Below are 106495 nucleotides of genomic sequence, written 5' to 3' on the forward strand. Positions count from 1 at the left end.
GATATATTTAGGTTTCTAAAATTGCTTATTATGAGACCTTTTGTTTTTCTTTTATGTATATGTATATTCTATTTTAGTTGTCAAAATACAAACCATAAGCTAACAAATGGTCAAACCGATTCAATATTTATAGTTTCGGACAGTTCTTTAACCTATGGAAGTTTCCATATTTCGCTCATTTTAAATAGCGACACCATGACATACCCTATGGATTTTAACAGCGAAAACGTAAATATCAGAAAAAACTATAAAGACACAATCAGCATAAACGAGTCAATCAATAATCTTAGAGAAATTCTGCCTACCAGGCGCATTACGCCTTCGGCTAATGCGCCCTACTGGCTATTTCGTCCGAGCCGCCATGGGCGGTGTCCTCTTCGTCACTCGTCGAACGGCACCCTCGCGACCTGGGTGCCATCCGCCCAGTCGACCGCGTACACACCGTGGGCCACCAGGCGGTGGAAAGTCGAATAAGGCCAATCCATGACCCGCTCGACCAGGCCGTGCTTGACGGGGTTGAAGTGCACGTAGTCCATGTGAGCGCGGTAATCGGCCTCGTCCCGGATGAGGTGCTCCCAGAATCTGCGCTGCCAGATGCCTCGCTCGCCACGGCGCCTGCGCACGGTCGAGCGGCGTTCGGTCTTCGGCAGACCCTTCGAGAACCCGCTCTTGATCAAGCGCCAGCGCGTCGCGAAGTCGGCATCGCCGGCGGGAAGTTCGATGACGCAATGAAGGTGGTCGGGCAGGACGGCCCACGCGTGGATCCGGAACGGATGTCGGGCGATCACATCCGCCACGACACGCCGGAGAACATCGATCTCGCGGACCAGCAGGTCGTTGCCGCGCCGTTGCAGCAGGGCCACGGTGAAGAAGTAGGTGCCGCCGGGGTGCCATGCGCGTCGATAGTTCGACATCTTTGTCATCCATGACGAGGGTAGGGCGGTGCAATGGGCTTCGCTCATTGCACCCTACAGATTGCTGGGTGGGACGGTGCAATGCACTTCGCTTATTGCACCCTACAAGGTGAATCAGTTGGAGCCGCGGAACTGGCCATCGTCCCGTTGCTTGAGAGCGGGCCGCGTTGACCCGGACAACCCTTTCGACGAACGGCGCCCCACCGCGACGCGGCATTAACGCCGCTGCGGTCCCGCCGCGCTACCGTCCTGCGTTCACACCAACGCAGGAAGCCTCGCCATGATTCCCAAGCTGCAGCCGTGCCTGTGGTTCGACAAGAACGCCGAAGAAGCGGCGCGCTTCTACGCCGACACCTTTCCGGATACGCGCATCGACAAGGTGATGCGGGCGCCGGGCGATTACCCGGCAGGCAAGCAGGGCGACGTGCTGACGGTGGAAATGACGATCCTCGGCTCGCCGTTCCTGCTGCTCAATGGCGGACCGGAGTTCAAATTCGACGAGGCGGTGAGCTTCCAGGTCGCGACGGACGACCAGGCGGAAACCGATCGCTACTGGCAGGCCATCACGACCAACGGCGGCACGGAGAGCGTGTGCGGCTGGTGCAAGGACCGCTTCGGACTGTCGTGGCAGATCACGCCCAAGCGCCTGATCGAACTGATGGCGGCCGGGGGCGAAACCTCGCGGCGCGCGTTCGAGTCGATGATGACGATGCGCAAGATCGACATCGCCACGCTGGACAAGGCGGTCGAGGGCGTCGCCAGCTGAAACCCGCGTCATGATCCGGTCGGCATCGGGCAGCGCATCGGCATGGCCGCGTGGCGGTTGCGCTGCACTGCGCTGAAGTGACGTGCAGGGCCATCGCCTGCGTCGGATCGAAGCGCGAGCCGCCGCCTTCGCGAGCCTCAAAGACTGGAACGCCAGGCTCACGAACCTGGCGCTCCAGCCCAAATGCCTGGCGCGCGAGTCTTTTCGCGTCGCGCGCCAGCCAAAACGACTCGCGCGCCACCCTTTGAGCCTGACGCGCCAGTATCAAAGACCTCGCGCTCCAGGCTCCGGACCTCGCGATCGAGGCAAATAGACTCGCGCGCCAGGCGCCGGAACTCGGCGTCGAGGCGAAATGCCTCGCGCTCCACAGTCCGGACCTGGTGAGCCAGCCGGCGAGCCTGACGCACCAGACTCCAAGCCTCATCGCCGAGGTAAAAAGTCTGATGCACCAGGCTCCGAGCCTCACCGTCCAGGCAAAAAGCCTCACGCGCCAGGCTCCGAGCCTCATCGCCGAGGCAAAAAGCCTCACGCGCCAGGCTCCGAGCCTCACCGTCGAGGCAAAAAGCCTGGCGTGCCAGGCTCGGGGCCTCACCGTCGAGGCAAAAAGCCTGGCGCGCCAGGCTCCGAGCCTCACCGCTCAGGCAAAAAGCCTCACGTACGAGGCTCCAAACCTCATCGCTCAGGCAAAAAGCCTCACGCACCAGGCTCCGGGCCTCGACAGTCGGCAAGAGCCAGCACCAAGGGCCTCATGCCCGGCACGACGCGCACAAGCCGGGGCGCAAGGCTGCTTGCTGCCGTTGCTTAGGCGTCCGCCGCCGGTTCCGTCTGCGGGCACGTGGCGGTCGCAGTCGGGACGCGCGAACGCTGGTATCCGGCGGCGCCCTTGACGATCTCGTACACGGCGGCGACGCAGCGGTCACCCATCCAGGTGGCGGTGACCTCGTAGTTGCGGCCCGTCTGGGGCACGAAGGTGTTGGCGACGTAGCAGCTCTGCTGCCATTGGCCCTTGTACCGGCCGATCTGGAAAGCCGTCGTGATCGGCTCATCGCCGCGTGCGGCGATTTCGACGAAGTGCTTGGGCTCGTGCCCGGTCTTGGGCATGCCCAGATCGCGCTTGCGCTGGCCACCCATCTGCGGTCCGGCCGGATAGCCGCTGCCCGGCACGTAGACGCTGGGGCAGGTGGACGCGGGGTATACCTTCACGTTGCGCGAGCCGACCAGGCGGACGTGGGCCAGCTCACCCGTGGTCGGTTCGGCGTATGCGGACAGCTCGCTCTTCACGAAGTTGCCCATCATGGTGCAGCCGGTTCCGGCGGCCGCGGCAACGAGCAGCAGCGGCAGTGACTTCAGTTGCGACTTCTTCAAGATCATTGCTCCTGGTTTTCTGGTCCCGTCGTGTGACACCGCGTCCGCGCACGCCACTGCCTCCCGACGCCGCGACTTGGCGATGGGCGCAATGGACGGATGGAGGGGCTCGATGGGCGCAAGGCGTCTTCCCTGACGGATTGGCTCGGCTTCTCCTGCCGAGATTCGCACCTCGCCCGACGACATGGACGCCAGAGGTCATGACTGCCGGGCGATCGACTGCGTTGTCGGCCGGTGAGCGGGAAACTTTACCTGGAGCTGCGCTATGGGCCGCGTGTGCTTCTGGTCGTCCGCACGCATCGCGACGCTGCATCAGCCAGCGGTGCTAATGTCCGCATCCGACCCGCAGCGACCAGCGCAGCCAAGCCTCCCGGCGATCGACCGGTCAGCGGCAAGGCAGCTCAACCGGAGAGGGCAGATGCTCGAACTTCCCGTAAGAGATCCGTGCGACCTTTGTCTGGCCGCTCGCGAAGAACAGTGGAAGATCATCGACGAAAGTGAGCACACGTTAACGGTGATCAATCCGTGGCAATTCGAAGTGGGCCAATGCTGCGTCATCACGCGCCGGCACGTCGCGACGCTCCTCGATCTTTCGGCGGAGGAATGCGGGGAAATCATGACCTCGGCCAGGAGAGTCGCCGAGGCGCTCGTCAAAACCTACCGGCCGCTGGGAATACTCACCTTCCAGAACAACGGCGTCTTCAGCGGACAGGAAACGCCGCACTTCCATTTCCACGTCGTGCCCCGGCAGAAGGGCAGCGACTGGGGTATCGGTCCACCGCAACTGGCGACGTTCGATGGCGCCGGACGCCAGAGAGGCACCCCACACGATCCAGCCGGAGATGCACAGCGTCGCGAGCGGGTTCAAGTGTCCGGCACGCAACTGGCTGAAACCGCGGCCCTCATTCGTTCGAATCTGCCGGCGTAGCCGGGCTGTCGAAGGGCTCCGATCCGGGTGCGGACGGCAATGGCCGTCGTCCGCTGACATCGTTCAAGCCGACGCCGCCTGGTGGCGCGGCGCAATTCCGCGTCAGTTGCTATGAGGTGCTCGCCATGGGACTTCTGACCTTCACCTTCAACCTCACCCTGGACGGCTGCGTCGACCACAGCGAGGGAATCGCCGACGACGAGACGCACGCCTTCTTCACCCGCCTCATGGACGAGAGCGGAGCGATGCTGTGGGGCCGCGTCACTTACGAAATGATGGAGAGCTACTGGCCAGCGGTTGCCCGCGGCGACGTGGAGGCACCGCCGGCAGTCCGCGAGTGGGCGGTCACGCTGGAGACGAAGCCGAAGTACGTGGTGTCGTCGACGCGGAAGGATTTCCCGTGGACCAACAGCCACCACATTGCCGGCGACCTGCGCACGGGCGTGCAGATGCTGAAGGACGCGACTCCTGCCGGAGTACTCCTCGGCAGTGGAAAGCTCGCGGCCGAGCTGGACCGGCTGGACCTGATCGACGAATACCGATTCCTCATCCACTCGAGGATCGCCGGTCACGGCCCGACGCTGTACCACAGTGGCCTGCCTGGCACACGAAAACTCGAGCTGGTCTCCGCGACGCCGCTTCGCAGTGGCGTTGTCGCTACTCACTACCGGCGCGTCAGCGGCTGACGGCCGGTTGCAACGGATGAACCGCGGCATGCTTGCCGTTGAACATGCGTATGTGGTGTGTCCGCTTCTGGCGAATAGCCGCACCTCTGGCGGGTCAAACCGTGATGTCGGTGCTGGTATCCGCCAGCCTGAGCGGACAGCGTGCGAGGGGTGTGATAGTGATTGCGGAAGGGACCATATCGCCCTGCTGGACGCATCGGACAGGCCGATGAGCTGTCATTGCTGACGAGGTGGAAAGGGTCGAAACATGCCTTCGCACAATCAGTCGAATGCAAAAGCGGCCGCTTGTCCGGGAATTCAGCCACAACTCACATGAGTTGCGGCATCTTCACAATCCATCTACGTATTCCGACGCAAGCTGAAGTCGGTCATGCTCGAGCAAGAAGGGCGCGGTATCCCGGATATCCCAGACGAAGAAGGAGTAAAAAATGTTTCTGACCAAGCAAAATCTGGTGATGGCTCGTACGCTCGGCGTGGCGATCGTCGCCGCCCTGGGCCTTGGCGGTTGCGCCACCTACAAGGAAGAGTTTGCAACGATCAATTCGCGCCTCGATTCGCTCGACCAGAAGGTACAGAGCGCAGCCCAGAGCGCCGAATCCGCCAATCAGTCCGCGCAGCAGGCCAACCAGCGCCTGGATCAGCTGGAAGGCCGCGTCCAGCAGCTTGAAACGGCGCCGCGTCGCGTGCCTCGCGGTTAATCGGTTGCGCTATTTGTAACGAGCGTGAACTCTGGACCGGTGGCCTTTGCCGGCCACCGGTCTGTTTTCTGTAAAACAGTCTTCGTTTCAAGGAATCATCCCATCATTACGCGCCTACACCCTGCGATCCGGATCGCTTCTTCTGGCGCGCTGGCGGTGGCGCTGGCGTTCGCAAGCTTCGGCGTGGCCGCCGAGGATGCCGCCGCGCAACCGGTGACCCCAGTCGACCTGCTTCCTCAAGGCCAGGAAGTGTCCGACACGGTGATCGAGCTGGCGGGCTGGGTTGCCGCAACCAAAGACAGCCAAGGCTATCCGTTCGCGATCATCGACAAGGCTGCCGCGCAGATCCTGGTGTTCGGCGGCGATGGCCGGCTTCGCGGTGCAGCGCCTGGGCTCTTCGGCTCGGCGGTCGGCGATCATTCGGCCCCAGGCATCGCCGGTCTGGCGCTTCGCGAAATCCCGGGCCGGGATCGCACGACGCCTGCCGGTCGCTTCGTGGGCGGTTTCGGCCCATCGACCGACGCCGGCCGCGTCCTGTGGGTGGACTACGATTCCGCGGTCTCCATGCATCCTACCGCCACTGGTGTTCCGGCCGAGAGACGCGCCGAACGCCTTGCATCGCCTTCGCCGGACGACAACCGCGTCACTCATGGCTGCATTAACGTGCAGCCCGAGTTTTACGAGGGGATCATCCGTCCGACGTTCGAGCGTGGTGGGGTGTTCTACATCCTGCCGGACACGGCGTCGCTGGCGGAGACCTTTCCCGAGTTCGTGCAAAGTCGCGCGACTGCGCAGCACGACGATGGAAGGCGCGCACGGTCCGACCACCAGTAAAGGGCGTGTAGGCGTTGGCTTTGGCGTGCGAGACGGCGAAGCGGCTGACGCTGCCAGTGGGCAAGCGTCTTCTTCCAACGTGCAGCACCACGCCACGACGTCCATGCGGTGAACAAGGTCAGGCGCTACGCCTGATCCTGGCAGCTCGTCGACCCGCCAAGCCCAGGAGCATGCGTCCCTGACCGTCTCTCCGGCATTGCGGTGGACGAAGGCGAGCGGGCCGTGACGCGGTAACTTCGCGCGCCCGTTGCGGATTCGAAATGCGCCCGCGGTTGCCCGTGCTGCCGGACCTGCCGGCAGCCGTGTTCGCCTGCAACGTGGCACCTGCGTGGTTCTCGATCCCCAAGTCCCGCATCCCAGGCCGCCTGGAGTTGAGTCCGGCTACTTTCGCTTGACGATTGGTGCGGGAAACCATTGACCTGACAGCACCGCTTCGTCAGGCCCGTACATGCGAAAGGTGAGGTGGTAGTTCTCTCCCTTCGGCGTCGGCAGCCAGTTGGCATCGGGTGCGTCGCCGGGCTTGTCTGGCGCCAGATACAGGGTGAGCGAACCATCCGGCCCAGGAGTCAGTTTCGACTGATTGTTGAGCAGGAAGCGGTTCCTGGCATTGGGAATGACCTGGAACTTCTCGCTGTCGACGGCGATGACGGACCAGAAGTACCTGGCGTGGTCGGAGGGCAGGTTCCCCTTGGGGAAATGGATCGTGTACGTGTTGGCGCCGTCGAGCGGCGTACCGCTGCCGTCGGTGTTCGTCTTGAAGTACACCACTTCCTCGCGGTTGTTCGCCCAGATGCCGCCGAAATCGACGAGGGTTCGCGCGACGTAGTCGCTTCCGTAGTTGCCAGCGACATCCGGTCGTGCCCAGCCGTCGCGGAAGGTGCCGAACTTTGCAAACGCCTCCTTCATCCGCGGCTGTGCCTGCTCGCGAATGACCTTGTCTACGCGGGCGCGCTGTGCTGGATCGTTGACGGCCTGCGCTACAGCGCGAACCTTGGCCTGCTGTTCCTCCATGCCCGGATTGATGTCAGGTTCCGCCAGCGCCGCCTCGACGGTCTTTGCGTCGAACGCCTCAGCGCCCGGAAGCTTGTCGTTCTGGAAATCCGGCGTCGCGGGGACTGCCGCGGTGGTCGGCGTGCCGCTCGGACGAACCTTGATCTGGTGCTGCAACGCGGCCGCTTCCCTGGGGTTTGCGCCGAGCTCGACGCGAGCCAGGACGCGAGCCGACCTTCCGGGCAGATCGATGCGTCGCGCACCGGGAGGTACCTGCACATTGGCGCCCTTCATGCACACCCAGAAGTCGCCCGCGGGATTGTCGGGATAGGTTCGTTCGTTGATGTTCGCGATGGTCTCGCCCCAGCCGTTGAGGAACTGCACGGTGTAGTAGCGATGCTCGATTTTCGGCACGCTGAAGATGGTGCAGCTACGCTCGTCGACCGCGACCCATGCCTCGCTGTACGCCACATCGAGATTCGGGTTGGCCCACGCAACGCCTCCGACGTCGCGATGGATCATCTCGTTCCACTTGAAGCCTTCCTTGTTGAAGTCCAGCTGCTGCTGGCGCAAGACCAGCAGGCGTCCCAGCAGATAGAGGTAGGCATCCGAGATGTCCTGATCCGAAACCGTCGAGGTCGCCGCTGCTGTTGCATCTGGGGCGCTGGCGGAAGTCGTAGTGGCTTCGTTGGATCTCTTGCACCCTGAAAGGGCGACAGCAGCGATACCAAAGCCCAACACGGCGGCACTGACGGCAATCTTCATGACAGCCTCCGATGATGCGTCCTGACGGGCAACGAAGGTCAGCTTGGGAGCGTCAAGGAGATGTGAACCTGCCCGCATCGGGCTGAGGGCACCCAGACGAAGCACCCTGCTCAAATCAGCCGGTCTTGCCTCGGGAATGAGCCGTAACGTGAGTGTGTTCGGCCAGTTGTCGCGAGCCACGAACTGGACGGTACAGCCTACGAATGATGCGCCGCGACCATTGGCCTCAACGCGCGCCGGTGCTGGCTATCCGCCCCAGACATCGCGTCCAAGCCGAATCCGCATACCAAGCGGCGGTAGACCGGATAGGGACGGTATCAAACAGCACCCGCACAGCGCCTGCCATGGCGATCATGTTTGCGCTCGGCCGATCACGGCCGTCTTCGCCGACGGCCTCTTACTTGACGTGCAGTGGCGCGATCGAGCGAGCGCCCGGCAGGGAGGGGCAGTAAGATCGGCCGCACGTGGATTCCGCAGGGGGCGGACGATGAAGGGACTCAAGCCTGTCGCGCGCCGGCGCGAGGATGCATTGGCCCGCGTTGGCTGGGACCAACTGGAAGTGCTGCTGGCGGCCTGGTACCGCAGCGAGGGCTACGAGGTCGAGCATGTCGGCACAGGCGCCACCGGTGCCCGGTTCGATGGTGGTATCGACCTGAAGCTGCGTCGCGGCGAGCAGTTCATCGTGGTCCAGTGCAAGCACTGGAACGCCATGAAGGTGCCGCACAACGCGGTGCACGAACTACTCGGCCTGATGGTCAATCACGGCGCGACGGGCGCCATCCTCGCGACCAGCGGCGAGTTCACCAAGGCCGCCATCGAGGCCGCGCAGAAGCTGGGGCACGTGCAGCTCATCGATGGCGACGAACTGCGCGTGATGCTTGGCCCCATCCGCGAGCCCGCAGCGGCGTTCGCCGCGGTGCGCATGGGGACCGCGGAAGGTGCTCCGGTGGCGATCGCGCGTCGCGTTGGCGAGCGTCTGCTGTCCGCGGCCGAGGACCGCATTCGCTATGGCAGTGGCGGGAGGGGGCGGCGCGCGGCGACTCGCAGTCTCGCTTGGCTGCTCGCTCTGAAGCTGATGGCGTTGCTGTTGTTCCTGGCTATCGCGTTGCTGGCATGGCAGTTCATCGTGCGTACCATCCAGACGACCCTGACACCGGCTTCGTCCGGCACGGCAGTCGCACCGGCACCGATGCCGGCGCCCGCCACGAGCACTGCGTCGTCGACGGGCTTCGAACAGCCTGGCGATCCCTGCCGCGAGATCATCGACGCGAAGTCCGGCAGCTACATCGATCGCTGCACGCAGCCTGCTGCACAGCGGCCCGCGGCATCAACCCGCGAGCAGCAACGGCGCGCCGAAGAGGCGATGAAGGTGATCGCGGATTCGACGCCAGAGCTCTGAGGGCGTATCGCCTTCTCCATGCCGTGCGCGGCGCCGATAATGCGACATCCCTCGGCCTTCATGACGCGCATGTCCATCATCCTCACCGACTTCGCCCGCACCCGCCTGTTTCCGCGCGAGCCGCGGCGCAACACCATCCAGGACTGCACGCCGGAGGAATTCGAGCGCCATCTCAACGAGGTGCCGCCGTTGATGGTGCTGGACGGCTATGCGCCGTTCTGCAAGCTGCACGTGCATCGCAACTGGACGTCGACGAAGTGCCTGGCGGTGCCGATCACCGAGGAAAACCGCCACCTGATGCGGTCGGATTACGATGCCCGCACGCGCGACGAACTGCCGGTGCTGGTGCGCTGGTTCGAGGGACTGGAGCCTCCGGTAGCCAATTACCTCATCGTCATCCTCTACAGCCGCGAGCAGTTGGCGAAGGAAGGCACGCACACGGCCGCCGACTGGGGCGTGGTGGGTTGCATGTACACGGCCGAGCCCGTGGAAACGCCGATGGCGCCGATCACCATGATGCGCAACGCGCTGGGCGTGGAGGAGGGCGGCTCCGGAGTGCCGCTGGACCGCGAGGCCTATCTGCGCAGCGTCGAGTTCTGGCGCACGCATGCGAACTGGCGCGGCTGATCCCGCGTCGTAGCGATGCGGCGGAACGCGATGTCGATCACAGGGCGGGTAACCCGGCGCCGGGCTTTACGACGCACTTACCGGTTCTTCACCCCTTGCTCGCCTCCGGCTGATTCGAATGCGTGCGTTCCATCGAACAAGGAGAGCACGCATGAAGAAGACGACCTCCGCCATCGCCCTCGCGCTGGCACTTTCGATCGGCGGTTCGGCGCTGGCCGCGATCGTTCACGTTACCGGCCAGGGCATCAGCTACGACCCGGGCATCGCGCTGGAAGACGCGCGCTCTGACGCCGTCGCGAAATGCACGTCGCAGGGCGGCACACCGGTCACCGAGGTGTACAACCACGTGACGCGTGCCAACCAGTGGATCGCCAGTTCGGTGTGGTCATGCGAGGTGGCGGACGCGCCTTGATGGGAGCCCGGCACGAGAAGGGATTGCGCTACCAGTGCCCTTCTCGCGACGCGCCTGGCGCATCGATCTCTCCCGCCAGGGGAGAGATCGCCGTGCACTGACCAGTCGAGGACATTGCCGCGGCGGCCACATTCACGGCGACATGACAGCCATGACATGCCCGTTCGTGCACGCACGCTAGACTGGGGCTTCATCGCAGTCGGCGCTGAACATGGTTTTTCGCTTGTCGATCGGAGTGCTGGTGGCGCTTGTCGCCGCCGGCGTGATCGCGCCCGAAGCTTTCGGTCACTGGAGCCGGAACGTGCAGGCCGCAACGCTGGGCGGCATGGGATGGCTGTATCTGGTCATCGTTTTCTGCGTGCTGGTCTTCCTGCTGTACCTGGCTTTCAGCCGCATGGGCGAGTTGCGGATCGGCGGTGCAGATGCAGAGCCGCAATTCTCGCGTCGCTCGTGGTTCGCGATGCTGTTTTCGGCGGGCATGGGCATCGGGCTGGTGTTCTGGGGCGCGGCAGAGCCGATCTCGCACTATGCAGCGCCGCCCGAAGGGCTCGAAGGTGCGAGCGTTGCCGCGGCGCGCGCCGGCATGCGTTACTCGTTCTTCCACTGGGGACTGCACCCGTGGGCGATCTACGCTCTGATGGGACTGGCGATGGCCTGGTTCCAGTACAACCGCGGCTCGCGCGGCAATATCAGCGACCTCCTGCAACCGCTGATCGGACGCCAGACGCACGGCGCGATCGGACGACTGGTGGACGTGCTGGCCGTGGTGGCGACCGCCGTCGGCGTGGCCACGACGCTGGGTTTCGGCGCGGCCCAGATCAGTGCGGGGTTGCACGACGTCACGGGCGTGTCCAGCGGGTTCGCCACGCAGCTGATCGTCATCGCCGTGGCGTTCGTCCTGTACATGGCCTCCAGCGCATCGGGCCTGGAGCGCGGCATCAAGTGGCTGTCCAATTTCAACGTCGGTACGGCCGCGATCCTCATGCTGCTGGTGCTGACGCTGGGGCCCACGGCCTTCATCTTCGAAACGCTGACCACGACGCTGGGCAGCTACCTCAACCAGCTGCCGTCGATGAGTCTGCGCATGAGTCCGTTCGCCCAGAATGCGTGGGTGGGCGAATGGACCATCTTCTACTGGGCGTGGTGGATCGCGTGGGCGCCGTTCGTCGGGGCGTTCTTCGCGCGTATTTCCTACGGGCGCACGGTGCGCGAATTCATCCTCGGCGTGGTGATCTGGCCGTCGCTGGTGAGCTTCATCTGGTTCTCGGTGTTCGGCGGCACGAGCCTGTTCCAGCAGATGTTCGGCGGCGTGGACCTGCTGTCCGTTCTGGCAGAGGGGTATCAGCACGTGCTGTTCGCGATGCTCCAACACCTGCCTCTGGCGACTGCGCTGGCCTGGCTGGCCATCGTGCTGCTGCTGAGCTTCTTCGTGACGTCCGCGGACTCGGCGACCCTGGTGCTGGCCAGCATGTCCAGCGAGACGGCCGAAGATCCATCGCTGTTCCGTCGCGTGGTCTGGGGCGTGATGCAGGCAGCCATTGCGGTGGCGCTGCTCGCGGCGGGCGGACTGGACGCACTGCAGGCGGTGGTGATCGTTGCCGCGTTCCCGTTCGCCCTGCTGATGATCGCGGTCATCGCATCGCTGCAGCGCGTGCTTGCCGAAGGCATCGCCGAAAAGGAAAGGGAGGAGCGCGAACTGCATCGCGCGGAACTGCGCTGGCTGGCGAGGGAGCGTGGGGAAGGTCCGCCAGATACGGGAACCGGATCGCACTGACGCTGGTTTCCCGACCGCCTTGCGCATGAACCCCTCCCGCGAGGGGAGAGGGGAGACGCAGCGGGCCGCGGCTCATCCGATCCGTGGCCCGGACGCGCAACACACGCTACCGTGTCGCCAGTCCAGCCGCCCGAGCACCCACCATGACCAAGCTGTCACGTCGTGAGTTCCTGGCTTCCACCGCGGCCGCGATGGCGGCCGGTCCCTTCATCAGCACCAGTTCCATGCGCGCGCGGGCGCAGGAGTCGCGCAAGCTGGGGTTCGCGATCTGCGGGCTGGGAAAGCTGAGCACGGACCAGATCGCGCCGGCCCTGATGAAGACGAAGCATTGCCGGCTGGCCGGCATCGTCACCGGCACGCCGGCCAAGGCGCAGGCGTGGCAGGCGAAGTACGGCCTCGACACGCGCAGCGTGTACTCGTACGACACGATGCATCGCATGGCCGAAAACCGCGACATCGATGTGGTGTACGTGGTCACGCCGAACGCCCTGCACGCGCGCGACACCATCGCCGCGGCGAAGGCGGGCAAGCACGTGTTCTGCGAGAAGCCGCTGGAGATCTCGGTGGAGCGCTGCCAGCAGATGATCGATGCGTGCCGTCAAGCCGGACGCATGCTCGGTACGGCGTACCGCTGCCAGTTCGATCCGCACCATCTGGAATGCATCCGCCTTGCGCGCGAGCGCGTGTTCGGCGCGCCCAACATCATCCAGGCCGGTTTCGCCATCGACGTGGGCGAGCCGGGGCAGTGGCGGCTCAAGCGCGAACTTGCCGGAGGCGGCGCGCTGATGGACGTGGGCATCTACGCACTGCAGGCCACGCGCTACCTCAGCGGAGAGGAGCCGGTGCTGGTGTCGGCCGTGGAAACCAAGACCGACCCACGCCGCTTCGCCGAGGTCGACGAGAGCATGGTGTGGACCACGCGGTTCCCCAGTGGGGTGGTCGCGTACTGCAGTACCAGCTACAAGGCGGGCGGCATCCAGAACCTGCGCGTCAACGCGGACGATGGCTGGTTCGAACTCGATCCCGCCTTCTTCTATGGCGGCAACCGCGGCCGCCGCAGCGACGGCAAGGAGATCCGCTACCCGCAGATCGATCTGTTCGCCGCGGAAATGGACGATTTCGCGCAGTGCATCCTGGAAGGCCGGCCGACGAAGGTGCCGGGCGAGGAAGGCCTGCGCGACGTGCGCATCATGCAGGCGATCTACGAATCGGCTCGCATGAGCAGGGCTGTATCGTTGGCGTGAGCATCTGAACCAAACCGCGATCTGCATGCGCATATCGCGCGTGTGCAGCGCTGCAGCATCTGCTTCATGAACGCATGGGCGAAGCGTTTGACCTGACCGGGAAACGACCTGCGTTGTACTGGGGGCGTCGACCGGATGTGGCGCGCGGTTCTTCACGACAGGATCGAATGCCCGCATCGACGCGGGCGGCTGTTCACCCTGCGGCTTGCACGCGACCGGGCGGTCGGTGGAGCCGACCTGCTCATGAGGTTTCCCATGAAAAACATCCCCCAACCGCGGCGGGCGCGCCTCGCCGCATGCTGCGTATTGATCGTTGGCGGCCTCGCCACCGGTGCGGCCGTTGCGCAGACCACCACCACGACCAATCCCTATGCCGGCTCGGTCGTGGTGAAGAAGTTCTATGACGCCAACGCCAACGGCATCCGCGACACCGGCGAACCGTTCCTGACGGGCTGGCCGATGACGCTGACGCGCCCCAACGGCACCGCAAGCACCCGCAACAGCACCGCCATCTGGACGGGCCTAACGGGCGGGCCCGGCTACTCTGTGCTCGAAGGCACTCCGGTGCAGACCAACTGGGTGCAGACCGCGCCGCGCGTCAACGGCGCGCCGGTCAATCCGAAGAACTTCTCGATCGTGCCGTGCAAGACGGTCACCATCTACTTCGGCAACTACTGCAAGAAGGGCAGCGGCGGGCGCACGCCGGGCTACTGGAGCAACCAGAACGGCGAGGCGCGCATGAACGATGGCGGCGAGATGGCGACCGAGCTCGGCCTGCTGTCCAGCCTGAACCTGGTCGGGCCCGACGGCGCGGCGTTCGATCCACTCGACTACGGCGGCTTTCGCACCTGGCTGCTGGGCGGCAACGCCGTGAACATGGCGTACATGCTGTCGGTGCATCTGGCGGCGATGACGCTGAACGTCGAAAGCGGGCTGGTGGATGGTGATGCGTACTTCCTGCCATGCAAGTGCACCATCCAGGAACTGATGGACGATGCCGACGCGTCGCTGGGCCTGTATCCGAACACGCCCAGCGGGCACGCGCAACGCGCGAATCAGGCGACGCTGAAGAACTGGCTGGACCAGCTCAACAACGGTGCGCTGGTGATTCCGACGACGCCGTGCAGCCGCACGTTCGCTCCTGCGTCATGAGGTTCCAACTCTGATGCACGCGACGGGACGCCGCGGTGATCCGCTGGCGTCCCGTGCGCATCAGGCGGTCGCATCCGCCTGGAGGGTCTCGATCAAGTCCGTAACGGCCACCGGCTTGATGAAGTGCCGGTCGAAGCCGGCCTCGCGCGCACGCTGCACGTCGCCGGGCTGGCCGTAGCCGCTGATGGCGATCAGCCGCACGGCGGCGTGGCCGGGATCCTGCCGCAGGCGGCGCGCCACCTCGAAGCCGTCGATGTCCGGCAGGCCCAAGTCCAGCAACACGACATGCGGTCGCAGCAGTCCCGCCTGCTCCAGTGCGCTGGCGCCATCGTGCGCGGTCTGCACCTGGTGGCCGTGCATGCGCAGCACGTCGGCCATGCTGTCGGCGCAGTCGATGCGGTCGTCGACGACGAGGATGCGCATGGCGTGAACGGGATGTTCGCCATGTGGCGAGGGCGGCGCCACGACGGTCCTCGCCGCAGGGGCCAGCGGCAGCCGCACGAGGAATTCGGAGCCCAGCCCCGGTCCTTCGCTGCGTGCATCGACCGTGCCGCCGTGCAGCTCGACGAGACGCCGCACGATGGTCAGGCCGACGCCGAGCCCGCCCTGCGACCGCGCCAGTCCGCGCTCGGCCTGGGAGAACAGGTCGAACACGCGTTCGAGCATCTCGCCCGACATGCCGATGCCGTTGTCGCGCACACGCAGTGTCGCCGTGTCGCCATCGATGGCCACCTGCACGCCGATGCGGCCGCCGGGGTCGGTGTACTTGATGGCATTGCCCACCAGGTTGAGCACCACCTGCTCGATGCGCGCGGGGTCGCCGGTGATGGTCACCGCGCGTGCCGGCATGGTGAGTTCCAGTTCGTGCTGCTTCTCGTCGATGTTGGGTCGCAGGCTGGTTACGGCGCTGTGCACGATGTCCGGGAAGTCGCAGGGTTCCCGGTGCAGCGCGATGAGGCCACGTGTGATGCGCGAGACGTCCAGCAGGTCGTCCACCAGCCCGGCGAGCAGCGCCGACTGTCGTTCGATCAGGGCATTGCAGCGTTCCGCGCCCGCCGCATCCGCGCCGCGTAGTAGCTGGTAGCTGGCGTTGCGGATCGCCGCGATCGGATTGCGCAACTCGTGCGCCAGCATCGCCAGGAACTCGTCCTTGCGGCGGTCCGCATCGCGCAGCGCCTGCTCGATGCGCCGGCGCTCCCGGGCCTCGATGTCGCGCGAGATGATGATCGCGGCCGTCTGCGTCAACCGTCCCACCAGGTTGAGATGGCGGGGCGTCGCGTCCCGCGGTTGCGGCCAGAAGAGCGCGAACGTGCCGACGAACGAGCCTGCGGCCGTGTTGATGGGAAAGCTCCAGCATCCCCTGTAGCCCAGGCGCTCCGCGAGCCACCGCCAGGGCAGCCAGCGCGGGTCGTCGTCGACGTCCCGCGTGACGACGGTTTCGTCGGTCGCCTTGGCAAGCCCGCGGGCGAGCGACCCGGGGTCGATCCTGAAACCGTCCACCACGTGCGCGTGTTCGTCGCCCATGCCGACGATGTGATGCAGCTCCTTCCCGGTGCTGTCGGCGAGGTAGAACGCGGCGCGGACGCCATCGTCCAGTTGCGCGGTGACCGTGCGCACCAGCACGCCCAGCGAAACGTGCAGCGGCGCGCCATCGAGCGCGGCCTGCATCGCCTCCTTCTGCCCGGCCAGCCACGCCTCGCGTTCGCGCAGTTCCGCATCGGTCTGGTTGCGTTCGAGCAGGTCCGCGGCCTGCCGCGCCAGGATGTCGAACAGACGCAGCTGCTGCTCGGTGGGCATGTGCGGACAGCTCCAGTGCGTGGAGAGCGCACCCACCAGGCGCCCGCGCCGCGTCACCAGTGGCGTGCTCTGTCCGGCACGGATGCCCACCTTCAGGTACATCGCAAGATCGGCATCGGACGCGATGCGATCGTTGACCAGGTCGCCTGAGATCACACGGCCACCCTGGCGCAACGCGGTGCCGCAGATGCACGACGAATCGGAATCCACCGTGCCCCAGTACTCCCGGGCTTCCTCGGAAAAGCCGCGCGCGGCCAGCAGTTTCAGCTCCACGCGTCCGACGCCGTGCTGCAGCACCTGCAGCGCACTGAAGTCCGAGCGCATGATCGCGCCCGCGGCGTCCACCAGCTTCTGGTAGAGCACGCCGCAGTCTTCCTCCGCGATGAGTTCCGCGCTGACTTCATGCAGCAGCGTGGTCTCCGCGAGTTCGAACGTCGAGCGGAGCAGACCGGCTTCGGATTCCGCGGAAAAGGCGACCGCGCCTTCTGCCTTGGTCGCGAGCGAAGTCGTCATGGCGCAGCCCTCCGGGTCGCCCCGAATATACGCCGCGGCGCGCCGTGGTCGTGTCTGCTTGAGCGCCACTTGTCGCCCTGTTGAGTGCAACCGACGCGTGATTCTTCACCCGGTACTCACGAGCAACTGCCTGAACCATTTGAAGGCGAGCAGGCCGATGAGGGCCTCACACCTGGTCTGGATTCCAGTTGGCTGGCGGCACGATCTTCGGCGCTTCCGGATCGGCCTCGTAATTCGGCGACATGATCTGAACGCCGGCTGCGTTGAAGCGGTCCTGGATGTTGGCGTGCAGTTCGCTCAGCACCAGCGCACGTCCGAACGCGTCGGCAACGCGCGCGCGCAGCTTGTACTCGACGTAGAAGTCGGACAGCGCGGTCTGCAGCACGAACGGCGCAGGCTCGCGCTGGATGCGCGGCGTGTCCTGCGCAGCCTGCAGCAGCAGACGGTGTACCTGGCGCCACGGCGTGTCGTAGCCGATGGTCACGCCGGTCTCCAGCCACATGCCGGGGCCGTCGGGATGACGCGAGAGATTCTGCAGCTGCCCACCCAGCACCACGTTGTTGGGAATGCTGACTTCCACGCCCGTGACGGTGCGCAGGCGCGTGGTGAACAGGCCGATCTGCTGCACCATGCCTTCCATCTCCCCTACGCGCACCACATCGCCGACCGACATGGTGCGCGAGTAGATGATGGTGAATCCGCCCGCGGCCTGGCCGACGATGCTGGAAGCACCCAGCGAGATCATCAGACCAACCAGCACGCTCAGGCCCTTGAACGCATCGGTCTGCGCGCCGGGCAGGTAGGGGTAGGCCATGGCGATGGCGAACAGCCACACGATCGCGACCACCAGCTTGCGCGTGGGTTCGGCCAGTTCGGCGTCGATGCCGAACAACTTGAATCGTCCCGACTGCAGGCCGCGGAACGTGACGCTGATGGTCTGCGCGATGAGCCTTGCCAGCAGCAGGATCGCGGCCGCGGCGACCAGGCCGGGAATCGCGGCAGCGATGCCATGGCCCCAGCGCGACAGCTCGGTCGCGATCCAGCCCGTCATCGCCTCCGCCCAGGGGCGCGTGAACGCGAACTGCCCCAGCACGAAGCGCGCCCATTCCTCCAGCAGCAACAGCCCCATCACCCAGAAGACGATGCGCAACGCCCACCCGGCCAGGGTGTGCAGAGCGGAAACCATGTGCCGCACGCCTTCGTGCTGCATGCCGGCGACGCGCCGGTCCATGGCGTCGTGCGCGCGTGTCTCGATCGCGCGCACCACGCGCAACAGCAGCAGGAACACGACGATGGCGATGACGGTGGCCAGCGCCGACAGCAATACGCCGTTGAGCAACTGGCGCGGCGTGTATTCGCGTTCGGCCGCGTTCACGGCCGCGCCCAGCCTGCGGGCGATGTCCGCCTGTGCCTGCGCCATGGTCTGGTTGGACAGATGGTCCAGATCGCCCGGCAGGACCGCGAACACCATCTGCCCGCCCAGCAGCACGATCAATCCCTGTGGCGCCTGCTGGAAGGCGACGGTCGCGATGCCGCGCTGCTCCACCACGCGACGCATGTTCTCTTCCGCCGCACGGGCACGCGTGTCGGGCGAGCGTCCCAGAAATTCGGCGCGGAAGGTGACGATGTCGCGGTTGAAGAAGCGCGCGGTCGCTTCGCGGACGCCGTCGTCCGGCTCGGCCTGTGCGGCGTTGGCCGGCGTATCCGGGGCCTTCGCGGGTGCTACCTGCGCTGCGACGGTCGCCACTGCCAGCTGGAGAAGCGCTGCCAGAAGCAGGCCGGCAAGCGTGGTTCCAAGGTTGCGGCGGCGCGGCTGACCGCCACGCTGTCCGTTCGCGCCCCAGTCGTTCCCCGACACGATGCCCCCTTCGGCAAGTGACTCCAGGCACTGCGAAGACTGATCGAGAGCCGAGCCGACCGATGGCGCGTGGTTTCGATTGGCCATGCATCGGTTCGCGCGCGTGAGCTTGCTGAGCCGCTTGTGACGAAGCGGTGAACCGGCGGCCTGGAAGGGGAGGTGGCTTGCACCGCCCGATTTACCTGACTAAAGTCAGCTAATGGACGAGCGACAGATCCGGCAGGTTCGCAGCTTCAACCGCGCGGTTACGCGGCGGATCGGCGTGCTGACCGACGACTACCTTGGACGCGGCCGGCCGCTGGCCGAGTCGCGGCTGATCTTCGAGATCGGTCGTGACGGCGCCGAGGTGCGAGACCTGCGCGCGCGACTGTCGCTGGACTCGGGTTACCTCAGTCGGCTGCTGCGCTCGCTGGAGGCGCAGGGGCTGGCGAAATCGCAGCCAGCGCCGGGGGATGCGCGGGTGCGTCGCGTCACGCTGACCGCCAAGGGTCGGCGCGAGGTCGACCTGCTGGACCGCCGCTCGCAGGACTTCGCGACGTCGCTGCTGGCCTCACTCGGCCCCAGCCAGCGCGAACGGCTGACCGGCGCCATGGCCGAGGTGGAGCGCCTGATGCGTGCCGCCGCGGTGCGCATCGAAGTGGCCGACCCGACAAGTGCGGATGCGCGCGCGTGCATCGATGCCTACCTGCGCGAACTGGACGAGCGGTTCGAAAGCGGCTTCGACGCTTCCGTGGGGCCGTCGGCCGATCCGCAGGAACTGGTGCCACCCTCGGGCGTGCTGCTGTTGGCGCGTCTGGACGATGCCGCGCTGGCCTGCGGCGCGCTGAAGGTCATCGGCCCGGGCATCGGCGAGATCAAGCGCATGTGGGTATCGCCCGACGCGCGCGGACTGGGCATCGCGCAGCGGTTGCTGGACGCGCTGGAGGCGCACGCCCACCAGATGCACCTGACCACGCTGCGGTTGGACACCAATCGCACGCTGGTCGAAGCGCGGGCGCTGTATGCGCGCAACGGCTATCGCGAGATCGCCCGGTACAACGACAACCCGTACGCGGATCACTGGTTCGAAAAGCGGCTGGGGTAGGGACGGTCGAGGCTTCGGCCTTTCGGCGTGTGGTGATGCGTCGGATGACTGGATTCCCGCCTTCGCGGGAATGACGGACCACCTGGCGGGGCGCCTCCATGTCGGCCGACAAGTATCGAGACCCCGATGAAGACCCGCAGCCATGGTCCGCGGTACATCTGTGCCGATCCCGGCTGGGCCCCGTTTTGCCAACCAAAGTCACTCGACCCCGCCCCGGCCGCCCGTTAGCCTCGGCGATCCTGTCCAACTGGAACCACTCCGGATGAAGTCTTCGCCCCTCAGCCTCGGCCTGGCCATCGCGCTTGGCCTGGTGTCCGCCGTTTCCATCGCCGCCGGCCGGGCGGGCAAGCCCGAACTGGGCGAGTTCGGCGTGGACCTGGGCGCGCGCGACCTGTCGGTGAAGCCGGGCGACGACTTCAACGAATACGTCAGCGGCCAGTGGCTCAAGACCTACCAGCTGAAGGACTATGAGACCTCGTACGGCTCGTTCAACCGCCTGCGCGACCGCTCCGAGGAGCAGGTGCACGGGTTGATCGAGGACTTGCAGCGCCGCACCGACCTCAAGCCGGGCAGCAACGGCCAGAAGGTGCGCGACTACTACGCCAGCTACATGGACCGCGCCACGCGCGACGCGGCCGGTATCAAGCCGCTGCAGCCGGTGCTGGATCGCATCGCCGCCATCGATTCGAAGGCGGACCTGATCGCGGCCTTCGCCAACGCCGACCTCGACGCCAGTGCCTCGCCGGTGCGCCTGGGCGTGGACCTGGACCGCAAGAACCCCGACCAGTACCTGGTCAGCCTCAACGTCGGCGGCCTGGGCCTGCCCGACAAGGATTACTACCTCAATCCCGATGCGCGCTTCGCAACCATCCGCGCGGCCTACGTGCAGCACATCCAGCGCATGCTGGGCTTTGCCGGCGTCACCGACGGCAAGGCGCGCGCCGAGGCGGTGCTGGCGCTGGAAACCGCGCTGGCCCGGCCGCAGTGGGATCGCGCGAAGCGACGCGATCGCGACAAGACCTACAACGTGGTCACGTTCGCAGACCTGCAGAAGCAGTTCCCGTCCTACGACTGGACCGCGCACCTGCACGATCAGGAGATGCCGCAGCCCGATCGCGTCAACGTGGTCACGCCGGACGCGGTGCAGCCGGTGCTGGACGTGATCACGGCCACCGCGCTGCCGGTGTGGCGCGACTATCTGACCTTCCATGCCATCGACGGCAACGCGCCGCTGCTCAGCCGCGCCATCGACGATGCCGCGTTCGAGTTCAACGGCAAGGTGCTCAGCGGGCAGAAGGCGCAGCGCGAGGACTGGAAGCGCGCCGTGGCCCTGGTCGGCGCGAAGGAAGGCCTGGGCGACGCCGTCGGCGAGATGTACGTGGCGCGCTACTTCAAGCCCGAGTCCAAGGCCGCCATGGACCAGCTGGTGGAGAACCTGCGCGCCGCGCTGCGCCAGAACATCCAGAAGCTGGACTGGATGGGCGAGCAGACCAAGGCCGAGGCGTACCGCAAGCTCGAGACCTTCCGCCCGAAGATCGGTTACCCGGAAAAGTGGACCGACTATTCCAGCGTCACCATCGTGCCGGGCGACCTGGTCGCCAATGCCATCACCATGCGTCGCTTCGACCGCGCCGACGAGAATCGCCGCATCGGCCAGAAGACCGATCGCGACGAATGGCGCATGACGCCACAGACGGTCAACGCGTACTACAACTCCACCTTCAACGAGATCGTGTTCCCCGCGGGCATCCTGCAGCCGCCGTTCTTCGACGTGAACGCCGACCCGGCGGTGAACTATGGCGGCATCGGCGCGGTGATCGGTCATGAGATGGGTCACGGGTTCGACGACCAGGGCAGCAAGTCCGACTACGCCGGCATCCAGCGCAACTGGTGGACCGACGCGGACCGCGCGCGCTTCGACGAGCGCACGAAGAAGCTGGGCGCGCAGTACGGCGCCTACTGCCCACTGGAAGGCCAGTGCGTCAACGGCGCGCTGACCATGGGAGAGAACATCGGCGACCTGGGCGGCCTGTCGATGGCCTACACGGCGTATCGCCTGAGCCTGCACGGCAAGCCCGCGCCGGTGATCGATGGCCTGACCGGCGACCAGCGCTTCTTCCTCTCGTTCGGCCAGATCTGGAAGAACAAGTACCGCGACGAAGCGCTGCTCACGCAGATCAAGACCAACCCGCATTCGCCGGCGATGTACCGCGCCAACGGCCCGGTGCGCAATTTCGACCCCTGGTACCAGGCGTTCGACGTGAAGCCCGGCGACGCGCTGTACCTGCCGCCGGAACAGCGCGTGCGCATCTGGTAAGCACCATGCGTTGGCGGCGTGGCAGCTTGCGCCCGTCGCCATTGCACCGCTGACCGTTCGCTCGTCGCGGGGACGGAGGGCGTGCAGGCACTGCACCCACATCGATTCCATCCAGTACCTACAGGGCACAACGCAATGAACGACCAGGCCTTCTATCCCATCGGCACGCCCGGCCAGCCCTGGGGCGCGGCGGAGAAGGCCGACTGGCTTTCGCGCCAGGTGCGTCGTCGCAGTTACGCTGACGAGGTGGTGAGCGTGATCGAGCGGTTGCGCCCGCGCTTCGACGTGGAGGAATACGGCCGACTGCAGTACGGCGGCGAGTCGTTCCCGCTGTTCGCCATCCGCAGCCGCGACTGGAACGGGGATCGCCCGCTCGCACTGGTCACCGGCGGTGTCCACGGCTACGAGACCAGCGGCGTGCACGGTGCGCTCCGTTTCGTCGACAAGCATGCCGACGATTTCGCCGGCCGCATCGACCTGCTGATCGCACCCTGCGTCAGTCCCTGGGCGTACGAACGCATCCACCGCTGGAACCCGGATGCGATCGATCCGAACCGCTCGTTCCGCGAGAACAGCCCGGCCGGCGAATCGGCGGCGCTGATGCAACTCATCGCGCCAGCGCGCGAACGCATCGTCATGCACATCGACCTGCACGAAACCACCGACACCGACGAGTCCGAGTTCCGCCCCGCGCTGGCCGCGCGCGACGGCAAACCGTTCGAACCCGATGGCGTGCCGGACGGCTTCTACCTGGTCGACGACAGCGAACGTCCGCAGCCGGCCTTCCAGCAGGCGGTGATCGAAGCGGTGTCGAAGATCACCCACATCGCACCCGCCGATGCGGACGGCCAGATCATCGGCTCGCCGGTGGTCGCGCCGGGCGTCATCCGCTACCCGCTGGCCAAGCTGGGCCTGTGCGCCGGCATGACCGATGCGCCGTACAAGACCACCACCGAGGTCTATCCGGACAGCCCGCGCGCCACGCCGGAACAGTGCAATGCGGCGCAAGCTGCGGCGGTGTGCGCGGCGCTGGAGTACGTGCTGGCGCATCGCTGACGCGATGCGTCGGCCTCGTGGCCTCAATGGTCCACGGGGCGGGTGTGTGTCGCCGAGCCCAGGGTGTTCGAGGCGTTTCGACGTTCACTGGAGACCGGGGCCTCGGATGCCGGCGCGGTGCGATCCGGCTTCGCCCGCGCGGGGGCAACGATGGGTGTGAGCGCCCGCGGTGGTACGTCGCGTGTCGACGACGCGTGGTGGTGATGTTGCCGGACCCGCTGGCGGATCTCGTCGGGCGCAAAGGCGAGATTGCAGTCCGCGGAGGCATTCGCGCTGAGCGCCAGCGTGAGCGCGAGGCAGAACCGGGGCAGGGGAGTCGGCGTCATCCGAGTCGCATCACGTAGGCAATGCGATGAAAGTGGCACCGGCTCGCGAATCGCGATATCCGATTCATGCGCCGAAGTGGCCGCCAGCTTCGGACCGTGCCTGGCGATTGCCGCATGTACGGGAGGTCGTGAGCAAGCTCGCTCCTGCAGTTCCGCGCTGCGCTCGCTCTCAAGCCGAAGCCAACCGATCACGCCAAGCGTGTGCGCGGGGGCGCTTTGTAGGAGCCAGCTCGCTGGCGACTGGCCGCTACGCCTCCGGCTATGCGCAACGGTTGTCGCGTCGGTCCGGGATGTCGCGAGCAAGCTCGCTCCTACGGTTCCGCGCTGCGCTCGCTCTCACGCCGAAGCCAACCGATCGCGGCCAGGCCGCCGTGCGCGGGGCGCGCTTCGTAGGAGCCAGCTTGCTGGCGACTGGCCGTTACGCCTCCGGCTATGCGCAGCAGTTGCCGCATCGGTCCGGATGTCGCGAGCAAGCTCGCTCCTACGGTTTCCCGCTTTGCGCTCGCTCTCACGCAAACGCGGCATCACGCACTCCGCAGACACCATTCACCCGCGCTAGCATGCCCGCGACGCCAATGCCCGGAGGTCCGATGTTCCGCCAGATCCTGAGCACCGCCGTACTTCTGGTGGCAGGCGCGTTCGCGCCCGCCATGGCCACCGATGCGGACGCCACGAAGCGCCACGTCATCGGCGCGTATTACCCGGACGGCTCGGCGGAGAGGTATCCGGTCGCCAACATCCCCGCCGACCGCCTCACGCACCTGTTCTATGCCTTCGCCCGCATCGACGACGGCAAGTGCGTCGTCGCGCCGGAAGCAACGGCACACTTCACGGCGCTGGCGGAGCTCAAGCGCAGGCATCCGCACCTGCGCACGCTGATTTCCATCGGCGGCTGGGAAGCGGGCGGATTTTCGGATGCGGCGCTGACGGCGGAGAGCCGCAAGCGCTTCGTCGATTCGTGCGTGGCGATGTTCTTCGACACGCATCGCGGCAGCTTCGACGGCGTGGACATCGACTGGGAATTCCCGGTGTACGGCGGGCCGAAGGAGATCACCGACCGCCCGCAGGACCGCCGCAACATGACGCTGCTGGCGCAGGCATTCCGTGAGCGCTTGGATGCGCTGGGCAAGGAGCGCGGCCAGCCATTCCTGGTCACCGCCGCGCTGCCGGTCGGACGCATGCAGTCGGACGGTGCCTACGATCCCGCGCGCAGCTTCGAGCTCGCCGCGCTGGCGAAGGTGCTCGATTTCATCAACCTGATGACGTACGACATGGGCACTGCGTTCTCGAAGGTGGCGACGTTCAACGCGCCATTGCGCGAGGACCCGGCCGATCCGCTCGATCCCGCGCTGCGTCGCTGGAACAACGTCGAAGGCGCCGTGAAGTACTACCGCGACCACGGCGTGCCGGCCGACAAGCTGGTGCTGGGCGTGCCGTTCTACGGGCGCGGATTCCGCGTGGACAGCGCCGATGACGACGGCCTGTACCAGCCGTATAGCGAGCCGTACGACGCCGGCGACTGGCGCACGCTGCGCGCGACGAAACTCGACGACCCGAAGTGGCGCCGGCACTGGCATCCGGTCGCGCAGACGCCGTGGCTGTTCAACGCGGAAGAGAAGGTGTTCGTGAGCTACGAGGATCCGCGCTCCATCGGCATCCGCTCGCGCTTTGCACGCGAGCAGGGCCTGCGCGGCGTTTTCATGTGGGAACTCACCGGCGACGACGAACAGCGCAGCCTGTTGAAGGCGATGGTGCAGCCGTTCGAATGATGGTGTTGTCCAGCCACGCTTCAGCTTGGTTACACCCCCGTCACTGCGCCAATGCGTAACTGCAGGCAGGCGAGTCGATCGACGGCAGAATGAGCGTACCGCGCAGTTTCGTTGCATCCGGGGTGAAGGGCCGCACGCGTCCTTCCGGCCCGAAGCGGCCTACGCATCAGTCGCCTGCGTCCGCCGTGGGGCCCGCGCTCCATCACGCAGGACGTTACGAAGCCATCGGCATCGCCGCGGTGCCGGCCTGCATGCACCGCGGTTACGTGATCGCCGTGGTGCTGGACCGCCTGACCACGGATGAACCGTGGTGCGGTCGCGCGCTCATCTCGTTCCAGCGCACGCCGTTCCGACCCGTCGCCGTGTTGCACTTCGACGGGTTGCCGACCGCGGAGTTCGGCGACAAGGCCTGCCGCATGGTGGTGGAGGCGGCGAGGCTGCGCATCGATCAGGTCGAAGACGTCGATTACGGCGTGTGGCCCGCCAACGAGTCGACCAGTCCTCGCTGACATGCCTCATGCGATGCGTTGACCGGGGCGGCAGCGCACGGGGACTCGCCGGAAGCCGCAACTGCGCCACGATGGCGTGAATCCGTCGTGAAGCCGGCGCATGCGTGCCCGGCGCAGAATGTCGCTCTCCTGCGCGCGGAGCAGGTCATGGCCGAAGACATCGATGACACCGGCACGATGCAGGCGCTGCTGGAGCGGCTGCTGAACTTCCGGCTTCCGCGCGCGATGGCGCTGAAGAAGCGCGTGGACGCCGGCGAACGACTCACCGACGCCGACATCGCCTTCCTCAAGAGTGCGCTGGAAGACGCGCAGGACGGCCAGAAGTTCGTGGCCCGCAATGCCGAATTCCACGATCTCGGCATCCGCATCGTGCAGCTGTACGAGGAGATCGTGCGCAAGGCCACGGAGAACGAGAAGCGGGCCTAGCCCGCGGCTTGTTCGTCGTCCGCGCGATGTGCGGCGCGCGCGTTTCCACCTCGTACATCGCCGTATCCGCAGGTGCGATCAGGACGTCAGCCTCGATGGCCTCGTCGGCGGTGACCACCCCGACGCTCGCGCGGGCGTCGCGGATCCCGACATAACCCAGCTGGAAACCGGCGGTGTGCTGCCTGCGGTCGTTCGGCGAATGTCTGCGTGGCATGCCGGCCTTCGGCATACGCGAGGCTGCCGGGTACGACGAACTCGTCGCCGCCAACGTCGGCGGGGCGTGCGGATGGCGATGATTCCATCGGGCGATTCCAGATGGAGCCTTCATCCCGGCTGGCCTGCCGCGTCGCGGATCCCCGTTACCCCGGGACACTCCTGTGGAACGACGTGCGATGAAGCGGTTGGTTAAATGGCTGGGAATCGGGGTGGCGGGACTGGTGCTGCTGGGCGGGGCCGGGCTCGGCGTGCTGTACGCGACGACGCAGTCGCAGTTGCGCCGGCCACAGGTGGAGGTGACCGCCGTGCTGCCGGTGGGCGACGCGAAGGAAGGCGCCCGGCTGGCCCAGGTGCTGGGCTGCCGCGGTTGCCATCAGGACGACCTGTCCGGCGCGGTCTTCATGGACCAGCCCAACGTGCTGCGGCTGGTCGCGCCCAACCTGACCCAGGTTCGCGACGATTACGACGCGGCGGCATGGGTGCGCCTGATGCGGGCGGGTACCAAGGCCGACGGCACGCTGGCGATCGGCATGCCCAACGCCGCGCACCAGCGCCTCACGGACCGTGAGATCGCCGACCTGGTCGCGTACGTGCGCAGCGCGCCGCGGGTGGACTCGACGACGCTGGGGACCACGCACCTGTGGCCGCTGGCGCGCCTGGGGATGGTGACCGGAAAGTTCCGGGTGGAAACGCTGGCGGGCGATCCGCCGGAAAGTCCGCAGGTGCTGGCGCAGCGCGGCACGCAGGATCGCGGCGAGCACCTGGCCTACATCGCCTGCAGCGGCTGCCACGGGCACGATCTCGAAGGCGGCGATGCCACCACGCATCACGCGCCGCCGCTGGAGGTCGCCAAGGCGTACGACGCGCAGAGCTTCGCGCGGCTGCTGCGCACCGGGACCACGCTGGCCGGCAAGGACAGCGCCACGGGCATGATGAGCCAGGTCAGCCGGCGACATTTCTCCTCGCTTACCGTCGACGAGATCGCCGACCTGCACGCCTATCTCGTGCGGCGTTGAGCGCGCTGTGGGGTTCAGCACAACGTGGCTTTCACACCATGACGATGCGTGAGGTTGACGCGCGCATCGTGGCTGACGACGCTGTCATGCATGGCTTCCGCGCGCTCGTGGTCCGGACTGTTGTGGCTGCTGCCGTTGCTGCTGATCGCGGCGGTGGCGTGGGCCGTATGGTCCGGCCGCATCGTCATTCCCGAGCGGTGGAATCCCTGGGCACCGTTGCGCATCGATGCGGCGCCCAACTTCCTCACCCGTTTCAAGCTGATGCGGGCATCGGACGACCGCGCCGCATGCCAGGTGGCGCTGGCGCAGGCCGGGATGAGACTGACGCCGCTGGAAGATCGTGTCACGGGTGAGAACTGCGGGTTCGACAATGCCGTCCGCATCGAGCGCACCAGCGTCGCGGTGGGTGAGCCGTTCTCGCTGACTTGCCGCGCCGCCCTGTCGCTGGCGATGTGGGAACGGCACGTGCTGCAGCAGGCCGCGCAGGCGCAGTTGGGGTCACGCGTGAAGCGGATCGAGCATTTCGGCTCGTACGCCTGCCGCAATCTTTACGGCGAAGCCGGACGCCGCCGCAGCCAGCACGCCACGGCCGATGCGCTGGATGTCGCGGGTTTCGTGCTGGAAGACGGTCGCCGCATCAGCGTCGTGGGCGACTGGAAGCGCGAAGCCGGCCCGCAGCAGGCGGACGCACCGGCCGGGGAAGCCGTAGCGCAGGACGCGGCCCCATCGACGCCGGAATCGCGCTTCCTGCGCCAGGTGCACGATGGCGCCTGCGAATACTTCGACGCGGTGCTCGGCCCGGAATACAACCGCGCGCATGCCGATCACTTCCACTTCGACCGGGGTCGGGCGCGGGTCTGCCGCTGAGGTGGCGTCGCTGGATGCGCTACCGCGCCGGGGCCCGCGGCAGGTCCGCCAGCGTCTGCGCCGCGATCGCGTCCAGGTCGACCGGGCGCTTGTCCTTCGCGCGGACGCTGCCGCGATAGAGCGCACGCCACAGCACGCGGACGTCCGCCGGCTGCAGCACTTCGATCATCAGGCCGCCCTCCACCGTATCGACGGTGTCCACCTTGATGGTCGGCGCGCCGTTCGCGCCCTGCGTGACGATCTGCGAGCAGCCATCGCTGCGGCATTCGACCGCGGCTTCGCGAGCGCTGGCCAGTCCGCTTTCGCGCACCTGCGCCTGCTGCACGTCGCGCACGCCGACGCGGTAGGCGATGGCGATGTCGGCTTTCGGCAGGTCGTCGGTGCGGCGATAGCCCTTGGCCTGCAGTGCGCGGTCGAGCGCGGCCTGCAACTGCGTGCGCAGTTTCGGGTCCTGCACCCGGCGGTCGAATTCGGCCTGCAGTTGGCCCGGCATCGGCACCCAGGCGTAAGTGGCGCCAGGCAGCGCGGTCGCCGCCTTCGACACCTCCACGTGCGCGGCCGGTACGGCGCGTGTCTGGGCCAGGCAGGGCGCGGACAACAGCGCCAGGCAGCAGGCGATCGCAAGACCGGGTGTTCTCATGGGCCGTCCGTCCTGGAGAAGTGGCGCCACTGTGGCGACGGCTGCATCACGGTTGTGTGATGCGGGCGTGAGCGGTGCGCGGCGCACGGTCCGGCGCGGCAGGAGCGCAGGTCGTCGCAGCCGGCGACGTTCCGCGGACTGTCGTGACCGCTATCGGCTAAGGTCCGCACAGCCACCCACCGGCACGCGAGGTTCCCATGGCGACTCCTCCCCGCAAGACGGCCAGCGATTTCGATCCCGAAGTGCTCAAGCTGTTCGACCAGTACGTCCATGGCGTCATCGACCGTCGCGGGTTCCTGTCGGGTGCGGCGCGCTTTGCGGTTGGCGCGACCACCGCGGCCGGATTGCTTGCGGCGCTGAGCCCTCAGTTCGCCGCAGCGCAGCAGATCAAGCCGGACGACAAGCGACTCGACGCGAAGCACATCGAGTTCGATTCGCCGCAGGGCTACGGCAAGGGCCGTGGCTACCTGGTGCGGCCGGCGAAGGCGCGAGGCCCGCTGCCGACGGTACTGGTGATCCACGAGAACCGCGGCCTCAACCCGCACATCGAGGACGTGACCCGCCGGCTCGCGCTGGAGAACTACATCGCCTTCGCACCGGACGCGCTGTTCCCGCTGGGCGGCTACCCGGGCGACGAGGACAAGGCCCGCGCCGAGTTCGCGAAGCTTGATCAGGCGAAGACGCGCCAGGACCTGCTGGCCGCCGCGCGCATGCTCAAGAGTGTCGACGGCGGCAATGGCCGTCTGGGCGTGATCGGCTTCTGCTACGGCGGCGGCATGTCCAACTTCCTCGCCACGCAGTTGCCGGACCTCGCCGCGGCCGCACCGTTCTACGGCCCCGCGCCGGCGGTGGAGGACGTGTCAAAGATCAAGGCGAGGATGCTGGTGGTGCTGGCCGCCAACGACGAGCGCGTCAACGCCGGCTGGCCGGCCTACGAGGAGGCGCTGAAGAAGGCCGGCGTGCGGTACGAGTTGTATCAGCCCGCCGGTACGCAGCACGGTTTCCACAACGACACGACGCCGCGGTACGACGAGGCAGCGGCGAAGGAGGCATGGAAGCGGTCGCTGGCGTTGTTCGAGGAGACGTTGCGGGAGAAGAGTGGGGCGGGGAAGAGGGCGGGCTAAGCGTACGTCGCTGCCTGTTTGGGCTTCTCCCTCCGCTTCGTCATTCCGGCTTCGTCATTCCGGCGAAGGCGGGATCCTGTGCCGTCGCCCTTGCTTGTCATCCCCGCGAAGGCGGGAATCCATGGACTTTTCACGCTTCACCTGATGTCGCTCAGCCGCGCGGCCTTCAGCCGTGCTCCTCATCCCGCCGAAGCCGGGATCCATGCCGTTGCCTTGGCTCGTCATTCCCGCGAAGGCGGGAATCCAGGGACTTTTCACGCTTTACCTGATGTCGCTCAGCCGGTGGCCTTCAGCCGTTGCTCGTCATTCCCGCCTTCGCGGAGATGACGAACAAGAGCAAGAGCAACAGCAACAGCGAAGGCGATAGCGAAAGCGAAAGCGATAGCATCAGTGGCGCAGGCGTTCTTCGCTCGTCATCCCGGCGAAAGCCGGGATCCGTTTTGCTGCTGCCTCAGGAGAGCAACAGCCAAGCTTCCGTCGTCTACGGCCGGAAGCTTTGGCTTTCGCGGCGGACACGCGGACGGCAAAGCGTGAAAAGTCCCTGGATCCCCGCCTTCGCGGGGATGACGAGCAAGAGCAACGGCAACGGCAAACGGCGACAGCAACAGCAACCGCAACAACCGCAGCAACAGTGAAGGCGATAGCAGTAGTGGCGCAGGCGTTCTTCGCTCGTCATCCCGGCGAAAGCCGGGATCCATTTTGCTGCTGCCTCAGGAGAGCAACGGCCAAGCCTCCGTCGTCTAAAGCCGGTCGGAAGCTTTGGCTATTGCTCCTGACGGGCACCGGCAAAGCGTGAAAGTCCATGGATCCCCGCCTTCGTGGGGATGACGAGCGAGGTGCCCGGTGCGTCCACGCTGCTCACGAACAGCACCCATTTCTTCAGTGCCTTACTTGTCCCTTCTTCAGTGCCTTACTTCTTCAACGCCTTCACCGCGTCCAGCGTTTCCTTCACGTGGCGGTTCGGATTGAGGTCCGAGTACACGTGGACGATGGAGCCCTGCGGCGAGATCACGTACGACGTGCGGCTGGACCATTCCGGTTTCTTGTCGAGGATGGCGTCGTACTGGCGCGCGATCTTCGCGCCGGGGTCGGCGGCGACCGGGAACTTGCCGCCGCAGTGTTCCGTCGACTTGGAGAACTCGGCCAACTGGTCCACGTTGCCCGCGGTGACGCCGATCACGGTCGCGCCCTGCGCTTTGAACTGGTCGATCGCCTGCGAGAACAGGTGCGCCTCCAGGTTGCAGCCGGGGGTGAAGGCCGCGGGGAAGAAGTACATCACCACCGGGCCCTTCTTCAGCGCGTCGGAGAGTTTGAACGTGAAGGGATTGCCGGCCAGGTAGGCGGGTGCCGAGAAGTCCGGCGCCTTCGAGCCGGTCTTCAGCGCGGCGAAGGTCGGCAGGGCCAGGGCGATACCGAGCAGGCCAAGGGCGAGGGGTTTCAGCAGGCGGGTCATGACGGGGCCTCGGTTGGAGTGCGGCATACGATACGCCGCGTTACGCGCAGGTGCGCAGTCCGCTGGAAAGCCGTTCTACGGACGGCGGAAGAGTGCGATCCGCCTGAATGTTCCAATCGAGTGCCCGCGCGTCTTCGCGCTGCGTTTTCGAGCCCGATGGCAACATCCATGGTTCCCGCGGACTTGAGGAGGAAGGCGCATGCGATGGCCCTCGATGTCGATGAATCCGGGAGTGGACGCCGCGCGTTTGCGTTCCGGAGCGAATACCGTGCTGGGCCTTGCCGCCGCATTCGCGGCCGGGGCACTGGTGATGTACCTGATGGATCCTGCCGCCGGCCGTCGCAGGCGCGCGCTGATGCGCGACAAGGGCGTGGCGATGGGGCACGGCGCGCAGCATTACGTGCATGCCAAGACCAAGCGCGCCAGCGACCGCGTTCGTGGCGTGGTGGCGAAGACGCGTGCGCACCTCTCGCACGAGCCGATCGAGGACGAACGCCTGCACGATCGCATCCGTTCGAAGATGGGCCGACTGGTGTCGCATCCCCACGCCATCCACGTGGACGTGCACTACGGGCGCGTCGTGCTGAAGGGCACTGCCCCGCGCGACGAGGCCGACGAGCTGGTGTCCATGATCGAATCGATGCGTGGCGTGGAAGGCGTGCACGACCTGCTGGTGACCGAGGAGCAGCAGCCGCCTCAGCAGCAGCTGGAAGGCGGCGAACAGCAGGAAATGCGCCATTGATCGGACATCATTGATCGGAATTGCGCACTTGCCGCGCCGGCCCGTCCGGTGCGGCACGCGCATGCTGTAATCCGGGCTCAACCACACGGAGCACAGGCTCATGGAAACGCAGGAGCTGCATCGCGGCCGCATGATCGACCACATCCAGCTGGTGGTCCGCGATCTGGACGCCAGCCGACGCTTTTACACCGCGGTGTTCGAGACGTTGAAGGTGCCGCAGGGCGGAAGCGGTGACGACCACTTCTGGTACGACGAGTTGTTCATTTCCACCGCCGACAGCGAGGCCGCGCAGGGGCAGTTGACCGGCCGACACCACCTGGCATTCCAGGCGCAGGACCGTGCGATGGTGGACGCGTTCTACAAGACGGCGCTGGAGCACGGCGGCATCGACAATGGTGCGCCGGGCAAACGCGATTACCACCCGGGCTACTACGCGGCTTTCGTGCTGGATCCGGACGGCAACAACATCGAGGCGGTGTACCACGGCGAAGCCAAGCGCAGCGCGCCGTCGGTGAAGGTGACGTTCTGATGTTCCGGTGACTTCGGAGCGCCGCCAGTGTCGGCTGCAGGCGCTCCGGTAGCGTTGGCTCGATCGAACGTGGAGGGCGGCGCCAAGCCTTGTGCCGCGACCGTGCTTACCTGTTCCGCGCAGCCAGCACCTTGCCAATGAACTGGTCGAGCGCATCGCCGCGGTCGATCCAGCGGACCACGATCACCAGGTCGTTGTCCCAGTCGATATAGACGATGTTCTGACCGTTGCCGCGGAACGTGACGCTGCTCTCCGGTGCCGAGGGCAGGGCCTTGCGATCGGTATTGAGGAACCAGTTGGCATAGCCGTATTCGCGGTTGGCAGGGCCAGGCGTGCGGGCCTTCGCGATCCATTCGCGCGAGATCACGCGCTGGCCGTTCCACTCGCCCTGACGCAGGAACAGATAGCCGAAGCGTGCCAGGTCCCATGCGTCGATGAACATGCCGCCGCCCCAGTGGCCGCCGCCGGAAACCGACCGCATCTTCTGTCCGTCCAGCTCGATCCACGAATTGCGGTAACCGTGCCAGCGCCAGCGGCTGCTTGCGCCGATGGGATCCATCACGTGTTCGCGCAGCACTTCCGGCAGCGGCCGGCGCCACACCTGCAGCGCGGCCAGCGCGAGCACGTTCACGCGCACGTCGTTGTACATGTAGAAGCTGCCCGGCGCATGGCGTGCACGGTTGGGCCACTGCTCCTGCGGGCCGCTCGGCCGGTCGGCCCAGTCCGGCCGACCCCACAGCGTGCCCTGCCAGTCGCTGGTCTGGCGCAGCAGGTGCTCCCAGGTGATCGGCGCGTTGTGTTCGGACGTGAACAGGTCGACGTCGCGCGGCATGTAGTCGGCGACGCGATCGTCGGTGTCCTTAATGAGCCCGCGCTGCCAGGCCACGCCGACGACGGTGCTGAGGAAGGTCTTGGTGACGCTGTGGCTCATGTCCACGCTGCGGGTGTCGCCGAACTCGGCCACGACGCGGCCGCGATGGACGATGAGGCCGTTGATCGGCGCGCGCGTCGCGGTGGGGCCCAGCTGTCCTTCGAAGTAGGGCTCCCTGGTGCCGAAGCTCTGCGCCAGGGAGAGCGACTGGTCGCGCGGTTCGGGCGCGTCGTGCGCCTGCGCGAACTCGACCGCCTCCTTCAGCCTTGCCGGGTCGAAGCCCGCACGTGCCGGATCGATGCGTGCCCAGTCGCCACGCGGTGGGAAGTACGTGCCGGCGGCCTGGGCGGCGGTGCTGGCCACCAGCAGGAGCAGGGCGAAGGCGCAAAGGCGAACGTGCGCGGGTAGTGTCATCGGTCGGGAGGATGGCAGCGAAAGGCCGCAGCATAGCGGAGCGGCGCGGACGCCCGGCGTGACCCGGTCCGAATGTCGATCCGCCGAATGTCGATCCACCCACCGCCCGTTCGTCGTCCCTGCAGAAGTGCGCTTCCACGCCGGTGTCGCCGGCGGGCGGGCTTCGCCACAAGGAGATCCCATGCGATTCCTCTCGATGATCCGCATCAACGAGAACACCGGGCAGGTGCCCAGCCAGCGCCTGATCGACGAGATGACCCGGTTGATCGAGGAACTGCGGCGCTCCGGCGCGCTGCTCGACACCGCGGGCCTGCAACCTACCTCGCAGGGCCGGCGGGTGCGGCTGCACAACGGAAAGATGTCCACCGTGGATGGTCCGTTCACCGAGACCAAGGAAGTCATCGGCGGCTACGCGATCCTGAAGGCCGATTCGTTGGACGAAGCCGAGGAGCTGACGCGCCGCTTCCTGCAGGTGCACGGCGACGAGTGGAACCTGGAATGCGAGGTGCGGCAGATCGAGGAGCCGGAGGTCTGAAGCGCTGACCTATCGGGCGAGCCCGGGTGGTGGCAGGACGGCACCAGCGGTCACGCTCTGGCTCGTCATCCCCGCGAAGGCGGGGATCCAGGGAGGTTTCACGCTTTGCCGGGCGCCTCGTGGGGGAAGCGTTGGCTGTTCGGGAGCAACAGCAACAACGCAGCCGCCATATCTCTGCTTCAGCTCTTGCTCGTCATTCCCGCGAAGGCGGGAATCCAGGGACGTTTCACGCTTTACCGTGCGCGTCTCCGGAACGAAAGAGCCAAAGCTTCCGTCCGTCTAAAGCCGGGTCACTTTTCTTTGCTAGACCCAAAGTCCGACTGGATTCCCTTCGGTCAAAAACGTAACCCAAAGAAAGGGTCTTCCCCGACACAGCAATCCCACGACCGGAAGGGAGTTGGCGCCCCGCAAGTCGGACGTGGCCTTGGCCACGTGGCCCGCACTTGCGGTGCGGGCGTTCGGGCAGTGCGCGAGCCAGTGGCTCGCAAGCACGCATCGCCCTCACTCCGTGCCTCCTTGCTCAGCGCCGCACATCCATGTGCGACGCCCTACGGGTCTAGCGACGTGCTTGGCTGTTCAAGTGCAACAGCAACGCAACAGCGAAGCGACAGCAAAGCGTGAAAAGTCCCTGGATGTTCGGCTACGCCGAAGTACAGCGGAGCCCGCCTTCGCGGGAATGACAACCAACGGCGAGGCACTCTCGCTGCAGATGAGCACCGGTAAAGCGTGGAAAGTCCTTGGATCCCCGCCTTCGCGGGGATGACGAGCCAGGAGCAAAAGCGGATGGTGCAAGCGCGCACGGAGCAAGCGCGTACGGGCTGACACACACGGGCTGCAACGTACGGGCCAGCGCGTATGAGGCCAGCGAGGCGCGGTCAGTGACGATTGCGCGCCGCGCGCCATTCGATCAGGTCCAGCAGTGGGCCCGTCATCGCTGTGGTCACCAGCGCCATCACCACCAGTACCGCGAACAGGCGGTCGCCGATCAGGCCGAGCTCGTAGCCCAGGTTCAGCACGATCAGCTCCATCAGGCCGCGCGTGTTCATCAGCGCACCCAGGCGCAGCGCCTCGGTCCGGGGCATGCCGGCGCTGCGTGCGGCGAGCCATGTGCCCACGCCCTTGCCCAGCGTGGCGACCACGATGACCACCGCGCCCAGCAGCAGATCGCTGGATTGCCAGCCGTCCACGCGCAGGCGCAGGCCGGTCATCGCGAAGAACAGCGGCAGCAGCAGCGAGATGGCGAACGGCTCGACGCGTTCGATCAGCAACTGGCGCAGACGCGCGTTGCCGGACACCGCGATGCCGGCCAGGAAGGCGCCGAACAGGGCGTGGATGCCCAGCAGTTCGGTCACCAGCGCGCAGGCCAGCGCCAACAGCAGCAGCCAGATCAGGCTGCGTCCTTCCAGTTCGGGACGGATTTCGCGGCGCGAGATCCACGGCCGCGCCAGCGTCAGCACGGCCGCTGCGAGCACCAGCGTGCCCACCAGGCTCAGCGCAGCGCCACCCCAGCCGGTGGACTGCACGGTCGCGACGATCACCGCCAGCAGGCACCAGGCGCTGGCGTCGCCGAGTGCCGCGCAGGCGATGGCGATGCGCCCCAGGTCGGTATGCGCGATGCCGCGGTCGGTCAGGATGCGCAGCAGCACCGGGAACGCGGTGATGCTCAGCGACACGCCCATGAACAACGCGAAGCTGCCGAAGCCGACGCCGGCCGGCGCGTGCTCCGCGTGCAGGGCGAAGGCCAGCAGCACACCGCACAGGAATGGCAGCGCGATGCCCGCGTGGCTGACCAGCACCGCCAGGCTGCGACGGCCCTGCAGAGTGGAAAGCTCCAGCTCCGCACCGGCGACGAACAGGAACATCAGCACGCCGAGCTGGCTCACCAGTCCCAGCGTGCCCAGGCTTTCCGGCGCGAACAGCCAAGCCTGTCCTTCCGGCCAGACCGCGCCCAGAAGCAGCGGCCCGAGCAGCAGGCCGGCCGCCATCTCGCCGATCACAGCGGGCTGGCCCAGGCGGCGCAGCAGCCAGCCGGCCCCCTTGGCGATGCACAGCACCACCAGCAATTGCATCAGGAAGCGCGACAGCGGTGAGGTCAGCGTGTCGTGGGCGGCGGCTCCGGGCTGAATGTTGGCGAGCGGCAGCGACGGAGCCTCGATGCGCGTCAGCAGCACCGCGACGGCCAGCGGCACCACGACGAGCAGCAGGTAGCGCCAGGGAACGTTCAAGCCGGTCCGTTGTGTCTGCGTTGGTTCCACGAAACGATCCTGCGGGCGACCGGCGGAATATAGCCGCTGCCATGGCCATCGGATTGCCCGTCGCTCAGCCGCGCTCGGCCATCACCCGTCGCGCCAGCCCCTTCGGCGCCAGCGTGCAATAGCTGGCCAGCAGGAGTTGCTCGACGTCGTCCCATTCGGTGTCCGCGTCCAGCGTCATGCCGGCGATGTCGGGCCACCAGCGCGGCAGGAAGTAGGGCTTACGTGCGAGGCGTGGGATGTCGACGGCCGGACGAGGCGTGCGGAACGTCAGCACGCAGGCCGGCCCGGGCGTTCCGGCGGCCTTCGCGTATGCCGGCGGCCAGCCGTCGGCGATCATCACCACGTGCGCGAAGTTGTGCCGCGCGATGCACCAGCGCGTGCCGGTCCATGCCGCTTCCTCGACCACCTCCGGCAGGTCCAGGCAGACCAGTCGCAGGCGTTCCACCACGGCGGCGGGCGGGGCGGGGTGCTTGGCCATCGGGCGTCTCCATGCCGGGCACTGCCGTGCAGCGTACTGCGCGATTGGCCTGCAGCGCGCCTGACGGGACGCGCATCCGGCGTGGCTTATGCTCGGGCCGGTCTACGGAGGAGAGCCATGGCCACAGACCGCTTCCAGTCCGCCGTGTTCGATGAATACCTGGAGAGGGCCGGCGCGCATGCGGGCCGCTACCTGCGCCGCCTGCCCGACCGCCACGTCGGTGCGCGAGCGAGCCGCGAAGAGCTGCTGACCGCGCTGCACGTGCCTTTGCCGCAACAGGGCGATGAAGGCGGCGAGGTGATCGACCTGCTGGCCGAGAACGCCGAGCAGGGTGCGGTGGCCTGCAACTCGCCGCGATATTTCGGCTTCGTGATCGGCGGTGCGTATCCGGTGGCCCTGGCCGCGGACTGGCTGGTGTCGACGTGGGACCAGAACGCCGGCATCTACGCGATCTCGCCGCTGGTTTCGGTACTGGAGGAAGTGACCGCGCAATGGCTGCTGGACCTGTTCGACCTGCCGCGCGAATCCGGCGTGGGCTTCGTCACCGGCTGCCAGATGGCCAACTTCACCTGCCTGGCGGCCGCGCGCCACGCCGTGCTGGAACGCGCCGGCTGGGACGTGGAAGCCGACGGACTGATCGGCGCGCCGCGCATCCACGTGGTGGCCTCGGTGGAGGCGCACATCACCATCGACGTGGCGCTGCGTTACCTCGGGCTGGGCACGCGTTCGGTGCACCGCGTTGCGACCGACGAACAGGGGCGCATGGACGCCGATGCGCTGCGTGACGTGCTCGCCACGCTGGAAGGCCCGGTCATCGTCTGCGCGCAGGCGGGCAACGTGAACACCGGCGCATTCGATCCGCTGGCCGAGATCGGCCGCCTTGCACGCGAGCGTGGCGCCTGGCTGCACGTCGACGGTGCGTTCGGCCTGTGGGCGCGCGCCAGTGCGCGGCATCGTGCCCTGGCCGATGGCATCGAACTGGCCGATTCGTGGGCCACCGACGCGCACAAGTGGCTCAACGTGCCCTATGACAGCGGCGTGGCGATAGTGCGCGACGCCGCCGCGCACCGTGCCGCGATGACTTCCGTCGCCGCCTACCTCGTGCAAACGCAGGGCGCCGAGCGCGATGCGGTGGACTGGGTGCCGGAGTTCTCGCGACGGGCGCGCGGCGTGCCGGTGTACGCCACGCTGCGCGCGCTGGGGCGCGACGGCGTGCAGGACCTGGTCGACCGTTGCTGCGCACGCGCGCGGCAGATGGCGGACGCACTGGCGAAGGAGGACGGCGTGCGCATCCTCAACGAGGTGGCGCTGAACCAGGTGCTGGTGCGCTTCGGCGACAGCGACGAGCTGACGCGCGCCGTCATCGATGGCGTGCAGCGCGAAGGCACCTGCTGGCTGGGCGGCACCACCTGGCAGGGACAGGGCGCCATGCGCATTTCGGTGTCCAACTGGGCGACCACCGAGGACGACGCATCGCGCAGCGCGCAGGCGATCGCGCGCGTGTACCGGAAGCTGCGCGCAAGCTAGGCGGGTTCGTGCGCGTCGGACTGCGTCTCGGTGCGCAACACCAGCCAGGCGAGCACGAAGGCGACCACGAAGGTGATCGCCAGCGACCACAGCCGCCAAATCTGCATTTCGGGGAAGCGTTCAGCGAGTGGGCTTTCCGGCCCCATCAGCATCAGCGCGTGTGGATACAGGATGGTGATGATGGGCGTGGGCATCGGTGCGCCCAGCAGCGAGAACGCCGTCGCGAACGCCAGCATCGCCCACGGCGAGCGCACCCGATGTCGGCGCAGCATGCGCAGCAGCCACCACGAGGCCAGCAGCAGCGGGGAGGCGAGCACCGCCCAGAGCGGCATCAGCAACTGGAGCGCGACGAGGGTAGCCAGCACGTCCATGTCGATCCTGTGACGAAGTGAGCGTTATAGCGATGCCGAGTGCGAGCCGGCAGCCGCCGTCCTTAATCGCTTCTTAAACAGCCGCCCTCAGTCTGCGCGCACCCCACACGAGCCCCACCCATGAAGCACGCCTGCCTGCCGGTCCTGCTGTTGCTGTCGTTGCCGAGCCTTACGTCCGCACAGGAGGCGCCCAGCGTCGCCGTCACGCGCGCCGAACTGCCGCGCTGGAGCCTGGGGCTGGGCGGCGCGGTCCGCAACAGCGAGTTCGCAGGCGAGGGCACCCGCACGCTGGCGATTCCCTACGTGGGCTTCGAGGGCGAGCGCTTCTACCTGCGTGGCGCCACGATCGGCTACCGGCTGGTCGAGCGGGATCACCTGGTGGTCAGCGGCTTCATCGCCGGCCGGTTCGACGGGCTGGACGCGGACGACTTCGGTCGCGCGGAGCTGGCCGAGCGCGGCGTGGACCGCGACCTGCTGTCCGACCGCGACGACAGCGCCGATGCCGGCGTCGCCGTGGTGCTGCGCAGCGCGGCCGGCGAGGTGGAGTTCGACGCGCGCGCGGACATCACCGATGCCAGCGGCGGCTACCAGACCTCGCTGGAATACCGTTACCCGTTCCGCGCGGGCAAGGTGGCCATCACGCCCGGCGTGGGTGCCAACCTGCTGTCCAGCGACATGGCGAACTACTACTACGGCACGCTGGACGAGGAGATCGCGCGCGGTGTCGTCGCGTACCGGCCGGGCGAGGCGCTTGTGCCGTACGCGGTACTGGGCGTGTACATGCCGCTGGGGCAGAACTGGATGCTTTCGGCCAATGCGCAGTACCGCTCGCTGCCCGACGAACTGAAGGACAGTCCGTTGGTGGAAGCAGGCACCGACAGCACTTCGATGGTGCTGCTGGCGGTGGCGCGGCGCTTCTGAATCCGCGTCCGCGCCCGTCGCGCGGTGTTGCCATGCAAGCGTCATGAGCGCGGGTTATCTCGTCATGGCGACAGGGTCGTGGGTCGTGACGTCGCGACGATGCCGGCTTCGCCACGGCTTAACCTCGCGACCCTGATGCTGTCCCTCCAGCAAGACAGGGTTCCCCCGCATGAGCACCCGCAAGCCCGTCATCGGCGCTTCGTCGCCACCCCGTCCCCGCGCGCCACGCGTGGTCGTCCTGCCGCGGCGCGAGGATGCGCGCCGTCCCGGCCGCGCCGATCGCGCGGAGCACCAGTTGCGCCTGCGCCGCCTGAGTGCGCGCCATGCCTGAACACCGCGCGGGCGCTGTCATGGACCTGACGCGCGCCCGTGCTAGCATCCATGCCCTGAAGGGGAGTAGCTTCGCGTGCTGTCGCCGTCACTACGAGGATTCGTCCTCCGGTGCAGCAGCAGGCCTTTCGGCCTGTGGGCAAGACCTTCGCCGCTCCACGGCGAAGGTACGTCCAGCGAATCCGTTGGGTCCCTGCGCCGTGGCCTCAGTCCACCCAGGCCCGACGTTGAATGGAAACCCTACTCAATCCTGAAATCTGGATCGCACTGGCGACGTTGACGGCGCTCGAGCTGGTGCTCGGCATCGACAACATCATCTTCATCTCCATCCTCGCGGGGAAACTGCCCCCGCATCAGCGCGACAAGGCGCGACGGCTGGGCATCACGCTGGCCGCGGTGACACGGCTGGGCCTGCTGCTCACCATCGCGTGGATCGTCGGGCTGACCGCTCCGCTGTTCTCGGTCTTCGGCCATCCGTTCTCGTGGCGCGACCTGATCCTGATCGGCGGCGGCCTGTTCCTGATCGCCAAGGCGACGCACGAGATCCACCAGAAGCTCGAGGGCGCCAGCGAGCACGTCACCGCCGGCAGTGTGGCGCAGGCCAGCTTCACCTCGGTGATCATGCAGATCATGATCCTCGACATCGTGTTCTCGCTGGATTCCATCATCACCGCGGTGGGCATGGTGGACGAGCGCTGGGTGATGGTCGCGGCCATCCTCATCTCCATCGTCTTCATGCTGATGTTCGCGCGGCCCATCGGCGAATTCGTCGAACGCCATCCGACCGTGAAGGTGCTCGCGCTGAGCTTCCTGATCATGATCGGCCTGGTGCTCATCGCCGACGGCTTCGGCCTGCATATCCCGAAGGGTTACGTGTACACGACGATGGCGTTCTCGGTATTCGTGGAAATGATCAACCTGTGGATCCGCAAGCGCGAGCAGGCGAAGGCGAAAGCCACAGTCGAACCGGTCAAGCTGCGCGAGCGCTACGTCGAGGAATCGGCCGCGGACTGACGGCCACTCCGGACGGGCTTCGCCGCTGCGCGAAGCCCGTCTTTTTTCCGCGCTCTATCCGACGATGGTGGGGCCCTGCGCGTCGGCGAAAGCCTGCGCCGGCACGCGCACCGACTGGCCGGAGATGCGTTCGAACTCGGTCACGTCGTGCGAACAGAACACCAGCCCGTCCTGCGGATGGCGATGCGCCAGCGTGCGCAGGCGCTGCTGGTTGGCCAGGCGGAGCTTGCGGTTCTTTTCCATCATCCACTGGTAGAAGCGCAGCCCCGGCGTGCAGTACGGATGCGAGTCCATCTCGCGATGGTGGAAGTACGCATCGCCGGCCAGCAGCATCCAGCCCTGGCCGTGTTCGATGACCACGCCGCTGTGGCCGTGCGTGTGGCCCGGCAGCGGCACCAGCAGGATCTCCGGCGGCAGGCCGTCGAGTTCGCGCACGCAGTCCAGGTCGTTCCAGCGTCCGCCCGTGTCGGACGGATAGGTGTGCCAGCGCGGCTGGCTGGACCACTGCTGCGGACGGAAGCGCTGGCGGTCCAGCCACGTCTTCTGCATCAGCGCGTGGTCGCGTTCCTGCGCGAGCATGTGTACCTGCGCCTGCGGAAAATCGTCCAGGCCGCCGGCGTGGTCGAAGTCCAGGTGCGTCAGCACGATGTGGCGCACGTCGCGTGGATCGAAGCCCAGCCGCGTGATCTGCCGCACCGCGGTCATCTGCTCGCGGAACTCCGGACGCAGCAGGAACAGGAAGAAGCGGCTCAGGCGATTTCGCGGATCGGCCACGTCACGCAGCCCCAAGCCCGTGTCGATGAGCACCAGTCCGCGGTCGGTTTCCGCCAGCACGCAGTGGCACGCCAGCACCCCGCGCTCGACGATGCCGCGGCTGCGGCCATCCATCAGCCGCCCGCCCAGCGGGCAGGTCGAAATGCAGTTGAGATGGTGCACACGCATGGCGTCCTCCTCGCGGGGGCATGGAGGACACGCAGGGGCCGTGCCAGCGATGCGCCGGCTCATGGCGCGGCCGCGCGCAGACGGCCTGCAAGCTTTTCGCGCGCGGGCAGGAGTTGCCTGGGCTTCAGGCGTCCGGCGCGGGGTCGCCCCGCCAGCGCCGGATCGTGCGCTGGAAGAACTGGCTGTTGGGGATCTGCAGCGTGGTGTCGCTGCCGTCGTCGCGCTTCTCGTGCAGCGTCGTGTAGATCAGGTTGATGTCGATGACGCGCCCCTTGAGGCCGGGCTTCTCGCCGTTCTCGATCAGTTCGATGTGGTCGTGCAGGCGGAACGGGCGCGCGGTGAGGATGAGGAAGGTGCAGAAGATGTTCGACAGCACGCTCCACGCCGCGAAGAACGCCACCGCCGCCACCGCGGTGAACCCCGTCAGCGCCGTCCAGAGCACCGCGCCGGATACGCCCAGCCGCTCCAGGATCAGCAGCGCCGCGGCCATGTAGATCAGCGTGCCCAGCACGCGTCGCGCGCCGATGGCCAGTTCCGGCGGCAGCTCGTAACGGCCGCACAGGCGGTTGAGGATGCGGCGGAGCAATGCGCGCAGCACCCATGCGGCAACGAGGATCAGAGCCGCCTCGCCCAGCGGCACGATCAGATCCATCCAGTCGCGCACCCAGACCGGCGCGGGCAGGGTGGCGGAGGGCGAGAACACGTTCATCGCTCGCCCCCCGCGCAGGCCGCGGCGACCATCACAGCATCGCGGCGCCGCCGGAAATGGTGAGCAGCGCGCCTGAGGTGTAACTGGCGCTGTCGGCGGCCAGCATCACGTACGCCGAGGCGAGTTCCGCCGGCTGGCCTGGCCGCTTGTACGGCACGTCCTCGCCGAAGGTCTTCACTTCCTCCTCGTCCATGCCGGCCGGGATGAAGGGCGTCCAGATCGGCCCGGGCAGAACCGCGTTGACGCGGATCTTCTTCTCGGCCAGCAGCCCGGCCAGGCCCAGCGTCATGTTGGCGATGGCGCCCTTGGTGGCCGCGTACGGCAGGATGTTCGGCGTGGGCTTCTTCGACTGCACCGAGGCGGTGTTGATGATCGAGCCGCCTTCGGGCATGTGCGGCGTCGCCAGCCGCACCAGGTTGAACGGCGCGTGCACGTTGGTGGCGAAGGTCTTGTTCCATTCCTCCAGCGTAATCTCTTCCAGCGAATGGAAGTAGCGCTGGTACGCGGCGTTGTTGACCAGCACGTCGATCCGGCCGAAGTCGGCAACGACCTGTTCGACCATCTCCTGCGCCTGCTGCGGATCGCTGATGTCGCAGGCGATGGTCAGTGCCTGCATGCCGGCCTCGCGGATCTGCTCGGCGATGCGCTGTGCATCGTCCTTCTCGGTGGGCAGGTGCACGATGGCCACGTCTGCACCTTCGCGCGCGAACGCGATGGCCACCGCCGCACCGATACCGCTGTCGCCACCGGTGATCAGCGTTTTTTTGTCCTTCAGCAGGCCATGGCCGACATAGCTGCGTTCGCCGTGGTCGGGACGCGGATCCATCTTCTCCGTCTTGCCCGGGAAGGGCTGCTGCTGCGGCTTGAACGGCGGGCGCGGGTATTCGGGAACGGCCATCGCGGGCTCCTGTGCAGTGCGGGGGAGCGTCCAGTGTCCGCATGCACGCGTAAGCGCACCGAGAAGAGTGCAGCGCGTTGCGTTGACGCGCGCTTCAGTCTGCGCAGAGCGGGCGCGCACAGGCCATCGGCGCCGCGCGCACGCCGGTGCCCGCGGTTGCCGGCATTCCGTAACGCTTGCTGCGGCCGCGCTAGAACTCCACGCCCGGGCGCAACAGCAGCTGGAACACCAGCAGCAGCGCGATGGCCGCCAGCAGCGGCAGCACGAACGACTCGACGCGGCGTCCGGAGGCGACGGCATCGCGCACGCGCCACGCGCCGGCGAGCATCCACGGCACGCCGACCAGCATCACCAGCACCGGCAGCAGCACCACCTCAATGAGCTCGCGCGGCACGCGGAACGGGATGACCAGGGCCGTGCCGATCACGGCCGGAAGCACGACGAACTGCAGCATCACGCTCGCACGCGCGCGCGCCGTCGCGATCTCGCCATCCGCTTCGGCCAGCGCCAGCGCCGGACGCACCATCGCCAGCGCCAGCAGCGGCATCGCGATCAGGGCCAGCAGCGCCGCCACCGTCTTCACGGCCGGCGACCACTGCAGGTACTCCATCGCCATGCCCACGTCGCTGCCGGAACTCAGCGCACCGATCACCACCTGCGGCAGCGCCATGAACAGACCGCAGTAGGCCATCCACAGCAGCCCCAGGCGGAACTGCATCGAGTTGGTCGCGGTGCCTCGCACCACCAGCAGGCAGGCCAGACCGACCAGCGCCGTTGCCAGTGCCCCCGTGCCCTGGAACAGCGAGGCCAGCTCGTGCTGGCCTTCCCATCGATGGTTGTTGTGGAACAGCGTCGGATGCAGGCCGGGCGTCAGCGCCTTGGGCAACACCAGAAACAGCTCCTGGACGAAGAACGTCAGGTTGAAGGCCAGCGTGTAGAGCAGGGCGGATACGAACACGCGCGTCCAGTCCCAAGCCGCAGACGCAGAAGATGGCAAGTCCCGTCGTGCGCGCAGCCAGCCCCTGATGCCAAGCCAGGCCGGGCCTGCGAACAGGGTGATGACGGCGCAGATGGCAATCAGGGTGACCATGCAGCCTCAGGGTGGTTGCGGGCCAGCCATGATGCCTCAGTCGCGGTCGGGCGCGCCCAGTGGGAAGAACGGTCGATACGGCCGTGCTTCCTCCACCGCCCGCGCGAACGAGGGACGCGCGAGCAGGCGTTGCCGGTAGGCGCGCACGCGTGGGAATTCCTCGCCGATCGGATGCGTCCAGTCCGCGTAGAACAGGAACGGCGCCGCGCCGCAATCGGCCAGGCTGAAGCTCGCGCCGGCGACCCATTCGCGGCCGCCCAGCACGCCATCCAGCCACCCGTACGCGCGTTCCAGCATGGTGCGCGCCTCCGCGACACCGTAGGCGTCGCGCGCAGCCTCGGGGCGCAGGGCGTCGAGCACCACCTTCTGCTGCGGCGTCGATATGTACTGGTCGAAGAAGCGGTCCATCATCCGCACCTCCAATGCCTCGCGCGGGTCTTCCGGTATCAGCCGTACCGGGCCCGGATGGTGCAGCTGCAAGTGCTCGATGATGCAGGTGGCTTCGACCACCATGCGCCCGTCGTCGACCAGCACCGGAAAGCGCTGCACGGGCCACATGCGTGCCAGTTCCTGCCAGGCCTCGCAGTCCGGGGACTCCAGCAGCTTCCACTCGAATGGCGTGCCGTTCTCGTACAGCGCGGTGAGCACCTTCTGGCAGTAGGAAGAGAACGGGTGGGCGTACAGCTCCAGCATTGGGACGTCTCCTTGGGGCCGGGGCAGGATGCCCCGTTTCCCAGGCGACGAACCAGTGAGTCGCCAATCGACATCGCGATGCGATGCGCGCAAAAAAATCCGGCGGCCCTCCGGCCGCCGGTGTCCCAATGCGCGTTGGTGGTCGGGCCGGATGGTCCGGCTGCCTCAGCGCTCGATGTCGTACTGTGCCGATGCCGCGTTGGTCACGAGCGAAGACAACGGCAACAGCTGCGACAGGAAGCGGTTCCAGCGCGTGATGCCGGCCGGGCCCACCCAGACCACGTCGCCGGGCTTGAGGCGGAAGCGGTCGCCCAGGGCGAAGGCCACCGGCGACTTCGCGTCAAGCTGGTAGACGGTCGGCTGTTGCTGCTGCATGTCCTCGATGCCGCGGATCACGTACACCGACTCGCCCTTCGAGGTGATCGGGTTCAGGCCGCCGGAGCGGCCCAGCGCCTGGTTGAGCGTGATGTCGGTGGTCTTGAAGGTGATCGCCTGCGGGCGCACCACTTCGCCGACGACGTAGACCTCCTTGCGATCGTTGAACGGCAGGAAGATGCGGTCGCCGGGCTTGAGGTAGATGTCCTGGGCGATGTTGCCGTTGCGGTTGAGCGCATCCAGGTCGAGTGGATAGTTGCGCCCGTCACGCGTCAGCACCAGTCCGGAAAGATCCGCCTGCGCGACGTCGACGCGGGCGCGGCCGATGGCCTGCGACAGCGTCAGCGGCACGGTGGTCAGTTCCTGCGGGGTGGTGTCCTCGAATGCGCCCTGCAGCGCCACACGGCTGCCGAAGCCGACGACGTTGACGTCGAGCTGCGGATTGGTGAGGTACTTGGCCAGACGCGTGGTGAGCGTGCTGCGCAGGTCTTCGATGGTCATGCCGGTGACGTTGAGCTTGCCGGCGTACGGGAAGTAGAACGTGCCATCGGGCTGCACCAGGCGACCGTTGGTCACGGCCTGCTGCTGGTTGCCCGCAGGCGTGGTGAGTTCCGGATGATCCCAGACGGTAACGATGAGCGTGTCTCCGGGCTGGATCTTGTACGCCTCGCCGCGGAATTCGAGCAACTCCGGCGCAATGACGGCGCGCGGCGGCGGTGCGGCGATCACCTCCTGGGTGATCGGAACCATCTTCACTTCGCCCCCTGCGAAGCGCGGATCGTTGAGCGAGCTGCGCGTCATGTGCTGGCCGGTGCAACCGGCTGTGACGGTCGCCACTACGACCGAGCAGGCAAGAATGAGCGTCTTCAATGCATGGCCCTCAGGTTCGTGGCAGGCATCGCCCGATGCCATCGTCACGCATCCATGGTCGACGTGCCGATCAACGTAAACGGCTTGGAATTAATACGTGGCTGCGGAGTCCTTCACGCAATGCCATCGCAGGAGGAGCGTAAGCGGCCACAGGCGCAGATCGCGTGAGGACAGGCGTGAACGGTGCGGAAACATTCAGCAACGCGAACGTCGACGTTGCTGAAGTGCATGCAGCGTCGTTCAGTTCTGTAGACGCGCCATCACGATCGCGCCGAATTCCTTGATCGCGCGACCGCTGCGCCACAACGCACGGCGCGACGGCACCCATTGCTGCCTGAAGGTGTTCCGTTTCGCGCCTTCGCGCACCGGCACGGGAATCACGTCGACGCCTTCGTTACGGAACTGCAACACGGCGCGCGGCATGTGCAACGACGAGGTCACCAGCAGCACGCGATGGAACCCATGCTGTTCCGCCAGTGCCGCGGTGTAGCGCGCGTTGTCGCGCGTGTTGCGGCTCTTCGATTCCAGGATCAAGGCAGACGAAGGCACGCCAAGGCGTTGTATCGCACTGGCCATGCGCCGCGCTTCGCTCGCATCCTCATCGCCGCCGTTGTCGCCACCGCCGGACAGCACGACCGTGGGCGCGCGTCCGGCCAGCCAGGCACGCGCGCCTGCGGCCAGGCGGCTGCTGCCCAGGTCTTCCGCGGTCACGCCAGGGCGATTGACCCAGCGATAACCCATGCCGCCGCCGAGTACGACGATGGCATCCGCCGCAGGCAGGTGTTCCTCGTCGACCGACGGGTACTGGCGCTCCAGCACTCCGCGAACCGCGTCGGAAGCCATCGGTATCGACAGGATGCCGGACCATGCCAGCGCCAGTGCGGCCAGGGTCAGGCCCGCACGACGCCAGCGCAGCAACGCCAGCAACAACGCCACGAGAAGAAGTACGAGGGTCAGGGCAGGAGGATAGGTCAGTGCGACCGCGATCTTCTGCAGGGACTGCATGCGTGGGTGCGCTTCCTCAGATGACGATTTCGTTGTTGACGTAGTAGTAGAACACTACGCATGAAAGCAGGAGGCCGAAGCGGAGGATCAGGGGATGGCGCAGCAGCGGGACCCGGCTGTACATGATCATCGCCGCGAGGATCAGGGACGCCGCCAGCCACGCGGGCAGCAGGTAGCGGTTGGAGAAGTATCCCCAGCCGACCGCGAAGAACGGCAGCAGCATGACGAGGTAGACCGCGGTGCTTTCCCTGATCTTCTGCCGGACCTCGGTGCGCACCAGGGACCCGAGTCCATAGGGAAGCAGATACCAGAAGATGGAGAACACGGCGAAGTCGATGCGGACACCCGGATCGAACCGCGAGGTCGCGGTGTACGTCATCACCACCTCGTACAACGGGGGAATGAGCATCCGGACCAGTGCCATGGAGATGCCGCTGACGTACATCAGGAACGCCAGCGCCGCGATCACACGCTGCATCCTGGTCCCGAACAGCAGCACCGGGGCGAACAGCAGGTAGAGGATCGACGACAGATGGAAGCTGCTGGCGATGGCGCCATACACGAAGAAGCGCCCCCATCGCCGCTGCTGGAACGACAGCAGCGCGGTGAACACCAGCAGCGCTGAAAGGCCCTGGCGTACACCGTTGATTGACGCGTTGACGAACATCGGCGAGATGAAGAGCATCATCGTCGCCGCGCCAAGGAACGTCAGGTAGCCGCGCGTGCCGCCGAGGAAGTCGAAGTAGCGCCGGGTGGACACCACCACGGTGCCCAGCAGCAGCGCGAACAGCGCCGTCTGGTAGCCGATGACGCCGACATCGAGCTTGTAGAGCAGGTAGGTCAGGTAGACGAAGCCCGGCTCCAGCCGGGTCTCGGCTCCCAGCACCTGCACGCCCTCGAAGAAGCCTGCGTAGGTGTGGGTATCCGTTCCGATGTCGGGCGAGCGGGTGCCGACCAGCCAGCAGCCAAAGGCCGCGACGGCCAGCAGGAACAGGATTCCCAGGACCGCGGACGCCGAGACGTCCGCAGGGCGGCGCTGGATGGGAGCGTATGGCACGCTTTCGATTCTCGCGTTCAATGTCAGGCTCCCTGGGTGGCCCGCCGCCAGGCCAGCAACAGCCGATGGCGTACCTTGCGCATGCTGCCGATGGTGCGTGCGACGCAATGTTCCGGCAGGCTGACGAAGCCCTGGCGAAGCAGTTCGCGACGAACTTCACGTCCGGCCACGTGCATCGCCTTCAGGTCGCCGCTGAGACCGCCGGCGCCGAAGCTCGGCTTGTGCACGTAGCCAAGATCCGCATCGAGCTTGGCGCAGCGATAACCGGAAAACGCAATCTGTCCCCAGAGCAGGAAATCCTCGACTCGGCGGAACTTCTCGTCGAAGCGGAAGGGCAGGTCGCGCCGGAGCATGACCGACGGCGTGGGGAACGGATTGTTGAACAGCATCCTTCGCCGTCCGATGATGCGCGTGCGCGCGCTGCGGGGCGCAGGAGGCCGCGGCGCGCCGCGCTCGAGGATGGGTGTGGGATGCGCGATCAGCGCGATGCTGGGGTCCTCCCTCAGAGCGCGCATCTGCAGCTCGATCTTGGTCGCCGCCCAGCTGTCGTCGGAATCCAGGAACGCGACGTACTCTTCGCGCGCGCGTTCCCACCCGGCATTGCGCGCCCGCGACGGGCCCTGGTTGTGCGGCAATTCGACCACTTCGATCCAGCCCGGTCGGTACATCGCGGCCAGCGCGTGCAGCATCGAGACGGTGTCGTCACCGCTGGCGTCGTCGACCAGGACCACCTGGCGCGGCGGCAGCGTCTGCGCGGCGACGGACGCCACCGCGTCCGCGATGGTGTCCGCGCAGCGGAAGCATGGAATCACCACCGTGACCGGCGCGGTGGCGACTGGCGGCGCCGTCACGCGGCGCGGTGTGCGGAGGGGAGCGAGTTCGACCATGGAGCGCATTGGAATATGTCAGGGGCCTGTTGCGCGTATACGTCCGGTGAAAGGCCGGCCCGCAGAGCGTCCGCGTTCAGCAACTCCTCCAGCATCGCCCTGAAGGCGCCTACGTCGTGCGAGCCTTCCGTTATGCGCGCATCGCGAGGCAGGGCGATGTCGTCGGCGAAATCGCGACACTTGGGGTGGTAGTCGACGATGGCGAACGGAACATCGGTCAGGTAGGCGACGATGGCGCCGTGCAGGCGTGCGCTCACGAACGCATTGCAGCCGCGGATGGCTTGGGCGGTGGCGAGCGGATCGCCGCGATAACGACGCATCTCGACCTTGACGCCCGCTTCGCGCAACGACTGCTGCAGCGAGTTCGCCAAGGCATCGTCGCCGTGGTGCGGATGGCTGTTGAGGCTGAACAGCACTACGTGTATCGGAAGTCTTGCCGACAGCTGGGCGAGCGCCTCGACGGCGGTGTCCTGCCATTGGTCGGGCGTTGGCGCCGCGTGATCGGGCCGGACGGAGTAGCGACAGGGCGCCAGGCCGATCCGCAACGTGCGGCTCGTGGCGGCTGTCGGCATCTCCGATGGCGGGTACAGCACGCGAAGCAAGCCGGCGAGGTCGCGCCCTTCATGAAGGATGGGGTCCAGGCCCATGCCTTGCGCAAGTTCGAACGAGCGCCGGTCGCGCACCGACAGGTACGAGAACTGCCGCACGAACTGGGCAACGCTGCGCTCGCCCGACGAGTCGGCAAACGGCCCCACTGAAACGCCCACCGCCGCGAGTTCGACGCGGCCGCGGCGGCGCGCCGAGAGCATCATCGGCTTGCGGAACGACTCGCGTCCCGTCATGACGGAGCCACCGCCCATCACGAGGACATCGCTCTCGCGCAATCCCCGTGCGAAGCCGAGCAGACGCGAAACCCGGCCGACATGGCCGGTGGACCCGTACCAGTGCATCGGCAACCGTGCCGGCCATGTCGCCCGCGCATCGGCTCCGTGCAGGCGCGGGCCAACCAGGAGCGGTTCGGCGTTCCAGTACCGTCGGGCGGCCGCAGTGCACAGCACTCCGAACAGGTCGTCGCCGAAGTTGCGCATGCCGTAGTAGCCGGTGAAGCCGACCTTCAACCGACTCATCGCGACTTCTCCAGCACACGGAAGCGGCGCACGGCGAACCACATCGAACCGAGCAACGCAGCCTCGGCAACCACGGTAGCCCATGCGGACCCCGCGGCACCGTAACGGGGGATGGCCCAGATGTTGAGCAGCACCGCCACGAGCGTTGCCAGCAGCATGGCGACCACGCGATAGCGCATATGGTTTTCCGTGAGCAGCGCGGAGCCGACGGCCGTCGAAAGGAAACGCAAGGGCACGCACAGCGAAAGAATCATCAGCAAGCCCGCGACATCGCCGAACTTCGGGCCGAATGCCAATGGAACCAGCCACGGCGCGGCGACGGCCAGCGCCAGGCCGACCATCACGCCCATGCCCAGCATCCCCAGGTTGCCCAGGCGATACACGCGGCGGAAGCGTGGCTTGTCGTGCACCGCCCAACGGTGCAGGCGCGAGAGCAGGAACTTCTGGTAGACGGTGGACGGAAACAGGTAGACCGCCATCATCACCGCCAGCGCAACGCCATAATGGCCTGCCTGTGCATTGCTCCCCAGGTATTTCAGGAGCACCGTGCTGGCCTGGAAGAAGACGGGGTACAGCAGCGCAGCCATGCCGTAAGCCCACGCCTGCGACCACAGCTGCAGCGCGCCAGGCTCGGGATCCGACGGTGGCAGTGCCGGGCGCGGCCCATGTCCCTTCAGCTCGATTCCACCTCGCTGCATCAGCACGAGCTGTGGAAGCGCGAGCGCGGCGATCAGCAACGCGACCAGGCCGTAACCAAGCGCCGCTCCGTGCGCGCTGGCGAACGGCAACGCCAGCAACGTTGCGGCGACTGCCAGGCGTCCGGCGGGCATGAGCAACTGCCATCCTGCCAACGCCTTGTGACGTTCCTCCAGCCGCAGCTTGCTGCCTACCAGATCGATGGCGACCAGCCCGACGATCACAGGGGTCAACAACACGAGCGTGAGGCGCGTCTCGGAGTCCACCACGCTTCCCAGCAGCGCCCACGCGATGACGATTCCCACCGCGAGCACGCATGTGAAGGCCGAAAAACGAAACGCCGGCCGAAGCCAGCGATCGGCTGCCCAACCCTCGGTCCCATAGGCCTTCAGGCGGAATTGCGACAGGCCGAATCCCGCCAATGGCGCAACTACGGTGACCGTGGCGAGAGAGGACGCAAACAACCCGTACTCGGATGGCCCAAGACGCCGTGCCAGCAGCAACTGCGCGAGGAACACCATGCCCGCGCTCGCCATCGTGGCCAGCCAGAGGAGGCCGATCGCGCCTGCGGCACGGCGCCATCCTTCGGTGCTCACTGTCGCACTCATCCGGCCACCACCGAACGTGCGGGCAGGCCCCGATCGAGCAGCTCCTCGTACACGTCCAGTGTCTGGCGGATCACCAGGCGCTCGTCGAAATGGCGCTCGGCGTGCTCGCGCGCCTTCGCGCCGAGGCGGCGCACGAGATCGCGATCGTCATCCAGTTGCATCAGCAAGGCCGCCAGCGACGGCGCATCGCGAGGCGGTACCTGCATTCCATCGACGCCGTGTTCCGTGACGACCTCGCGGCAGCCCGGCAGCGGCGTGGTGATCAGGCACAGGCCGCTGGCCGCACCTTCGATGAGGCAACGCGGCACGCCTTCGCGGTAGTAGCTCGGCAACGCCATGACGTCGACGCTGGACAGCAGCGTGGGCATGTCGTCGACGTGTCCCAGCCACTGCACCAGTCCCTGCCGATGCCAGCGCTCGACTTCCTCGTGCGTGAACGAGCTGGGATTGCCAGGGTCCGGCGTGCCCGCGAGCAGGAACTCCACTTCGCGGCCGCGCTCCTTGAGCATGCGCGAGGCTTCGACGAACTCGCCGACGCCTTTCTCGCGCAGCAGGCGAGCGGCCAGCAGTACGCGCAGGGGCCGCGGGCAGTCGGGCGGCTCGCAGGGGCGGAAGCGTTCGGTATCCACGCCAGAGCTGCGGATCACGCGGATGCGTTCCGGCGGCACCAGGCGCGCTTCGGTGAGCGCTGCTGCGTCGTCCGGGTTCTGCAGGATCACGCGCGAGCGGCCATGGCCCAGCGTGCCGCGCATCAGCGCACTGACGACGGGGCGCAGCATGCGTGCCTTCATGCCGTTGCTTGCGTACACGTAGCCCATGCCGGCCACGGCGTTGACCACTGCGGGCACGCCGGCCAGCCGCGCCGCCAGCGCGCCGTACACGGCGCACTTCACGGTGAAGTTGTGCAGCAGGTCGGGCTTCTCGCGTCGCAGGACGTCCACCATGCTCTTGATGGTGAACGCCTCGCGCAGCGGATTGAGGCTGGCACGATCCATCGGAAGCGTCGTCCAGCGGATGCCATGTGCGGCGAAACGCTCCCCGAATTCGCCCGGAGGCGAAACCATCACCACGTCGGCACCTTGTGCCTTCAGCTGGTTGGCGGTGGAGAGACGGAAGTTGTAGAGGTACCAGTCGGTATTGGCAAAGAAGACGACTCGCATCGGCGTAGGAGGCCACGCATCGCTCCATCCTGGGGCGACGCGACGGCAGTGCGTCCGTGTTGGAAGGTCGCCCGGATTGTAGCCAGCCGGTTCCGGCCACCCTCTACGCTGCGATCACGTTTCCATCGCTGCATGAACAGCGCTGCGGTGCTGTCGCACGAATGAAGCTTTCGTCACATACATCCACGCCACAAACATGCACAGGCCACAAACGACAACGGCCGACTTTCGTCGGCCGCGTCGTTCTACACCTGCTGGAACGCTCTTACTTCGCGTACTGGTTGGTCGTCACCTTGATATAGGTGCATTCCGGCGTCTTGGCGATGTGGGCGCCGTTGCCGGTCTTGCTGGTGTCGAAGCCGGTGATGCTCCGTAGCGGGTTGAGCGTGGTGTTCACCCCATGCAGGCGGGTGTGGTTGTTGCGGAACACGTTGCCACTGACCTGGTACGACTTGGTGCTGGCGCTGAACTGCACGCCGTACAAGTAGTTGTGCTTGAAGCTGTTCTGGGCGATGTAGCCCTTGTTGGCCGTCACCGTCAGCAGGCCGTAGCCGCCGTTGTACTCGATGGTGCACTTGCGCACCGTCACGTTCGCCACACGCTTGTAGGCGACGATGCCGTTGCCCGCGTTCTTGCGGATCAGGCAGTTCTCGATGTGCACGGTGTCGGTGGTCGACATGGCATCCGGATCCGGCTCGATATCGATGCCGGCCGCCGGCGCGATGCCGTTGGAGTTGCTGAACTCCGAGTCGTACACCTTCACGTTGCGCGCGCAGCCGATGGTCAGGCCCTGGCGGCGGTTGTTGGTCGAGACCACATTGCACACCACGGCGTCGACGGTCGGGATGCTCGGTGCGGCGGTGACCATCGCGCCGCCGATGCACATGCCGTCGCCCCAGCAGTCCGAGATGCGGATGTCGCGGATCGTCACGCGGTTGGAGCCGCGCACCATGATGCCGTGGCCCCACTCACCGGTCGTGCCAAGGTGCGTATGGCGGTCGCCGATGATCTGGCCGCCGGAAATTTCCACGTCGCTGACCTTGTAGACCATCAGCACGTAGGCGCGGTCGGCGCTGTTGCGCTTGGCGCGCAGGCGCGCGTCCGAATGGATCCACAGGTGCATCTTGCTGCGCAGGCGCACGTTGCGGGTCGGGTCGAGCACGTAGTCGCCCGGGGGCACGTACACGGTGCCGCCGCCGGAGGGCAGCGAGTCGATCGCAGCCTGGAAGGCAGTGGTGTCGTCGGTCGCGCCGTCGCCGCGGGCGCCGAAATCCTTGACATTGCGGTTCGCCGTGCCGCGGGCACGCTTCGGCGGGGTATAGGTGGCAGCGGTGGTGGCGCCGGCGGCGAGCACCTTGCCGATGCCGGCAAAGCCGAGCACGGGCGGAATGGTGAGGACGAGACTCTTGCGGATGAATTCGCGACGCGGCATTTCAGCCGCGCTGTTGGCACGGTTATCGTTCACGTTCGTTTCCGGATAGTGGAGGTCGAGCCGCCAGCCCTTGGCTGAATCGGCAACGGGGGCCTGCGAAAATCCATGTCGTCACGCCGACTTCGCTTGCCAATCACGCCACGATCATGTTCGTGACTGACGCGCACCATACCTCACACCGCCATGACGGTGATGAACGGATGGGTTCGATTCGCGTATCTGTGCGCGAGTGCAAAGAAAGCGCACTTAACCGGTCAGTGCGCGTGCGTATTCAAGTTCATGACTCGGAGAGCGCGGCGTGAGGTGCCTCGCCGCCGCGCAAGCTGAATGAGGCGTCGCTCAATTCAGGAAACGGTTGTCCGCATTCACGCGGATCGCCGCGGTGGCTTCTGCGATGTCCACATGTCGCTTCGATCCGCGTGAGCGGGGACCGTTGTTGTGGAACTCGTTGCGCGCGATGGTCACTTCGCGTGCGCCAGGCCGCACGCCCACGCCGGAGATGCGGTTCAGGCGGATGGTGTTTTCCTCGATCACGCAATCCCGGGCGCCCAGCACCAGCACGCCGTGGGCGCGGTTGGACTCGATCAGGCAGTCGCGCACGGTGGCGTCGAACACGTGCTTGTACAGGACCACGCCCGGCCCCTCGTTGTTGCGCATGACGCAGCGGGCGATGAGCACGTCGCGCGCGATCTCGCCCGGATCGGGTTCGACGTCGATGCCGGCGCCCGGGAGCGTGCCGCCGGTATCGAGGAAGTGGGAGTCGTAGACGCGCACGCGACGCGACCGTCCGATCGTCAGGCCCTGACGCCGGTTGCCGACGCATTGCACGCGCTCGATCACGACGTCGTTGCTGGGGAGAATCCCGCCCGCATGCTTGGTGCTGCCGATGGATATGCCGTCGCCCCAGCAATGGGAGACGTGGATGTCGCGGATGGTCACGCCGTCGCATCCGCGGATCGCGATGCCATGCCCCCACTCGCCGGTCGTGCCGCGGTGCGCGCCGCGCTCGCCGATGAGGCGGCCGCCGGAGATTTCCACGTCCTGCAGGTGCTGGGCGGTGATCACGTACGCGCGTTCGGCATCGTTCGGCTTTGCCCGCAGCCGTGCCCCAGGCGCCAGCGCCAGGTGCATCCTGCTGCGCAGCTTCACGCTGACCAGCGCGTCGATGAGGTAGTCGCCGGGCGGCACGTCGACCGTTCCGCCGTCGGCCGGCAGCGCATCGATCGCGTCCTGGAACGCGCGGGTGTCGTCGTGCGTGCCGTCGCCACGCGCACCGTGGCGGCGCACGTCCTGGCGTCCCTTGCCGCGGGCGCGCGCGGTTGCCGATGCGCGCGGCGCGGGGATGACGGCCGCGAGCAGCAGGGCCTGCGTGAATGAGCGACGCAGCCGATCAGGCATAGGCCGCTTGCGGCGAAGCCGCCTGGAAGCCGGGATCATTGGCCGCGGGTTGCGAGCGTGCCGCGTCCAGCCATGGCAGGACCACCGCGAGCAGGTAGAAGCGGGATGCGTGGTACTTGTTGTCCAGCCGCTTGCGGTTGCGCTCCAGCCATGCGGGAGCCCCGGGCAGCAGGTCCGCGGTCTTCCTGGAGATATCGTGCACGACGTCGAACCGCTGCCTGGCCAGGCCGCGCACGTCGAAGCGGAAACTGCCCTTGCTCTGCACGTACGGGAGGCGCTCGAAGCGCGTGGCGATGTGTTCGCGGATCAGCAGCTTGTTGAGGCCGGTGGCCGGGTCTACCTTCTGGTAGCGCGGCACCTCGCGATGGATCCACTCGCGCAGCGCGAGGTCGCAGAACGGGTAGGCGGCCTTCAGCGAAAGGGCGGCGGTCGCGTACAGCCCCTTCGCGAACGCGCCGGCCGAGCCCGCGATGGATGTCGACATGTCGCGCCATTCCCACGCGCTCGTCGCCGAGTCGATCTCTTCCTTGAACAGTGCCAGGCGCTGGCGCGACTCGTGCGAGATCGGGCGGCCGAACAGTTCGTCCACCTCCTCGTCGGTGAAGCGCGAACCGGGGAACACGCGCTCGATGGGATTCATGCGCAGCGTGCTGAGCAGGTAGCACAGCTTGAAGCTGCGATCGATGCCGGGCATCTCGGTCAGGCGGCTGGGCACCGGCATTCCGCAGGCCAGTCCGCGCAGCATGTGCTGCCGGCGGCTCATCGGGGTACCGAAGTAGCTGTCCGCGCCCAGGCCGTCGATGACGCCATCGCCATCGCGCGCGGCGACCTCGGTGCCCAGGTCCATGCAGGAGAGCAGGGCGAAGTCGGCGGTGAGCAGCGGCATGCGCGCGACCACGTTGAGGTAGCGGTCGTAGGCGCGGCCGGGGTCGCACACCAGCGTTTCATGACGCAGGCCGAGCGTGCGCGCGACATACGTCGCCGATTCCACCTCGTCTTCCTCGGTACCGCCGAGGTAGGTGATGCAGGTGGTGTCCGGACGCGCGTCGGCGATGGCGATGGCCAGCGTCGTGGAGTCCTTGCCGCCGCTCTGCAGCAGCCATGGCGAGTGCATCTGCGCGCAGGTCCGCTCCACCGCCTCGCACAGCAGGCGGTGGTACACGCCCACCCAGTCCTGCTCGCTGGCGGCCCGCTCGGGCACTTCGCCTGCATTGCGGAACTTGAAATGGAAGCGCGGCGCGCTGTGCATGTCGTCGTGCGGGCAGAAGCCGAAGGTGACCAGCCGCACGTCCTCGTAGATCGAGTAGGGCGGATACACGAACGCGTTGAGCAGCAGGTCGGCGACGGACACCTCGTCGACCGATGGAGCCGGCTCCCCGGCGCGGACCAGCCGCGAGAAATCCGGGGTGCCGTAGTAGGGGGACATCGTTATCTGGGTTCGCATCGGGTCACCGCGCCGGGGCCGGATCCTGCACCGGCTGATAGTCGTAGTAGGTGTAGGCGTACTGGCCGGAGCCACGCTTCTGCACCGCGTTGAAGATCGCGCCGCGCACTTCCACGCCGTTCTGTTCCAGGCGCTGCTTGGCCAGCGCGATCTCGCGCTGCTGGTTGAGGCCCCAGCGCACCACCATCAGGCAGGTGCCGACGTGGTGGCCGATCACCGCGGCGTCGGTCACGGCCAGCACCGGCGGCGTATCGATCACCACGATGTCGTACTGACGGGAAAGCTCGTCGAGCAGCCTGGGGAAGCGCTCGTGCATCAGCAGTTCCGACGGGTTCGGCGGAATGCGGCCGCGCGAGATGAACGACAGGTTGTCCGTGCCCGGCACACGGCGCACCGCGGTGGCGGCATCGATCTGGCCGGAAATGAGTTCGGACAGGCCGTTCTCCGAACGCGTGCCCAGTGCCGAATGCACGGTGCCACGGCGCATGTCGGCGTCGATCAGCAGCACGCGCTGGCCGGCCTGGGCGATGGTCACGGCAAGGTTGGCGCAGACGAAGGTCTTGCCGACGCCCGGCGACGGCGCCGAGATCATCAGCATGTTGTTCTTCATCTCGAAGCGCGCGAAGTGCAGGCTGGTGCGCAGCGTGCGCAACGCCTCCATCGCCAGGTCCGACGGCGAGCGGAATGCCAGCAGGCGCTGGCGGCCGTCGCGACGGTACTGGCCCGGCTGCAGCTGCTTGCCCTTGGCGCTGAAGGGAATGGACGCGTACACCGGCAGGCCCAGCAGTTCGATGTCGACCGGGTCTTCCACGCCGCGACGGAACATCTGGCGCGTCAGCACGAAGGCGATCATCAGCATCGCGCCGAGCAGCGTCGCGCCCGGGATCACGATCAGCGGTTTCGGCCACGACGGGCTGTCCATGTTGACGTCGGCCGGGTCGATCACGCGCGCGTTGCCCACCGCGCTGGCGGCGGCGATGTTCAGCTGTTGCGCCTGGTCGAGCAGGTTGGCGTAGGTCTGGTTGATGACTTCCACGTCGCGGTTCAGGCGGAACAGGCCCTGCTGCGTGTCGGGCAGCGCGCCGATGCGGCCCTGGATCTGGTTCTTCTTGGCCTCGAACTGGCCGATCTGGCGCATCAGCGACTGGTACACCGGATGCTCAGGCGTGTAGCGGCTGGCGATGTCGGCGCGCTGCACCTGCAGCTGCTGGATGCTCTGTTCCAGCGCGACGCTCTGGTTCAGCAGCGCCTGGTTCTGCATGCCCACGTCCATGGTGCGTGTGCGCGACTGGAACTCGTTGAGGCGGGCCTGCGCGTCGGCCAGTTCACGGCGCACCTTGGGCAGCTGCTCGGTCACGAACTGCAGGCGCTTGGAGGCTTCGGCCGAATTGCGCGACACGTTCTGGCGCACGTACGCCTGGGTGACCTGGTCGAGCACCTGCTTGGCACGCACCGGATCTGCGTGCGCATAGGTCATGCCGATGATGCCGGAGTTGCGGCCCTGCTCGGTCACGGTGATGTCGTTCTTCAGCTGCCCCATGATCGCCATGGAGTTCAGGCGCTTGAGTTCGAAGCGCGTGCCCGGGTTGGCGACCAGGCGCTCGATTTCCAGCGACACGCCGCGGCCGTTGCTGGCGACCTGGCCGACGCGACCTTCGAGCAGCGTGTTGCCTTCAGGATCGAGCAGCGTGTAACGGCCACGCTCGCCCGCGATCAGCTGCAGGTTCATGCCGACCAGATGCTCGGGCAACTGGAAACGGCCGATATCGACCTGTTCGCCGCCCCAGGCATAGCTGCTCAGGCCGAACCATGGCGAAGCGAGCTGGCCGGGATTGAGGCGCTGGTTGGCGCGCGCGACGCTGTCGCCGATCAGCGGCATGCGCACCGGCTTGACGACGGTATCGAGGTTCAGCCGCTCGATGGCCTCCCCCAGCACGCGGCGCGAGGTGAGCAACTGCGTCTCCGTCGCGGCCGGTGCATCGACGACCGGAGGCGCAGGCGTGTTGTTGCTGGAATTCAGCCCGGGCACGCTCGGCGGACGCGCTTCCACCTGCACCACGGCGTTGGCTTCGTATTTGGGCGTGGCCAGCAGTACGTAGGTCACCGCCGCGACGAAGAACACCAGCGTGCCGATCAGGATCGGCCACTTGTTGTCGCTCAGCGTCGAGACGAGGGTCGGGATGTCGATGTCGTCCTCGCGGGCCGCGGTGGCGGCGGGCGGCACGGCATAGGGCGGATCCGCCCGGTTGATCACGTAAGAAGCCATGGTTCGTTACCGTTGGGGGAGGGCAGGACGGGCGGAACGTCGCGCACGAACGCTGCGGGGCACCGCAGGGTTCGCACCCACGACCGGACGGTCTGAGGCAGGTGCAGCGACGGAGGAGGGATCGCGGGGGTCATGTGGCCTCCCACGCGCGATCCATTCCGACATGGTTTGGCGAACCTGCATCCCGCGACAGGGTCAGGGATGCATGAGCTGCGGGGCGCAGGCCCGCCAAGGCGTCGGCGATGCGAAGCTGCGCATCGCCCATGGTCTGGTTGTTCCCGTCGGCGACGCCGCCGGATTCCGCCGTCCGCGCCGCCACGTCGTTGAGCAGGCGACGCGCGTGTTCGGCGATGGCCTCGGCGTCCTTGCCGATGAAGTGCACGCGCGCCTGGGCTTCGGCCGGGGCGTGCAACGGTTCGAATGCGAGCAGCTCCACGTCCAGCGCCAGTGCCTCGGCATGCAGTTCGCGACCGACGAACGCGACGTCGGCACGCCGCAGCAGATGCAGCGCGCACAGGTAATCGGGCGGATCGATGTAATGCAGGTTGTCCGGCGTCGCATTGCCGCGATCGGCATCGAACGTGCGGCAGCCTGTGCAGACCACATCCACGTCCGGTCGATGCGAGGCGATGCGGCGCATCGCACGTTCGAGCAGCGCGGCGCGGAATTCGTCGGTGGCATGGGCGAGCACCAGCAGCATCGGATGACCGTCGCGCAGCGGCGCGTAACGCTGCGCCATTTCGAGGCCCACTTCGCTTTCCGGCGTCATGCGGGCCAGCACGGCGTTGAGCGTGTCGGGAGCGGACGCACCGCTGACCAGCACGCGGTCGGCCGGTACGCCTTCGGCTACCAGCTGGCGTCCCGCCGATTGGCTCGATGCAACATGCAGGGAGGCCAGCGCACGGGCGAGGCGACGTCCCGGGTCCTCGCCGGACGCGGACGATGTCGGCGGCGACAGCCCACCGTCCACGCACACCACGGGCACCTGCTGGTAATGCGCGGCGAGCGCGGCGGCCAGCGAGGCCGGTGCATCGCCAGGCACCAGCACGAGGTCCGGCTGCACTTCGTTCATCACGCGCTTCATGTCGCCCAGCGCGCTGGACGTGATCTGCGCTGGGTCTTCGCTGGTGGAAGGCACGTCGATGGCGACGTCGGCCGAGAGATCGAACAGGCGCAGCACCTGCGGCGTGTCGTGCTCGGAACCGCCTGCAACGCAGACCGTGGTCTGGAAGCGGTCATCGCGCGCGAGCTGCTGCGCCAACGGCGCCAGCTGCACGGCATCGGGCGGATCGGACAGCACGCACAAAGCGCGCACCGGTGCGGGTGCCTCGTCCGTGGACGCGTCGCGTTCGGCGATGCTGGTGATGGTCGGCAGCGGCAGGGAGAGACCAGCGCGTGCCGGGGCGGCATCGACGTTGTCGACGGCATCGTCGCGGTCGTCGAAGCGCGCCAGGCCCGCGAGGAACGAGATCTCGTGGCTGTGCGTGTTCGGCGCGGTGTGCACGGCCAGCGGTGGGCGCGGCACCTTGGTCGGCCAGCGACCGTGCAGGCGCATCAGCAGCTTCGGCACCCACCACACGTGCAGCGCCAGCACCAGCACGAACGCCGCCAGGCCCACCGACTGCGGCATGTTGCGCAGGCCGTAGCCCAGCATCACCAGCGCACCGGCGGCCAGGATCATGATCACCAGCGCTAGGCGCGAGGGCATGCCGGTGTCGAGCAGCAGGTGGTGCAGGTGCTGGCGGTCCGCGCGGAACGGCGAGCGGCCCATGCGCATGCGCCGGTACATCACCGCCAGCGTATCCATCACCGGCAGCGCCACGCACCACAGCACGTCGGGCGGAGCCATGCGGCCCACCTTGGCGTGACTCATATATATAAGGGCCCAGGCCAGCACGAAGCCGATCAGCGTGCTGCCGGCATCGCCCATGAAGACCTTGCGCCCGTCGGGCCAGCCCAGGTTGACCAGCAGGTAGGGGATGAGGGCGGCGAACAGCACCTGCAGCATCAGCATCACGCCCGGCGAGGACCAGGGCGATTCGTCGAACAGCAACATCGCCGCGATGCATACCATTGCCATCGAAGCGGCCAGGCCGTCGATGCCGTCCATCATGTTGAAGGCGTTGATCAGGCCGATCACCGCGATGATGGTGAACGGAATGCCGATCAGGCCGATGTCGATGTGGCGCGTGTCGATGATCTCGCCCAGGTCGTGGACGTAGAAGCCCGACATGAAGATCACCAGGCCCGCCGCGCCGGCCTCTATCAACAGTCGCGACGTGACGCTGAGGTCGCTGGCGTCATCCAGCGCGCCGGCGACGACGATCAGCGAACCGGCGACCAGCAGGCTCGTCACGAAGCCGTCGAAATAACCCAGGTAGCTCAGACCCACCAGCGTGCCGAGGAAGAAGCACAGGCCGCCGATCAGCGGGATGCTGCCGCGATGATGCTTGCGCGCGTCCGGCCGATCGACGAGTCCGATCTTCCGGGCCAGTGGCCTCATCCAGAAGATCGCGAACAACGTCACGGCCAACGCGATTGCGCTGGCAGCTACCAGCTTGGGGTCCCTCATGCACGCACCTCGGATCAGAACGTGGGGTGTTGGGTTCCGTGTGCATGCGCACCGACAACAACCAATTCGCTTGGCATGAAGGCATCTGTTTTCTGGTTCTAAGACGCCATTGCCTCCGTGCGCGAATGAATCTAGGGGCCGTGAGTTGATGATGAGATGAAATTCAGCTGGTTCACCGCGGTGAAGCCGATGCAGGCGATAACTTAGGTTCAGATGAATGAATCGTTCACCCTTCGCGCACGTGCATGAAGCAAAGCGCGTAATACATCACAGCTTTGTGTGCCACGCGCGAACGCACTCATCAATGCGGTCGAAAGCCGCATCGAACACTTCCTGTCGGCGACCGTAAGGGTCCTCGATGTCCTCTCCGCCGACCCAGTGGGAGAGCATCAGCACGCGTCCACGCAAGGTCGGACACAGTGCAAGCACCGCCGCGACCTGGCGCTGCTCCATCGCCAGCACCAGGTCGGATTGCTGCAGCATCTGCTTGTTCGCCTGGCGCCCCACGTGCGAGGCGGCAGTCAACCCGTGACGCTGCAGCGATGCTTCGGCGCGCGGATCGATCGGGGCACCGCGCATTGCGGCCAGGCCGGCGGATTCGATGTTCAGGTTTGTGTTCGCGAGGCGTTCGCGCAGCAATACTTCCGCCATGGGGCTTCGGCAGATGTTCCCTTTGCAGACGATGAGAAGACGGGCAGACATGCCCCTATGCTGCACGAGGAGGGCGTTGATGTCGCCTGACGGCGATTCAGCTTGCGCGTGAAGGCAGTTGCTGGCGCGAGCGATACATCGCGTGCCAGGGGTCGCGCTTGAGCGTGCGGGCGCGGCGCAGCGCGCGGCGCATGTCGAAGGCGGCCGTGCGCGTGACCCGGCCCAGCTCTTCCCAGGTCAGCGGCATCGCCACCGGCGCCCCGGGCCTCGCACGCAGCGACCAGTTGCTCACGCTGGTCGCGCCGCGCGAGTTGCGCAGCCAGTCGATGAAGATGAGGCCCTCGCGTGCGCTGCGCGAGGCGGTGGCGATGTAGCGGTCGGGCGCCAGCGCGACCATCGAATCGGCGAACTCCTCGCAGAACGCCTTCACCTGCGCCCAGTCGGGGCCCGGCCGGATCGGCACGACCACGTGCACGCCCTTGCCGCCCGACAGCCGTACCCAGCTGCGCAGGCCAAGTTCGGCGAGGCGGTCACGCAATTGTCGTGCAGCGGCCTTGAGGTCCTTCCAGGTGATGCCTTCGGCCGGATCGAGGTCGAACACCAGGCGGTCCGGCGTTTCCACCGAGTCCACGTGCGAACCCCACACGTGGAACTCCAGCGTGTTCATCTGCACCAGTTCGAGCACGCCCTCGATGTCCTCGACGTAGAGGTAGTCGTCCTCTCCGTCCAGCTCGCGCAGGCGGATGGACTGCACGTGTTCGCCGAGCGATGCGGCGTGATGCTTCTGGAAGAAGCACTGCGCCGACGCACCACTCGGGCAGCGCACCAGCGAGAGGGGACGACGCGCCAGTTCCGGCAGCAGCCAGCGCGACACGGCGCGGTAGTAATCGGCGATCGCGCCCTTGGTGATGCCCGCTTCGGCGTAGACGACACGCTCGGCACTGGTCAGATGCATGGCCATGTTTCGTCACCCCGCAGTCCGTTGCGCAGCGCCACCCGTCCACCTCATGCCGACTTCTGGCCCGTGCGTTTGCGCGCGGTGGTTTTCTTGGTCGCTTTCTTGGCCGCGGTCTTCTTCGCCGGCGCCGGCTTGGCGCCCTTTTTTTCCAGGCTGCGCTTGAGCAGGTCGGCGAAGTCGATGACGTTGGTGGCGGCGTTTTCGGGCAGCGCTTCCTCGGCGGCTGCCGGCGTGCGCACCACGCGCTTGGACTTCACGCGATCCTCGATCACCTTCGACAGGCGTTCGCGGAAGTCGTCCTGGTAATCGTCCGGCTTCCATTCCGAACTCATCGATTCGATCAGCTGCGTGGCCATGGTGACCTCGCGCGTGGTGATCTTCCATTTCTCCAACCCGCCCTCCGGCAGCTTGTAGTCCGCCGGATCGACCAGCTCCTGCGCGAACCGCAGGATCAGCAGCAGCAACGCTTCGTCCTTGGGCACCACCGCCGCAAGGTATTCGCGCGTGCGGATCACCACGCGCCCCACGCCAGCCTGGCCGGTGCGCTTGAGCACCTCGCGCAGCAGCACATAGCCCTTCTCGGCCTTCTTGCCGGGTTCCAGCACGTAGGGCTTCTCGAAGAACTCCGGCCCGATCGATTCCAGCGGCACGAAGGTGTCGATGTCCACCGACTCCTTGTGGTCCGGCGCCGCCGCGGCGATGTCGGATTCCTCGATCACCACATAGCTGCCCTTGTCGTACTCGAACGCCTTGACGATCTCCTTCCACGGCACTTCCTCGCCGGTCTCGGCGTTGACGCGCTCGTAGCGGATCGGTGCGTTGTTGCGGCTGTCGAGCATGCGGAAGGACAGGTCGACGCGGCGTTCGCCGGTCATCAGCTTGACCGGGATGTTCAGCAGACCGAACGACAGGGTGCCGGTCCAGATGGGGCGGGCCATGGGAACACCTCTCCCGACGGATTCTCGGGGACAGGTGAGTGACTTTCCGGGGAGAGGCGTCGGCAGGGGGTGAAAGGATCGGGCCGCCGAGGCCTGTTCAGGTGGGCATGCGCGCAGTTCAGACCAGCCGGTCAGACCAGCCCGGTCGCGTAGAACACGCCGATGACCACGAACACCGCGGCCGTCTTGATCAGCGTGATCGCGAAGATGTCCTTGTAGGCCTGCCGGTGCGTCAGCCCGGTCACCGCCAGCAGCGTGATGACCGCGCCGTTGTGGGGCAGGGTGTCCATGCCACCTGAGGCCATCGCCGCGATGCGGTGCAGGACCTCCATCGGAATGCCGGCTGCATTGGCGTTGGCGATGAAGGTGTCCGCCATCGCCGCCAGCGCGATGCTCATGCCGCCGGAGGCCGAACCGGTGATGCCCGCCAGCGCGGTGACGGTGATGGCCTGGTTCACCAGCGGATTGGGGATCGCAGCCAGCGCGTTGGCGACCACGAGGAAGCCGGGCAGCGCGGCGATGACCGCACCGAAACCATATTCGGACGCGGTGTTCATGGCGGCGAGCAACGCCCCGCCGATGGCCGACTTGCTGCCTTCGGCGAAGCTCGTCATCACCGGCTTCCACGCGAACGCCAGCACCGTCGCGATGCCGATGAGCAATGCGCCCTGTACCGCCCAGATGGCGGCGACTTTCGACACTTCCTGCACCACGGGCGCGGCGCCGCCGATCACCGCTGGATCGAAGCTGTGGCTCTCGCCATAGATGCGCGGGATGGCCACGGTGAGCAGCTTGTTGGCCACGCCCACCAGCACCAGCGGCAGGATCGCGATGAGCGGATGCGCGAGCGAATCGCCGGCAAACGGCGCGGGTTCGTTGACCAGCTGCGTGCCGTAGCCTTCGCCGCGCGCCAGCGCCACGCGGCGGCGCCATTCAAGGTACGCCAGGCCGACGATCAGGATGAACACCCCGCCCAGCGTGCCCAGCCAGGGCGCGGCCCAGGTGTTGGTGCCGAAGAACGTGGTGGGAATGATGTTCTGGATCTGCGGCGTGCCGGGCAGCGCGTCCATGGTGAAGGTGAAGGCGCCCAGCGCGATGGTGCCGGGGATGAGACGTTTGGGAATGTCGCTCTGGCGGAACAGCTCCGCTGCGAACGGATATACCGCAAACACCACCACGAACAACGACACGCCGCCATAGGTGAGCAGCGCGCACACCACGACGATCGACAGCATCGCGCGGCCCGCGCCGAACAGGCGGATGGTCGCTGCGACTATCGACCTGGAAAAGCCGGAGATCTCGATGAGCTTGCCGAAGATCGCGCCGAGCAGGAACACCGGGAAATACAGCTTGAGGAAGCCGACCATGCGGTCCATGAAAAGACCGGTGAACATCGGCGCCACGAGCGAGGGGTCCGTCAGCAACACCGCACCCAGCGCCGCCACCGGCGCAAACAGGATCACGCTGTAGCCGCGATAGGCCACGAACATCAGGAAACACAGCGCGGCCAGCACGATCAGGAATGCCATGGAGTCCCCGTACAGATGGATTGCAGCCGCCAACTGCTTTCAGGAGTCATCCCCGCGAAGGCGGGGATCCATTCTTCAGTGCCCGCACCTTCGGGCGGCGCGGTCGTGTCGGACGGATGGATTCCCGCCTTCGCGCGAATGACGGCTTGAAAGTGCGGCCCCGGCAGTCTCCGCGGCGGATCCCGCGTCCGGCATTGTCCGAAGGTACAGCAGCGGTCGGCAGTGGGCCGGCCCTAGGCTTGGTCGCAATGACGGGGGAGGGTCCGTCGATCACATCGCGTCCGGCAACGAACCGGGGTGCGGCCAACGATGGGGGAGGAGCGTCACATGATGAAGCGTAAACACCTGGGTATCGCCATCGCCTGCGCACTGCTGGCGCCGCCGGCCTGGGCGCAGGACGTAAGCGGGCAGACCGAAGAGAGCGCGCGGGCGACCACGCTGGGCGGCGTCACCGTGACCGCGCGCAAGCGCGAGGAAACGCTGCAGGAAGTGCCGGTGGCCGTCACCGCGTTCACCGCCGACGCGCTGGACAAGCTCAACGTCGAGGACCTGAGCGACCTGGACGCACAGGTGCCCAACCTCACCATCTATGCCGCGCGCGGTTCGTCGAGCACGGTCACGGCGTACATCCGCGGCGTCGGCCAGTCCGACCCGCTGTGGGGCGTGGACCCCGGCGTCGGCATCTACATGGACGACGTCTACATCGCCCGCCCGCAGGGCGCGCTGCTGGACGTGTTCGACGTCGAGCGCGTGGAGGTGCTGCGCGGCCCACAGGGCACGCTGTACGGCAAGAACACCATCGGTGGCGCGATCAAGTACATCTCGCGCGGCCTGACGGTGGAGCCCGACGGCCATGCGTCCATCACGGTGGGCAACTACAACCAGCTCGACGTGCGCGCCGCGGCCAGCGGCTCGGTGGGCGATGGCGCGCTGCGTGGCCGCATCGCGGTGGCCAGCCTCAACCGCGACGGTTATGGCGACAACCTGTTCAGTGGACAGGAAGTCAGCGACAAGGAAATCCTGGCGCTGCGCGGCCAGCTGGGTGCCTACGTCAACGACGACCTGGACATCCAGTTCGCCTTCGACTGGATGGACGACCAGTCCGGCGTGCGCGGCGCGAAGATGCTGGCGCCCAACCGCTTCGCGCCCGGCTTCGCCCCGCTGGATTCGCGCTACGACATCCGCAGCGGCATGCCCAACGTCAACGACACCGACATGAAGGGCGCATCTGCCACCGTCAACTGGCGCGCCGGCGAGGACTGGACGGTCAAGTACGTCCTGGCCAAGCGCGAGTCCGACACCGAGACCAACATCGACTTCGACACCCTGCCCAACAAGGTCGCCGACGTGAAGGCGTTCTACAGCGACGAGCAGGTGACCAACGAGCTGCAGGTCAACTACGACGCCGGTGGCCGCAGCCGCGGCGTGGTCGGCCTGTACGCCTTCGACGGCGAAGCCGGCGGCCAGGTGCTCAACAACTTCTTCAACCTGTCCTTCGGCGATACGCAGGGCACGGTGTACACCGACCAGTTCGCCGCCTACGCCGACTGGACGTTCGACCTGACCGAGAAGCTCAAGCTCGACGTCGGTGCGCGCTACACCGACGAGAAGAAGCACGCGGTGGTGCTCAACCGCTGCTACACCGATGCCACCTTCACCACGCTGGCGGTGCGCTGCGCGGCCAACAACCCGACGCCGATAGCGGCGCAGTTCGACAAGCGCATCAGCTTCGAGAACACCTCGCCGAAGATCTCGCTGGATTACCAGATCACGCCGGACATCATGGTGTACGGCCTGGCCTCGCGCGGCTTCAAGTCGGGCGGCTACAACATCCGCGCGCAGGCCACCGCGGTGCCGCGTTCGGCCGAACCGTTCGACGACGAATCGGTCGACAGCTACGAGATCGGCAGCAAGATGGCCTTCCTCGACCAGACGCTGTTCCTCAACCTGGCCGCGTTCCACAACAAGTACGAGGACATCCAGCTGTCGGTGTTCACGGCATACGACAGCAACGGCGACGGCGTGGACGATGCCTTCTTCGGCGATTTCACCAATGCCGGCAAGGGCACGGTGGACGGCGTGGAGGTCGAGTACCAGTGGCTGCCCACGCCGAACTGGCTGATCACCGGCAACCTGGCCTGGCTGGACGCGAAGTACGACGAGTTCATGTACGCCGGCGTCAACATCGCCGACGAGCAGGAATTCACCAACGCACCGGACTTCTCCGGCGCGCTCAACGTCGAATACCGCACCGACCTGGCCAACGGCGGCAACCTGTCGGCGCGCGTGGGCTACAGCTACCAGAGCGACGTGGTCGCCACCACCGAGATCGTGCGTACCGGCGCGCAGCCGATCACGCAGGACGGCTACGGTCTGGTCAACGCCGGCGTGATCTGGCGCATCGACGACGCGTGGTCGCTGTCGCTGCAGGGCACCAATCTAGCCGACAAGGAATACCGCACCACCGGTTACAACCTCAACGCAGCGCTGGGCGTGCTGACCGGCTTCTACGGCCCGCCGCGCCAGTACTCGCTGGCGGTGCGGTACGACTTCTGACGGTTACCCCTCTCCCCAACCCCTCTCCCGCAAGGGGAGAGGGGCTTTGGTGTTGCCGCACCTCACCGTCATCCCGGCGAAGCCCAGGATCCAGGCTGTCACGCGAGCAGTCCTGTCACCGTCATTCCAGCGAAAGCTGGAATCCATTTGCAGTTCGGCAAATGATCGAAACGGCGCACCGTGATCGTCAGCGCGCCGCACATCCCGACCCTCACCCCAACCCTCTCCCGGCGGGAGGGGCTTTATGCGTCACGCACCCGCACCGTCATCCCGGCGAAGGCCGGGATCCAGGCCGTCAGGCGCACAGTTTTGTCACCATCATTCAGCGGGAGCTGGAATCCATTTGCGGTTCCGCGAACGATCGACACCCACGCGCCGCGATCGTCAGCGCACCGCACGTCCCGACCCTCACCCCAACCCCTCTCCCGTGGGGAGAGGGGCTCGAGCGTTGCTCACCCTCACCGTCATCCCGGCGAACGCCGGGATCCAGGCCGTCACGCGAGCAGTCTTGTCACCGTCATTCCAGCGAAAGGTGGAATCCATTGGCTGTTCTGCAGTGATTCAAACCGCACGCCACGATTGCCGGAGCGTCGCCCGACCCGAAACACACCCGAAGCCCACCGACAAAGGACGAGGGCTTTGGCTATCCTCCCGCCATGAGCCGCGCTGAATGCCCATGCTGACCTTCACCGCCGTGGCGCTGGCCAGCCTGGCGTGGCTGGCGCTGATGTTCGGCACGGCGCTGTACGCCGAGCGGAGGCCGACGGTGCTGGCGCGGCACTGGCGGCATGTCTACTCGCTGTCGCTTGCGGTTCACTGCACGTCGTGGACCTTCTACGGAACGGTGACGCAGGCGGCGCGGTACGGCTGGCCGCTGCCGCCGACGTTCCTCGGCGCGATCCTGCTGTACGCGCTGGCCATCGCTTTCATGATGCGGCTGGTGCGCCTGTCGCGCGAGACCAACGCGACCTCGCTGGCCGACCTGATCGCCACGCGGCTGGGCAAGGACGCGTGGCTGGCCGCGGTGGTGACGCTGGTCGCGGCGCTCGGCCTGATTCCGTACATCGCGCTGCAGTTGAAGGCGGTGGCGATGAGCTTCGCCATGCTGACCACGCGTTCGCCCGCCGGGGCTATCGCGCCGGCGTGGCAGGACAGTGCGCTGTACGTGGCGCTGGCCATGGCGCTGTTCGCGATGCTGTTCGGCACGCGGCGCGCAAGCGCGGCCGAGCACAATCGCGGCCTGGTGCTGGCGATGGCGTTCGAGTCGGTGTTCAAGCTGGCCGCGATGCTGGCGCTTGGCGCGTTCGTCTGGTTCGGCCTGGGCGAACTGCCTGAGACACCGTTCCAACCGCCCGCGGACCCCGCCGAGGGATTCGCGCCGCTGGTGCTGCTGGGCGCGCTGGCGATGTTCATCCTGCCGCACCAGTTCCACGTCGGCGTGGTCGAATGCCGCGATGAACGCGACGTGCGCACGGCGCGCTGGCAGTTCCCGTTGTATCTGGTGCTGATCGCGCTGCCGGTGCTGCCGCTGGCGACCGCAGGGCAGGCGTTGCTGGGTGGAACCGGCGTGCCGTCGGACCTGTACGTGCTGGCGCTGCCGCTGTCGCAGGGGCAGCACGGCCTGGCGCTGTTCGCGTTCCTCGGCGGACTGAGCGCGGCGACCGGCATGGTGGTGGTCAGCACGCTCACGTTGAGCCTGATGATCGGCAATCACTGGTTCGCGCCGGGCCTGCTGCGCGGCGCGTGGGCGCGCAACGACGGCAGCGACCTGCGCGGCAGCGTGCTGGCGCTGCGTCGCAGCGGCATCGTCGCGATCATGCTGCTGGCGTGGGCGTACAGCCGGTTGCTGGCGGGCAGCGATGCGCTGGCCGACGTGGGAGCGGTGTCGTTCTCCGCGCTGGCGACGCTGGCACCGGTGCTGTGCTTCGCGGTGTGGCGCCCGCAGACGCCGCCGCGCGCGGCGCTGATCGGCGTGGTCGCCGGCTTCGCCGCGTGGGCCTGGGTGCTGCTGCTGCCGATGACGCTGGAAGCCCGCGGCGCGCCGCCGCTCTGGATCGACGCCGGACCGATGGGGTTGCGCTGGTTGTCGCCCGACGGGTTGTTCGGCCTGACCGGCTGGAGCCGGCTGGGCCGCGCCGTGGGCGCGAGCCTGTTCGTCGGCACGCTGGCCACGGTGCTGGCCGCACTGTGGCGCCGCGAAACCCCGCGACTTGCCCAACGCGGCCTCGACGTGCAGACCCTGCGCGATGCGGGCCTGCGCTTCCTTCCGCGCGAGCGGGTGATGCAGGTGCTGCAGGACACGGTGCCGGGCAAGCCGGTCGCGGCGGCCGTCGAGGCACGGCTGGAGCGCGAACTCGCCGCGGTGCTCGGCTCGGCATCCGCGCGCGTGCTGCTGGACGCCGCGCGTCGCGCCACGGGGCACGACCTGGATACCGTCGCGGCCATCGTCGGCGAGGCCTCCGCCGACCTGCGCTTCAACCAGCGCGTGATGGAGGCCGCACTGCAGAACATGAGCCAGGGCATCAGCGTGGTCGATGCGGAGCTGCGGCTGGTCGCCTGGAATCGTCGCTACGCCGAGCTGTTCGGCTTCCCGCACGAACTGCTGCAGGTGGGACGACCGATCGCCGAGCTGTCGCGCTGGGCGTTGCAGCGCCTGCCTCCACGCGGCTGGAACGAGAACGATCTGGAGCATGCGTTGCAGCGGCGCCTCGCGTTCATGCGCGCGGGCACGCCGCACCTGTCCGAACGCGTGTTGCCCGATGGCAGCATCATCGAGATCCGCGGCAATCCCATGCCCGGTGGCGGCTTCGTGGCCACGTTCACCGACGTGACCGCGTTCCGTCGTGCCGAGGCGGGGCTGATCATGGCCAACGAGACGCTTGAGCAGCGCGTGGCCGAACGCACCACCGACCTGGAAGTCGCCAAGCGCGAAGCCGAGCGCGCCAACGAGGCCAAGAGCCGCTTCCTGGCTGCCATCGGGCACGACCTGATGCAGCCGCTGCATGCCGCGCAGCTGTTCGCCGACTCGCTGGCACAGCAGGTGCGCGACCCGCACCAGCGCGACACGGTCGCGCAGATCGGCGGCGCACTGGATTCCACCAACGACCTGCTCACCGGCCTGCTGGATATGTCGCGCATCGAGGCCGGCGGCCTGGTGCCGCAGCCGCGTGCCTTTCCGCTGGCGGACGTGCTGGAACCGCTGGCGTCGGAGTTCCGCGCGATCTCGGCCGCGCGCGGACTGCGGTTCCGCTACGTGCCCAGTCGCGCGTGGACGCATTCGGACCCGCAACTGCTGCGGCGCGTGCTGCAGAACTTCCTGGCCAACGCGGTGCGTTACACCGAACGCGGCGGCGTGCTGCTGGGCGTGCGCCATCACGGCGACGGCCTGCGCATCGAAGTGCACGACACCGGCCCGGGCATTGCGCTGGAACAGCAGGCGGCGATCTTCGAGGAGTTCCGCCGTGGCGAGGACGCGCCAGGGCAGGGGCTCGGACTGGGACTGTGGATAGCCGAACGCATCGCTCATTTGCTGCATGCCCCACTGGGACTGCGCAGCCATGTCGGGCGCGGCACCGTGTTCAGCGTTTGTGTCGCGCAGGCATCGCGCCCGGCGATGCCCGCGCTGTCTCCGGTCCGGGACCGGTCGATGCGCGTGCTGGTGGTGGACAACGACCCGCTCGCGATGGACGCGCTGGCCGGCGTGTTGCGCCGCTGGAACTACGACGTCGTCACCGCGCGCGATGGTGAGCGGGCGGCCAGCCTGCTCGAGCAATCGCCCGCGGCGTTGTGGCTGTTCGACTACCACCTCGACGATGGAGACACCGGCGTGGCACTGGCCGGACGGCTGGCGGCGCGGTTCGGCGCGCGCCCCACGCTGGTGCTCAGTGCAGATCGCGGCGAGGAGGTGCGCCGCGCCGTGCACGAAGCAGGACTCTCGCTGCTTGCCAAGCCGGTGAAGCCGCTGGCGCTCAAGTCGATGCTCGACCGCGCGCTCGCCGCACGCGAGGTCGCATTGTCCTGATCACCGCAGGACACATGTCCTGCGCGAGAGGTCGGCTTTGTAGCTGGTTGCGACATGCATGCGACTTCTGCATGAGCGCGCAGCTATTTCGCTCACGAGTCCGCCGCGGCGCCATGCCTGGCGACGCGCGGTGCTGGCATGGATGTTGCGCCCTCACGCCTGTGGCGCTCGCGATGCGACCGCCCATCGCAGAGGAGCATAGAAGATGGCGAACCAGAACCAGGGCAGCGGCAATCGCGAGCGTGGCTTCGCCTCAATGGACGAGGAGAGACGTCGGCAGATCGCCAGCAAGGGCGGGCGTGCCGCGCATCAGAGCGGACGTGCGCACGAGTTCAACTCCGAGGAAGCCCGCGCGGCAGGCCGCAAGGGAGGAGAGGCGGTGAGCCGCAACCGCGAGCACATGTCGGCGATCGGCCAGAAGGGCGGGCTGGCCAGCGGACGCAATCGCTGAGCAGCAGGCGGCGGATCGCGCCGCAGCCACCACATCGATGAGGACTGCAACCGGCGCCGCGTCTTCCGTATCACTGACAATACGGAAGACCGGGGCAGGCCCGGTGCCGCATGAAGCAGGGAGTCCTCATGAAGAAAACGTGGTGTGCATTGCTGTGGCTGGGACTGGCGTCCATGAACGTGGGTGCGAAGGAATGCAGGGATACGTCCGCGCTGGAACCCGCGCGCGCCGTGGTGCGCGATCTGAACCGGATCGTCGCGCCGACCGGCATCCAGGAGTCCTACAAGGCCCGTATCGGCGGCATCGACCAGTGGATCAGCGTGCGCGGGCAGGATCGCGCCAATCCGCTGCTGCTGTTCGTGCATGGCGGACCGGCCGCGCCGCTGATGCCCTCCACCTGGCAGTTCCAGCGGCCCATGGAGGAGTACTTCACGGTCGTGAACTACGACCAGCGCGGTGCCGGCAAGACGTTCAACGAGACCGCGCCGGAGTCCATCAGCGACACGATCCACATCCCGCGCTACGTCGACGACGTGATCGAGGTCGCCGAGTACGTGCGCAAGCGCTACGGCCAGCGCAAGGTGATCCTGATGGCCCACAGCTGGGGCACCATCATCTCCATGCAGGCCGCGCTGAAGCGCCCGGACCTGTTCCACGCGTACGTGGGGATCGGCCAGGTCATCAACGTGCGCGAGAACGAGCGCATCAGCTTCGAGTACGGGCTGCAGCAGGCCAGGGCGCACGGCAACACGCAGGCCGTGCGCGAGCTGGAAGCCATCGCGCCATACCCGGGCAACACGCCGATCACCCGCGAGCGCATCGTCGCCGCGCGGAAGTGGGCGCAGTACTACGGCGGACTGAGCGCTTTCCGCGACGAGTCGAAGTACTTCTTCGGCGCGCCGCTGCTTTCGCCCGAGTACTCCGACCGCGACCGCTGCGCCGTCGACGAGGGCAACGTGTTCACGCTGGGGCGCGTGCTGCCGGAGTTCCTCGAGGTGGACATGAAGGGCGTGCGCCAGTTCCCGATCCCGGTGGTGATGTTCATGGGCCGGCACGACTACACCACGCCGTCGCAGCCGACGCAGGAGTGGCTGGATCGGGTGTCCGCGCCGTACAAGCGGGGCGTGTGGTTCGAGCGCTCCTCGCACATGGTCCAGTGGGAGGAACCGGGCAAGCTGCTGGTCAGCCTGCTGCAGTACGTGCGGCCGCTGGCGCAGCCCGCGCAGGGTTGAACGCGGGCCGGCGCGTCAGGCGATCTGGCGCGCCGGGTCGGCCAGTTCCAGTTCGCGCAGCACCACTCCGGCCTGGGTGCGGTTGCGCACGCCAAGCCGTTCGAAGATCGCCGACAGATGCGCCTTGACCGTGCGTTCCTGCACGTCCAGGCGGTCGGCGATCTGCTTGTTGAGCAACCCCTGCGCCACCAGTGTGAGCACGCGGAACTGCTGCGGCGACAGGCTGGCCAGGCGCGCGGCCAGGTCGGCGTCGCCGCTGTCGCTCTGGGTGCGCGCCACCGCGCCGCGCAGCGAGGAGGGCAGCCATTGCTCGCAGGCCAGGACCGCGCGGATCGCATCGCGCAATTCGTCGAGCCCGGCACTCTTGGGCAGGTAGCCCGCCGCGCCATGGTCGAGCGCACGCCGCACCACGCGCGGGTCGTCGTTGGCCGAAACCACCACCACCGCCACGGCCGGATGCTGCGCGCGGATCGCGGCGAGGCCGGCCAGACCGTGGTTGCCCGGCATGTGCAGGTCCAGCAGGACCAGGTCGACGCCAGGGTCGGCGTCCAGCGTCGCGAGCACCGCGTCCAGGCTGCCGGCTTCGCGGATGTCCGCATCGGCCACAGCCTCGATGGCCGCCTGGCGCAACGCGGCGCGGAACAGCGGATGGTCGTCGGCGATGAGCAAGGTCGGCATATCGCCAAGCCTAGCAAGCAGGGAAACACGCAGGACACTGTCGGATTGGTACGAAAGTACGATGGGCGTCGCGGAAGGCCTTGCTAGGCTCGGCGCATGAATCCGCCCATCCGACTCGTCCTGGCCGGTGCCCTGGTGGCGCTGGCGGGCTGCACCTCGTCCCCGACCCGCACCGCGGAGGCCGCGCCGATGTTCTCCGCAGTGCGCGCCACCGAGCATCGCGGCAGCGACGACCTGCTTACCGCGGGCCTGGGGCTGCCCGGCCTGCGTGCCATGACTCCGCCGGCCTTCGCCGATGCCGCGCAGCCGACGCCGGAGGAACTGCGTCGCCGGGCCCTGTGGAGCAACTGGCGCGGCATCGCGGACCTGGCGCCGGGTGGCGGCTTCGGCGAGTTGTATGGCAGCACCGCAACGGTGCCCGGGCGCGAGTTCAGCGCATTAGCCATGGTCACCGGCGCGAGCCAGCCGCACCGCCTGCTGGTGCAGGTGCCGGATGCGTTCGATGTGAGCAGGCGATGCGTGGTGGTGTCGGCGTCCTCGGGCTCGCGCGGCATCTATGGCGCGATCGCGGTGGCCGGCGCTTGGGGCCTGCCGAAGGGCTGCGCCGTCGCCTATACCGACAAGGGCGCCGGCACGGACTATTTCGACCTCGACGCGGGGCAGGGCGTGCGCGCGGACGGCACCGTCGGCGCCCGCGGCGACGGGCTGGCGTTCGATCCCGCGACGACTTCGTCATCCGGCATCGCCTTCAAGCACGCGCACTCGAAGGACAACCCGGAGGCGGACTGGGGCCGGCACGTGAAGCAGGCGGCGCAATTCGCGCTGCAGTCGCTGGACCAGGCCTTCCCGCAGGCCGCGCCGTTCACCTTCGACAACACCCGCGTGATCGCAGTGGGCATCTCCAACGGGGGCGGCGCCGTGCTGCGTGCGGCCGAGGGCGACAGCGACTGGCTCGATGCCGTCGTCGCGGGCGAGCCCAACATCCACGTGGAGGGCGCGCGGCCACTGTACGACTACACCACCCAGGCAGCGCTGTTGATGCCGTGCGCGCTGCTCGACGTGGACAACCTGCCGCAGCCCCCGCTGGCGGCGCAATCCAAGCCGCTGTGGACACAGCGCTGCGCGCAGCTGAAGGAAGCCGGCCTGGTCGATGGCAGCGATGCCGCAGCGCAGGCGCGTTCGGCGCACACGCGACTGAAGGCAGACGGCTGGACCGACGAGGCGTTGCGTGCGGGCGCCCTGTCGGTTGGCTTCGACCTGTGGCGCGCGGTGGCGGTGACCTACGCGTCCGCCTACGGACGCTACGGCTTCGGCGAACTGCGCTGCGGCAACCGCTACACGGCGCTGGGCACCGATCTGGCCCCGCGTGCCGCGACGCCCGCGGAACGTGCGGCCTGGTGGGCCGACGCCAGCGGCATTCCGCCCGGTGCAGGCGTGCACATCTTGGAACCGAATCCGACCGCACCGCTCACCACGCTGCAGTGCCTGCGCGGGCTGTGGAGCGGCAACGACGAGGACGCCAGGCGCGTTCGCGACGGCATCGCCGCAACCCGCGCGGAGCTTCCGCGCAAGGGCCTGCCCGTGGTGGTGATCCACGGCACCGACGACGGACTTATCCCGCAGGCCTTCAGCAGTGCGCCGTACGTGAGGCACGCGCAGTCCGCCGGTCGTGACGTGCGCTACTGGCAGGTCCGCAACGCGCAGCACTTCGACGCGTTCCTGGGCCTGCCCGATTACGGCGCACGCTACGTCCCGCTGCTGCCGTACGTGTACGAGGCACTGGACCGCGTCAGCGCGTATCTCGACGGCGCGGGCCCGCTGCCGGCCGACGCCGTCATCGCGACGACACCCCGCGGCATGGGCAAGCCGCTTCAGGCGTCTAACCTCGCGATACCGAGGTAAGCACGAAGGGGTAAGAGGGGACGAAGCGATCGGCGAGAGCGCGGTGCCGGACGCCCCGCATTCCAGCCGCCTCTTGCTGGCTTCACGTCCGCTTTGGCACGCTGGCGTCTTCGCCTGGACACGGAGCGCCGCATGAAGCGCCATTTCTCGATGCTGCGCGAGTTCCACCTCGCCGACTGGTTCACGCTGGCCAACGCGTTCTGCGGGACTGGGGCGATCTTCGCGGCGATGCGCTTCCTGCAGGACGGCGTGGTCAACGATCTGCTGATCGGCATGGCGCTGATCCCGCTTGCCTTCATTTTCGATGCGCTCGACGGCCGCGTGGCGCGCTGGCGCAAGTCGGCCTCCACGCTGGGTCGCGAACTGGACTCGCTGGCCGACGTGATCTCCTTCGGCGTCGCACCGGCGGCACTGGCCTATGCCTGCGGCCTGCAGGGCGGCTGGGACTGGATCGTGCTGAGCTACTTCGTCGGTTGCGGCGTCAGCCGCCTGGCGCGCTACAACGTCACCGCCGAAGCGCTGGCCGGCGGCGGCGACAAGGTGAAGTACTTCGAAGGCACGCCGATCCCGACCAGCCTGCTGCTGGTGGTGGTGCTGGCGATTGCCGCGTGGCGGGGCGCGATCGGACCGGACCTGTGGCTGGGCATGGTGCAGCTGGGCCCGTGGCAGTTCCATCCGCTGGTGCTGATGTTCGCGCTGTCGGGCTCGCTGATGATCAGCAAGACGCTGCACATTCCCAAACCATAGGCCCGTCGCGGCGCGGCAACGTCGCGTTGGTACCATGACCGCGATTTCCCAGGGCGGCGATGGCGATGCAGGGCGTGGACGAATTCGAGACATGGGCGCGGCGGTACTGGAACGCGTGGGGCGAAACCCTGCGCTCGCAGGTGCCCGGCGAAGGCGGCACCGTACCTGGCTGGAACGAGGCCGTGAACTGGTGGTCGCAGCTGGCCCGCGGCGGGATGGAACAGGGCGACGAGGCAGTTGCGCGCTTCAACACGCAGGCACAGGGCTGGTTCGGCCAGATGCAGCACCTGGCCGCGCAGTTCGCCGGCCGGCACGCCACCGCGGCCGATATCGCCAGTGCATGGAAGCAGGCGCTGGGTGGCGATGGCGCCAATCCGTTCGCCGGCATGCTCGGCGCGATGCCGGGCGGCGCGCAGCTGGATCCGTCGCAGTGGGCGCAACAGTTCGCGTCGATGTCGCAACCTTGGCAGCGCGATGGGCGTTCGTGGCTGGACCTGCCGGCGTTCGGTTTCGCACGCGAGCACCAGGAGCGCTGGCAGCAGCTGGCGCGTTCACAGCTCGACGTGCAGGAGCAGAGCCACGCCTACCAGGCGCTGCTCGCCGAGGCCGCGCAGGACGCCTTCGTCCGCTTCGAGCGCAAGCTGGAAGAACGCAGCGCGCCGGGGCGCCAGCTCGATTCGGTGCGCGCGCTGTTCGACCTTTGGATCGACGCGGCCGAGGAGGCGTACGCCGAGATCGCACTTTCGCCGCGCTTCCGCGACGCCTATGCGGCCATGGTCAACGCGCAGATGGCGCTGCGCGGCCGCATGCAGAAGGAAGTCGAGCAGCTGTGCACGCAGTGGGGCATGCCGACGCGGACCGAGGTGGATTCCGCGCATCGCAAGATCGTGCAGCTGGAGCGTGAACTGCGCCGCATGCGCGACCGGCTTGAGGAGCGTGCCGCTCCGTGGCCCTCCGCACCTTCCGGCAACGTCGACGTCGAGCCGGCCAAGGTGAAGACGCCGCAGAAGGCAGCGCGGAAGCCGGCAGGAAAGCCGACTCCGGCCGCCGGCAAGCCTGCCGCCGGCAAGACGAAGACCGGCGCGAAGGCGGCGAAAACCGCGAAGGCCGCCGCCGCGCCGCGCACCGCGAGGAAGCGCTGATGGACGCCCAGGGTCCTCTCGGATTCACGCCCGAGTCGCTCGCGCAGGAATCGCTGCGCCTGCAGGCCAAGCTGCGCGCTGGCCTGGACACGCTGCACCAGGTGCACGACGTCGATTACGGCGCGACCGCCCGCGAGGAAGTGTGGCGCGACGGCAAGGTCGTGCTGTACCGGTTCCGCGGCGAGCGCGCACCGACCGCGCGCGTGCCGCTGCTGATCGTGTATGCGCTGGTCAACCGGCCGTACATGGTGGACCTGCAGGACGATAAGTCCATCGTCCGCGGCCTGCTGGAGCGCGGTGAGGACGTGTACGTGCTCGACTGGGGGTATCCGGACCGCTCGGACCGCTATCTGGAACTGGACGACTACATCCAGCGCTACATCGGCGGCGCCATCGACCATCTGCGTCGCGAGTACCGGATGGACGCGGTCAACCTGCTGGGCATCTGCCAGGGCGGGGCGTTCTCGCTGTGCTACGCCGCGCTCAATCCGCGCAAGGTGCACAACCTCGTCACCATGGTCACGCCGGTGGACTTCCACACCGGCGACAACATGCTGGCCAACTGGACGCGCGGCCTCGACGTGGATCTGTTCGTCGACACGCTGGGCAACGTTCCGGCCGACGTCATGAACTGGTGCTACCTCACGCTCAAGCCGTGGCGCCTGTTCGTGCAGAAGTACGTGGGACTGGTCGACGTGCTGGACGACCGCAAGGCGCTGGAGGATTTCCTGCGCATGGAGAAGTGGATCTTCGATTCGCCCGATCAGGCCGGCGAAGCCTTCCGCCAGTTCATCAAGCAGTTCTACCAGGGCAACGGCTTCGTCAGGGGCGGCATCGAGATCGGTGGTCGCACGGTGGACCTGCGCCGCGTCGACATGCCGGTACTGAACATCTACGCCGAGCAGGATCATCTCGTCCCGCCTTCCTCGTCGAAGGCGTTGAAAGGGCTTGTCGGGACCGATGACTACAGCGAGGTGTCGTTCAAGGGCGGCCACATCGGCATCTATGTATCGAGCCGGGCCCAGCGCGAAGTGCCCGGCGCCATCCACGACTGGCTGGCGCAGCGGGCGCGATGAAGCATCGCGTCGTACCTCCGGCACCTTCCACAACCCACGCCACCGACTTGCAAGGAATTACCTCCGTGATCCGATCCGTTCTTCTGCTGTCGCTGATGCTGCTGGGCGCCTGTTCCTCGCTGCAGCCGCAGGTCGACGCGCCCGCAGCGGTGGTGAGCGACTCCACGAAGTGGGAGCCGGACATCGTCGCGTTCGAACAGCAGGATGCCGTGGTGCGGCGCATGCCAGGCGGCATCGTGTTCGTCGGCAGCTCGTCCATCCGGCTGTGGGAGTCGCTGCATGAAGATTTCCCCGGCGTGCCGATCATCAACCGCGGTTTCGGCGGCTCGCGCGTGCGCGATTCGACCTGGTATGCCGATCGCATCGTCATCCCGTACCAGCCACGCGCGGTCGTCTTCTACGCGGGCGACAACGACTTGTTCGAAGGCCGCACGCCGCAACAGGTGCGCGACGATTTCGAGGCGTTCGTCGACAAGGTGCGCGCGTCGCTGCCCGAGGTGCGTATCGCCTTCATCGCCATCAAGCCCAGTCCCTCGCGCGTGACCCTGCTGCCGCAGGTGCGCGAGGCCAACGCGCTGGTGCGCGAGTATGCAAAAGGTGTCGGCGGTGTGGACTACCTCGACGTGTTCCTGCCGATGCTCGACGCACAGGGCCATCCGCGGCCGGAGCTGTTCGTCGAGGATCAGCTGCATCTGAACCGCAGCGGCTACGCGATCTGGGCCGGCGTGGTGCGTCCATGGCTCGCGGGGCTGTAAGGCGATGACCAGCGCGATCCTCCAGCGCGGATTGCTGTCGCTGCTCCTGCTGTGCGCAGCCGTCATGCCGGCCCGCTCGGAACCGCCGCCGCAGGCACAGCGCGAGATCGAGCAGCTCATCCAGGCTCTCGGCGCCTCGGGCTGCCACTTCCAGCGCAACGGCAAGTGGTATCCGGCCGCGGATGCGCAGGCGCACCTGCGTCGCAAGTACGACTACCTGCGCAAGCGCGACCTGGTGGCTAGCGCCGAGCAGTTCATCGAGCGTGCCGGCACTGAGAGCAGCATGAGCGGCAAGCCGTACCAGGTGCGTTGCGCGGGACAGGCGGCCGTGTCCTCGGCGGATTGGCTGCGTGCACGCCTGTCGGCAATCCGTCACGCCAGGCCCTGACGCTGCTCGCTAGACTCGCGGCAAGCATTGGCTGGGAGCCGGTCCGATGAACGCAACCCGCACACTGTCCCGTTCGCGCCACGATCGCATGCTCGCCGGAGTGCTGGGCGGCATCGCACGCCGTTTCGGCTGGAATTCGACGCTGGTGCGTGCGGTCTACGTCCTGCTGTCGATCATCTCCGCAGCGTTCCCGGGCATCCTCGTCTACCTGATCCTGTGGCTGCTCATCCCGGAAGGCGACTGACGTCGCAATGAGCCAGCGCCTGTTCGAGGGCGACGTGCTGTTCACCCAGCGCCTGCTGAAAGTGCAGGGGCTTTACACCGGGCGACTCGATGGGCGGTGGGGCCCGCTGACCGAACAGGCAGTGCTGGAATTCGAGCAGGCGTCGGTGGCCATCAGGCAAGAGGTCGGCGACTTCGATGCGCGCAGCGAATTCCAGTTGGCGACCTTGCTGCTGCCTGCGCAGGACGCAGCACGGCGGTTTCTTGCCCGTGTGCTCGAGGCCGGCCAGCATGTGCGCATTCTCTCGGGCACGCGCAGCTATGCCGAACAGAATGCGCTGTTCCGGCGCGGCCGTTACGGCAATGCCGGACCCGTCGTGACGAATGCCCGCGGCGGCCAGAGCCTGCACAACTTCGGCGTGGCATGGGACGTCGGAGTGTTCGATGCGCGCGGTCGTTATCTGCAGGACGGAGCTTCGTACGAACGCGTGGCGGAGGTGGGCATGGATGACGGTCTTGAGTGGGGTGGCGACAACCCACGGTTCGTCGACCGTCCGCATTACCAGCTCAGGCTGGCGCTGCCGATTGCCGAGATCCGTCGCCGTTTCGAATCCGGCCGTGCCTACGTGACCGACATGCCCTCGCGTTAGGCTTGGACGATGCCGACACGAATCCCGACTTCACTGCTCCGACTGCTGGTGGCGCTGGGCGCGGTATGGACGCTGCCGAATACGCTGTTGGGCGTGCTGCTGGGTGTGGTCGGCCTGGCGTTTGGCGCGCATCTGCACTGGCGCGCGCGCGAGCTTGCGCTGGTGTTCCATCGCTGGCCGTGGGGACCGGGCGGTGCCATCACCTTCGGCAACGTGATCCTGCATACCGGCGACAGCCTCGACTCGCCATGCGTGACCTACGCGCATCGCGCCGGCCACGGCGACGAAGCACCGATCGTGCTGGCCGATCACGAGCGCGCGCACGTCTACCAGTACCTGGCGCTCGGGCCCTTGTTCCTTCCGCTGTACCTGCTGCTCGGCGGCATCAGCGTGCGCAACCGCTTCGAGCGCGCGGCCGATCGCTACGCCCGGACGGGCCGGGGCTGGTGGCCGTGGGCGCGGGACTGACGCCGTCCGCGCTTACTCGAAGGCCACCGTGTTGCCGCCGCTCTTCCAGGCCTCGAACCCGCCGGCCAGCGGCCGCACGCGCTTGAAGCCGCGCCGGTTGAGCGCCCGCGCGAGCACCGCGGCGGAGGCTTCGTTCGGGCAGTCGCAGTAGACGATCACTTCGTCGTTGGGCATCAGCGCGGCTTCTCCGAGCGAGCGCACGAAGACGGCCCCCGGTATCCAGCCGGTCGTCACGCGTTGCGCCTCCGGCCGGACGTCCAGGATCAACGGCGTGCTGCCGCCATCCATCAGGCCGCGCAACTCGTCGGGCGTGATGCGCGCCATGCGCAGCTGGCGCAGGAACAACTGCCGGCGTACCAGCTTCCACGCGACGAAGGCGACGATGAGGGCCAGGATCACCGGTAGCGCCAGGCGGCCCAGTTCCTCCAGCCGCTCCAGCACGCTGTTCACGGCTTCGTGGAAGACCGCGCCCAGCGCGACGGCGACGCCGGCCCACAGCAACGCGCCGATCCCGTCGAACAGCAGGAACCGGCCCGGACGCGTACCGGTTTCGCCGGCCAGCGTGGTCGCCACCGCGGCGAAGCCCGGCACGAACTTCGCGACGATCAGCGAAGGCGCGCCCCAGCGGCCGTAGATGCCGCGCGTCATCAGCACGCACGAGTCCGGCGATAGCGAAAGCCGGCACATCAGCCGCAGCAGTCGCGCTCCCAGCCGGCGGCCGCCGATGTACCAGAACCAGTCGGCCATCACCGCGGCCACGGCCGCGACCAGCAGGATCGGCCACACGCTTTCGCCATGGTCCACGGCCAGTGCCGCGGTGACGATGATGGGCGGATACGCCGGGACCGGAATCCCGCCCTGATCGAGGAACACGCTGACGAACACGACCAGCAGGCCGTAAGTCGCGATCAGGTAAAGGAGGGTGTCCATGAAAGGGGACGTGCGGGGGATGCGCACATCATAGGTTTCGGCCGGTGTCGTGGCATCCGGCGCGGGTGCACTGCTGCGTCCCAGATGTGTGGCGGCCGTCAGTACTTGATAATCATTTGCATTTGCGGCCGCCGGTCACCATAATCCGCCGCCTTGATTCGCCTGGGGAAAGCGACCCGATGTCCCGTTCTGCTCAACGCCGCCGTACCGTCCTGATCCTGTCGCTGATGTCGCCGACCGCGCTGGCTTCGGCCATCGCGCAAGCGCAATCCAGCGACGACGCCTACGCACTGGACGGCGTCACCGTGGTCGCCGAACGCGCGACCACCGCGACCAAGACCGACACGCCGCTGATGGAGACCCCGCAATCGGTGAGCGTGGTGACCTCGGCGCTGTTCACCGACCGCGGCGCGCGCAACCTGCAGGAGACGCTGCGCTACAGCGCCGGCGTCACTGGCGAGGCCTGGGGCCTGGACACGCGCGGCGACGGCAGCACGATCCGCGGGCTGGACCCGGTGCAGTACGTCGACGGCATGCGCAAGCTCTACAACTTCAGCCCGATGGCCCGTCCCGAGGTCTACGGCCTGGAGCGCGTGGAAGTGCTGCGCGGCCCGTCGTCGATGCTGTATGGCGCCGGTGCGGCCGGCGGCATCATCAACGCGATCAGCAAGCGTCCGAACTTCCAGGATGCGGGTGAAATCGGCCTGCAGATCGGCAACTTCGACCGCAAGCAGCTGCAGGGCGACATCACCGGACAACTGGGCGACTCGGGCAACGTGGCGGGCCGTCTGGTCGGCCTGGTACGCGACTCGGGCATGCAGACCGACGAGATCGACGACGACCGCATCTACATCGCGCCGTCCATCACCTGGCGCGGCGAGCGCAGCAACCTGACCGTGCTGGCCAGCTACCAGCGCGACGAGACCGCATCGAGCCAGCAGTTCCTGCCGGTGGCGGCGACGCTGAAGGCCCCGCCGGGCCGCAGGCTCGACCCATCGACGTTCCTGGGCGACAAGGACTTCGACAAGCTCGATGCGCGCGTCGCCAGCGCCACCGTGCTGTTCGACCACGCCTTCAGCGACACGGTGACCTGGCGCTCGAACCTGCGTTACATCGATTCGAAGACCGAATTCCGCGAGATCTTTCCGGACACCTACAACAATCCGGAAAACCCGTTCATCGATGAAGACAGGCGTGTGGTGAACCGCCTGACCTACGGCGTCAAGCCCGAGAACCGCATCCTGACCGCGGACAACTCGTTGCAGTTCGACTTCGCCACCGGTTCGTTCGCGCACGTGCTGCTGGCCGGCGTGGACTACACCGACTTCCGCGAGGAGTCATCGACGTTCTCCGGCTCGACCACGCCTATCGACGTCTACAACCCGGTATCCATCGGCGTGACCATTCCGGAATACGCGCCGCTGCCGGACCAGCGCAGCACCCAGACCGGCGCGTACGTACAGGACCAGATCCGCTGGGCGGATCGCGTCACGGTGGTGGTGGGCGCGCGCCGCGACCGGGTGGTCTCGGAGACGCAGGGCCTGCCGGACCAGACGGACAGCGAGACCACCTGGCGCATCGGCGTCATCGGCGACGTGGGCGCGGGCTTCTCGCCGTATTTCAGCTACACCGAATCCTTCCTGCCCGTGCTGGGCCAGGACCTGTACGGGAATTCGTTCGTGCCGATGCGCGGCGACCAGTACGAGACGGGCGTGAAGTGGCAGCCCACGCGCAACGCCATGTTCACCGCGGCGATCTACAAGATCACCGACACCAACCGCCAAACCAACGATCCCGAAAACGTCCTCAACGTCGTGCAGACGGGCGAGATCGAGTCGCAGGGCATCGAGCTCGAAGGCACGTACGTCTTCGACAACGACTTCACCGTCACCGCCAGCATCAGCCACAACGAAGCGGAGATCACCCGCAGCAACATCGAGTGGGAAGTCGGCGAGCGGCTCAACGACACGCCGCAGGACCTGGCTTCCGTGTGGCTGTCCAAGGGCTTCCAGGTCGGCGACGACATGCGCCTGCGTGCGGGCCTGGGCGGCCGTTACGTCGGTTCCACCGTGTCCACCGGCCCGACGACTTCGCTGCGCACGCCCAGCTACACGCTGGCTGACGCCATGCTGGAACTGCAGATGCCGAGCTGGGTGTTCTCGCTCAACGTGACCAACCTGTTCGACAAGGAGTACTTCGCTCCCTGCCGCTATTTCGGCGACTGCTTCAGCGGCAATATGCGCACCATCGTCGGCACGGTCACGTACCGCTTCTGACGGCAATGCAACGCAACACGCTCAAGGCCTGGTTCCTGGTCCACAAGTGGACCAGTCTGGTGTGCACGCTGTTCCTGCTGCTGGTGTGCATCACCGGTTTGCCGCTGGTGTTCTGGGAGGAGATCAGCCACCTCACCGGCGCCGAGCCGGAAGTCGCACCGGCCGCTGCCGGTGCGCAACCGGCCAACCTCGACGAACTGGTGGACAAGGCCCTGGCGCAGTATCCGGGCGACGTGCCGCTGTTCTTCGGCTGGGACGACCATTCGCCCAGCGTGTACGTCAACACCGGCGCGCGGCCCGACACGCCGCCGCCGGAGATGCACACCGCCATCCTGCACGCCTACACCGGCGATGTGCTGCCGGCCGCACAGTTCAACGAAGGCGTGATGTACTTCCTGTACCGGTTGCATACCGACCTCTTCGTCGGGCTGCCGGGCATGTTGTTCCTGGGCGCGATGGCGGTGCTGTTCGCGGTCGCCATCGTCTCGGGTCTGGTGCTGTACGGGCCCTTCATGCGCAAGCTGAAGTTCGGCACGCTGCGCACCGGGCGCAGCCGGCGGCTCGCCTGGCTGGACCTGCACAACGTGCTCGGCATCGTCACGTTGGGCTGGGCGTTCGTCGTCGGCATCACCGGCGCGATCAACACGCTCGCGCAGCCGCTGGAGCAGGCGTGGCAGGCCGAACAACTCGGCGACTTCGCCAGGCAGTACGAGAACCGGCCGCGGCCCACGCGTCTGGCGTCGCTGGACGCGGCCGTAGCCACGGCGCGCGCGGCGGAGCCGGACATGCAGCCGGCCTTCGTCAGCTTCCCTGGCACGGGTTATAGTGGCGATCACCATTACGGCGTCTTCATGCACGGCGACACGCCGCTGACCGAGCGTCTATATCGGCCGGTGCTGATCGATGCCGAAACGGGCGAACTGACGGCACAGCCGCAGCTGCCCGGCTACATGACCACGCTGCTGCTGTCGCAGCCGCTGCACTTCGGCGATTACGGCGGCATGCCGCTGAAGATCCTGTGGGCGCTGCTGGACCTGTTGACCATCGCCGTGCTGGTCAGCGGCCTGTACCTGTGGTTCAAGCGCGGCAGCACGGAAGCGCGCATCGTCGAGATCGAGCGCAGCGGCCTGGTCGAGAACGGGCCCGCGGAAAGCGGGCGGAGCAAGCCATGAGCGCGCCCCGCAATCCGTTCATCGCGCCTGCATGGATCGCGCTCGCCAGCATTGTCGGGCTGGTCAGTGCGCTGATCGGCGACGGCGTGTTCGACGTGGTGTCGTGGCTGGTGTTCGCCGGCCTGCTGGCACTGGTGGTTCGCGCCTGGATCCACCGCGACCGCGGCGCCCGTCAGTCCCGCTGATCGATCGCGAACGTCGCCCGCGTGCGCCCCAGGCGCACGCCGTCCGGACCGTAGCTCTGCTCGACGAACGTGATGCGCTGGTCTTCGACCAGCACCACGCTGCTGCAACGCGTGCCGTAGTTCGTGCCGCGTACGAACGGCGGCGAGAGCAGGCGTTCCAGTTCCAGACCGACCCCGGTGTCGGGAAGTTTGTCGTCCGGCGCAGGTGTCGTGTCGGCGAGCGCGTCAAACAGCGGCGCGAGGGCGCCATCATCGGTTGCGCCCTGCGTCGCGACATCGGTTTTCAGCCAGGCTTCCAGCGCCGCGCACGCGTGACCGCTCTTGGGCCACGGCGCATCGAAGGCCCCGTTGGACATCGCATGCATGCCCGGCGCCACTTCATGCGACCGGAACGAAGGGTGGTTGCCGGCGAAGCCGAGCCGCTCGCCATCCCACGCCAGCATGTTGAAGCGGCCGTACTCCGCGGCGTTCGGCGCAAGCGACGCAAGAAACCCAGCACCGTCCTCGCGTCCCGATACGAACCCGCGCACCAGCGCGCCACGCGACTGCGGACGCGTGCCTTCCGCCGCGCCGTCGCGCACGTTCGTCACCGCTGCCAGGCGGCCGTGCACGGAGGCCATCAGCCAGCTGCCACCCGCGAGCAGGTCGCGACCCCCGTAGACGGATGCGTCGTCGGGATCGAATCCCGCCGGCGATGCGGGCCGAGCATGCGCTTCGTCGCGATTGGCGATGAGCGCCAGTCGGTAGCGCGGATGCGTGCGCCAGGCGATGGCAATCAGACACATGCGTTTTCTTTGCCAACCAGATTCGTCATTACGTTCAGCTCCCGCAGCCTTAATGGGTAGGGAAAGTCTTACAAGCCCGCGCAGCCCGGGCTGACTGTGCCGCCTGATCCGGCAAGGCAGGCTACGACCTGTTCCTTCGCGTCCCTTCATCCGGCACCCCCCTTACCGGAAGGCCCATCCAATGTATCGCGTCGAACTGTCCCGTCATGATGGTGGAGAGCTTCTGCAGCAGATTGCGGAAGCCTCCATGGATTACTCCAGCGCCGAAGACGCGCTGGCTGCCGTGTTGCCGCAGGCCAAGCGCTGCGCCGAATCGTGCCGCCAACCGCTGTGGCTGCGCATCTACGACGAGCGTGCCCGCGTCGTGTTCGGTACCCTGCTGCCCTGACCCGCGCTTGCGCGGGTCCCGCATCCGCTTCTCGATCGGGAGGGCGTCATGGGCAGGAAGGAATTCGAAGCCTCACTTGCCGGCGGCGGCCATCGCCGGCTGGAGCAGATGGTCGGCGAGTGGGAGGGCACGTTCCGCTTGTGGTTCCAGCCGGACCACCTGGCCTGCGAGTCCACCCAGCGCGGCACCATCCGCAGCATCCTCGACGGCCGCTTCCTGCTGCACGAATACCGCACCCGCTTCGGCGACGAACCGATCGAAGGCCTGGCCATCTACGGCCTGCACCTGGACGACAACGCGTACGAGTCCGCGTGGGTGGAAAGCTTCGGTACGGGCACCAGCATCATGTTCTCGGCCGGCCCTGCCACTGCGCCGCATTTCAACGTGCTGGGAAGTTACGGCGACGGGCAGGGTGGCCCGAGATGGGACTGGCGCATCGAGATCGAACAGCCGGACCGCGACCATCTGGTCATCACGATGACCAACATCTCGCCTCAGGGCGAGGCCGCCAGGGCGGTGGAAGTGCGCTATCAGCGCGTGCACCCTGGCGTCTGAACTGCGTCGCGCTCAGCCCAGCGCACCACGGCGCACACGCAGCGCCACCCCACTGCCCGCGATGGCGTACGTATCGTCATCCAGCTGGTCTACCGGGTCGCCATCGTTGAGGTGGTACGAGCGAAATCCTTCGATCCGCGTGATGCCGCCAACGCCGCGCGCGTCGATGTACGTGCGACGGACGTGGACGGTGTAGCGATTGCCGTCGTCGTCGTAAGCGCAGAAGGTGTCATGCGACATGGACGTGTTCCCCTGTGAATGGCATCAGCATCGTGTGCGCGCGTCTCGCTGCGTGAGATCGGTCGGCGCGGTTGCGTGGCGTGGACGTGCAGGCTGGCGAACGAATCCGGGCCGTCGGCTCGCCAGTGCGTGACGTGGCAGAGCGGTGAGTGTCGGTGGGACATCTCATGGCATGGGATCGCGATCGCCGGCTACATGCGAATGCAACCATCCAGACCGGTGATGGGGTCGTGAAGGGTGGCGGATTGGCGACGAACGCGCTTCGTGGTCCGACGCGACGCATGAAAAAACCCGCGATCGCTCGCGGGTTTTCGCAGTGGTGCCGGAAGTGGGACTCGAACCCACACGCTTTTAAGGGCGGCGGATTTTGAGTCCGCTGCGTCTACCGATTCCGCCATTCCGGCGCGGCCGTGCAGTATAGCGGCCGGGCGCCGCGGGCGCAGCAGTCACAGGCCGCCGTGGCGGGCCATCGCCGCGGCAAACACGAACACGGCGGCGAGCAGGATCAGTTCGAAGCGGACCAGCCGGCGCATGCCGGCGACCTCGGCATCGCCCGGTACGAAGATGGGATTTGCGGCGGCGGCCTTGCGCCAGCGCAGGAAGCGCACGGTCGGCAGGACCGAGAGCACGCCGACCACCACGAACGTGCCCAGCTTCGCGTGGAACCACGGGTTGTGCAGGTAAAAATCGTGGCCCTTGATGCCCGCCACCACGCGGCCGATGCCGACCAGGATCAGCAGCACCGCGCAGATGCCGTAGCCCATGTCCAGGCCGGCCAGCCGTTGCAGCACGCGGCGGTCGATCGCGCCGCCGAGCAATACCGATTCGGCCACCAGCATCGCGACCAGGCCGAACACCAGCAGGTGGTGCAACGAGGCGAGCAGGAAATCGGTCAGCATCGGCGTGGTTCCTTGCGCAAAGCGCCAACGCTAACCGGCCCTGGCGGGAGCGCCAAGGTGCCGGAAGTCAACTCGACGCCTCAGGCGGCCTGGTCGGTCTGCAGGCGCTTGGGCACGCGGGCGAACCACTCGCCGTCGTTGTGCACGAACATCGAGCACGACTCCATCGGTGCCTTGTAGATGTGCAGCGATACCGCCACCTGGTCGTCGCTGACGTTGCGGATGGTGTGGTACTCGTGCGGCGGGATGAGGCTGCCGGCACTGCCCGGGCCAGCGTGCATTCCGCCGGCGGCGCGGAAACGGAAACGCTCGCCATCGCGTTCCAGCAGTTCGTACTGGGTGATCTCCAGTTCGCCGTCCCACACGCCTTCCACGCACCATAGGCCGCAATGATCGTGCACCGGCGTGCCCTGGCCGGGGCCCCAGGTCATCGCCACGACGCTGTAGCCGTGGCGCCGGCTGCGGTAGAGCTCGCGGCGGGCGTAGTGGTCGTCGATGGGATCGTGGACGCACGCTGGAAGCTGCACGTCGCGGTCGCGGATCATGCCGCACAGCGTGCTGCGCAGCGCGGCGGTGACGGCGTGTTCGTCGCCCGCCGAAACCGCCGCGTCGATGGCGGCGACCAGCTTGTCGTGGCCGGGAAAGGCGAAGTCGGGCAGCGCGTCGGCGTTCATGCCCGCGATTCTAACGCGCGTTCTGCGCGCGCCTTCCCGCATCGCATCAATTCGTGACGGTACGCCATTATCCGGCGGACGCCACGGGCGAGCCCACCGGCAGGGCGTTCAGGAATCCGGCCACGGCCGGCCCGAAGCGTGCGATGTCCACCAGGAACGCATCGTGGCCCTGCGGCGAGGGCAACGGCAGGAAGGTCGCGTCCGCTCCTCCGGCGCGCAGCCCCTCGGCGATTTCCTCCTGCTGTTGCAGCGGGAACAGGATGTCGGTGTGCACGCCGATCGCCAGCGCCTTCTCCACGCGGATGCTGGCCAGGCCGGCGCGCGTGTCGGCTTCGCCATTGCCGCGGTGCGTGCAGTACTCGCCGATGTCGAACCAGTCCATCGAGCGGCTGAGATACAGGTAGCAGTTGGGATCGAACCGGCGCACGAAGCGGCGTGCGTGGCCTTCGAGGTAGCTCTCCACCTCGAACTCCAGGCCGAAGGGCTCGTCGTCCGTGCGGTCCGAATCCAGGCGCACGCGGCCGAAGCGGCCGTCCCATTCCAGCGCCGAGCGGTAGGTGATCACGCCCAGCTTGCGCGCCATGCGCATGCCTGATTCGGGATAGCGATCGTCGTCGTAATGACCCTGGTTCCAGTTGGGATCCAGGCGGATCGCTTCGCGCTGCAGCGAGCGGATCGCGATGGAGAACGGCAGCGCCTTGGCCGCACCGGAGATGTTGATGTGGTTGCGCGCCAGTCCGGGGTGCCGGAGCAGGAACGCAAGCGCGGTCATGCCGCCCATCGAATTGCCGATGATGCAGGCCAGCGATTCGATGCCGAGTCCACGCACCAGGTGCGCGGCGGCGTCGGCGCCATCCTCGACCGACAGCTCCGGGAACTCCAGCCGGTATTGCTCGCCCGTGTCCGGGTTGATGGATGCGGGTCCTGTCGAACCCTTGCAGCTGCCCAGCGAATTCACGCAGATCACGAACCAGCGATCGCTGTCGATGGGCTTGCCAGGCCCGATCATCTGCTCCCACCAGCCGGGCGAGGGATCCGCAGCGTTGCTGGCCGCATGCGCATCCGGCGACAGCCCGGTGACGATGAGCACCGCGTTGTCGCGCGCCGCATTGAGCGTGCCCCAGGTCTCGTAGGCCAGACGTGCACCGTGCAGTGCGCCGCCGCGCTTCATTGGAAACGGCGAGGGCAGGTCGAACCAGAGCGTGCCGGGCGGAATGAATTCAGTCATGCGACAAGCTTAATGGGTGAGGGTGAAACCTGCCGCTTGCGCGGCATGCCGCGCGGCAGGTTGAACGCCCGGCCATGGATGGCTGGGCCGGGCGATCCGGAGCCGAAAGCGTGGCGCCAAGGATGGCAGCGATGACCCATCCGAATCCGCACATGCGGCATGCCGCGCGGCAGGTTGAACGCCCGCCCATGGATGGCCGGGCCGTGCGATCCGGAGCCGAGGTGTGGCGCCATGGATGGCGGCGATGACCACCAGAATCCGCTCGCACCGGTACTGACGCCCGCTACGCCTGCCCAGTGCTGGATCGCCGCTGCTGCTGTTTCGCACCCATGTTCGTCATCCCCGCGAAGGCGGGGATCCAATCCGATGTGGCATCACCTCATCCGCAAAGTCCGCGCGGTGCGGCTCCGAAGGTTGGATTCCCGCCTTCGCGGGAATGACGGATAAAAGCTGGCGTCAGCCTTGTAGCCCGGGTAAGCGGAGCGCACCCGGGACGTCACGCATCTCCGGCGCGGCTTCTGGCGTTGCCCGGGCCGCGCCGTCGTTCTTTCGCCGCCGCTACGAAGGCGGACACTATTGCTGTCATCCCCGCGAAGGCGGGGATCCATGTCGGCGTGCATCACGTCTTCGGAGAGAATGATGCGGCGGGAGATGGATTCCCCGCCTTCGCGGAATGACGAGCAACACCATAACGCTGGATTCCCGCTTCGCCGGAACGACGCGCAATGCAGTGACGCTGGGTTTCCGCTTTCGCGGAATGACCGAACAATCCAGCGACGGTTTATTCCGCGGTCGTGGGGATGGCCGAGCAACGCAGCGACGCCGATTCCCGCTGTTGCGGGAATGATCAGTCAGGAAAGTGCTGATCCCTCGTTGGCACCAGCCGACCGCCTTACGGCCGCACCGTGTCGATCACCAGTTCGATCACGCCGGTGTTGCCTGTAGGCTTCGCCACCGCCTCCAGGTCGCCGGCCTGCGGGGTCGCGTCGCCGCTGGCGGAGATGCGCGCCAGCACTTCCACGCGTTCGAGCTGCGAGAGCTTCAGCGTCGGCATCGGGCTGTCGCCGTCGTCCAGCGTCACTTCCAGCGGGAAATCGCGCGCCGCGCGCTTTTCGGCCGCGACCGGCATCGGTGGGCCGCCGGGCTGGCGGGCGATCACGAACAGGCTGGCGTTCGGCGGCACCCTGGAGGCGAGTGCCGGAGCAACCGTGACTTTGACCTTCAGCCCGCCCGTGGACGCGGACGCAGCCGGCGTCGGCAGCGGAGCAAGCCCGGCTTCCTTGCGTGCGGCATCGATCTGGGCGCGCAGCGGTTCGGCCGCAGCGGCATCGACGACGGCGAGCAGCGGCTCCCAGGTGCGCGCCGCTTCCTCGGGCTGTTTGGCCTGTCGCTGGGCTATGCCGAGGAACCAGCGCGCGCGCTGGTGCATGGGCTGCACTTCGATGGCATGCCGCAGCATGGCCACGCCTTCGGCGTCGAACTGGCGCTGCGGCGCAGCAAGCGCGCGCATCTCGGCCGTTTCGGCGAGCAGGTCCGGATCGTCGGGCGAAAGCTTCAGGGCTCGTCCGAGCGCGTCCGCCGCCTTCTTCGTGTTGCCTTCGGCCACGTATGCGCGGCCGAGCAGGCGCCAGCCTTCGATCTGGTTGGGATCGCGCTTCAGTTCCGCCTCAAGCTGGCTGATGGCATCGGCCAGCGTTTCCGGCGCGCGCCGCTGCGCCGAATCCAGTGCGGCCGGCGTTCCGATGGCGAAGTACGTCAGGCCGGTGGCGAACGTCAGGCCGGCGACCACCGCGAGTCCAGCCACGCGGCGCGTGCGCCACAACGGGCGCAGTACGTAAGCCAGCGTCAGCACCGCCAGCACCAGGCCCGCGGCCACGAAACCCCACACCCCCGCCGTCATCACCACTCCTGCTCTTCGTTGCGTTCGGTCGTCGCGGGCGTCGCGCCGCGCGAACGCCGGCGCACCGCGCCGATCACCAGCACGCCGCCGGCCAGCAACACCAGCGCCGGGCCGAACCACAGCAGCCAGGTCTTGGATTCCACCTGAGGGCGGTACAGCACGAATTCGCCATAGCGCGCAACCAGGAATTCCTTGATCTGCGCGTCGCTCTTGCCCTGGCGCATCAGCTCCAGCACTTCACGGCGCAGGTCCACCGCGATCTGCGCATTGGAATCGGCCAGGGACTGGTTCTGGCACATCACGCAACGCAGCTCGCTGACCAGCACGTGGAAGCGGCGCTCCTCGCCCGGGTCGCGGAAGGTCAGCGGAGCGGCGTCGGTGGCGGTCTGCGCGAGCGCGGTGCCCGCGGCCAGAAGCAGTGCGAACGCGAGCAGCAGCGAGCGCATCACAGCGGCTTGCCCGCATCGAGCTGGGCCACGCGCGGCAGCAGTTCCTTCTGGATGACCGCGTCGGTCAGCGGGCCGACGTACTTCCAGCGCACCACGCCGCCGGCGTCGACCAGGAAGGTCTCCGGTGCGCCGTAGATGCCCCAGTCGATGGCAGCCTTGCCTTCGTAATCGGCAAGGACCATGAAGTACGGATTGCCGAACTGCTCCAGCCAGCGCATCGCGTCGGCGTGTTCGTCCTTCCAGTTGAAGCCGATCACGCGCAGGCGCTTGGTTTCGGCGAAGCGCGTGAGCACCGGATGCTCGTCGCGACACGCCGGACACCAGCTGCCCCAGACGTTGAGCAGGTACGGCGCGCCGCGCAGGTCCTTGTCGCTCACCAGCCGGCCGGGTTCGTGCAGCACCGGCAGCCGGAAGGCCGGCGCCGGCTTGCCGATCAGCGGCGAGGGCAGGGCTTCGCGGTTCGGGTTGCGGCTGAGCATCACGCCCGCAAAGAGCAGCACGCCGAGTGCGGCGACGACCACCAGTGGCACCCAGCGAGCAGTCTGCTTCATGCGTCGTCTCCGTCAGTATCGAAGCTGCCACGGTCAGTCCCGGCGGCGTTTCGCTTGTGCCACTCATGTTCGAAGAAGGCCGCACCGCCGCTAGTTGCAAGTGCGGGGGCGACAGGCGGCACCAGCTTCTCGGAGAGCACCGTCTTTTGACGGAAGCGACGGTCAGTCGCGGTCACCAGTCCGCCCGCCATCATCAACAGCGCGCCGGCCCAGATCCAACGCACGAACGGCTTGATGTGCACGCGCAGCGCCCACGATCCGCCGCCTAGCGGCTCGCCCAGCGCGACATACAAGTCGCGGGTGACGCCGCGCGCGATGGCGGCCTCGGTCATCACCTGGCCGCCGCTGGCGTAGGCGCGCTTTTCCGGATGCATCACGGTGAGCGGCTTGTCGTTGCGGAACACGGTGACGGTGCCGCGGTCGGCTTCGTAGTTCGGACCCTGCGAATGCGTGGCGCCATCGAAGCGGAACGCGTAACGACCCAGTTCCACCGTCTGGCCCGGCGCTACCGCGAGTTCGCGCTGCTGGGTCAATCCTTCGGTGAGAAGCGCGCCGACCAGGAACACGGCGATGCCGAAATGCGCCAGCGTCATGCCGAGCATCTCGGCGGTGAAGCGCTGGCCGCTGGTCTGGCTGCGCACGCGGGTGATCACGAAGCGCAACGTGCCGAACAGCACCCATGCGGCGCCGAGCACGCCCGCCGCGACCTTCCACGGCGACTGCGGCGCGAGGAAGAACGCGACCGCGCCCAGCACCAGCGCCAGGCCCGCCCAGGGCAACAGCATCGCCAGCGGCCTGGACACCTGCTCACGCTGCCAGCGGGTGAGCGGACCGAACGGCAGCAACGCCACCAGCGGTGCCATCAGCAGCACGAACATCAGCGCGAAGTACGGCGGGCCTACCGAGATCTTGCCCAGCTCCAGCGCGTCGGCGAGCAACGGGTACAGCGTGCCCAGCAGCACCATTGCGCACGCGGTGGAAAGCAGCAGGTTGTTGGCCAGCAGCAGCGTTTCGCGCGAAGTCGGTTCGAATGGCTTGCCGCCGTCTTCGGCCGAGGGCGCACGCAATGCATACAGCAGCAGCGAACCGCCCACGACGAGGCCCAGGAAGATCAGGATGAAGAGGCCGCGGGTCGGATCGGCCGCGAATGAATGCACGCTGGTCAGCACGCCCGAGCGCACCAGGAACGTGCCCAGCAGCGACAGCGAGAACGTCGCGATGGCCAGCAGCAGCGTCCACCCGCGGAAGCTGCCGCGCTTTTCGGTAACCGCCTGCGAATGCAGCAGCGCCGCACCGGCGAGCCACGGCATGAAGCTCGCATTCTCGACCGGATCCCAGAACCACCAGCCGCCCCAGCCCAGTTCGTAGTACGCCCACCACGAACCCAGCGCGATGCCGAGCGTGAGGAACGCCCAGGCGACGTTGGTCCACGGACGCGTCCAGCGCAGCCATCGGGCATCGACCCTGCCGTCCAGCAGCGCGGCGATGGCGAAGGCGAACGGCACGGCGAAACCCACGTAGCCCATGTACAGCATGGGCGGATGGATCACCATGCCGGGATCCTGCAACAGCGGATTGAGGTCGCGCCCTTCGGCGGCGGCCGGCAGCAGGCGCTGGAACGGGTTGCTGGTGAAGATGAGGAAGGCGAGGAAGCCTACGCTCACCAAACCCATCACGCCGAGCACGCGGGCGACCACGTCGTTGGGCAGGCTGCGCGAGAACATCGCGACGGCCCCCGTCCACAGGGCCAGGATCAGCGCCCACAGCAACAGCGAGCCTTCGTGCGATCCCCACACCGCCGTGTAGCGGTACATCACCGGCAGTAGTGAATTGCTGTTCTCGGCCACGTAGCGCAGTGAGAAATCCTGCGTGACGAAGCCGTGGGTGAGTACCACGAACGCGATACCGACCAGTGCAAGCTGCGCGTAGGCGGCGGGACGCGCCACGGCCATCCACGGCGCGACGCCGCGTTGCGCGCCGGCCAGCGGTAGCGCGGCCTGCAGCAGCGAGACCAGCAGCGCGAGGATCAGCGCGACCTGTCCGAGTTCACCAAGCATGGGGCGCTCCGGCGAAAGGCACGGCGAATCCCCCTCGATCCCCCTTTTTCAAAGGGGGAAGAGAGGCGTCGGCTTCCTGTTGCAAGGAGGTGAAAGCAGCGGTGGCATCCTCCAGCGAGGGAGCAACGGCGTTTTTCAAGGATGGAAAGAACGCGCTGGCCGCCCGGACGCCATCAGCGCCTGGGATGTCTCCCCCCTTTGAAAAAGGGGGGCAGGGGGGATTCGCCTGCGCCATCAATTACGCCCCTCCTCGGCCGTCGGCGTGGCCACATCATGCTTCTTGTGCGCGACGCCCATCTTGTCGGCGACTTCCTTCGGCATGTAGGTCTCGTCGTGCTTGGCCAGGATTTCCTCGGCGACGAAGGTGTCGCCCTGCATGCGGCCGGTGGCGACCACGGCCTGCTTCTCGCGGAACAGGTCGGGCAGGATGCCGGTGTAGCGCACGGGCATCTGCGCATCGCCGTCGGTGACGCGGAACGTGGCTTCCAGCGAGCCCGGCGCGCGCTTGAACGAGTCCGCGGCGACCATGCCGCCCAGACGGAAGCGTGCGTGCTCTCCGGCTTCACCGCGCAACACTTCGCTGGGCGTGTAGAGGTAAGCGATGTTGCGCTGCAGGGCCATCGCGACCAGTGTGGTGGCGATGCCGGCGGCCACGACCAGGGCGATCACCCAGAGCAGACGACGGCGGCGTACGGGATTCATCAAGACAGGTCTCTTCGGACGGACGGTGTCGGACGGGTTATCGGGTCAGTTCCCGGGCGGCGTCCTTGCCTGGACGTGCGGCTTCGCGCGCGGCGCGCAAGCGTGCGCCACGCAGTTCGCGTCGGATCTGCAGGCGGGTGCTCACGAAGTCCCAGCCCAGCACGATCACGAACACCGCATAGGCGGCGATGACGTAGTTCTGATAGCTCATGCCTGCTTCCCCTGCGAGAGGGCGGCCACCCACGCCTTGCCGCTCTCGCGGCGCAGGTTGTCGGCGCGCGCGCGCGCCAGCAGGGCGCCGACGAACCACAGCTTGGTGCCGACGATCATCCACAGCAGCGGCCCGATCATGCTGCTATCCATGCTGGACTCGCCGAACACGCGGATGGTCTGGCCCTGGTGCAGCGAGTTCCACCACACCACCGAGTAGCGGATGACCGGCAGCAGCACCACGCCGACGATCGCCAGCAGACCCGCGGCCCGGGCGGCGGAGCGCCGGTCGTCGATGGCGTTGTACAGGCCCATCACGCCCAGATAGAGGAACAGCAGGATCAGCTCGGTGGTCAGGCGCGGGTCCCAGTCCCACCAGGTGCCCCACATCGGCTTGCCCCAGATGGAGCCGGTGAGCAGCGTGATGAGGGTAAAGGCCGCGCCTATCGGCGCGCAGGCCATGGCCAGGATCTCGCACAGCTTGATGCGCCAGACCAGGGCGATGGCCGCGTAGAAGGCCATCAAACCGAAAACGGCCATGCTCATCCACGCGCTGGGCACATGGATGTAGAGGATGCGGAAGCTGTCGCCCTGCTGGTAATCGGCCGGCACCTGGAACAGCGCGCCGTACACGCCCCAGGCCATGATCAGCAGGCCCAGGACGTAACCCCAGGGCGCCCAGCGCGCGGCGAAGCTGTCGAAGTACGGGGGCGAGCCGAGTTTGTGGAACCAGCGGATGATCGGATTCATCGTTTCTCGGTGCGCTTCCGGTTCATCGGACCGGACAACGGCGGGTGGCGGCGGATTGTCTCGACGGTGGCGGTCACGGGGTTGACCTGGCTCAAGTGACGTGCCGTTTTCGTCTTCAGTTCAGCGCGATGCGGATTGCGGCCGCCGCGGCGAGCGGCGCGAGCACCAGCGCCACCGCCAGTCCCGCACCCAGCAACAGCAGCGCGCCCGTCGGATCCAGCCCCTGCGCGGCGGCAGCGACGCTGCCTGCGCCGAACACCAGCACCGGTACGTACAACGGCAGCGCCAGCAGGGCCACGAGTATACCGGAGCGCCGCATCCCGACCGTCAGGGCCGCGACCACCGCGCCCAGCAGGCTGAGCAGCGGTGTGCCCAGTGCCAGCGAGACCAGCAGCACCGGCAGTTGCGCGCGCGGCAGGTGGAGCAGTTCGCCCAGGAACGGCGCGGCCACCAGCAGCGGCAGGGCCGTCGTGGCCCAGTGCATGAAGGTGCGTACGCCGACCAGCCACGCCAGGGGCACCGGCGCCAGCATCCACTGCTCGAGTGAGCCATCCTCCGCGTCGCCGCGGAACAGGGTGTCCAGCGACAGCAGGCCGGCCAGCAGCACGGCCACCCACAGCACGGCGCCGGCGACCCGCGACAGGGCGTCCTGCTCGCCGCCCAGGGCGAGGGCGAACAGCACGACGACCAGCAGCGCGAACAGGGCCGGCTGGAGCGCATCGCCACGTCGGCGCCAGAGCAGGCGCAGGTCGCGGACCAGCAGCGCGCGGGCGGCGCCGATCAGGCTGGGGGTCGTGGCACTCATGCCGCGGTCCCCGTGGTGGGTTCGGCCGCGCCGCCCCGCCGGGAAAGCACCAGCATCCGGGTCCGCACCGGCGGTGCGGCATAGGCGCCGTGCGTGGTGACCAGGGCGGCACCACCTTCGCGCAGGTGGGCCTGGACCATGCGGTTGACCAGTTCGATGCCTTCCAGGTCCAGGTTGGCGTAGGGCTCGTCCAGCAGCCAGAGCGGTGCAGGCGACATCCACAGGCGGGCCAGCGACAGGCGCTTCTTCTGGCCGGCGGACAGCTGTCGTGCCAGGGCGTCCTCGTAGCCGGCGAGGCCCACGATGCCCAGGGCGTTTTCCGGCAGCTGGGCGCGACGACGGCCATGCAGGCCGCACAGGAAATCCAGGTTCTCCATCGCGCTCAGGTCGGCCTTCAGGCCGGGCAGGTGACTCAGGTAGGCGATGGCCCGCGCGCGGCGGGCGATGCCGGCCGGCTCGCCGTCCAGATCGACCTCGCCAGCATCGGCCCGCAGCAGCCCCGCCAGCACGCGCAGCAGGGTGGTCTTGCCGGCACCGTTGTCGCCCTGCACCAGCAGGGCTTCGCCCGCGTCGACGCTGAAGTCGAGCGGGCCGAACACCGGCTCGTCGTTGCGCGCAAAACGCAGGCCTCGGGCTGCCAGCAGCGGCGGGGCGGGTCGGTCGGAGGTCATCGAATGCGTATGGACGGCCGGCGGCCGCGAGGGTGCCATTCTAATGCGACGGCCCTGTCGCACCGTTTGGCCGGGTCAGGCGGGCGCGCCGTGCGCGGGCACGCCGGGTCAGCCCGCGACCCAATCCGTATCCGCGGGGCTGCGCACCGCCTGCGGGCGAGGCATCAGCATGCGCAGCCGCACCGGCTCGCCTGCCGGCCAGTCGAGCACGCCCGCCTGGCCGAACTCCACCGCCAAACGCAGCAGGTCGTCTTCAGGCAGGTCGGCTACCAGCCAGCCGGGCTCGTGCCACTCGCCCTGCGGATCCTGTGCCCAGGCGGGGTGGCGCACCACGCCCAGGGCGTCGAGCTGGGCCACCAGCAGCCGGTCGGCGGCCTGGTTGGCGGCGTCGGAGCGCGGCCGCGAGGCCGGGTTCCACGCAGTGATGAAGGCATAGCGCGCCGCCGGCACGTAGGCCTCCAGGTCGGTGGCACGGCGACCCACCCGCAGGGGCAGCGGCTCTGCGTCCACCACGGCCGCGTACTCCGCGACGGCATAGGCGGACGCCAGTTCGGCGGCATCGACGATCTGCAACTCGCGCATGCCCAAAGTGTGGTCGGTGCGCCCGCGCCGTGCAAACCGTGGCCGATGGCGGCCGGCCATCCGGTGATGAGGTTTCGTCATGACGTGCAATGACAGGCATCCTTACACTTTCCGGTTTCGATTCCCCCCACCGCGATGACCCTGCAAACCAAGCTGCCCAAGGTCGGCACCACCATCTTCACCGTGATGTCGCAGCTCGCGCTCGAGCACGACGCGGTCAACCTCGGCCAGGGCTTCCCCGATTTCGATGTGCCGCAGCGGCTGATCCAGGCACTGGACCGCGCGATGCGCGAGGGCAAGAACCAGTACGCGCCCATGACCGGAATTCCGGCGCTGCGCCAGGCCATCGCGGCCAAGACCGAGCGCTGCTACGGCCATCGTCCCGACGCCGATGCCGAGATCACCGTCTGCTCAGGCGCGAGCGAAGCGATCTTCGATGCGGTGGCCGCCGTGGTGCGGCCAGGTGAGGAGGTGATCGTGCTCGATCCCTGCTACGACTCGTACGAACCGGCCATCGATCTGGCCGGCGGCCGCGCCGTGCATGTACCGCTGGATCCGCAGACGTTCGCGCCGGACTGGAACCTCATCCGTGCTGCGGTCACGCCGAAGACGCGCCTGCTGATGATCAACTCGCCGCACAACCCGTCCGGCGCTATGTTCACCGCCGAAGACATCGCGCAGCTCACCGCATTGCTGCGCGATATGGGCATCTGGCTGCTGTCGGACGAGGTGTACGAGCACATCGTGTTCGATGGCCGTCGCCACGAATCCGTGCTGCGCTATCCGGAACTGCGCGAACGCGCGTTCGTGGTCTCCAGCTTCGGCAAGACCTACCACTGCACCGGCTGGAAGATCGGCTACTGCATCGCACCGCCGCAGCTTTCGGCGGAGCTGCGCAAGGTTCACCAGTACAACACCTTCTGCACGTTCGCCCCGGCGCAGTGGGCATTCGCCGAGATGATCGAGGCCGAACCGGAACATTACGAACAGCTCGGCGCGTTCTACCAGGCCAAGCGCGACCGTTTCCGCGAGCAGCTGCTCACCACCCGGCTCAAGCCGTTGCCGGTGCCGGGCGGGTATTTCCAGCTGGTCGATTACTCCGACGTCAGTGACCTGGACGATCTCGCGTTCTGCCGCTGGCTGACGGTGGAGAAGGGAGTCGCCGCGATCCCGCTGTCTCCGTTCTACGAATCCCCGCCGACGGGCCAGCGCCTGGCACGCCTGTGCTTCGCGAAAAACGAGGCGACGCTGGACAAGGCGATCGAGCGGTTGCGGAAACTTTAACGCGCGCATGTGTGCTTTCCTGCCGTCACTTCCGCGAAGGAATCGATGCCTCCGACGCCTCACGTCTTCCGGCGAGCGTGACGCATCGGACGGTTGGATCCGCGACTTCGCGGGAATGACGGCAACAAAATCCAGATCACTCATCCGGGTAATGCAATGAACGACCTCCGCGTCACTCTCGTCCAGGGCGACACCCGCTGGCATGACCCCGCCGGCAATCGCGAATACTACGGGCGTCTGATCGCACCGCTGCGCGGCACGACCGATCTGGTGATCCTGCCGGAGACGTTCACCAGTGGTTTCTCCAACGACGCCATCGGCGACGCGGAAACCATGCACGGGCCGACCGTGTCGTGGATCGCGAAGCAGGCCGCGCGCCTGGATGCCGCGGTGATGGGCAGCGTGCAACTGCGCACCGACGATGGCGTATTCAACCGGTTGCTGTTCGCCACCCCGGACGGTGCGCTGCGCACGTACGACAAGCGTCATCTGTTCCGCTATGCGCGCGAGCATGAGCGCTACGCCGCCGGTCGCGACCGTCTTACCCTGGAGTGGAAGGGCTGGCGTATCTGCCCGATGGTCTGCTACGACCTGCGCTTCCCTGTGTTCTCGCGCAACCGTTTCAACGTGGAACGGCCCAACCAGCCGGATTACGACCTGCTGGTGTTCGTCGCCAACTGGCCGTCCGCGCGCGCCTACGCATGGAAGACGCTGCTACGCGCGCGCGCCATCGAGAACCTGTGCTACGTGGCCGCGGTCAATCGCGTCGGCAACGATGGCAACGGCCTGCACTATGCGGGCGACAGCGCCGTCATCGATTTCCTCGGCCACCCGGTGAGCGAGTGCGCCGATGAGGAAGTCGTGGTCACCACCACGTTGCTCGCCAGGGAACTCGCGGCGCACCGCGAGCGCTTCCCGGCCATGCTCGACGCCGACGCCTTCGAGCTTCGCTGAATACGTCATCCGCGCGCGTGCGGGGCATGCGCCGCGTCCATGCAAGCCCCGAGCCATCCGGACACCGGACCGCGCGCTGCACAACGGGACTACACTGTCGGTGCCGCGCATCGCGCGGCCCCTTCGTTTGGCGCAGACAGGGACGCCGGCGCGCCGCGCCCGCTTTGCCCCGCACGACGCGTCCGGCCTCCGCCTTCTTGAGGAGACAGGCCATGTCGTCACCACGTCTCGAGAAATTCCTGCAGACCCATCGTGTCGCCTACGACACGATGACCCATCCACATGCCTTCACCGCGCAAGCCACGGCGGCCAGCGCGCACCTCGATGCGCATGAAATGGCCAAGACCGTGATGGTGCGCATCGACGGCCGACTGGCGATGGCGGTGGTGCCATCGGACGAGTGGCTCAACCTCTCGCTGTTGCGCGAGGCCAGTGGCGCGCGCGAAGTGGCGCTGGCCAGCGAATCCGAATTCAAGGACCGCTTTCCGGAATGCGAGGTGGGCGCCATGCCGCCGTTCGGCAATCTGTACAACATGCCCGTCTACGCGGACGAAAGCCTGGGCGACGACGCATCCATCGCGTTCAATGCCGGCAACCATCGGGAACTGATGCGGATGGAATGGCACGATTTCGAGCGGCTCGTGCACCCGCACATGGCACCGCTGTCCCGACACTGACCGGCTCGTCGCGCAGCCGTTCGGCAGGGCCGGGCGGCCCTGTGTTCTGCGTGTGCATGCCCGGCATGGAAGTTTGGCTATGCTCGGCCCATGAACAGCGCCCCGAAGGATCGGCAGCCCCTGGCGCGGCTGGTTGAGCGCATCCCTCCGACGACCCGCCGGTGGTTGCGGCGTGGCGCGGTGACGTTGCTCGCGGTGTACGTGGGTTATCTGGTCGCGGGCAACATCTTCATCAACACACCGATCGGGGAGTGGACCGCGAACCGCAAGCCGGAGAAGTTCCGGATCGAATGGGGCCCCGGTGTGACCTGGTGGCCGGGCCATGTGGCGGTGTGGGACGTGCGCATGCAAGGGCAGGCGGGCCGCACGCGCTGGGTCGTTCAGGCGGCGCGCGCGAAAGGACACGTGCGGATCTGGCCGCTGCTGCGCAAGGAAGTGCGCGTGCCGGACGTGGAGGCTGTCGAGGTGACCGGTTCGGTCGAAATGGTCGGGTCGCGCCAGACGCCGCCACCGGTGCGTGCCGGCGGCTGGGTGCTCGCCTTCGACCGCATCCACAGCGATTCCGTCCGCGGTGGCCGCTATGGCGACCTGGTGCTGGAAGGAACGGGGCAGGCGCAGGTGGGCTTCTTCAAGCAGTTGCGCGGCGGAGCGCTGGAGATGCTGCCATCCACGGCGCATTTCGAGCGCGCTCGCCTGCGCATGGGCCGCAACGAGCTGGTGCACGATGCACGCATCGATGCGCGCTTTGCGATGGCGCGTCACACCCGCGACCAGGCGGCCGGCATTCGCAGGCTGCTGATGATGGACGCCGACCTGGCGCTGGACGGCAAGGCGGCAGGATTGCGTGCGGCACCGGACGCCAACGGACGATTGGCGCTTTCGACCGTGCCGGCGCAGGGCGCGGCGCACGCGAAACTGGGCTTTGCGCGAGGCGCGATCACGCCGGGCAGCACGCTGCGCTGGAACGTGCCGATCAGCGGCAATGATTTCACCGGTCAGGCGCGCAACGCTGCGCTGGACGTGGCACTGAACGTGGACCGTGACGTCCACTTCACGGCAAAGGCACCCGCGCAGCCGAGCAGCCCGTTGTCGCTGGATGCGGATCTGACCGTGCGCGGCACGACCGTGCCATTGCAGGATGTGCGCTCCCTGCTGCCGAGGACGTCGGGCCACGTGGTCGGGCGCTGGCAGTTCGCGTCGTTGAAGTGGCTGGGGAATTTCTTTACCGATGCGTCCTGGTTGTCGCTCGACGGTTCCGGCATGGTCGATGCGGACGTGCGGCTGGTCGACGGCAAGGTGGGCGCCGGCAGCCGGGTCGGAGTGCCCGAAGTGCAGGCGGTCGCGCACGTGATGGGCAACCGCATCCAGGGACGTGCGCGTGCCGAAGGCCGCCTCGATGCCGGTGCGGATTCGCAGCTGCTGCCCAGGCTCGAACTGGTGATGGAGCGCTTCGACATCGCGGCCGACGATGCGCCGTCGCGTCCATACGTGCAGGGCCAGGACCTTCGGCTGAACCTGGAGACGCTGTCCGGCGTGGATCGCCAGAAGCTGCGCCACCCGGGCGGCATGAAGCAGGTGGGTAACACATTGCGCGCGCACCTCACATTTGCCGATGCGAAGGTGCCCGACCTGCGCGCCTACAACCGTTACCTGCCCGTGGATCACATGCGCTTCGACGGCGGCGCGGGCACGCTAGATGGCGACGTGACGCTGGACGGAGCAGGCGACATCGGCACCGGCACGATGCGTGTGCGTGGCCGCGACACGCGCATGCACCTGGCCGGCCTGGCACTGCGCGGCAACGTCGACATCGACACGCGACTGCGGCGTGCGGATCTGGGCGAGCACAACTTCAACATCGATGGCAGCCGCATCCGGCTGGACGACATCAGCTTCACCGAACCGGGCGGCGAATCACGCAGCGGATGGTGGGCGCGCATCGATCTGCAACGTGCGCGCATGGACTGGGATCAGCCGATGAAGGTGAGCAGTCGCGCGAACATCGAGATGAAGGATGTCGGATTCCTGCTGTCGTTGTTCTCGCGCCAACGCGAGTACCCGAAGTGGGTGTTCCGCCTGGTGGACTCGGGCCAAGCCCGCGCCAGTGGTGATGTGCAGTGGAGCGGCCAGACGCTCACCCTCGACCGGTTGCAGGCAAGCAACCAGCGCTATGACGTCAAGGCGCGATTGCGCCTGCAGGGCAAGAACCGCACCGGCAGCCTGTACGCGCAATGGGGCGTGCTGAGTTGCGGCGTGGCGGTGAACAACGGCAAGCGCGATTTCCACCTGGTACGCGCCAGGCAGTGGTACGACGCGCAGCCGGCGCTGATCCGCTGAGGTCCACGGTGCGTTTGAGGCCGTGAAAAGAAACAGGGCGCCGAAGCGCCCTGTTGTTCATGCCTGCCGTCGATCAGCCGCGGGGACCGCGACCACCGCCGGGACGACCGCCCCCACGCGGGCCGCCGG

General features: G+C 67.2%; 98 protein-coding genes, 1 tRNA gene and 1 pseudogene. 50 read left to right on the forward strand and 50 right to left on the reverse strand.

What is annotated here, in order from left to right; genetic code table 11:
• Positions 1-380: 380 nt before the first annotated feature.
• The gene (locus VFE83_RS12470; protein WP_324906585.1) at positions 381-914 is read right to left on the reverse strand and encodes an REP-associated tyrosine transposase; all 534 of its coding nucleotides are present in this window, start codon (positions 912-914) and stop codon (positions 381-383) included.
• A 280-nt stretch (positions 915-1194) separates the two neighbouring features.
• Between VFE83_RS12470 and VFE83_RS12475 the strand changes: the two genes are divergently transcribed.
• Complete coding sequence (locus VFE83_RS12475) at positions 1195-1680, forward strand: VOC family protein (RefSeq protein WP_324906587.1); 486 nt, start codon at positions 1195-1197, stop codon at positions 1678-1680.
• A gap of 801 nt (positions 1681-2481) precedes the next feature.
• On the opposite strand, the gene VFE83_RS12480 is transcribed toward VFE83_RS12475, so the two are convergent.
• Entirely contained in the window at positions 2482-3045 is a 564-nt protein-coding gene (locus VFE83_RS12480; RefSeq protein WP_324906589.1) for a hypothetical protein, read from the reverse strand.
• A gap of 418 nt (positions 3046-3463) precedes the next feature.
• On the opposite strand from VFE83_RS12480, the gene VFE83_RS12485 reads away from it, so the two are divergent.
• The 4 genes from VFE83_RS12485 to VFE83_RS12500 all read left to right on the forward strand — a co-directional run bounded on the left by VFE83_RS12485 (position 3464) and on the right by VFE83_RS12500 (position 6191).
• On the forward strand, positions 3464-3973 hold the full coding sequence (locus VFE83_RS12485; RefSeq protein WP_324906591.1) for an HIT family protein: 510 nt from the start codon (positions 3464-3466) through the stop codon (positions 3971-3973).
• A 125-nt stretch (positions 3974-4098) separates the two neighbouring features.
• Positions 4099-4659 (forward strand): dihydrofolate reductase family protein, encoded by a 561-nt coding sequence (locus tag VFE83_RS12490; protein ID WP_324906593.1) that lies wholly within the window; start codon positions 4099-4101, stop codon positions 4657-4659.
• A 428-nt stretch (positions 4660-5087) separates the two neighbouring features.
• Positions 5088-5357, forward strand: a complete 270-nt coding sequence (locus tag VFE83_RS12495; protein WP_324906595.1) for a hypothetical protein — start codon at positions 5088-5090, stop codon at positions 5355-5357.
• A gap of 156 nt (positions 5358-5513) precedes the next feature.
• On the forward strand, positions 5514-6191 hold the full coding sequence (locus VFE83_RS12500; protein WP_324906772.1) for a hypothetical protein: 678 nt from the start codon (positions 5514-5516) through the stop codon (positions 6189-6191).
• 381 nt (positions 6192-6572) lie between these two features.
• On the opposite strand, the gene VFE83_RS12505 is transcribed toward VFE83_RS12500, so the two are convergent.
• On the reverse strand, positions 6573-7946 hold the full coding sequence (locus VFE83_RS12505; protein WP_324906597.1) for a DUF1214 domain-containing protein: 1374 nt from the start codon (positions 7944-7946) through the stop codon (positions 6573-6575).
• 487 nt (positions 7947-8433) lie between these two features.
• On the opposite strand from VFE83_RS12505, the gene VFE83_RS12510 reads away from it, so the two are divergent.
• From VFE83_RS12510 to VFE83_RS12535, 6 genes are all read left to right on the forward strand, one after another.
• Complete coding sequence (locus tag VFE83_RS12510; protein WP_324906599.1) at positions 8434-9345, forward strand: restriction endonuclease; 912 nt, start codon at positions 8434-8436, stop codon at positions 9343-9345.
• Between the two features lie 69 nt (positions 9346-9414).
• A complete protein-coding gene (locus VFE83_RS12515; RefSeq protein ID WP_324906601.1) occupies positions 9415-9972 on the forward strand; it encodes a DUF3228 family protein in 558 nt (185 codons plus the stop codon).
• Positions 9973-10123: 151 nt separating this feature from the next.
• On the forward strand, positions 10124-10384 hold the full coding sequence (locus VFE83_RS12520; RefSeq protein WP_324906603.1) for a hypothetical protein: 261 nt from the start codon (positions 10124-10126) through the stop codon (positions 10382-10384).
• 211 nt (positions 10385-10595) lie between these two features.
• Positions 10596-12158: a BCCT family transporter gene (locus VFE83_RS12525; RefSeq protein ID WP_324906605.1), complete on the forward strand. Its 1563-nt coding sequence runs from the start codon at positions 10596-10598 to the stop codon at positions 12156-12158.
• 143 nt (positions 12159-12301) lie between these two features.
• On the forward strand, positions 12302-13402 hold the full coding sequence (locus tag VFE83_RS12530; RefSeq protein WP_324906607.1) for a Gfo/Idh/MocA family oxidoreductase: 1101 nt from the start codon (positions 12302-12304) through the stop codon (positions 13400-13402).
• A gap of 255 nt (positions 13403-13657) precedes the next feature.
• Positions 13658-14554, forward strand: coding sequence for a hypothetical protein (locus VFE83_RS12535; RefSeq protein WP_324906609.1), 897 nt, complete (start codon positions 13658-13660; stop codon positions 14552-14554).
• Between the two features lie 60 nt (positions 14555-14614).
• Here VFE83_RS12535 and VFE83_RS12540 read toward each other — a convergent pair whose 3' ends face one another.
• Both VFE83_RS12540 and VFE83_RS12545 read right to left on the reverse strand, forming a co-directional pair.
• Positions 14615-16864 (reverse strand): ATP-binding protein, encoded by a 2250-nt coding sequence (locus VFE83_RS12540; RefSeq protein WP_324906611.1) that lies wholly within the window; start codon positions 16862-16864, stop codon positions 14615-14617.
• Positions 16865-17030: 166 nt separating this feature from the next.
• Entirely contained in the window at positions 17031-18809 is a 1779-nt protein-coding gene (locus VFE83_RS12545; protein WP_324906613.1) for a mechanosensitive ion channel family protein, read from the reverse strand.
• 112 nt (positions 18810-18921) lie between these two features.
• Between VFE83_RS12545 and VFE83_RS12550 the strand changes: the two genes are divergently transcribed.
• The 8 genes from VFE83_RS12550 to VFE83_RS12585 all read left to right on the forward strand — a co-directional run bounded on the left by VFE83_RS12550 (position 18922) and on the right by VFE83_RS12585 (position 28308).
• A complete protein-coding gene (locus VFE83_RS12550) occupies positions 18922-19806 on the forward strand; it encodes a helix-turn-helix domain-containing GNAT family N-acetyltransferase (protein WP_324906615.1) in 885 nt (294 codons plus the stop codon).
• A 262-nt stretch (positions 19807-20068) separates the two neighbouring features.
• A complete protein-coding gene (locus VFE83_RS12555; protein WP_324906617.1) occupies positions 20069-22123 on the forward strand; it encodes a M13 family metallopeptidase in 2055 nt (684 codons plus the stop codon).
• A gap of 135 nt (positions 22124-22258) precedes the next feature.
• Positions 22259-23179, forward strand: coding sequence for a M14 family metallocarboxypeptidase (locus VFE83_RS12560; protein WP_324906619.1), 921 nt, complete (start codon positions 22259-22261; stop codon positions 23177-23179).
• Between the two features lie 916 nt (positions 23180-24095).
• Positions 24096-25274 (forward strand): glycoside hydrolase family 18 protein, encoded by a 1179-nt coding sequence (locus VFE83_RS12565; protein ID WP_324906621.1) that lies wholly within the window; start codon positions 24096-24098, stop codon positions 25272-25274.
• Positions 25275-25459: 185 nt separating this feature from the next.
• On the forward strand, positions 25460-25783 hold the full coding sequence (locus tag VFE83_RS12570; RefSeq protein WP_324906623.1) for a hypothetical protein: 324 nt from the start codon (positions 25460-25462) through the stop codon (positions 25781-25783).
• Between the two features lie 147 nt (positions 25784-25930).
• Complete coding sequence (locus tag VFE83_RS12575; protein WP_324906625.1) at positions 25931-26209, forward strand: hypothetical protein; 279 nt, start codon at positions 25931-25933, stop codon at positions 26207-26209.
• Positions 26210-26601: 392 nt separating this feature from the next.
• Positions 26602-27441 (forward strand): c-type cytochrome, encoded by an 840-nt coding sequence (locus VFE83_RS12580; protein ID WP_324906627.1) that lies wholly within the window; start codon positions 26602-26604, stop codon positions 27439-27441.
• A 90-nt stretch (positions 27442-27531) separates the two neighbouring features.
• A complete protein-coding gene (locus VFE83_RS12585) occupies positions 27532-28308 on the forward strand; it encodes an extensin family protein (protein WP_324906629.1) in 777 nt (258 codons plus the stop codon).
• A 19-nt stretch (positions 28309-28327) separates the two neighbouring features.
• Here the strand turns inward: VFE83_RS12585 and VFE83_RS12590 are convergent, their stop codons facing one another.
• Complete coding sequence (locus tag VFE83_RS12590) at positions 28328-28948, reverse strand: DUF4136 domain-containing protein (protein WP_324906631.1); 621 nt, start codon at positions 28946-28948, stop codon at positions 28328-28330.
• A 197-nt stretch (positions 28949-29145) separates the two neighbouring features.
• Here VFE83_RS12590 and VFE83_RS12595 point away from each other — a divergent pair, with 197 nt between their 5' ends.
• Together VFE83_RS12595 and VFE83_RS12600 are read left to right on the forward strand one after the other, a co-directional pair.
• The gene (locus VFE83_RS12595) at positions 29146-30072 is read left to right on the forward strand and encodes a dienelactone hydrolase family protein (RefSeq protein WP_324906633.1); all 927 of its coding nucleotides are present in this window, start codon (positions 29146-29148) and stop codon (positions 30070-30072) included.
• Between the two features lie 323 nt (positions 30073-30395).
• Positions 30396-30707 (forward strand): hypothetical protein, encoded by a 312-nt coding sequence (locus VFE83_RS12600; protein WP_324906635.1) that lies wholly within the window; start codon positions 30396-30398, stop codon positions 30705-30707.
• A gap of 275 nt (positions 30708-30982) precedes the next feature.
• On the opposite strand, the gene VFE83_RS12605 is transcribed toward VFE83_RS12600, so the two are convergent.
• The gene (locus VFE83_RS12605; protein WP_324906637.1) at positions 30983-31525 is read right to left on the reverse strand and encodes a peroxiredoxin; all 543 of its coding nucleotides are present in this window, start codon (positions 31523-31525) and stop codon (positions 30983-30985) included.
• Between the two features lie 199 nt (positions 31526-31724).
• Here VFE83_RS12605 and VFE83_RS12610 point away from each other — a divergent pair, with 199 nt between their 5' ends.
• The gene (locus VFE83_RS12610; RefSeq protein ID WP_324906639.1) at positions 31725-32267 is read left to right on the forward strand and encodes a BON domain-containing protein; all 543 of its coding nucleotides are present in this window, start codon (positions 31725-31727) and stop codon (positions 32265-32267) included.
• A gap of 100 nt (positions 32268-32367) precedes the next feature.
• Positions 32368-32796, forward strand: a complete 429-nt coding sequence (locus VFE83_RS12615; protein WP_324906641.1) for a VOC family protein — start codon at positions 32368-32370, stop codon at positions 32794-32796.
• Between the two features lie 106 nt (positions 32797-32902).
• Here the strand turns inward: VFE83_RS12615 and VFE83_RS12620 are convergent, their stop codons facing one another.
• Positions 32903-34081 (reverse strand): serine hydrolase, encoded by a 1179-nt coding sequence (locus tag VFE83_RS12620; protein ID WP_324906643.1) that lies wholly within the window; start codon positions 34079-34081, stop codon positions 32903-32905.
• A gap of 181 nt (positions 34082-34262) precedes the next feature.
• Between VFE83_RS12620 and VFE83_RS12625 the strand changes: the two genes are divergently transcribed.
• On the forward strand, positions 34263-34616 hold the full coding sequence (locus tag VFE83_RS12625) for a YciI family protein (protein WP_324906645.1): 354 nt from the start codon (positions 34263-34265) through the stop codon (positions 34614-34616).
• Positions 34617-35491: 875 nt separating this feature from the next.
• On the opposite strand, the gene VFE83_RS12630 is transcribed toward VFE83_RS12625, so the two are convergent.
• Both VFE83_RS12630 and VFE83_RS12635 read right to left on the reverse strand, forming a co-directional pair.
• The gene (locus tag VFE83_RS12630) at positions 35492-36841 is read right to left on the reverse strand and encodes a cation:proton antiporter (RefSeq protein ID WP_324906647.1); all 1350 of its coding nucleotides are present in this window, start codon (positions 36839-36841) and stop codon (positions 35492-35494) included.
• Positions 36842-36935: 94 nt separating this feature from the next.
• Positions 36936-37349, reverse strand: a complete 414-nt coding sequence (locus VFE83_RS12635) for a hypothetical protein (RefSeq protein ID WP_324906649.1) — start codon at positions 37347-37349, stop codon at positions 36936-36938.
• 117 nt (positions 37350-37466) lie between these two features.
• Here VFE83_RS12635 and VFE83_RS12640 point away from each other — a divergent pair, with 117 nt between their 5' ends.
• Positions 37467-38876, forward strand: a complete 1410-nt coding sequence (locus VFE83_RS12640) for a pyridoxal phosphate-dependent decarboxylase family protein (protein WP_324906651.1) — start codon at positions 37467-37469, stop codon at positions 38874-38876.
• Here the strand turns inward: VFE83_RS12640 and VFE83_RS12645 are convergent.
• Positions 38873-39247, reverse strand: coding sequence for a hypothetical protein (locus VFE83_RS12645; RefSeq protein WP_324906653.1), 375 nt, complete (start codon positions 39245-39247; stop codon positions 38873-38875). The genes VFE83_RS12640 and VFE83_RS12645 overlap by 4 nt on opposite strands.
• 120 nt (positions 39248-39367) lie before the next feature.
• On the opposite strand from VFE83_RS12645, the gene VFE83_RS12650 reads away from it, so the two are divergent.
• The 3 genes from VFE83_RS12650 (at position 39368) to VFE83_RS12660 (ending at position 41512) form a co-directional block, all read left to right on the forward strand.
• On the forward strand, positions 39368-40168 hold the full coding sequence (locus tag VFE83_RS12650; RefSeq protein WP_324906655.1) for a MipA/OmpV family protein: 801 nt from the start codon (positions 39368-39370) through the stop codon (positions 40166-40168).
• Positions 40169-40337: 169 nt separating this feature from the next.
• The gene (locus tag VFE83_RS12655) at positions 40338-40499 is read left to right on the forward strand and encodes a hypothetical protein (RefSeq protein WP_324906657.1); all 162 of its coding nucleotides are present in this window, start codon (positions 40338-40340) and stop codon (positions 40497-40499) included.
• A gap of 230 nt (positions 40500-40729) precedes the next feature.
• Positions 40730-41512, forward strand: a complete 783-nt coding sequence (locus VFE83_RS12660; RefSeq protein WP_324906659.1) for a TerC family protein — start codon at positions 40730-40732, stop codon at positions 41510-41512.
• Positions 41513-41566: 54 nt separating this feature from the next.
• Here the strand turns inward: VFE83_RS12660 and VFE83_RS12665 are convergent, their stop codons facing one another.
• From VFE83_RS12665 to VFE83_RS12765, 21 genes are all read right to left on the reverse strand, one after another.
• On the reverse strand, positions 41567-42454 hold the full coding sequence (locus tag VFE83_RS12665; protein WP_324906662.1) for an MBL fold metallo-hydrolase: 888 nt from the start codon (positions 42452-42454) through the stop codon (positions 41567-41569).
• 124 nt (positions 42455-42578) lie between these two features.
• A complete protein-coding gene (locus VFE83_RS12670) occupies positions 42579-43163 on the reverse strand; it encodes a mechanosensitive ion channel family protein (protein WP_414674738.1) in 585 nt (194 codons plus the stop codon).
• Between the two features lie 31 nt (positions 43164-43194).
• Positions 43195-44061 carry a glucose 1-dehydrogenase gene (locus tag VFE83_RS12675; protein WP_324906664.1) on the reverse strand — a complete coding sequence of 289 codons (867 nt, stop codon included), beginning with the start codon at positions 44059-44061 and terminating at the stop codon, positions 43195-43197.
• A gap of 190 nt (positions 44062-44251) precedes the next feature.
• The gene (locus tag VFE83_RS12680) at positions 44252-45151 is read right to left on the reverse strand and encodes a hypothetical protein (RefSeq protein ID WP_324906666.1); all 900 of its coding nucleotides are present in this window, start codon (positions 45149-45151) and stop codon (positions 44252-44254) included.
• Between the two features lie 36 nt (positions 45152-45187).
• Complete coding sequence (locus VFE83_RS12685; protein WP_324906668.1) at positions 45188-45844, reverse strand: glutathione S-transferase family protein; 657 nt, start codon at positions 45842-45844, stop codon at positions 45188-45190.
• Positions 45845-46009: 165 nt separating this feature from the next.
• Positions 46010-47131 carry a polysaccharide biosynthesis/export family protein gene (locus VFE83_RS12690; RefSeq protein WP_324906776.1) on the reverse strand — a complete coding sequence of 374 codons (1122 nt, stop codon included), beginning with the start codon at positions 47129-47131 and terminating at the stop codon, positions 46010-46012.
• Between the two features lie 198 nt (positions 47132-47329).
• Positions 47330-48094: a YdcF family protein gene (locus tag VFE83_RS12695; RefSeq protein ID WP_324906670.1), complete on the reverse strand. Its 765-nt coding sequence runs from the start codon at positions 48092-48094 to the stop codon at positions 47330-47332.
• Between the two features lie 16 nt (positions 48095-48110).
• Positions 48111-49151 (reverse strand): EpsG family protein, encoded by a 1041-nt coding sequence (locus VFE83_RS12700; protein ID WP_324906672.1) that lies wholly within the window; start codon positions 49149-49151, stop codon positions 48111-48113.
• A 23-nt stretch (positions 49152-49174) separates the two neighbouring features.
• Positions 49175-50038, reverse strand: coding sequence for a glycosyltransferase family 2 protein (locus VFE83_RS12705; RefSeq protein ID WP_324906674.1), 864 nt, complete (start codon positions 50036-50038; stop codon positions 49175-49177).
• On the reverse strand, positions 49999-51165 hold the full coding sequence (locus VFE83_RS12710) for a polysaccharide pyruvyl transferase family protein (RefSeq protein WP_324906675.1): 1167 nt from the start codon (positions 51163-51165) through the stop codon (positions 49999-50001). Before VFE83_RS12710 ends, VFE83_RS12705 begins: the two co-directional genes overlap by 40 nt.
• Positions 51162-52457 carry a lipopolysaccharide biosynthesis protein gene (locus tag VFE83_RS12715; protein ID WP_324906677.1) on the reverse strand — a complete coding sequence of 432 codons (1296 nt, stop codon included), beginning with the start codon at positions 52455-52457 and terminating at the stop codon, positions 51162-51164. Before VFE83_RS12715 ends, VFE83_RS12710 begins: the two co-directional genes overlap by 4 nt.
• Before the next feature lie 8 nt (positions 52458-52465).
• Positions 52466-53629, reverse strand: a complete 1164-nt coding sequence (locus tag VFE83_RS12720; RefSeq protein ID WP_324906679.1) for a glycosyltransferase family 4 protein — start codon at positions 53627-53629, stop codon at positions 52466-52468.
• Positions 53630-53894: 265 nt separating this feature from the next.
• Positions 53895-55094 carry a right-handed parallel beta-helix repeat-containing protein gene (locus tag VFE83_RS12725; protein WP_324906681.1) on the reverse strand — a complete coding sequence of 400 codons (1200 nt, stop codon included), beginning with the start codon at positions 55092-55094 and terminating at the stop codon, positions 53895-53897.
• A 306-nt stretch (positions 55095-55400) separates the two neighbouring features.
• On the reverse strand, positions 55401-56459 hold the full coding sequence (locus tag VFE83_RS12730; RefSeq protein ID WP_324906683.1) for a right-handed parallel beta-helix repeat-containing protein: 1059 nt from the start codon (positions 56457-56459) through the stop codon (positions 55401-55403).
• Positions 56452-57885, reverse strand: a complete 1434-nt coding sequence (locus tag VFE83_RS12735; RefSeq protein WP_324906685.1) for an asparagine synthase-related protein — start codon at positions 57883-57885, stop codon at positions 56452-56454. Before VFE83_RS12735 ends, VFE83_RS12730 begins: the two co-directional genes overlap by 8 nt.
• A gap of 22 nt (positions 57886-57907) precedes the next feature.
• Positions 57908-60169 (reverse strand): polysaccharide biosynthesis tyrosine autokinase, encoded by a 2262-nt coding sequence (locus VFE83_RS12740; RefSeq protein ID WP_324906687.1) that lies wholly within the window; start codon positions 60167-60169, stop codon positions 57908-57910.
• Positions 60170-60299: 130 nt separating this feature from the next.
• On the reverse strand, positions 60300-62741 hold the full coding sequence (locus tag VFE83_RS12745; protein WP_324906688.1) for a UDP-N-acetylglucosamine 2-epimerase: 2442 nt from the start codon (positions 62739-62741) through the stop codon (positions 60300-60302).
• A 267-nt stretch (positions 62742-63008) separates the two neighbouring features.
• Positions 63009-63458: a low molecular weight protein-tyrosine-phosphatase gene (locus VFE83_RS12750; protein ID WP_324906689.1), complete on the reverse strand. Its 450-nt coding sequence runs from the start codon at positions 63456-63458 to the stop codon at positions 63009-63011.
• Positions 63459-63489: 31 nt separating this feature from the next.
• Positions 63490-64353 carry a non-homologous end-joining DNA ligase gene (ligD, locus tag VFE83_RS12755; protein ID WP_324906691.1) on the reverse strand — a complete coding sequence of 288 codons (864 nt, stop codon included), beginning with the start codon at positions 64351-64353 and terminating at the stop codon, positions 63490-63492.
• Between the two features lie 44 nt (positions 64354-64397).
• On the reverse strand, positions 64398-65288 hold the full coding sequence (locus VFE83_RS12760) for a Ku protein (RefSeq protein ID WP_324906693.1): 891 nt from the start codon (positions 65286-65288) through the stop codon (positions 64398-64400).
• 131 nt (positions 65289-65419) lie between these two features.
• Positions 65420-66817, reverse strand: coding sequence for a GntP family permease (locus tag VFE83_RS12765; protein WP_324906695.1), 1398 nt, complete (start codon positions 66815-66817; stop codon positions 65420-65422).
• A 330-nt stretch (positions 66818-67147) separates the two neighbouring features.
• Between VFE83_RS12765 and VFE83_RS12770 the strand changes: the two genes are divergently transcribed.
• The 4 genes and pseudogenes from VFE83_RS12770 (at position 67148) to VFE83_RS12785 (ending at position 75077) form a co-directional block, all read left to right on the forward strand.
• Positions 67148-69373, forward strand: a complete 2226-nt coding sequence (locus VFE83_RS12770) for a TonB-dependent receptor (RefSeq protein ID WP_324906697.1) — start codon at positions 67148-67150, stop codon at positions 69371-69373.
• 676 nt (positions 69374-70049) lie between these two features.
• Positions 70050-73394, forward strand: coding sequence for a hybrid sensor histidine kinase/response regulator (locus VFE83_RS12775; protein ID WP_324906778.1), 3345 nt, complete (start codon positions 70050-70052; stop codon positions 73392-73394).
• 205 nt (positions 73395-73599) lie between these two features.
• Positions 73600-73839, forward strand: a pseudogene (locus tag VFE83_RS12780) (KGG domain-containing protein); the annotation flags it as partial.
• 134 nt (positions 73840-73973) lie between these two features.
• Complete coding sequence (locus VFE83_RS12785) at positions 73974-75077, forward strand: alpha/beta hydrolase (RefSeq protein ID WP_324906699.1); 1104 nt, start codon at positions 73974-73976, stop codon at positions 75075-75077.
• Positions 75078-75092: 15 nt separating this feature from the next.
• On the opposite strand, the gene VFE83_RS12790 is transcribed toward VFE83_RS12785, so the two are convergent.
• Entirely contained in the window at positions 75093-75755 is a 663-nt protein-coding gene (locus VFE83_RS12790) for a response regulator transcription factor (protein ID WP_324906701.1), read from the reverse strand.
• A 96-nt stretch (positions 75756-75851) separates the two neighbouring features.
• Between VFE83_RS12790 and VFE83_RS12795 the strand changes: the two genes are divergently transcribed.
• The 9 genes from VFE83_RS12795 to VFE83_RS12835 all read left to right on the forward strand — a co-directional run bounded on the left by VFE83_RS12795 (position 75852) and on the right by VFE83_RS12835 (position 83105).
• On the forward strand, positions 75852-77657 hold the full coding sequence (locus tag VFE83_RS12795) for a 3-hydroxybutyrate oligomer hydrolase family protein (RefSeq protein ID WP_324906703.1): 1806 nt from the start codon (positions 75852-75854) through the stop codon (positions 77655-77657).
• A gap of 132 nt (positions 77658-77789) precedes the next feature.
• Positions 77790-78404, forward strand: coding sequence for a CDP-alcohol phosphatidyltransferase family protein (locus VFE83_RS12800; protein ID WP_324906705.1), 615 nt, complete (start codon positions 77790-77792; stop codon positions 78402-78404).
• A 65-nt stretch (positions 78405-78469) separates the two neighbouring features.
• Positions 78470-79546 (forward strand): class III poly(R)-hydroxyalkanoic acid synthase subunit PhaE, encoded by a 1077-nt coding sequence (phaE, locus tag VFE83_RS12805; RefSeq protein WP_324906707.1) that lies wholly within the window; start codon positions 78470-78472, stop codon positions 79544-79546.
• On the forward strand, positions 79546-80622 hold the full coding sequence (locus VFE83_RS12810; RefSeq protein WP_324906709.1) for a class III poly(R)-hydroxyalkanoic acid synthase subunit PhaC: 1077 nt from the start codon (positions 79546-79548) through the stop codon (positions 80620-80622). The genes phaE and VFE83_RS12810 overlap by 1 nt, the downstream gene beginning before the upstream one ends.
• Positions 80623-80717: 95 nt before the next feature.
• Positions 80718-81377, forward strand: a complete 660-nt coding sequence (locus tag VFE83_RS12815) for an SGNH/GDSL hydrolase family protein (protein ID WP_414674741.1) — start codon at positions 80718-80720, stop codon at positions 81375-81377.
• 4 nt (positions 81378-81381) lie between these two features.
• Positions 81382-81765 (forward strand): DUF5329 domain-containing protein, encoded by a 384-nt coding sequence (locus VFE83_RS12820; RefSeq protein WP_324906713.1) that lies wholly within the window; start codon positions 81382-81384, stop codon positions 81763-81765.
• Positions 81766-81811: 46 nt separating this feature from the next.
• Entirely contained in the window at positions 81812-82009 is a 198-nt protein-coding gene (locus tag VFE83_RS12825; RefSeq protein WP_324906715.1) for a PspC domain-containing protein, read from the forward strand.
• Positions 82010-82016: 7 nt separating this feature from the next.
• On the forward strand, positions 82017-82637 hold the full coding sequence (locus tag VFE83_RS12830) for a M15 family metallopeptidase (protein ID WP_324906717.1): 621 nt from the start codon (positions 82017-82019) through the stop codon (positions 82635-82637).
• Positions 82638-82646: 9 nt separating this feature from the next.
• Complete coding sequence (locus VFE83_RS12835; RefSeq protein ID WP_324906719.1) at positions 82647-83105, forward strand: hypothetical protein; 459 nt, start codon at positions 82647-82649, stop codon at positions 83103-83105.
• 12 nt (positions 83106-83117) lie between these two features.
• Here the strand turns inward: VFE83_RS12835 and VFE83_RS12840 are convergent, their stop codons facing one another.
• Entirely contained in the window at positions 83118-84035 is a 918-nt protein-coding gene (locus VFE83_RS12840) for a DedA family protein/thiosulfate sulfurtransferase GlpE (protein ID WP_324906723.1), read from the reverse strand.
• Positions 84036-84214: 179 nt separating this feature from the next.
• Here VFE83_RS12840 and VFE83_RS12845 point away from each other — a divergent pair, with 179 nt between their 5' ends.
• The 3 genes from VFE83_RS12845 to VFE83_RS12855 are packed head-to-tail and all read left to right on the forward strand — an operon-like array spanning position 84215 to position 87668.
• Complete coding sequence (locus VFE83_RS12845) at positions 84215-86311, forward strand: TonB-dependent siderophore receptor (RefSeq protein ID WP_324906725.1); 2097 nt, start codon at positions 84215-84217, stop codon at positions 86309-86311.
• A gap of 5 nt (positions 86312-86316) precedes the next feature.
• Positions 86317-87483, forward strand: coding sequence for a PepSY-associated TM helix domain-containing protein (locus VFE83_RS12850; RefSeq protein WP_324906727.1), 1167 nt, complete (start codon positions 86317-86319; stop codon positions 87481-87483).
• Positions 87480-87668: a hypothetical protein gene (locus VFE83_RS12855; RefSeq protein ID WP_324906729.1), complete on the forward strand. Its 189-nt coding sequence runs from the start codon at positions 87480-87482 to the stop codon at positions 87666-87668. The genes VFE83_RS12850 and VFE83_RS12855 overlap by 4 nt, the downstream gene beginning before the upstream one ends.
• On the opposite strand, the gene VFE83_RS12860 is transcribed toward VFE83_RS12855, so the two are convergent.
• Entirely contained in the window at positions 87656-88603 is a 948-nt protein-coding gene (locus VFE83_RS12860; protein WP_324906731.1) for an NRDE family protein, read from the reverse strand. The genes VFE83_RS12855 and VFE83_RS12860 overlap by 13 nt on opposite strands.
• A gap of 97 nt (positions 88604-88700) precedes the next feature.
• Here VFE83_RS12860 and VFE83_RS12865 point away from each other — a divergent pair, with 97 nt between their 5' ends.
• Both VFE83_RS12865 and VFE83_RS12870 read left to right on the forward strand, forming a co-directional pair.
• Positions 88701-88841, forward strand: coding sequence for a hypothetical protein (locus VFE83_RS12865; RefSeq protein WP_324906733.1), 141 nt, complete (start codon positions 88701-88703; stop codon positions 88839-88841).
• Positions 88842-88889: 48 nt separating this feature from the next.
• Positions 88890-89396, forward strand: a complete 507-nt coding sequence (locus VFE83_RS12870) for a DUF1579 domain-containing protein (RefSeq protein ID WP_324906734.1) — start codon at positions 88890-88892, stop codon at positions 89394-89396.
• Positions 89397-89408: 12 nt separating this feature from the next.
• Here VFE83_RS12870 and VFE83_RS12875 read toward each other — a convergent pair whose 3' ends face one another.
• The 15 genes from VFE83_RS12875 to VFE83_RS12945 all read right to left on the reverse strand — a co-directional run bounded on the left by VFE83_RS12875 (position 89409) and on the right by VFE83_RS12945 (position 101114).
• Entirely contained in the window at positions 89409-89636 is a 228-nt protein-coding gene (locus tag VFE83_RS12875) for a hypothetical protein (RefSeq protein ID WP_324906737.1), read from the reverse strand.
• 317 nt (positions 89637-89953) lie between these two features.
• A tRNA-Leu gene (locus VFE83_RS12880) sits at positions 89954-90040 on the reverse strand.
• A 42-nt stretch (positions 90041-90082) separates the two neighbouring features.
• The gene (locus VFE83_RS12885; protein ID WP_324906739.1) at positions 90083-90535 is read right to left on the reverse strand and encodes a DUF2214 family protein; all 453 of its coding nucleotides are present in this window, start codon (positions 90533-90535) and stop codon (positions 90083-90085) included.
• 80 nt (positions 90536-90615) lie between these two features.
• Positions 90616-91209, reverse strand: a complete 594-nt coding sequence (locus VFE83_RS12890; protein ID WP_324906741.1) for a cysteine dioxygenase family protein — start codon at positions 91207-91209, stop codon at positions 90616-90618.
• A 67-nt stretch (positions 91210-91276) separates the two neighbouring features.
• Complete coding sequence (gene metX, locus VFE83_RS12895) at positions 91277-92437, reverse strand: homoserine O-acetyltransferase MetX (RefSeq protein ID WP_324906744.1); 1161 nt, start codon at positions 92435-92437, stop codon at positions 91277-91279.
• 892 nt (positions 92438-93329) lie between these two features.
• Positions 93330-94337 (reverse strand): tetratricopeptide repeat protein, encoded by a 1008-nt coding sequence (locus VFE83_RS12900; protein WP_324906747.1) that lies wholly within the window; start codon positions 94335-94337, stop codon positions 93330-93332.
• On the reverse strand, positions 94337-94786 hold the full coding sequence (locus VFE83_RS12905; protein WP_414674739.1) for a cytochrome c-type biogenesis protein: 450 nt from the start codon (positions 94784-94786) through the stop codon (positions 94337-94339). The genes VFE83_RS12900 and VFE83_RS12905 overlap by 1 nt, the downstream gene beginning before the upstream one ends.
• Complete coding sequence (locus VFE83_RS12910; RefSeq protein WP_324906750.1) at positions 94783-95337, reverse strand: DsbE family thiol:disulfide interchange protein; 555 nt, start codon at positions 95335-95337, stop codon at positions 94783-94785. Before VFE83_RS12910 ends, VFE83_RS12905 begins: the two co-directional genes overlap by 4 nt.
• Entirely contained in the window at positions 95334-97394 is a 2061-nt protein-coding gene (locus VFE83_RS12915) for a heme lyase CcmF/NrfE family subunit (RefSeq protein ID WP_414674740.1), read from the reverse strand. The genes VFE83_RS12910 and VFE83_RS12915 overlap by 4 nt, the downstream gene beginning before the upstream one ends.
• Before the next feature lie 234 nt (positions 97395-97628).
• Entirely contained in the window at positions 97629-98096 is a 468-nt protein-coding gene (ccmE, locus tag VFE83_RS12920) for a cytochrome c maturation protein CcmE (RefSeq protein ID WP_324906752.1), read from the reverse strand.
• A gap of 37 nt (positions 98097-98133) precedes the next feature.
• The gene (gene ccmD, locus VFE83_RS12925; protein WP_324906754.1) at positions 98134-98307 is read right to left on the reverse strand and encodes a heme exporter protein CcmD; all 174 of its coding nucleotides are present in this window, start codon (positions 98305-98307) and stop codon (positions 98134-98136) included.
• On the reverse strand, positions 98304-99056 hold the full coding sequence (locus tag VFE83_RS12930; protein ID WP_324906756.1) for a heme ABC transporter permease: 753 nt from the start codon (positions 99054-99056) through the stop codon (positions 98304-98306). Before VFE83_RS12930 ends, ccmD begins: the two co-directional genes overlap by 4 nt.
• Positions 99057-99171: 115 nt before the next feature.
• The gene (gene ccmB, locus VFE83_RS12935; protein ID WP_324906758.1) at positions 99172-99861 is read right to left on the reverse strand and encodes a heme exporter protein CcmB; all 690 of its coding nucleotides are present in this window, start codon (positions 99859-99861) and stop codon (positions 99172-99174) included.
• Positions 99858-100532, reverse strand: a complete 675-nt coding sequence (ccmA, locus tag VFE83_RS12940) for a heme ABC exporter ATP-binding protein CcmA (protein WP_324906760.1) — start codon at positions 100530-100532, stop codon at positions 99858-99860. The genes ccmB and ccmA overlap by 4 nt, the downstream gene beginning before the upstream one ends.
• Before the next feature lie 108 nt (positions 100533-100640).
• A complete protein-coding gene (locus VFE83_RS12945) occupies positions 100641-101114 on the reverse strand; it encodes a DUF3293 domain-containing protein (protein WP_324906762.1) in 474 nt (157 codons plus the stop codon).
• A gap of 135 nt (positions 101115-101249) precedes the next feature.
• On the opposite strand from VFE83_RS12945, the gene VFE83_RS12950 reads away from it, so the two are divergent.
• The 4 genes from VFE83_RS12950 to VFE83_RS12965 all read left to right on the forward strand — a co-directional run bounded on the left by VFE83_RS12950 (position 101250) and on the right by VFE83_RS12965 (position 106366).
• Entirely contained in the window at positions 101250-102398 is a 1149-nt protein-coding gene (locus tag VFE83_RS12950; protein WP_324906764.1) for a pyridoxal phosphate-dependent aminotransferase, read from the forward strand.
• 156 nt (positions 102399-102554) lie between these two features.
• A complete protein-coding gene (locus VFE83_RS12955; RefSeq protein ID WP_324906766.1) occupies positions 102555-103352 on the forward strand; it encodes an amidohydrolase in 798 nt (265 codons plus the stop codon).
• A 212-nt stretch (positions 103353-103564) separates the two neighbouring features.
• On the forward strand, positions 103565-104029 hold the full coding sequence (locus tag VFE83_RS12960; RefSeq protein WP_324906768.1) for a YbaK/EbsC family protein: 465 nt from the start codon (positions 103565-103567) through the stop codon (positions 104027-104029).
• Positions 104030-104119: 90 nt separating this feature from the next.
• The gene (locus VFE83_RS12965) at positions 104120-106366 is read left to right on the forward strand and encodes a hypothetical protein (protein WP_324906770.1); all 2247 of its coding nucleotides are present in this window, start codon (positions 104120-104122) and stop codon (positions 106364-106366) included.
• The last annotated feature ends 129 nt before the right edge of the window (positions 106367-106495 follow it).

Origin of the sequence: Lysobacter sp., from assembly GCF_035655815.1 — a bacterium.
GTDB lineage: Bacteria > Pseudomonadota > Gammaproteobacteria > Xanthomonadales > Xanthomonadaceae > Lysobacter_J.

What these genes read in the sequence shown, in the direction of transcription:
- VFE83_RS12470 (WP_324906585.1), bottom strand. Translation starts at nt 914, where the DNA reads ATGTCGAACTATCGACGCGCATGGCACCCCGGCGGCACCTACTTCTTC.
- VFE83_RS12475 (WP_324906587.1), top strand. Translation starts at nt 1,195, where the DNA reads ATGATTCCCAAGCTGCAGCCGTGCCTGTGGTTCGACAAGAACGCCGAA.
- VFE83_RS12485 (WP_324906591.1), top strand. Translation starts at nt 3,464, where the DNA reads ATGCTCGAACTTCCCGTAAGAGATCCGTGCGACCTTTGTCTGGCCGCT.
- VFE83_RS12490 (WP_324906593.1), top strand. Translation starts at nt 4,099, where the DNA reads ATGGGACTTCTGACCTTCACCTTCAACCTCACCCTGGACGGCTGCGTC.
- VFE83_RS12495 (WP_324906595.1), top strand. Translation starts at nt 5,088, where the DNA reads ATGTTTCTGACCAAGCAAAATCTGGTGATGGCTCGTACGCTCGGCGTG.
- VFE83_RS12505 (WP_324906597.1), bottom strand. Translation starts at nt 7,946, where the DNA reads ATGAAGATTGCCGTCAGTGCCGCCGTGTTGGGCTTTGGTATCGCTGCT.
- VFE83_RS12510 (WP_324906599.1), top strand. Translation starts at nt 8,434, where the DNA reads ATGAAGGGACTCAAGCCTGTCGCGCGCCGGCGCGAGGATGCATTGGCC.
- VFE83_RS12515 (WP_324906601.1), top strand. Translation starts at nt 9,415, where the DNA reads ATGTCCATCATCCTCACCGACTTCGCCCGCACCCGCCTGTTTCCGCGC.
- VFE83_RS12520 (WP_324906603.1), top strand. Translation starts at nt 10,124, where the DNA reads ATGAAGAAGACGACCTCCGCCATCGCCCTCGCGCTGGCACTTTCGATC.
- VFE83_RS12525 (WP_324906605.1), top strand. Translation starts at nt 10,596, where the DNA reads ATGGTTTTTCGCTTGTCGATCGGAGTGCTGGTGGCGCTTGTCGCCGCC.
- VFE83_RS12530 (WP_324906607.1), top strand. Translation starts at nt 12,302, where the DNA reads ATGACCAAGCTGTCACGTCGTGAGTTCCTGGCTTCCACCGCGGCCGCG.
- VFE83_RS12535 (WP_324906609.1), top strand. Translation starts at nt 13,658, where the DNA reads ATGAAAAACATCCCCCAACCGCGGCGGGCGCGCCTCGCCGCATGCTGC.
- VFE83_RS12540 (WP_324906611.1), bottom strand. Translation starts at nt 16,864, where the DNA reads ATGACGACTTCGCTCGCGACCAAGGCAGAAGGCGCGGTCGCCTTTTCC.
- VFE83_RS12545 (WP_324906613.1), bottom strand. Translation starts at nt 18,809, where the DNA reads ATGGCCAATCGAAACCACGCGCCATCGGTCGGCTCGGCTCTCGATCAG.
- VFE83_RS12550 (WP_324906615.1), top strand. Translation starts at nt 18,922, where the DNA reads ATGGACGAGCGACAGATCCGGCAGGTTCGCAGCTTCAACCGCGCGGTT.
- VFE83_RS12555 (WP_324906617.1), top strand. Translation starts at nt 20,069, where the DNA reads ATGAAGTCTTCGCCCCTCAGCCTCGGCCTGGCCATCGCGCTTGGCCTG.
- VFE83_RS12560 (WP_324906619.1), top strand. Translation starts at nt 22,259, where the DNA reads ATGAACGACCAGGCCTTCTATCCCATCGGCACGCCCGGCCAGCCCTGG.
- VFE83_RS12565 (WP_324906621.1), top strand. Translation starts at nt 24,096, where the DNA reads ATGTTCCGCCAGATCCTGAGCACCGCCGTACTTCTGGTGGCAGGCGCG.
- VFE83_RS12575 (WP_324906625.1), top strand. Translation starts at nt 25,931, where the DNA reads ATGGCCGAAGACATCGATGACACCGGCACGATGCAGGCGCTGCTGGAG.
- VFE83_RS12580 (WP_324906627.1), top strand. Translation starts at nt 26,602, where the DNA reads ATGAAGCGGTTGGTTAAATGGCTGGGAATCGGGGTGGCGGGACTGGTG.
- VFE83_RS12585 (WP_324906629.1), top strand. Translation starts at nt 27,532, where the DNA reads ATGGCTTCCGCGCGCTCGTGGTCCGGACTGTTGTGGCTGCTGCCGTTG.
- VFE83_RS12590 (WP_324906631.1), bottom strand. Translation starts at nt 28,948, where the DNA reads ATGAGAACACCCGGTCTTGCGATCGCCTGCTGCCTGGCGCTGTTGTCC.
- VFE83_RS12595 (WP_324906633.1), top strand. Translation starts at nt 29,146, where the DNA reads ATGGCGACTCCTCCCCGCAAGACGGCCAGCGATTTCGATCCCGAAGTG.
- VFE83_RS12600 (WP_324906635.1), top strand. Translation starts at nt 30,396, where the DNA reads ATGACGAACAAGAGCAAGAGCAACAGCAACAGCGAAGGCGATAGCGAA.
- VFE83_RS12605 (WP_324906637.1), bottom strand. Translation starts at nt 31,525, where the DNA reads ATGACCCGCCTGCTGAAACCCCTCGCCCTTGGCCTGCTCGGTATCGCC.
- VFE83_RS12610 (WP_324906639.1), top strand. Translation starts at nt 31,725, where the DNA reads ATGCGATGGCCCTCGATGTCGATGAATCCGGGAGTGGACGCCGCGCGT.
- VFE83_RS12615 (WP_324906641.1), top strand. Translation starts at nt 32,368, where the DNA reads ATGGAAACGCAGGAGCTGCATCGCGGCCGCATGATCGACCACATCCAG.
- VFE83_RS12620 (WP_324906643.1), bottom strand. Translation starts at nt 34,081, where the DNA reads ATGACACTACCCGCGCACGTTCGCCTTTGCGCCTTCGCCCTGCTCCTG.
- VFE83_RS12625 (WP_324906645.1), top strand. Translation starts at nt 34,263, where the DNA reads ATGCGATTCCTCTCGATGATCCGCATCAACGAGAACACCGGGCAGGTG.
- VFE83_RS12635 (WP_324906649.1), bottom strand. Translation starts at nt 37,349, where the DNA reads ATGGCCAAGCACCCCGCCCCGCCCGCCGCCGTGGTGGAACGCCTGCGA.
- VFE83_RS12640 (WP_324906651.1), top strand. Translation starts at nt 37,467, where the DNA reads ATGGCCACAGACCGCTTCCAGTCCGCCGTGTTCGATGAATACCTGGAG.
- VFE83_RS12645 (WP_324906653.1), bottom strand. Translation starts at nt 39,247, where the DNA reads ATGGACGTGCTGGCTACCCTCGTCGCGCTCCAGTTGCTGATGCCGCTC.
- VFE83_RS12650 (WP_324906655.1), top strand. Translation starts at nt 39,368, where the DNA reads ATGAAGCACGCCTGCCTGCCGGTCCTGCTGTTGCTGTCGTTGCCGAGC.
- VFE83_RS12655 (WP_324906657.1), top strand. Translation starts at nt 40,338, where the DNA reads ATGAGCACCCGCAAGCCCGTCATCGGCGCTTCGTCGCCACCCCGTCCC.
- VFE83_RS12660 (WP_324906659.1), top strand. Translation starts at nt 40,730, where the DNA reads ATGGAAACCCTACTCAATCCTGAAATCTGGATCGCACTGGCGACGTTG.
- VFE83_RS12665 (WP_324906662.1), bottom strand. Translation starts at nt 42,454, where the DNA reads ATGCGTGTGCACCATCTCAACTGCATTTCGACCTGCCCGCTGGGCGGG.
- VFE83_RS12670 (WP_414674738.1), bottom strand. Translation starts at nt 43,163, where the DNA reads ATGAACGTGTTCTCGCCCTCCGCCACCCTGCCCGCGCCGGTCTGGGTG.
- VFE83_RS12675 (WP_324906664.1), bottom strand. Translation starts at nt 44,061, where the DNA reads ATGGCCGTTCCCGAATACCCGCGCCCGCCGTTCAAGCCGCAGCAGCAG.
- VFE83_RS12680 (WP_324906666.1), bottom strand. Translation starts at nt 45,151, where the DNA reads ATGGTCACCCTGATTGCCATCTGCGCCGTCATCACCCTGTTCGCAGGC.
- VFE83_RS12685 (WP_324906668.1), bottom strand. Translation starts at nt 45,844, where the DNA reads ATGCTGGAGCTGTACGCCCACCCGTTCTCTTCCTACTGCCAGAAGGTG.
- VFE83_RS12690 (WP_324906776.1), bottom strand. Translation starts at nt 47,131, where the DNA reads ATGGCATCGGGCGATGCCTGCCACGAACCTGAGGGCCATGCATTGAAG.
- VFE83_RS12695 (WP_324906670.1), bottom strand. Translation starts at nt 48,094, where the DNA reads ATGCAGTCCCTGCAGAAGATCGCGGTCGCACTGACCTATCCTCCTGCC.
- VFE83_RS12705 (WP_324906674.1), bottom strand. Translation starts at nt 50,038, where the DNA reads ATGGTCGAACTCGCTCCCCTCCGCACACCGCGCCGCGTGACGGCGCCG.
- VFE83_RS12710 (WP_324906675.1), bottom strand. Translation starts at nt 51,165, where the DNA reads ATGAGTCGGTTGAAGGTCGGCTTCACCGGCTACTACGGCATGCGCAAC.
- VFE83_RS12720 (WP_324906679.1), bottom strand. Translation starts at nt 53,629, where the DNA reads ATGCGAGTCGTCTTCTTTGCCAATACCGACTGGTACCTCTACAACTTC.
- VFE83_RS12730 (WP_324906683.1), bottom strand. Translation starts at nt 56,459, where the DNA reads ATGCCTGATCGGCTGCGTCGCTCATTCACGCAGGCCCTGCTGCTCGCG.
- VFE83_RS12735 (WP_324906685.1), bottom strand. Translation starts at nt 57,885, where the DNA reads ATGTCCCCCTACTACGGCACCCCGGATTTCTCGCGGCTGGTCCGCGCC.
- VFE83_RS12740 (WP_324906687.1), bottom strand. Translation starts at nt 60,169, where the DNA reads ATGGCTTCTTACGTGATCAACCGGGCGGATCCGCCCTATGCCGTGCCG.
- VFE83_RS12745 (WP_324906688.1), bottom strand. Translation starts at nt 62,741, where the DNA reads ATGAGGGACCCCAAGCTGGTAGCTGCCAGCGCAATCGCGTTGGCCGTG.
- ligD (WP_324906691.1), bottom strand. Translation starts at nt 64,353, where the DNA reads ATGGCCATGCATCTGACCAGTGCCGAGCGTGTCGTCTACGCCGAAGCG.
- VFE83_RS12760 (WP_324906693.1), bottom strand. Translation starts at nt 65,288, where the DNA reads ATGGCCCGCCCCATCTGGACCGGCACCCTGTCGTTCGGTCTGCTGAAC.
- VFE83_RS12765 (WP_324906695.1), bottom strand. Translation starts at nt 66,817, where the DNA reads ATGGCATTCCTGATCGTGCTGGCCGCGCTGTGTTTCCTGATGTTCGTG.
- VFE83_RS12770 (WP_324906697.1), top strand. Translation starts at nt 67,148, where the DNA reads ATGAAGCGTAAACACCTGGGTATCGCCATCGCCTGCGCACTGCTGGCG.
- VFE83_RS12775 (WP_324906778.1), top strand. Translation starts at nt 70,050, where the DNA reads ATGCTGACCTTCACCGCCGTGGCGCTGGCCAGCCTGGCGTGGCTGGCG.
- VFE83_RS12785 (WP_324906699.1), top strand. Translation starts at nt 73,974, where the DNA reads ATGAAGAAAACGTGGTGTGCATTGCTGTGGCTGGGACTGGCGTCCATG.
- VFE83_RS12790 (WP_324906701.1), bottom strand. Translation starts at nt 75,755, where the DNA reads ATGCCGACCTTGCTCATCGCCGACGACCATCCGCTGTTCCGCGCCGCG.
- VFE83_RS12795 (WP_324906703.1), top strand. Translation starts at nt 75,852, where the DNA reads ATGAATCCGCCCATCCGACTCGTCCTGGCCGGTGCCCTGGTGGCGCTG.
- VFE83_RS12800 (WP_324906705.1), top strand. Translation starts at nt 77,790, where the DNA reads ATGAAGCGCCATTTCTCGATGCTGCGCGAGTTCCACCTCGCCGACTGG.
- phaE (WP_324906707.1), top strand. Translation starts at nt 78,470, where the DNA reads ATGCAGGGCGTGGACGAATTCGAGACATGGGCGCGGCGGTACTGGAAC.
- VFE83_RS12810 (WP_324906709.1), top strand. Translation starts at nt 79,546, where the DNA reads ATGGACGCCCAGGGTCCTCTCGGATTCACGCCCGAGTCGCTCGCGCAG.
- VFE83_RS12815 (WP_414674741.1), top strand. Translation starts at nt 80,718, where the DNA reads ATGCTGCTGGGCGCCTGTTCCTCGCTGCAGCCGCAGGTCGACGCGCCC.
- VFE83_RS12820 (WP_324906713.1), top strand. Translation starts at nt 81,382, where the DNA reads ATGACCAGCGCGATCCTCCAGCGCGGATTGCTGTCGCTGCTCCTGCTG.
- VFE83_RS12825 (WP_324906715.1), top strand. Translation starts at nt 81,812, where the DNA reads ATGAACGCAACCCGCACACTGTCCCGTTCGCGCCACGATCGCATGCTC.
- VFE83_RS12830 (WP_324906717.1), top strand. Translation starts at nt 82,017, where the DNA reads ATGAGCCAGCGCCTGTTCGAGGGCGACGTGCTGTTCACCCAGCGCCTG.
- VFE83_RS12835 (WP_324906719.1), top strand. Translation starts at nt 82,647, where the DNA reads ATGCCGACACGAATCCCGACTTCACTGCTCCGACTGCTGGTGGCGCTG.
- VFE83_RS12840 (WP_324906723.1), bottom strand. Translation starts at nt 84,035, where the DNA reads ATGGACACCCTCCTTTACCTGATCGCGACTTACGGCCTGCTGGTCGTG.
- VFE83_RS12845 (WP_324906725.1), top strand. Translation starts at nt 84,215, where the DNA reads ATGTCCCGTTCTGCTCAACGCCGCCGTACCGTCCTGATCCTGTCGCTG.
- VFE83_RS12850 (WP_324906727.1), top strand. Translation starts at nt 86,317, where the DNA reads ATGCAACGCAACACGCTCAAGGCCTGGTTCCTGGTCCACAAGTGGACC.
- VFE83_RS12855 (WP_324906729.1), top strand. Translation starts at nt 87,480, where the DNA reads ATGAGCGCGCCCCGCAATCCGTTCATCGCGCCTGCATGGATCGCGCTC.
- VFE83_RS12860 (WP_324906731.1), bottom strand. Translation starts at nt 88,603, where the DNA reads ATGAAGGGACGCGAAGGAACAGGTCGTAGCCTGCCTTGCCGGATCAGG.
- VFE83_RS12865 (WP_324906733.1), top strand. Translation starts at nt 88,701, where the DNA reads ATGGATTACTCCAGCGCCGAAGACGCGCTGGCTGCCGTGTTGCCGCAG.
- VFE83_RS12870 (WP_324906734.1), top strand. Translation starts at nt 88,890, where the DNA reads ATGGGCAGGAAGGAATTCGAAGCCTCACTTGCCGGCGGCGGCCATCGC.
- VFE83_RS12875 (WP_324906737.1), bottom strand. Translation starts at nt 89,636, where the DNA reads ATGTCGCATGACACCTTCTGCGCTTACGACGACGACGGCAATCGCTAC.
- VFE83_RS12885 (WP_324906739.1), bottom strand. Translation starts at nt 90,535, where the DNA reads ATGCTGACCGATTTCCTGCTCGCCTCGTTGCACCACCTGCTGGTGTTC.
- VFE83_RS12890 (WP_324906741.1), bottom strand. Translation starts at nt 91,209, where the DNA reads ATGAACGCCGACGCGCTGCCCGACTTCGCCTTTCCCGGCCACGACAAG.
- metX (WP_324906744.1), bottom strand. Translation starts at nt 92,437, where the DNA reads ATGACTGAATTCATTCCGCCCGGCACGCTCTGGTTCGACCTGCCCTCG.
- VFE83_RS12900 (WP_324906747.1), bottom strand. Translation starts at nt 94,337, where the DNA reads ATGACGGCGGGGGTGTGGGGTTTCGTGGCCGCGGGCCTGGTGCTGGCG.
- VFE83_RS12910 (WP_324906750.1), bottom strand. Translation starts at nt 95,337, where the DNA reads ATGAAGCAGACTGCTCGCTGGGTGCCACTGGTGGTCGTCGCCGCACTC.
- VFE83_RS12915 (WP_414674740.1), bottom strand. Translation starts at nt 97,394, where the DNA reads ATGCTTGGTGAACTCGGACAGGTCGCGCTGATCCTCGCGCTGCTGGTC.
- ccmE (WP_324906752.1), bottom strand. Translation starts at nt 98,096, where the DNA reads ATGAATCCCGTACGCCGCCGTCGTCTGCTCTGGGTGATCGCCCTGGTC.
- ccmD (WP_324906754.1), bottom strand. Translation starts at nt 98,307, where the DNA reads ATGAGCTATCAGAACTACGTCATCGCCGCCTATGCGGTGTTCGTGATC.
- VFE83_RS12930 (WP_324906756.1), bottom strand. Translation starts at nt 99,056, where the DNA reads ATGAATCCGATCATCCGCTGGTTCCACAAACTCGGCTCGCCCCCGTAC.
- ccmB (WP_324906758.1), bottom strand. Translation starts at nt 99,861, where the DNA reads ATGAGTGCCACGACCCCCAGCCTGATCGGCGCCGCCCGCGCGCTGCTG.
- ccmA (WP_324906760.1), bottom strand. Translation starts at nt 100,532, where the DNA reads ATGACCTCCGACCGACCCGCCCCGCCGCTGCTGGCAGCCCGAGGCCTG.
- VFE83_RS12945 (WP_324906762.1), bottom strand. Translation starts at nt 101,114, where the DNA reads ATGCGCGAGTTGCAGATCGTCGATGCCGCCGAACTGGCGTCCGCCTAT.
- VFE83_RS12950 (WP_324906764.1), top strand. Translation starts at nt 101,250, where the DNA reads ATGACCCTGCAAACCAAGCTGCCCAAGGTCGGCACCACCATCTTCACC.
- VFE83_RS12955 (WP_324906766.1), top strand. Translation starts at nt 102,555, where the DNA reads ATGAACGACCTCCGCGTCACTCTCGTCCAGGGCGACACCCGCTGGCAT.
- VFE83_RS12960 (WP_324906768.1), top strand. Translation starts at nt 103,565, where the DNA reads ATGTCGTCACCACGTCTCGAGAAATTCCTGCAGACCCATCGTGTCGCC.
- VFE83_RS12965 (WP_324906770.1), top strand. Translation starts at nt 104,120, where the DNA reads ATGAACAGCGCCCCGAAGGATCGGCAGCCCCTGGCGCGGCTGGTTGAG.